Here is a 115343-nt window from a genome sequence, read left to right on the forward strand (position 1 = left end):
AGGGCCGAGATAGGGATAGGCCAGAAGATCACCATCGACCTCGCCTTCCGGCGGGGTGAAACGGTCGCTCCATGTGGCCACGGCATCGACGATGCCGCGAAGTTCCGGCCGGCGCCGGAGATCGACGCTATATCCGGTGCCGAGCAACAGGTGATCGAAGGCGAAATCGCCGGCAGCGGTTGCCACGGCGATACGCTCATCCTGCATCCCCAGCGCTTCGACCCGGGCACCCATGACGAGCCGGCATGCCGGGAAACGCATTGCCCGCTCGAACATCTCGGTGGTCGGCGGCGTTCTGAAGGCGAACATCCGGCGCGCAAACCGGTATCGACTGAGGTCGTCCAGATCGGCGAAGTGATTGAGAAAACCGGCAAAATTCGACCAGTCGAGCACTTCGGTGCGCGGCAGGCTGCGCGAGCGCGCCAGTACGGTCACCGATGCTGCACCGGCCTCGAGCGCTGCCACCGCCCAGTCGAAACTCGACGCCGCCGCCCCGATGACGCCTACCGTCCTGCCGGACAGAAAATCCAGACCGACGACCTCTCCGCTGTGCGTCCAGCGTTCGCGCGGCAGGGCGCCGGAGATAGCGGCTGGTACATTAAGACCGCCAGCGCCATCCATGCCGGTCGCCAGAACGACCTTGCGGCAGGCGATCACGCGCTCAACGCCGGCTTCTTCGACACGCAAGGCAAGATGATTGTCGCACGCCTCGATGCCGGTGAGGCGCACACCGTTTTCGACCTGCATACCGACAACGCCCCGAAACCAGACGAGATAGGCCATCCAGTCACCGCGCTCGATCTTGTCGAGCGCTTCCCAGCTTTGCACACCATACCTTGCTTCGTGCCATGCGCGGTAGGTCAGCGACGGCACGCCAAGGTCGGGACCCGTCAGATTCTTGGGAGACCGCAACGTGCGCATCCGCGCCGTGTTGAGCCAGGGTCCTTCCCGCCCTGTGGGCGCCGCATCGATCACCTTTACGCGCGTCACGCCTTGGCGCATCAACCCGAAGGCCAGCGACAGTCCGGACAGTCCGGCGCCGACGATGACCACATCGTTGATCACACGGCCATCTTCATCGCGCCGCTCGGGAATCCAATCCCGCAAGGGCGTTTCGATAACCGCCAGTTCCAGCCGGACACGCTTTTCAAGCAGCGTAAGGGCGTCGTCATCGGCAATTCGTGGGGCGTCCCCCGCAAGTGCGCCGCGCGCATCAGTTGCTGGCGTCTCCGGAATGCCCGTTGCGCTCTGCATATTCATGCTCCCCGTCGACCTTGAGGCGAGAATAGTGACTGCGGGAAAGTTGTAAAGTGTGTGATTATGTTATTTTTCCCTCTCACTGCCGCATTTGTAGCTGGCAATTAACAACGGAATCCATCAGCGCCGCTCCTTAGAATGGAGATCTTCGCTTCTCGCAAAAAGGTGTACATTTCTTAAGCATGGGATTTTTCTCCCGATTTCCTGGGGTACCGGGGCGAAATCTTTAAAAATGCCGCTATAAAATGCAGGTCATGCCGAAACTTTAATCAGTCCGCAGAACTATTCATCATCAATGTTCAGTTTCGTTATATTTGCGCGTTTAATGTGAAATTTTGTTTGACAGCTGCTCAAGCTTAGATAGCTTCGCGTCAGATCTTCAATCTCGTAGGAAAGGCTGGCAGCACATGACCATGATCTCCGAATTCCCGATGCCCCGGACGACTCGCCTGCTCAGCATCGCTCTTATGACGCTGATGACATCGACAGCTTTTGCGCATGCCAAGCCGCTGGATGGCGTCACTCTTACGCTTGCCTCGCAGAACGATCCGTTTGCCGGCGTCCTGACCAAGCTCGCCGCTAAATTCAAGGAAGACACCGGCGCCGAGCTGAAGGTCGAAGTCATGGACTACGGCACGTTGCTGACCAAGACGACCGCCGATTTCGTCGGGGACACCAAGGGCTACGATCTCGTGACGATGGACATCGTCTGGGCCGGCGCCTATGCGGAAAACGGCTATTCCGTCGATTTGACCGATTGGGTCAAGCGCGATGCAGCGGAACTCGACCTCGACGACATCTATCCGGTGATCCTTGAATCGCTTGGCCAGTACAACGGCCACTATGTTGCCTTCCCCTTCGCCGCCTACGCCAATGTTCTTGCCTATCGCAAGGACCTGTTCGAGGCCGCCGGCCTCGCAGTGCCGAAGACCGTGGAAGAGTTGGTGTCGGACGCCAAGAAGCTGACCGACCCGTCCAAGAAGCAATACGGCTTCGTGGCCAACGGCCAGAAGGGTCCGGCGGTCGCGCAGGACTGGATGCAGTACAACAACCAGATGGGCGGCTCCATTCTTGGAAAGGATGGCCTGCCGGCGCTCAACTCGCCCGAAAACGTCGAGAGCCTTGCCGTCTACAAGCAATTGTTCGTCGAGACCGCGCCTCCCGGCGCCATCGAATATGATTGGGGCGGGCGCGAGGAAAGTTTCCGGCAGGGTGCTGCAGCCATGATGCAGACGTGGTCAGTCGGCGCTCCCGGCTATTCCGATCCGGCGTCGTCCAACGTCGTCGGCAAGGTCGGCATTGCCGTCGCGCCGGTCGCCAACGGCGTTTCGCCGCAATACGGCGTGGGCGGCTGGGGCATGGCGATCAATGCCGATATCGATGCGAAGCAGAAGGAAGCCGCCTGGACCTTCATCAAATGGCTCACTAGCAAGAAGATCCACAAGGAATTCAATCTGGAAGGCGCCGGTTCGTTCATGCGCAAGAGCCAGATGACCGATCCGGACCTGACAGCAAAATTCGACTTCCTGCCTGTCGTCGCCAAGACCTATGAAAACGGCAATGGCGACTATCGTCCGCGCATCCCTGAATATCCGGAAATCCAGGACATCCTCGGCGCCGCCGTCAACTCCGTTTTGGCAGGCGCTGCCGAGCCGAAGGCAGCTCTGGACGAGGCTCAGGCGGAAGCCAAGAAACTTTTCTAGACTTTCCTCCTTCGATCCAGCGAAGATCAGCCTCCCCGCCGAAAGGCGGGGAGAAGGTAAACGAACGGGGATCGCGTTCAAAACGTCAGGAATGAAACCGACATGAGCCAGCCATTCCTCGCCACGGGCGAAGCCGCCGGCGGACAGCGGCGATACGGCATGGGTCTCTTCCCGATAAGCCGCCGTTTTTCCGATCGCCGCCGTTTCTTCCTCTTCTTCATGGCGGCGCCGGCTGTCCTTTATGTGCTGGCCGTGGGCGTCTGGCCGCTGGCTCAGGGCGTCTGGTATAGTTTCTTCAATTACAATCTGCTGCGTCCGGCCCGCACCAAATTCGTCGGCCTTGGAAACTATGTCGAAATCTTTTCGGACCGTTCCGCTCGCCAGGCGATCGCCAATACCTTTCAATTCACCATCGCCAGCGTCAGCCTGCAGCTGATCCTCGGATTCGGACTGGCGCTGCTTTTGTGGCGTGACAGTCGCTTCAACCGCATCGCGCTGGCTTTTCTGCTCGTTCCCGCCACCATCACGCCGCTGGTCGTCGGCCTCATCTTCAAGGCCCTTCTCGGCGCGGACTACGGGCTGGTCGGCTATTTTCTAGCCGACGCCGGCATCGGTCCGCGAACCGGCTTCCTCACCGATGCGGGAACGGCACTCTGGGTGCTGATCCTCATCGATTGCTGGGAATGGACCCCGCTCATGGCGCTGATCCTGCTTGCCGGGCTCAAATCCCTGCCAAACGACGTTCTGGAGGCAGGCCGCACCGACGGGGCCACGGCCTTGCAGCGCTTCACTCTCCTCATCCTGCCGCTGATGCTGCCTTCCATCTTCCTCGCGCTCATGCTGCGCATGATGGACGCGTTCCGTGTGTTCGATTCCGTCTTCGTCACGACCGGCGGCGGCCCCAACGATGCGACCAACACGCTGATGGTGCTGGCGGTGAAGGAGGGACTTCAGTTCTTCAACGTCGGCTACGCTTCGGCGATCGGCAACATCACCATGCTGTTCATCGCCGTCATGGCAGCCGTGCTTCTGCTCGTCGTGCGCGGTGCTGATGTCCGGATCAACGGGAAGTAATGCCGATGTCGAAGGTCTCCACACGTCAGATCGTGTTCGAGCGGACAGCCGTGCTGGTCATCACGGTGTTGTTCCTGCTGCCCGTCCTCTGGCTGATCACCACGGCCTACAAGCCGTCCAATCAGATCTTCTCCATTCCCCCGAAGCTCGGCTTCCAACCCACGCTGGACCAGTTTCGCGGGATACTGTCTTATTTCGATGTCGTCTCGCTGTTGCGATCCTCCATCGTGATCAGCCTCGGCACCACCGTTCTTTCACTGCTCCTTGGCGTTCCCGCCGGTTATTCCCTTGCCCGCTCGCGTTCCCGCTACGCCAATTTCTTCGCCTATTTCTTCCTCGCCATCCGCATGGTTCCGGCCATTGCGGCGCTGATCCCCTTCTATCTGATGATGCGCGATATCGGCTTGCTCGGAAGTTGGTGGGCCGTGATCATCATCAACACCATGCTCAACTGCGCCTTTGTGACCTGGATGATGTTTTCCTATTTCCGCGCCCTGCCGCGCGATATGGAAGAAGCGGCACTTACGGATGGCTGTACCCAGATCGGCGCGTTTCTCAAGGTCGCGGTGCCGGCGGTTCGCTCCGGCATCATCGCCTGCGTGCTGTTTTGCGTGATGTTTTCCTGGAACGACTTTCTCTACCCGATGTTCCTGACGACACTCGATTCCAAGCCGATCTCCGTGGCCCTGCTGACCGCTTACGGCACCAAGGATGTCACCTGGGGCTCGCTCGGTGCCTTGGCGCATTTCTCCACCATTCCAATTGTCCTGATGGCGCTGTTCCTGAACCGCTACTTCGTTCAGGGCGCGACCAACGGCGTACAATAGGAGCCGATCGATGGCCCAAATTTCCTTTGAGGATGTTTCCAAAACCTATGAGGGCGGTCATTCCGCGCTGCATGGACTGAACCTCGATATCGTCGATGGAGAATTCATGGTTCTCGTCGGGCCGTCCGGCTGCGGAAAGTCCACGGCCCTGCGCATGATTGCCGGCCTTGAAGACATCACCGGCGGCACACTGCGCATCAACGGACAGGTCGCCAACGATCTGGCGCCGCGCGACCGCGACATAGCCATGGTGTTCCAGTCCTATGCACTCTATCCGCATCTGACGGTTGCCGACAACATCGCCTTCGGTCTCAGGGTTCGCAACGTCAAGCGCGAGATCATCGAGAAAAAAGTGCGCGAGACGGCGGCCCTGCTCGAACTCACCGACTATCTGGATCGCAAGCCCGCCCGGTTGTCCGGCGGCCAGCGGCAGCGCGTTGCCATGGGCCGTGCTCTGGTGCGCTCCCCCCATGCTTTTCTCATGGACGAACCGCTCTCCAATCTCGACGCCCGCCTTCGCGGCCAGATGCGCGCAGAGATTGCCAAGCTGCAGCGCATGAGCGCTGTGACGACCGTCTATGTCACCCACGATCAGGTCGAGGCGATGACGATGGGCCACCGGGTCGCCGTGATGAACAAGGGCACCCTCCAGCAACTCGACACGCCGCGCCGTCTCTATGACAATCCGGTCAATCTGTTCGTTGCCAGCTTCATCGGTTCGCCGCCGATCAATTTCCTCGAAGGGACCATTGCGGCAAAAGACGGAAAGCCTGTGGTCCAACTGGGCGCTTTCACCCTGTCGCTCGGTGCCACAGGCGAGCGCGCCGAAATCGTGCCTGGACGCAAGGTGATCGTCGGCATCCGCCCCGAAGCACTCAAGCGGTCGGGCGATACCGGCGGGGTTGGCACGATTTCGGCGCGAACCGCGTTTGTCGAGGACCTGGGCGCAACGCTTCTGGTTCATCTTGATGTCCAGGATGCCACCATGATCCATTCCACCGTCATCGAAGAGGAAAAGGACCTGATGTCCGTCCGTCCGCGCCTGCGTTCGATGATCGACAGCGGTCATCCAGTCACGACGGGCGATATGCTGACCTTCTCGGTCGATCCTTCGGCCATCCATATCTTCGACGCGGAAAAAGGCATGGCGCTATGAGCAAACATCCCGCATCAGGCTTCTGGCCACGTGGCGGCACGTCCGTCAAAAGCGCGATGGCGATTATTCTCATCGACATGCAGATCGATTTCTGCGCGCCCGGCGGCTGGATCGATCAGCTTGGCGAAGACGTTTCCAACACCCGCGCCGTCATTCCGCCGATTGGCCAGGCACTTGCCGCGGCAAGGACCGCCGGCATCGCCGTTATCCACACGCGCGAGGGGCATTTGCCTGATCTGTCCGATCTCCCCGCCAACAAACAATGGCGCACCCGCGTCCATGGGCTGGGGATCGGCGACATGGGCGCCACGGGCCGGATCCTCGTCCGTGGCGAGCCGGGGTGGCAGATTATCCCGGAACTCGCTCCCGAAGCTGAGGAATTGATCATCGACAAGCCCGGCAAATCTGCCTTTCACCAAACGGATCTTGAGGCGGAACTACGCAACCTCGGCATCTCGCGTCTGGTTATCACCGGCGTCACCTCGGACTGCTGCGTCCAGTCAACCATGCGCGACGGTTTCGAGCGCGGCTTCGAATGCGTGCTGCTCGAGGACTGCACGGCCGCCGTCGAAACGCCGAACCATCTGGCGACGCTGGAGATTCTGAAAGCCTTTGGCGGCCGCTGGGGAGGCGTCTCTTGCCTTGCCGCCTTCCAAACCATGCTGGAGCAGGCCGATGTCTGACCGCGGCACCAGAACATTCCGCCAGATCGATGCAGAACCGTATTCCTTTCCATTCGACGGGCATTGGTCATCGGCTGATACCGCCCTGTTGCTGCTTGGCTTTCAGCAAGGGACGATTTTCGCGCTTTCTGCCACGCCGGCTTTTACGACGGCACTGGACCTGCTGTCGGTCGCCCTCGACCGCGGCCTGTTCGTCGCGGCATCGCGCTGCGTCGCCCGACGGGACGGTGACGATGTCGTGCCTGCCGAAGGCTCCGGCGGCTGGGACTTTCCGCCACAGCTCATTCTCCCAGACTCAGCACTGGTGGTCGATCATCCTGGCGACAATGCCTTTTACAGGACGCCCCTTGAAGCCGAGCTGAAGGCTCGTGGTATCCGCAATCTTCTGATCGCCGGATTGCCGACGGACGGGCTGGTTCACGCCACGCAACGCACCGCCAACGATATGGGTTTCGAGTGCCTTGCCGTTGCCGACGCCTGCCAAGGCACGAGCGAGACGCGCCATGCCGCGCAATTGCGCATCACCACATTCGGCAATGGCCTGTTCGGCACCGTTGCTTCCGCCGCCGCCGCAAAAGTGGCCCTTACAGAAATCTGAGGAACCTGCGATGTCCAAGCAAGACTGGTCTGCTGCAACTGGCAGTCTCGATCTCGACACACTGACCAAGGCCTATGCCACCGGCGCCCTGACGCCGACCATGGTCATTTCCGCCATCTACGACCGTATCGCTTCGCGCGGCGACGACCACGTCTGGATCCATCTCGTATCGCGGCAATATGCCCTGGCAGCGGCGGCAGCCCTTGAAGCCAAGGGGCATGACGGCCAGCCGCTTTGGGGCATCCCCTTCTCCGTCAAGGATTGCAACGACATCGTCGGCCTGCCCACCACCAATGCGCTGAAGGAAAGCGCCTATATCGCCACCTCCAGCGGTCAGGCGATCACGCGGCTGTTCGATGCCGGCGCCATCTTGATCGGCAAGACCAATATGGACCAGTTCGGCATCGGCCTCGTCGGCATGCGCACACCCTACGGCGCCTGCTCCTCGGTTTTCGACGAGCGTTATATTTCAGGGGGGTCGAGCTCCGGCTCGGCGGTATCGGTCGCAGCCGGCCTCTCGTCCTTTTCCATTGCCAACGATGCGGCCGGTTCCGGTCGTGTGCCGGCAAGCTTCAACAATATAGTCGGCATAAAGCCCACTCCGGGTCTCATCAGCAATGCTTGCGTTTCGGGTGGCGGATGCGTGAAAACCATCGAGACTCTTGCGGTTTTCGCACTGACCGTCGAAGACGGCATGAAGGTGACAGACCTGATCGGCGGCTACGATCCGACGTACCCGTTCTCCAAACCGGAGGCCGATGCCGTCCCGCTGATGCCAGCGACCCCGCCGCCATCCTTCCGCTTCGGCATCCCCAAGGGCGAAGCTCTGCGTTTCTTCGGTGATACAGAGGCCGAGCGCCTGTTCGCAGAGGCCGTGGCCCGAATGCAGGATTTGGGCGGAGACGTTGTCGAGATCGATTTCGCACCTTTCGAGGAAACGCAGCGCATTCTCTACGAGGGCCCGTGGATTTCGGAGCGTGCTCTCAGCCTCGATGCCGTGCTGGAAAAACACCGCGACGCCATTCATCCCGTAACACGCCAGATCCTTTCCAATTCGGGTAAGTTCACAGCCCTCGATACGTTTGCAGCCATCCACCGCATCGCCGAACTCAAGCGCGACACGCGGTCCGTCTGGGAGGATATCGCCGTCTTGATGGTGCCGACCGCGCCGACCGTCTACACAAAGGATGAAATCGCCGCCGACCCGATCTCGCTGAATGCTAAGCTCGGTATCTACACGAACTTCGTCAACCTGATGGGACTTTGCGGCATTGCCGTCCCCAACGGTTTCCGCAACGACGGATTGCCGCTTGGCGTGACGTTTCTGGCGCCTGGCTTTCAGGAAGCCAAGGCGGCGGGGATCGCCGCTGCCTTCCACCGTTCGACCGGTCTCTCGCTCGCCATGTTTGACAATCCCTATCCCGAAGCGGCAGCCCTGCCGCTTGAAGAAGATTACCGTGAGATCGCCGTTGTCGGCGCCCATCTCTCGGGCATGCCGCTCAATCACGAACTGACGACACGCGGCGGCATCTTCCGCCGCGCGGCAAAGACAACCGACGCCTACCGGCTCTACGCACTGAACGGCACCGTCCCGCCCAAGCCCGGCCTTATCCGCGCAGCAGATGGCGGCGCCGGAATCGCGGTCGAAGTCTGGGCCTTGCCGGCCGCCGGCTTTGGCGATTTCATCGCCCGCATTCCAGCACCGCTGGGTGTCGGAAAGCTGGCACTCCAGGACGGCTCGGAGGTCACCGGCTTCCTCTGCGAAAGCACGGCCATCGACGGCCAACCCGACATCACAGCCTATGGCGGCTGGCGGGCCTACCGCCAAAGCGTCGCGGCCTAGAAATGATCGACGAACATCCAGCACATCACCTGACAAACTCGAACATTGGAAACACGCATATGCCTGACCCCGGTTCACCTCGATCCGGACATCGGCATGCCTGCAAGGAAGGAAAATACAATGATCTTTGATTGCTTCGGCGACCGCAAAAAGGTCGTGATCTCCATGGCGCATATCGGTGCGCTTCCCGGCTCGCCGCTCTATAATGCGGACGGCGGCGTTCAAAAACTGATCGACGACGTCCTGACGGATGTCGAGAAGCTGCAGGACGGCGGTGTCGATGCCATCATGTTCGGGAACGAAAACGACCGGCCCTACGTCTTCAAGGGCTCGCCGGAAAGTATTGCGGCGATGACCGCCATCGTTCAGGCGATCAAACCCGCCATCAAGGTTCCTTTCGGCGTCAACTATCTCTGGGACCCATCGGCAAGCGTGGCCATCGGCGCCGTGACCGGCGCCAGTTTCGTACGGGAAATCTTCACCGGCCTGTTTGCATCCGACATGGGCCTCTGGCAGCCGGATTGCGCCAGTGCCTCACGTCTGCGCGCCGCCCTGCGTCGCGACGACATGAAATTGCTGTTCAACATCAATGCCGAATTCGCCTATTCGCTCGACCAGCGGCCCATCGCGCTGCGGGCCAAGAGCGCGGTGTTCTCGTCACTGGCGGACGCGATCCTGGTGTCCGGTCCGATCACCGGCCAGCCGGCCGAAGCGTCCGATCTGCGCTCGGTGTGCGAGGCCGTGACGGAAGTGCCCGTCTTTGCAAACACCGGCGTCAATCTCGACAATGTGCGCGATGTCCTGTCCATCGCGCAAGGCGTGGTGATCGGCACGCATTTCAAGATCGACGGCAATACGTGGAACGCCGTTGACGGCAGCCGTGTCAAGCGGTTCATGGATTTGGTCGAAACGTTGCGCTAGATTGGAGATTGGCGAATGACCATGGTCCTTGGCCTCGATATCGGAACGACCTCGACCATCGGTATCCTGCTGAGGCTGCCTGACGAAATCCTTGTCACCGCATCTCGATCCGTTTCCCTTCGATCGCCGGATATCGGCTGGGCGGAGGAGGATCCGGCAGACTGGTGGGCAAACGTGTGCTCGATCATTCCGGAGCTTCTGGAAAAGAGCGGGGCGAAGGCAAGCGACATCCGGGCGATCGGCACGACAGGCATGCTGCCGGCCGTGGTTCTGCTCGACGAAAACGGGACTGTCATCCGACCGAGCATCCAGCAGAGCGACGGCCGTTGCGGCGCGGAAGTCGCCGACCTCAAGGCCGAATATGACGAAGCGGCATTCCTGGCAAAGGCCGGAAACGGCATAAACCAGCAACTCGTCACTGCCAAGTTGCGCTGGATCGAACGGCACGAACCGGACAACTTCAAGCGCATCGCCACTGTCCTTGGCTCCTATGACTATATCAACTACCGGCTAACGGGCGCGCTTGCCGTGGAGCAGAACTGGGCGCTCGAAGCGGGTTTCGTCGATGTCACGCGGCACGAGATCGATGACGGCCTCGTCGCACTCGCGCATATACCGCGCTCGGTCATTCCGCCGAAGCGGGCGTCGCATGCAATCACGGGTCATATCGATGAAAAAGGCGCGCGCGAAACCGGACTTGCCATCGGCACGCCGGTCGTTGCCGGAGCAGCGGATATGATCGCTTCGGCGCTTGGCGCTGGCGTCGTCGATGCGGGCGATGTGCTTCTCAAATTCGGCGGCGCCGTCGATATCCTGACGGCGACGGATGTCGTGCGTCCCGACGCTCGCCTCTTCCTCGACTATCATCTGGTGCCGGGACTTTTCATGCCAAATGGATGCATGTCGACCGGCGGCTCGGCGCTGAACTGGTTCATCGAAACCTTCGCCGGCGGAGAAAAGGAAGCCGCGAAGGCCGCGGGGCTGACGATCCACCAGCACCTGGACGGGATGGCGGATAAAAGAAGCGCCGGCGCCGACGGATTGACGATCCTGCCTTATCTTCTCGGCGAAAAAACGCCCATTCACGATCCCGCCGCACGCGGCGTGGTTGAAGGTCTGACCTTGTCGCATGATCTCGGCCATATCTGGCGGGCCTTGCTCGAATCCTATGCCTATGCCATCCGCCATCATATCGAGGTCCTCATCGATATGGGCCACAGGCCGACGCGCTATTTCGTCTCGGACGGCGGCGCGCAAAGCCGGATCTGGATGCAAATCGTCGCCGATGTTCTCGAAGCCCCGGTCCAACGCCTGTCCGGTCATCCGGGCTCCTGCATAGGCGCAGCCTGGACCGCCGCGATCGGCGCAGGGCTGACGGATGATTGGCGCGGCATCACACGTTTCGTCACCTTTGCCGAACAATTGCAACCAAACTGGGAAAACGGCGTGCACTATCGAAAGGCCTATCGCCGCTACCGCGATCTCTACGGGCAGCTTTCTCCCCTTTGGCAATGACAATCAGGGGGCTTCGCGTGTCGAAGGAATATTTGGTGACGCTTCACCGTCGTGCGGAGAGCCATCTATGCGGAACGCTAGACGCCTAAAGCCGCTATTCCAGCCGACCATCGAGATTTTGATGTTGTTGCCCGAAGAGCAATCGAGATGCCGGCCGCAAAAACGTCTGCCGACCATTTTTCCAGCCGGTCACTGCTGGGGAAAGCCTGGCTACGGCATCAGCGCCGGATACCGCATCGAACAGAACGAGCGTGGCGGGACCGCCGACGTCAAGCGCATATTGCTCCAGGCCCAGGAGCCGGGCGGCATTGATCGTGATCATGTCAAAGACCGATTCGAGGGCCTCGGCGGTCCCGATCTGCGCGACATTGGCATAAAGATTGGCCATGCGGATGAGACTGACATCGCCGAAGGGGGTGAACGGGTTGAGGACGTTGTTGGTCGAGATCGTCGTGAGGACGCCGAGCTCCACCAGCCGATGCGCCGGCGTAACGCCGCGCGGAACAAGATGCGTTGCCGCCCGCCCCGTCAGAAACAGATCCGTTGCCGGCAGCACGGTTACCGCGATGCCGGCTTGCGTCAGACTGCGGCCGACGGCCTCGAATGCCTCCGGCGGCAGGGCAGACAGCTTCGTCACATGACCGACCGATACGCGCCCCTGGTAGCCACGCGCCAGAGTTTCGGCGATCACCAGGGGAAGATTGGATCCGGCCGGATCGAGATCGAAGTCCAGATGGAAATCGACCGGCACGCCGTAACGCTCGCCAAGATCGAAGATCCTGCGGATATGGTCGTCCGGGTTCGGATCGGTGTAGGGGCATCCGCCGACGAGATCCGCGCCGGACGCCAATGCCGTGTCCAGCATTTCCTCCGTACCCGGATCGTTGGTCAGCCCTTCCTGGGCGAAGGCGCAGATTTCGATGTCGATGGCAGCAGCGTAGTCGGCACGCAGCCGCTTGATGGCGTCAAAGGACCGGAACCCGGCGCGCCCGTCGATCTCCACGAATGTGCGCAGCCGGTTCGTGCCGTTGAGGATCGCCTGTTCGACGATCCCGGCACCGCGCGCGTAAACATCCTCCTCGGTGAAGGCAGCCTTTGCCTTCGACGTCTCGCTAACAGCTTCAGCCAGCGTGCCCGTGCAGAGCACGCATCGACCGATAATCCCAGCCTTGTCGAGATGGATATGCGTTTCGATCAAGCCCCCGCTGATCAAACGGCCGCGGGCATCGTACTCCGGCGCATCGCAAACGAAGTGGGGCGCCATTGCAGCAATACGGCCATTCGCGAACGCGATATCCGTAAAGCCATCGGACCCCGGCAGAAATGCATTGCGGATCACGAGATCGATGGCCATGCTTGTCTCCTGGGCGTGTATTGGAGACACGTTGAAACCGGTTTTGCCCAAAAGACAAGCCTTGGAAGAAAGAACGCATGACGCTGAGCGAACCACGGACCAAGGGACCCGGATTTGCGCAAGGACGAGGTGGCATGGTAACGAGTCCGCATCGTCTGGCCAGCGAATCCGGCGCCCGTATTCTGCGGGATGGCGGAAATGCGCTCGACGCCGCGATCGCCATCGGCGCGACGATCGCTGTGGTCTATCCGCATTTCTGTGGTCTTGGTGGCGACGCTGTCTGGATCGTCGCAGATGAAGAGGGCCGAAAGGACTGCTTCCTCGGTATCGGCCAAGCGGCCAGCATCCTGCCTGGCTTTGACGGCGGCATCCCCTTGCGAGGACCGTTGTCGGCGCTCACATCCGCCTGCGCGGTGGATGCCTGGCGTCACGCCCATGACTATTCTGTCCGGAATTGGGGCGGAGGCCTTTCCTTTTCCAGTCTGCTTGACGATGCGATCGGGCACGCGGCGGACGGTTTCCCCGTCACGAAATCGCAGAGCTTCTGGCTGGATTTCCGAAAGTCCGAGGTCGCAGACTGGCCGGGCTTCAGAGAGGTTTTCATGCCCGGCGGCATCGCCCCTCAGGTCGGGACGACTTTCCGGCAGCAAGAGCTGGCGGCATCGCTGCAACTGATCGCCCGCGATGGTCCGCGCAGTTTCTACGAAGGCGAACTCGGGGCACGGATTGCAAAAGGGTTGCTGGCTGCGGGATCGCCGCTCACCTCCGCCGATCTTGCCGCGACCCGTACACGCCAGAGCGAACCGGCAAGCCTGCTTTATCGCGGCGTGGAACTGCTGGCCCCGCCACCGCCGACGCAGGGCATTTCGACGCTGGCGATCATGGGCATTCTGTCCTATTTCGATATGAAACAGCTGACATCCGGCGGCGCCGATCATATTCATTTTTGCGTTGAAGCGATCAAAAGAGCCTTTCTGGATCGCGGCCTGATCGCCGATCCGGACTTCGCGAACCAGCCAGTGGAGGATTGGTTGAGCCCGCCACACCTGGCAAGATCGGCACGCTCCATTGATCTTGAACGCGCAATGGACTGGCCGCAGCTTTTCCGCCCCGGCGACACGGTCTTCTTCGGCGTGACCGATTCCTCGGGCAGAAGCGTCAGCGTTCTGCAAAGCACCTATTTCGACTGGGGTAGCGGCGTCGTTGTCGGCGACACCGGCATTCTCTGGCAGAATCGCGGCGCTGCCTTTTCCATTGATCCCAGGCATCCCAATGCGATCGCCCCGAAAAAGCGCCCTTTTTACACGCTCAATCCGGGACTGGGGCTGAAAGACGGTAGACCAGCCTATATCTACGGAACGCAGGGAGCGGACGGCCAGCCGCAGACCCTGTCGATGATCCTGACGCGCCTGATCGATTTCGGCGAGGATCCGCTGGTCGCGCTCACTGGACCCCGCTTCCTGCTGGGTAAAACCTTCTCGGACAGCCGCGATAGCCTGAAGCTGGAAGTCAGCGCAGGCGACGCCGTGTTCGCAGAACTCGCCGCACGTGGCCACATGCTATCCCCCATCGATCGGCTAAGTCCCCTTTCCGGACAAGCCGGCATCATTGCGCGGCAGGAGGATGGCTCGCTTGCGGGCGCCCATGACCCGCGTGGGGACGGGGTCGCGTTACTCGTTGCAGGTAGTTGATGGCCCAAGTGACGGGATTGGCGCCACGTGGAAATTGGATCCGCACGATTTGGTGACGGCGAACGGTGCCAGACCATTATTGTTAGGGTAGCCGTGGTGAGCGCTTTGTATCATCAGCTGCGCGCGCATGCCGGCAGTCGTTGCTGGTATGCCGAGTCTCGAAGACGAATTCACGCATTGGTGCCCGGCAGGCCGAAAGCCTGCTGAAAATATCGGCGAAAGGCATGCATGGCCGGAGTGAAGTCGCTGTTGGCGCGCCAGGCGAGGCCGACATCCATCGGTGGCACCGGATCTGTGATGTTGATCGTCTCGATCCGCCGGCCTTCCAGCGACCAGGGGCGGTGCACCATATCGGACAGTATCGCCACGCCGAGGTTGTTGGCGACCATGGAGCGTACCGCCTCGATCGACGAGGTGCGCAGCATCACCCGCGGCTGGTAAGGCGTCGTGCTCCAGTACTTCAACGACGAATAGGCTGCCTCGTCCACCGTCAGCATGATGTAGGGCTCCTCGGCGATATTCTGCAGGCCGACCGCCGTACGCTTCAGCAGCGAATGCTGCGCGGACACCCAGAGCCTGCGGATGGAACGCAAAAGCGTCTCCGTGGTAAGTGCGCTGTTCAGGATGTTCGAGGTCAACAACACCGAAATGTCGTAGCGATTGACTAGCAAGCCTTCCTCGATCGACTCGCGGTTCACCTCGTAAAGCTGGATGCGAGGTGCGTTCCTTACACTCTTGCCTGTTCTCCCCGAGCCCTGGAAATGAGGTTTTCATGAATAGCCTTTGCGCCGAGAAAAGGCAGCATCGGCAGACGCTACACGGCCTGCACACTCTGGTCCTTCGGCAGCAAGATCGTCATCGCTGCCGCGACGGCGGCCGTAACTGCAACGGCGAGATAGATGCCGCTGAAACTCTGGGTCGATGTCTTGATTACGCCGCCAAAGAAGTTCCCGGTGGTGCCGCCGACGCCTTGGAACACGGTGCAGATGCCCAAGACAGTCACCGCGACGCGGGGCGTGGCGCGATGTGAGACGTAGGCCGGCAGCAGGCCATAGATCGGATAAAAGCCCAGCGAAAAGAAGATGCCTGACAGGATCGAGAGTTCCATTGAGGGATCGAGGACTACGAGGGTGCCGGCGGCGAGGAAGCTTGAGTAACAGGCGAGCATGGCATAACGCGATCCGAGGCGCGACGATATTGTGCCAATGGCGAAGCCTGCGCTGATCCCCACCGCCCCGATCGTTGCCCAGAGCCATGAGGCAAAGCCGACGGAATAGCCGAGTTCCTCGCGCAGGAACGGCGAGAGATAGGTAAGATAGGGATATGGCATCAGGCCGTTGATGAAGCCGAGCGCGAAGATCAGCGTCACCCATGGCATGATGGAGCGCAGGCTTGCTGAACCACCGGCAGTTGGCGCGGGCGTTTCGTGACTTGTCGCACTGTCGAAGAGGCCGGCCCTCCCGAAGAGAATGTGGGTGACAATGGCCAGTGTGATCGTGGCCGCGCCCGTGAGGTACCAGACCATCTGCCAGTGACCACTTCCGGCATATGCTGCCACGAGTGCGCTGTTGATGAGGACGCCAAAGGCCGGGGCGCTGGAGATCAGGCTCATGGCAAAGCCGCGTTGTTCTGCTCTCACCACCCGCGAGGCGAGATTAATCATCGGCACGAAGGTCGATGCACCCGTCGCGCCGGCGACCATCAGCAGGCCGGCAACGACGTAGAGATTGTCGATGATGGGGATGCCCGACAGGCAAAGCCCGCAGAGCGACACGGACGCCACCACCGTCCGTGCGGCACCGATGCGATGGACGAGCCAGGTACCGAGCACGGCGAATGCCACCGTGGAAAACTGGACTAGGCCGGTGACCGTGCCGACAAACGCATAGTCGAAGGCAAGATCTTTCCGCATGTCGGGGATGATCTGGGGAAACAGGCTGAGGCCGAAGCCGTAACACGTGCCGACGCAGGCGATCATGACGGCGACGAGAACGTTACCCGGGAGACGCACGCTAGTCATGATGATCGGCCTCTATTGGCAACCGCGTTCACGCCCTGTTCGACACGATGATCATCTAGCATGGCCAGCCGGCGGGCTGTCGGATCTGCGACGCCGGCTGCCGCTATTGCCGCGCTCGGCCTCAGGGGAGGCTTCGGGTGCCCTGGCATCGAGCGCGCCAATAGTCTGGGCATAGTCGTGACCGCGTCTGGCGCAAGGCGGCTAACAAACCTGGTTTGCAAATCGCAGGGGCTGATGTTCGAGCCTCCATCAAGGCGATCGAAAGATGCTACGGCAGCCCTCCGCCGAGCAGTGCGCGTAAAAAGCCGCTTGACAAAACGCGTCCGCTGCCACTATTGGGTAATCGATCACCCAAGGAGGCTGGTGAGGATCGTGGCAGTATCGCTTTCTGATATCGCGGAACGTGCGGGCGTCTCGGTAAAGACGGTTTCCGGCGCATTGCACGGCGGCTCCGCCCGCATGTCGGACGATACGCGCCAGAAGATCAAGGCCATTGCGGAAGAACTCGGCTACGTGACCAACCTTGCGGCGCGTGGCGTGCGTCAGGGCTGGCTGCCGCTGGTCGGCGTCGTCTCCGACGGCCTCATCACTTCGCCCTTCGCCACCGAGATCGTACGTGGCCTCGACGGGGCGGCACGCGGTGCCGGCATGGCGGTCTTTGCGGTCAACCACCGCAGCGGCCAGTCTATCGGCTCGGTGCTCGACGAGGTGCAGCAATTCCGGCCGCGCGCCGTTGCTTATGCCGCCATGTACCACAAGGATGTCGCCCTGCCGGACAGATTGGCGGGCTCCGTCGGCGTCATGATCAACTGCCGCGAGGCTGCCGGCCGCGTCACCGCGCTGGTGCCGGACGAAGAGGGCGGCGCACGGGAGATCGTGCGTTATCTCCTCGCCGCCGGCCGCCGGCGCATTGCCTTCATCAACCTGCCGGGCATTCTCGCCGGCACGCTACGCGAGATGGGGTTTCGTGCGGCGCTCGAGGAGGGGGGCATCGATCCCGTCGGGGTCCTGCCGGCGGTGCGCCGCAGCGTCTACAGCGACCGCGCGCCAAGTCTTGTTGCCTCTCATGTGGAGGCGCTTCTGAAATCCGGTCAACGGCCGGACGCCATCCTGTGCGGCAATGACCGCGTGGCAATGGAAGTCTATGCGGCGCTTGCCCGCGCGGGCCTTCGCATTCCGGATGATATCGCGGTGGCAAGTTTCGACAACCAGGTCGAGCTTGCCTCGCGGCTGGACCCGCCATTGACGACGATGGCCCTGCCGCACCGCGCCATGGGCCGCCTTGCCATGGGGATCCTCCTGGCCGAGCAGCCCGAACCGCCGCATCTGCGAAAACTGCCGTTCCATCTGGTCGAACGGGCATCCGTCTGAACATCGTATAGTGTCTAACAGGAGGAGAATATCAATGAGCACTTCAATGGGTAATCGTTTACTTTCCACGCTCCTAGCGTCCGCCGCGCTGGTCGCGACCGCCGGTTTCGCCGAGGCGAAGACCGTCGTCCACGTCATGCACCAGGGCGATCCCGGCTGGGTGAAGGCCTATGGCGACGTTGCCGCCCGCTTCGAGGCCGCCAATCCCGATGTCGACATCGAGATGATCTACGCGCCGCACGATGCCTATAACGAAAAGTTCAGCGCCGCCGTCATGGCCAAGCAGCTGCCCGATATCATGGAACTCGATGCTCCCTTCCTCGCCAATTATGTCTGGTCCGGCTATCTGCAGCCCGTCAAGCCGCTCATTGACAAGGACCTGCTCGATGACATGACGGATTCGAATATCGCCCAGGGCACCTATCCGATCGACAAGGACCTCTATGCGATCGGGCTCACCGACTCCTCGGTCGTGCTCTACGGCAACAAGAAATATCTTGAAGCCATTGGCGCCCGCATTCCGAAATCGGTCGATGATGCCTGGACCCGCGAGGAATTCGAAGGCTATCTCGAAAAGCTTTCCAAGCTCGAAGGCGTGAAGTGGCCGATCGACACCTTCCGAGGTTACGGCATCAAGACCGAATGGATCACTTATGCCTACGGCCCCCTGCTCGAAAGCGCCGGCTGCGACCTGATCGACCGCAAGACTTGGAAGGCCAGCGGCACGCTCGATGGCGAGGCCTGCGTCAAGGCGCTGACGATGATGCAGGACTGGGTGAAGAAAGGCTGGGTCGTACCGACTTCGTCAGGCACCAACCAGTTCTACGCCGAGGGACAGCCGGCCGCGCTCGCCATGGGCGGCCATTGGTTCTACGCGGAGGCGTCGGCAGCGATGAAGGACAATATCGTCGTCATGCCGCTGCCGAAGATCGGCGACAAGGGCGTGAGCCCGAACGGAACCTGGATCTGGGGCATTTCTGCGACCTCGAAAAACCCTGAGATCGCCGGCAAGTTCCTGAGCTTCCTGCTGAAGGACAAGGAGTACCGGGAGTACGCCAAGACCCAGTCCGCCTATCCGGGCTTGAAGAGCTTCGCCGCCGAATCCCCGCTCTATGCGGAAGGCGGTCCGCTCGCCGTCGCCTTTGAGCAGGCTTCCAAGACCGCGATCGCCCGTCCGCCGCACCCGGCCTATCCGACGATCACCTCGGCCTTCATGCAGGCCGTCGACAAGATCTTCAACGGTGGTGACGCGCAGGAAGCGCTGACGGCCGCCGCCAAGAAGATCGACGAGGATATCGAGGACAACGCCGGCTACCCGCCCTTCGACGAGCAGAAGTAAGGGGTTTTGACGGGGCCGGCTCGTCCTGCCGGCCCTGGACTATCTCGGGAGGATGACCGATGAGGAGGAAACAATGACTTTGCAACAGACCTCCACGCCCGCTTTGCGACGTCCGGCCAAACGCCGCGACAACAAGCGGCTCTGGCAGGAAATGGCGATGATCGCGCCTGCCTTTCTGCTTATGGCGATATTCCTGATCACGCCGTTCCTCTTGTCCTTCTGGACGGCGATGACCAACCAGCCGCTCGTGCCGCGCCCGACGCCGGTGCGCTTCGTCGGCCTCCTGAATTTCGAGCGTGTCTTCACCGATCCGCTGTTCTGGACCTCGCTGTGGAACGTCACGCGCTTCACCGTCTGGGTGCTGCCGCTGCAGTGCGGCCTCGCCTTCCTGACCGCGCTACTCTTGCATCAGAAGCTGCCGATGCAAAACCTGCTGCGCGGCCTGTTCTTCCTGCCGGCGATCACCTCCATGGTGGTGGTCTGCGTCATCTGGGGCACGCTTTTCCAGTACCCGAGCGGCCCGCTCAACCAGATCGTCGGTTTCCTTTCCGGCGGCACAATCCAGCCGATCGACTGGCTCGGCGACCCCAACTGGGCGATGTTCTCCATCGTGTTGCTTTCAGCCTGGCAGGCCTATGGCTTTCAGATGATCATCTATCTCGCGGGCCTGCAGGGCATTCCCGAAGAACTATACGATGCCGCCCGCATCGACGGGGCAAGCGCGCTGCGCCGCTTCTGGCACGTCACCATGCCCGGCCTTCGCCCGACCCATGTCTTCGTGCTGGTCATCACCACGATCCAGGCCTTCAAGCTCTATACGCAGGTGGCGATCCTCACCCAGGGCGGCCCGAACGAAAGCACCGAAACCGTTGTCCACTACATGGTGCGCGCCGGCTTCGAGGAGCAGAAACTCGGCTACGCATCAGCCGTGTCCGTCATCCTCTTCGTCATCGTTCTTCTGATCGCGCTCCTGCAACGCAAACTCCTGAGGCGCTTCGATGTCTGATCTCGCTTTGACCCAGCCCGTCCCGCTGGCAATCGCACGGGGCAACGGCAAGAGAAGCCTGCGCATCGTGCAGAGCCTCTGCATCCTGGTCATCGCGCTGGTGATGATCTCGCCGCTGTTCATGCTGCTGATCGCCAGCCTGAAGGACGACCGCTTCCGCATCCTCGCCGACATGGGCAGCTTCCGCGCCTTCTGGGTCAGCGACCCGACGCTGTCGAACTACAAGGAGATCGCCCATTTCTCCGGCGAGCTGGCCTATGGCCGATATCTCTTCAATTCGCTGGTGATCCTCGTCGCCACAGTCGTCTCGGGACTGGTCATCAATTCCATGTCGGGCTTCGTTCTCGCCTGGGGCTCGCTGCGCGGCAGGGCGGCGCTCTTGGCGCTGGTCGTCGCGCTCTATGTCATCCCGCAGGAAAGCATCATCATGCCGCTCGTCGTCATGATGTCGCGGGCGGGGCTGACGGATACCTTCGCGGTGCAGATTCTGCCCTGGGTGGCAAGCCCGCTCTATGTCTTCCTCTTCTACCAGTTCTTCGCGCAGCTGCCGAAAGAACTCTATGAAGCGGCGGAAATGGACGGCGCATCGGCCTTCCGCATCTACCGGTCGATCTACATGCCGCTCAGCCTGCCGGCGCTCGCCACGGTCTCGATCCTCATGGGCATCGAAAGCTGGAACCAGTATCTCTGGCCGACGCTGGTCACCCAGACCGATTATGCTCGGCCGATTGCCGTCGCCATCGCCACCTTCTTCGGACAGGACAGCATCTACTGGGACCGCGCCATGGCCGCCTCGGTGCTGATGATGATCCCGGTCCTCATTCTCTATCTGGCTTTCCAGCGCTGGTTCGTCAGTTCATTCGTCGGCTCCGCCGTGAAAGGTTGATCATGTCTCTGCAGGCAAAATCCGAAACGTCAGCACCTAAAACCATCGAAGCGGAGCTGCCCGAAGGCACGGTGCTGCATCTCTGGCTGAAGGCGCGCCATACCGGCGGCGAGGCGAAGCTCTTCGTCGCCGTTGATGGCAACGACATCGGCGAGCCCTCGACCTGCCGCACAGGGGAATTTGAGTTCTTCGCTGTGACGCTCGCGAAAGGCGGTCGTGCCACGCTGTCCTATGATGCGACAACCACAGCGCTCTCCGTCGCTTACGCCTTCCGGCCGGAAACCGTGATGAAGGAGGGCATCCGCGTCCTGCACGGCGATACCCGCGCCGCCGCCCCCGACGTGCCCGACAGCTACCATTTCCGCCCGCCCTTCGGCTGGATGAACGATCCGAACGGTTTTGGACGGTTCGGCGGAAACGCTCACCTCTTCTACCAGCATTATCCTCATGAGCCGCGCTGGAACACTATGCACTGGGGCCATGCCGTCTCGAAGGATTTCGTCCGCTGGAGGCATCTGCCCATGTTCCTCTTCCCGGCGGCGCATCTATCGGAAAAGGGTGATGGCCGCGGCGGCGCCTTCTCCGGCTCGGCGATCCCCGGCTTCGGCCCGGAAGGCGAGGAGATCCGGGTCTTCTACACCGAGCATGTTCGTGACCGGCAACCGGAAGAGCAAATCCAGCTTTCCGCGGTCAGCCGCGACGGCATCGTCGCCGGCCCGTCGGAAATCGTGATGCCGCTGCGCCCGGAAGGCTTGAACCTCACCACCGATTTCCGCGACCCCTATGTCTTCAAAGGCCCGGACGGCCGCTGGAAGATGCTGCTCGGCAGCCGCGACAGGCAGGGCGGCGTCGTACTGCTCTATGAAACCGCAGACGCGCAAGGCGCCGATGGCTGGACCTTCCTTAGCATCCTCCATCGCGAGGACGGTTTCGGCATGACGGCGGCGGAATGCCCCTGCATGGTGCCGCTTTCCGGCAAAAACGCAGAAACCCGCTGGGCGCTGATCTTCGGTCTACTCACCAGCCGCGACCCGGCCACCGGCCGCCGCAACCTCACCTCCGTCACCGTCGGCGGTTTCGATGGCCGCACCTTCACGGCGGAGTTCGCGCAGGAGTTGGATTTCGGTTCGGATGCCTATGCCTTCCAGGCCTTCGTTGACGGCGACGAGCCGGTCGGCATCGCCTGGCTCGCCAACTGGACGGATTTTTCCAAGAAGGACGATTTCCCGACGGCCATGACCCTGCCGCGCCGCATGCTTCTCGACGGCGACACCGTGCTGACCCCGCCGGTCGCAGCCGTCGAAAGCCTGCGTCATCAGTTGCTGGACGACACCGCGCTTGCCGCCGGCAAGACCGTGCCGCTCGGCACCGGCGCCGTCGAGATCGTGCTTGATCTCACCGCGCCGGGCGCCGCCTTCGATCTCGCCTTCGATCATCCGGATGTCGATCTAGGCGTGAAACTCGATGCCGCTGGTCTGGCGATTGTCTTCGACGCCCGCACCGGTATGACGCCGCCACGTTACGTCGCCGCCGGCGCGAAACCGTCGAGCCTGCGCATCTTCCTCGATGCCGGCTCCATCGAGGTCTTCGCTGACAACGGCCGCTGGACGGGGTCCAAACGCATCCCGGGCTTTGCCGCCGCACGTTCGGCAACGCTCGCCGGCGCCGTCGCCGAGGCCGGCGTCTGGCAATTGAAATTGTGAGGGAGGACAGACAATGGCATCGGTAGCAATCGACCGGGTTCAGAAGCAATACGGCGCGGCCTCCGTTATCCACGGAGTTTCCGCGGATATCGAGGACGGTGAGTTCGTCACGCTCGTCGGGCCGTCCGGCTGCGGTAAGTCCACGCTTCTGCGCATGCTGGCGGGGCTAGAGGATATCAGCGGCGGTGAAATCCGCATCGACGGCCGCGTCATGAACGACGTTGCGCCAAAGGAGCGCGATATCGCCATGGTGTTCCAGTCCTACGCGCTCTATCCGCATATGACGGTGCGCGAAAATATGGGCTTTGCCCTGAAGCTGCAGGGGCGCGATAAGGCGACAATCAACAAGCTGGTGCGCGAAGCCGCCGGCATTCTCGCACTTGAACCCCTGCTGGAGCGCCTGCCGAAACAGCTTTCCGGCGGCCAGCGCCAGCGCGTCGCGATGGGCCGCGCCATTGTACGCCATCCGAAAGTGTTCCTCTTTGACGAGCCGCTGTCCAACCTCGACGCCAAGCTGCGGGTGACCATGCGCAGCGAGATCAAGGAACTGCATCAGCGCCTTGGCACGACCATCGTTTACGTCACCCACGACCAGATCGAGGCGATGACCATGGCCGACAAGATCGTCGTCATGCGCGCCGGCCGCATCGAGCAGATCGGCAAACCGCTCGATCTCTACGACCGCCCGGATAACACCTTCGTCGCCGCCTTCATCGGCTCGCCGTCGATGAACCTCTTCGAGGGCGGCATCAGCGATGGCAGCTTCCGTATCGGAGGCAGTGTTTCCCTGCCGCTTCCGCCGCAATTGAGCCAAAGCGCGGCGCGCACCTACGGCATCCGCCCGGAAGACCTCGACATTGCGGAGACGGGCATTCCGGCCACCGTGCTGACTGTCGAGCCGACCGGAGCGGAGACTCATCTTTCGGTGCGTGTCGGTACGCAGACGGCAACCATCGTGCTGCACCGGCGGATGGATTTAAAGCCCGACCAGCAAATCCACCTCGCGCCCAAATCCGAGAAAATCCACCTCTTCTCCGCCGAAGGCAGTCGGATAGGCTGATCCCCGGTGCCTCCCGCTGAACCGCGCCCGTCATTTGACGGGCGCGGTTCAGTGCCGGTGCCATCCAGCCTTGCGACGTCTCGGTTTTGGGTGTTCGACCCTTCAGTTGATCGAATTGGCCAATTGCCGGCGGCAATCTGTTGCCACGGCAAGGCCAGTCGCGTGATTGATCTCGAGGCATACTGCTTTCGCCTCCGCCTTCATCGCCTGACCCTCATTTGTCAATCCAATGATCACCTGGCGCTCATCTGCCAGATCACGCTTGCGGATGACGCGACCCGCAGATTCAAGACGGATAGCTGCAAGAATTCGTCGTGTTGGAGGCCTTCCCCTTTCGTCCCCTGATGCTCTGAAGGGAGAGGAATGATTTCGCGGAGGAATATCTTGGTCTTGTCATGCCTGTTGGCACCGTCGGTCACGCCAGCGGATTCAAACCATACCAAAATGGAGGATCCGGCGGCCTGTCGCTTCGGATAGGTTCTGGGCTTCGAGTCCGGAAACCGATAGGGTCCAATGATCAGGACGGACGCTTCAAACTCGTTTGGAAAAGCAAAATGGTTCGGCCGGTCCGTGCGATCGTCATTGCAGTGCTCCTGTTGCTTGTCGTCTTTGCATCGGCCTGGTCGTCGCTCGCGCTTTGGTACCGCTTTCCGTTGCCCGAGTTCGGCAGGCAAGCCAGCGCCATCTTGTTCGGGCTTTTTGGCGCATCCGTTGTCGTGGCGCTCTTTGGCAAAAGGCGCTTTCGTGCGGTCCTCGCGTTTGCGGTCGCGTTCGTCCTTGTCCTCGTCTGGTGGAGCACGATCGAACCGCCGGCAAATGGCGCGTGGGCTCCGGACGTCGCTCGCCAGGTCACCGGCGAATTCGACGGTGATCTGTTGACGCTAACAAATGTCCGCGATTTCGAGTGGCGCAGCGCCACCGACTTCACGGAACGATGGACGACCCGCAGTTACGACCTGAACAAGTTGAAGAGCGTCGACATGTTCATGTCTTACTGGTCGGGTCCGACCATCGCGCATGTCATCATGAGCTTCGGCTTCGACGACGGCCGTTATCTGGCGTGGTCTATCGAGGTGCGTCGACTTTCCGGAGGTTCGTTCTCACCGCTGGCGGACCTTTTCAAAAGCAGTCCTCTGGTCATCCTCGCCGCAGATGAAAGAGATGTGATCGGTCTCCGATCCAATTTTCGCGGTGAGGACGTCCAGATCTACCGCCTGAGAGCGTCGCCGGCGGCTGCGAGGCTTCTTCTGCGCGAGTACGTCTCCGACGCAAACGCGCTCGCGGCCACGCCCGTCTTCTACAATTCGCTGACGACCAACTGCACGACGACCATCATCAAGATGATGCGCGTCGCAGGCGACGCCGTGCCGACGGACTGGCGCCTTGTCGTCAACGGATACCTGCCGGAATACGCCTATGACCGTGGCGCGCTGGACATCTCGGTTCCCTTGTCGCAACTGCGGTCGGCCGCACACATCGCTGCAAGGGCGCACGAGGACGGTCTTTCGCCGATTTTTTCGCAGGCCATTCGCGTCGGTGTCTCGTCGCCGCAGGGCGCGCTGTGACCTCCGCCGAAGCGTTGAGCAAGCAAACGGCTAGGCACGCAACATAATGCCTCCGGAGATTTTGACTACGATAGGCCCCGGGGCCATCATCCTATATTACAAGGCATGAGCTAGCCGGAGAGTATGAACGACTCAAACTGCTTGCACGCTCACCCATCTTGAAAGGCTCACAGATGGTCAACCTTGTTGACGGACGGATTTTCTCAGGTACCGCGTACGTGCACGGCAAGGCTTCGGGTGATGTTGTTGCAAGCGATCTGGAACTGAGTTTCTGGGGTGGCGTCGATCCCCGGACCGGTGAGGTGATCGATCGGCATCACCCCTTGAGTGGCCGCTGTCTCAAAGACCATATCCTCGCGATCCCCGGGGGCAGGGGGTCCTGCTCCGGCAGCGGCGTGATGTTGGAATTGCTGCTGAATGGCAAGGGTCCGAAAGCGATGTTGTTCGAGCGAGAGGAGGATATCCTCACGCTCGGTGTCGTCATCGCCGAGGAGGTATTCGGTCAATCCATTCCCGTTGTGACGCTCACGCCCGAGAATTTTCGCAAAGTGGTGAGCTCGGCATTTGTCGAAATCGACGGAAACGTGGTCTCCTGTTCAACCGACGGCTTAGCAATGGACGCCATTTCGGCGCACAGCAAGGAGTCTGGCCATCTTTTCGGTGAAGTCGAATTGTCGGAGCGGGATAGAGCTTATCTGGCTGGTGATCATGGGAAGGCTGCGCAATCGGCGATCCGCATAATCCTGCGAATGGCGAGACTGCAGGGCGCCACGCAATTGATGGATGTCTCACAGGTCCACGTCGACGGCTGCATCTACACCGGGCCAGGCTCGCTTTCGTTTGCCGAAAAGCTGCGGGATCTGGGCGGGCGTGTCGTGGTGCCGACAACGCTCAACTCGATTTCGGTCGATCATCGACGCTGGCGCTCGCAAGGTATTGATCCTGTCCTGGGCGAGCCGGCCAGCAAATTGGGTGACGTCTATGTCGAGATGGGTGCACGGCCGACCTTCACCTGCGCGCCCTATCTGCTCGAGACGGCTCCCAAGATCGGCGAGCAGGTGGCCTGGGCAGAATCGAATGCCGTCATCTACGCCAACAGCGTTCTTGGTGCGCGGACGATGAAATATCCGGACTTTCTCGACATTTGCATCGCACTAACCGGCCGCGCGCCGCTGGCAGGTCCACACATCGACATCAATCGAAAAGCCGGGCTGGTCGTCGGTGTCGCCAATATCGAGAAAATCGACGATTCCTTCTATCCGCTGCTCGGTTATCACATTGGTGCTCTGGCATCGAACCTTATCCCTGTTGTCACCGGTCTCGATCAGGCCGGTCCAACCAATGATGATCTTAAGGCGTTTGGTGCAGCGTTTGCGACCGTTTCCAGTGCACCAATGTTTCATATCGTCGGGGTGACGCCTGAGGCAACGACGCTGGATGCCGTTATGCCCGCAGGCATCAGCATTCCTTCGATCGATCTTCGCCTTGATGAACTTGCGTCGAGTTGGCAAGAACTCAACAGTGCAGACGAAGAGCGCGTCGATCTCGTCTCGCTCGGCAATCCGCATTTCTCGCTTAGCGAAATTGAGAAGCTGGCGTCCCTGTGTGCCAGGCGAAAGAAGCATGTGGGTGTGGCGGTGGTCGTTACCTGCGGCCGCGCAACACACGATCAAGCCAACGAAGCCGGCCTGATAGCGGACCTCGAACGTTTCGGGGTTCAGTTCGTCACGGACACATGCTGGTGCATGATCACCGATCCGATTATTCCTACCCTTGCAACAACCATACTGACGAACTCGGGCAAATATGCCCATTACGGGCCGGGGATAACAGGTCGACGCTTCTACTTTGGTGGCCTTGCCGCATGCGTTGCGGCTGCATGTAGTGGGGTACATAGCAAGGCGGCGCCCGGCTGGTTGCGGCGGGCGTAGCGCTGCCACCGGAGCAGGCGATGGTGCTCGGACAAAACCTGCAGATCGCATGCAAGGGTGCGCAGGTTCACGGCTGTCCAAGCCGACTGAAGTTGGGTCGTTACTAACGAGAGGAAGGCGACGGCATAGAATTTCAGGTGACATGATCATGGTTGCGGAGGCGACGTATTGCGCCATGGTCTCAGTATCGAGACGGCATGGGGGCGGGTTTCCAAGGCAGTAACGAAACCCAATGCAACGGAATAGCACGACGCGAATGTGTAATGACGATATCTTTACGACAGTTGTAAAGATGATGTCGTTACGCTATTTGTCGGGTGCAAACAGGAGTTTCCGATGCCCGCCTCGCACACGCCTAAAAGCCGGGACGCAAGCGTGCCGCTCAATATGCGCATCAAGCCTGCGACCCGCAACCTGATTGACCGCGCCGCCGAGCTGCTTGGCAAAACCCGCACGGATTTCATGCTGGAGGCTTCCGAGCGCCGCGCCGAGGAAGTGCTGCTCGACCGTACCATATTCACGGTCAGCCCCGAAATCTATGCCGAATACCTAACCCGCCTCGACGCGCCCGCCCAGCCCAATGAGCGCCTGAATCGCACCATGTCGACCAAAGCGCCATGGGATGAGGCGTGACCCTCAGCGCACCGGCACCACTGGCCGATCATCACGAACTGGCCGAATTCGGTTCCGGCGTACCCGAACTAGATGGCTGGCTGCGTCGCCGCGCCCGCGCAAATCAGGCAGGCGGCGCATCGCGCACCTTCGTGGTGTGCGAGGGAGACCGGGTCATCGCCTACTATGCGCTCGCCTCGGGTGCGGTGAAGCAGCCGGAAGCACCTGGCCGGTTTCGCCGCAACATGCCTGATCCGATTCCGGTTGCCGTGCTTGGCCGCCTCGCCATTGATCAGTCCCACCAGGGGCGCGGTATCGGCAGGGCTTTAGTGCGCGACGCAGGCCTGCGCCTGCTCAATGCCGCAGAAATCCTCGGAATCCGGGGCGTGCTGGTGCATGCGATTTCTGATGATGTGCGAGCCTTCTATGAGGCGGTCGGCTTCCTGCCTTCGCCATCCGACCCCATGATGCTGATGGTCGGGTTGCATGATCTCAACAGAGCGCTAAACTCTCAACCGTAACTGTCACTCATTTTCGCTCAGCGCGCTTCCAGCCGTTTCTAACTCGCTGACATCACTGTTGAAACCATGACGCGAAATGACGTGACGTCGGTTCGGCTCACCTCCAACGTTGGCATGGTTGCAGGATCAGACCCTTGTATGTGGAGGGTCGGGCGCGATGTTGACAGCTTAATTCTCGTTGCTCAGCAGACTTCGGCTTCGATGTTGGCGCGCAGCGCCTTTGCACCTAAGACTAAGGCGGCGAGGACTACTATCGTAGCCGTCAGAAATGCAAGTCGCAGCCCGCCCGTACTCTCGACTCCATCTTTGCCGCCGAGGAGAATTCCGTAGCATGCGACGCCAAACGCTCCACCCACTTGCCTCGCGGTTGTGAGTGTACCGCCGGCGATACCGGCAAGCGCACTTTCGACCACAGACAAAGCCTCAGCGGACAGGGCCGTCACAGCAATCGCCGATCCCGCCCCGACTGTGAACATCCCAGGCACTAACCATGCATAGCCGCCGATACCGATGCCGGCCGCAAGTCCCACGTAGCCGAGACATGCCAAGCTCAGGCCACACAGGATGGGAATGCGGGCGCCGTACCGACCGACCATCGTGCCGCCGATGAGATTTGCCCCGGAAAGGCAAAGCGTCAACGGCAGCAAGGCAAGTCCGGTCTCGAAGGCGCCGAAGCCGAGAACGCGGAACCGTAGACTAAGAGCAAAGAGCATCCCATAGAAGCCGTAGTTGAGCGCAAAACCCGCAAGGCAGCATGCCGTAAATCTGGCTGAGGCGAATAGCGCCGGCGGAAGCATCGGATCGGTCCGGCGCTTTTCGGTGACGACGAACACGGCAAGACAACCCGCCGCCACAGCGAGCGAGCCCAGAACTGTGGGGCTTGTGAAGCTTCTCTGTCCTGCCTCGACCAAGGCCAACGTCAAACTGGCCAGCGCGACTATTGCTACACTTTGTCCCAGCGGGTTGAAGGCTCGGGCCTTCCGTGGCGGTTCACTGCGGGTTAGCCTGCATAGATGCATCGCAGTCAGCAGGACCGGAACATTGATAAGAAAGATCGCGCGCCACCCGGCCAACTCTAGCAGAGTCCCTCCGATCAAGGGGCCAGCGGCCATCGCACTGCCACCGCACATAGCCCAAATGGCAACTGCCCGTGATCGCGGGCCGCGATCTGGAAATCCAGCCGCGATCAGTGACAAAGATGCCGTCACAATTGCGGCCGCTCCGGCTCCTTGCAATGCCCGCGCGCAGATCAATCCCATGGCGGTTCCGGTCAGCCCGCAGTAGACCGACGCCGCGAGGAATATCGTCGTGCCAGCCAGATAACACCGCCGAGCACCCACCATGTCGGTCACAGCGCCAGCGCTGAGCAGCAAGCCTGCGAAGGCGACGGTATAGGCATTTAGAACCCATTCGAGCATCGAGAGGTTCGCCGCGAGCGCCAGCCGCAGATCTTCGAGCGCGACATTGGCGACCGTCGCGTCGAGGCTGACGACGACGAAGCCCAGGCAGGCGGCCGCAAGGGCCGGCGTGGCAAACGTTGACTTATTTGACATCGGTTCACCTTTCAAAGCTTTCTGATGGCCTTTAATCCATAGCGTGACTTGTGATAAGCGGCGCAAATCCCACGACAGCATCAAGGAAAACTTGAGAATGGATCTCTTGAAAGCGATTGAGGCCTTCGTCAAAGCCGCCGACGCTGGAAGCATGGCGGCTGCAGCTCGGCCCCTGGGCATTTCCGCCACGCAGGTTGGCAATCGTATTACCGCGCTGGAGGAAAGGCTCCACGCGAAGCTTCTGATAAGGAGCACGCGGCGCCTTGATCTTACTTCCTTCGGCCGCGACTACCTGGAACGATGCCGCGAGATCCTTTATCGGCTCGCAGACGCCGAGTTGTTGGCCGAGGCCCGGCAAGCAGAACCGCGCGGGCATATCCGCGTGACAGCGCCAGTGATTTTCGGATCCGAGATGCTGCTCCCTGGCCTAGCCTGCTATCTGGAGCGTTATCCGGAGGTCAGCATCGACGTGGATCTGACCGATACCCTCGTTGATATTGATGCTGCCGGCTTTGACGCTGCCATCAGGATTGGCTCGCCTCCGATTGGCGACTTCGTGGCGCGTCCACTGGCACCCTACGGTCTGATGATCTGCGCCGCCCCGTCCTACCTAGCACGTCGGGGCGCGCCCTTGGTCCCCTCGGACCTCGCAGGCCACGACTGCCTGTTATACGGCAATTCAGGCGCGGGATCCGATGGCGAGACATGGCGGCTGATCGGACCGGATGGCCCGATCTCAATTGAGGTCGCTGGTCAGTTGCGCGCATACGGAGCTCAGGGCTTGCGTCGCGCGGCAGGAGCGGGGATCGGCATTGCTCTGCTGCCGGACGTAATCGCTAAGGCAGACGTTGCGGCTGGCCTCCTGTGCCCTGTTCTGGAGGACTACCGTCCCGCCCACCGCCCTTTAAATATTCTCTTTCGCCGAGAGCGGCACATGTCCCGCGTCGTTCGCAGTCTGGTCGACCACGTGATTGATGCGCACGGGCTCGATTGAAGTTGATCCAACCCAGTGCCTACTACTAGAACTTCCTATGTTCGGCTTCCCGTCACAGGGCGGTCGTCACCGTGGGAATACGGCCGACGATGGGAGAAGGAATGTCCAATTTGAAAATACTGCCGGTCCGTCTCTCAGTGTAAGAACGCGACAAGCGATATCGGCATCTGGACCGCGAAAAAATCCATTGCCGCTCTGATAATCATCACCCACACGGTTATTAGGAAAATTAACGCTGCAATCCTGATTTCTACTGGTTGCATTATTTGTTCCCCCCAGCATGTGCGTCCCCCCCGAGACAAAACCTTATTATTCCTCGCGCAAATTCGCCGTGCGCGAGGGAAGATGTGCGACTGTAGAGAGCGTAGGCGCGTGCAGCGCCGAAACCTTGGCTCTCTCAAAACTGATGTCGCTTTGACCGATCAAGTCGCCCGACAAAGCCCTGTTGCTGCGTTCGAGATAATGCCCATCAAGGAAGGAGCGATAGGCGTCCGCGATACCCTCCTTCAGACCGATCTTAGGAGACCAGCCGAGAGTGCGAAGCTTGTCGACGCTCAAGAGTTTACGCGGTGTGCCATCTGGCTTGGTGAGGTCGCGCGTGATCTTGCCTTCGAAACCAACGACCTTGGAGACGAGGTATCCCAAATCCAGGATGGTAATGTCTTCGCCCGAACCTACGTTCACATGACTTTCGGCGGAATAGGTTTTCATGAGATGGAGGCAGGCGTCGGCGCAATCGTCAACATGCAGGAATTCGCGCCGCGGCGTGCCAGTACCCCAGATGCATATCTCTTGCCGCTGGTTGATCTTGGCCTCATGCGCCTTGCGTATGAGCGCCGGCATGACATGGCTTGACCCGAGGTCAAAATTGTCCCCTGGACCGTAAAGATTGGTAGGCATGGCCGAGATGAAATCTCTACCGTGCTGTTTGCGATAAGCATGGCAAAGCTTTAGTCCGGCAATTTTGGCGATCGCATACCATTCATTCGTGGGCTCAAGCGATCCAGTCAGAAGTGAGTCCTCAACGATCGGCTGATCGGCGAATTTCGGATAGATGCAGGACGAGCCCAGAAACATCAGTTTTTCGACGTGAGCTCTATGGGCTGCGTGGATGACGTTCGCTTGGAGAATCAAGTTGTCGTAAAGGAAGTCGGCCGGATAGGTAGCGTTCGCCAGAATACCGCCGACCCTCGCAGCAGCCAGGAAGACAGCGTCGGGACGATTCTTACTCATCCAGGCCTCTACCTGGTCCTGCCGTCTGAGATCGACCTCGCCGCGGGTGGCCGTCAAAATCTCGCAGCCCTCGGAAGCGAGACGCCGCACGATCGCAGAGCCCACCATGCCGCGGTGGCCCGCGACATAGACCCTTTTTCCGGCAAGGCTGTAGATCACCTCAGGCATAGGCAAAACCTTTGGTTACACCTACCGACGGAACATTTCGGGCCATGACTTTCAGATCCTCGCGAACCATCTCCGTAACCAGCTGATCAAGACTGGTCTCATGTTTCCAGCCTAGCTTCGTGTGCGCCTTCGTCGGATCGCCAATCAGAAGATCAACTTCGGTCGGACGGAAGTAAGCTGGATCGATCTCCACCACACACTGACCGGATGTCTTGTCGTATCCCTTTTCCTCAACCCCGTTCCCACGCCAATCAATCGGCATGCCCACCTTGGCAAAGGCCTTGTCAACGAAGGAACGAACCGAGTGCGTTTCGCCGGTCGCAAGGACATAGTCCTCCGGTTCGTCCTGTTGCAGCATCAGCCACATGCCGCGGACATATTCGCGTGCATGTCCCCAGTCGCGCTTGGCATCCAGATTGCCGAGATAGAGCCTTTCCTGCAGCCCAAGATGGATCGCAGCCGCTGCCCGGGTGATTTTACGCGTCACGAATGTTTCGCCGCGGATCGGGCTTTCATGATTGAATAAAATGCCGTTCGAGGCGTGCATGCCGTATGCCTCGCGATAATTGACCACTATCCAATAGGCATAGAGCTTGGCCACCGCGTAGGGTGATCGAGGGTAGAACGGCGTCGTTTCGCTCTGCGGGACTTCCTGGACTTTGCCGTAGAGCTCTGAGGTGGACGCTTGATAGAAGCGGGTCTTCTTGGTCAGCCCCAGGAGGCGAATTGCTTCAAGTAGCCGAAGGGTGCCGGTTCCATCTGCGTTAGCAGTATATTCCGGCGTCTCGAAAGAGACTTGAACGTGGCTCTGTGCGGCGAGATTGTAGATCTCGTCGGGCTGCGTTTCCTGAATGACACGGATGAGATTCGTTGAATCTGTCATGTCCCCGTAATGCAAAATAAAGCGAGGATTCTCGACATGGGGATCCTCGTATAGATGTTCGATGCGACTGGTGTTGAAGGACGATGAACGTCGCTTGAGGCCGTGAACAATATAGCCCTTCTCCAAGAGCATTTCGGCGAGATACGCACCGTCCTGACCTGTTATACCCGTAATCAGCGCGACTTTTCGGTTCTTTGTCATTCCCGTATCCATGATTGCCCTCCAACTCGAATACTAATGCAGAAGCAGATAAGGCTGTGTAGTTCATGCAAATTCGAAAAATTATTGATGTATTACGCTTTTAATTTGTAGTATTTCATCAGGGACTTCGAAAACATCTCCGAGTCACTGAAATTATACAAGGCGTGCCTTTCGGGATTTACATTGTTGATCGCGACAACAATTTCCGAATTTCGCGAGCTTTTCATTTGCTGCAGGCTGAACTCGACCGCGCGGCGGCTCGTCATTCCCCATCTAACGACCGCCAGTGTTCTTTCCGCCAGGGCAGTCAAATGCACGGTATCTGTCGAGGCGAGCACAGGCGCGCTGTCGAAGATGACAATCTGGCCGGCCGCGCCCGCCATCTCGATGATTTCTGCCAGGCCGTTCGATCGGGTGCGCCGCTGGAGACTGAATCTTCCAGATGGAATGAAGTCGATACCGCTTGGATGGCGGTAGACGATGTCGCGGAGATCGGCCTGACCATTCAAGAATTCGTTCAGTCCGTGCACTAGACCCGACCTGAAAAACGAATCGAGTTTTCCCCGCCGAAGGTCGCCATCGACCAGCAGCACCGGAATTGCGGCGGCGGCAAGTTCGATAGCCAGCGATCTCGCGACAAGCGACTTGCCTTCTCCGCTGTGGGCCGAGGTAACGACGATACTGTTCGGCAACTTGCCGCCATTGGACTGCTTGAGTGAAAGCACCACGGTACGGATTGCTTCGTCAAACATCGGGACCGGCATATGTTCGAACATCGTTTTCGAATTTTCCCACCGCGCCAGACGCGGGATAAGTCCAGCCGGTATCGTACGCGCCATTGCGGCTATCTGGTCGAAACTCCGGACCGTCCGGTCCGACATTTCGATCACGAAAGCAGCCGTTACGGCACCCGAGATTGCAGCCAGGAGGGCACCCACCAGATAGAAAAGCCGTCCACGTCCCTGTGACGCGATCGGGACTGAAGCCGGCGATAAAACTTCCAGTTCCGCCCCCGGCAGCATGGCCTTCGCGGCGAGGTCACGGCGCTGGTCCTCAAGCTTGTCGAGTGCCGTTTGTTCGTTGTCGGCGATACGCTGTAGTCGCGTCAATTCCGTCTGCACCATGGCATCGCGTGTGCGCTTTTCATGAGCATCAGCCAAGATGGATTGTATTGCCTTGGCTTCGTGATCAAGTGCGGCGAGCTTGGCGCGCATTGTTTGGAGATATTGCTTGGTCGCAAGGTTGAGATCGGCACGGGATTCTTGGATCTTCCCACGTAAATCCACCACGGCCTCGGCATTGCCGTCATATGTCTGAAGAAGACGAGCGAGATCTTGCTCCTGTGCGCGAAGATCGCGTTGCTTTGTGGCAATGTTGTCGGGGACGGCGATATTCTCCGCAGCGACCGAAGCGTTATCCGCTCCTTCCAGCGTGGATATCGTCGCCTTTACCTCAAGCCGGCTTTCTTCGATTTTCCCTTCGCGGCCGGTGACTTCTATGAGTGACTTGATCCGTTCATCCTGAGCGTCCTCTTTCGAGACGACGTCCATCGATTCTTGATAGTTGCGTGCAGCTTCGCGAGCAATATCCGCGCGAGCCTGCTGTTCGGTGATGCGCTGTCGGATCCATTCTTGCGCTGAATCCAGGCGGCCACCGAGACTGTACTTCCGTTCATCGAGGTAAATGCTGATAAGCCGGTTCGGGACCGCGGCTGCGAGTTCAGGATCATTGGCAGTAAAGCTGATCTGGATAACGTCACTCTTATCTTCGTTCCATACGCCGAGCGCCCTAAAATATTCCGGGATGATGGCGTCGATGTTGTCCCGTGCGGGCGAGGTGGGTTTTTCCGTGTCGAACAGACCGCGCAACGTTGCCCGGATCCAGTCAATGAACGAGATCTCCCGCAGCGCTGGATTGAATTCCGGCCGCACGTTAAACCGCAGTTCGCGGACGACTCGCTCCGCGATGCTTCTGGATAGAAGCCGCTCAGTCTCCGATTTCGCGTCAAGTAGATCGCTGTGGCTGGTATCGTCGGCACCAAGTGATGTTGCGAGAGGCTGGTGGATAATCAATCGGGCCCAGGCCTGATAAGCGGGCTTGAACCCGGCGATAATAATCGCCGTGGGCATCATCAGCAGTACGGTTATCGCGATGATCATGATCATTCTTCGCCGGACGAGACGGAAGACGGATGCCAGGTCGAAGTTGTCCGCCTTGGTCTCCACCTGAAAGCGAGGATCGTAGCGCATCTGTGAGATCGGAAGGTTGCGGTCCGGCGGAACAGTGGAAATCGTCATCGTGCGCCAACCATTGCTTGAGGTTTCGCGGAAACGGTTTCGTAAAGTTTCTCGAGCGACCGCATATAGGCCCTCATGCTGAAATGGTTGAGATAATGTGCGCGCCCCTGGACCGAGAGGCGGATGCAGATTTCTGGATCGGACACCAGCTTCGCCAGGGCTGCAGCCAGGGCATCCTGGTCTCCGACTGGGACGAAGATGCCGGTTTCACCGTCGGTAAGGACTTCGTCATGCGCCCCAACACGCGTGGTGACGACGGCGAGGCCGTGGGACAGCCCTTCGAGCACGGCCATTGCCAGACCTTCGGCGTGCGAAGGCAAGACCAGGATATCTGCACGCGCGCACAGGGCCCGCGCCTCGCCGGCGTCAAGCCAGCCGGGCATCTCTACCAGATTTGAAAGCGCCATAGCGTCAGCCTGACGGCGATAATCCTCGACAGGTCCGTCGCCGGCGAGCACAGCCCGCCACGGGAGTTCTTTCATGACCGGGTGGCTCAGGGCCAACAGAAGCTCCGTGACCCCCTTGCGTTCGCTCAAGCGGCCAAGGAATACGATCAACGGTGTCTGACCGACGCGAATATTGTGCGCCCCGGGATCGGGGACGCAATTATGGGCAACGACCGTGCGGCGCTCGTCAACGCCCAAAAGTGTCGTCAGCGTCATGCGATCGCGCCGGCCGAGCGCCACAACGCAATCGGCATTTTGAAACATCCGACGTATCAGCCGTTGTTGGCGCGGCGAGCGTTTCTCAAAGTCGCCGGCGTAGTCGTAGTCGTGCAGGTGTAATATGTGGCAGCACCCGAACAAACGGGCAGCCTCGGTCAGGATTAGTTTTCGAAAGGTGCTGCCGCGGCCGGCGATATGGAAATGGTGAATGCGGGCTGGCGCAACAATCCGGTCCTTTGCCATCGTCAGGATGGCGCCGAGCAGGCGTGCGGGTGACGTCACCTTGGACCACCGAGCCCCTCTGGTATCGGTGACGAAATGTTTCGCGCCGGTCTCTTTCGCTGTCTCTGTTATATAGCCGACCAGCCTGCCAATGCCGCCGCCGTTTTCGCAGCCGCCCGGAACATAGTGGCGGACGCTAGCCGCGCTCCGTGCTGCCATTCGACTTCTGTCCGTGAGGGCCTCCATCAGCATGACCCGACCACCTCCCGATAAACGGCCGCGGCCTGGGCGCCGACCCGTTCAGGCGAATTCGGTCCTTGTGCCCATTCGAGCGCATTGGCACCGAAATTGTTTCTAAGCTCGCTATTGTCTGCCAATGTCCTGATAGCTGCGGCGAGCTCTTTGGCATCTCCAGGAGGGACCACCATTCCCAACCCTTTGGGCTGAACGGTGCCCCGCAACTCGCCGACATCCGTCACGATGACCGGTTTGCCAAATGCGGCGGCAAGGTTGAGCACACCGCTTTGGGATGCTTCCGTATAGGGAAGCACGACGATGTCGGTGTCCAGGAAAAGCTGGGCGACCTCTGTATCCTCGATAAAACGATTGCGAATATCGTAGCGGCCGGCATCCCCCATCAGCGGCTGGAAGATCATCGGATTGTCGCCACGGCCTGCGACCGTGATGCGCAGGTTGGGAAGTGCGTCCTTGAGCATTGCCTCGGCCCGGACCAGATGTTCCAGGCCCTTGTAGGCAAAAATCCGTCCGAAGAGCAGGACGCGTATCGTTCCATCCGCTTCGCGGGGCGCCATCTTCTGTCGCCGGGCGAGCTCCGCATAGCGAAGGATGGAGGGATGCGACAGGACATGGACACAGTCCGGCGATTTTGAATATCGATCGAGGATCAGCCGCTTCAGTCCCTCGCCGTGGACGACAAGATGTCCGGATTGTTTCACCATCAATTCGGGGGCCCAGCTGGGCAGCGTACGCGTATCGGAATCGCCGGGATGGATTTCCACGTCATGAACGGTCGTCACAAGCGGGATCGGGCGCCAGAACGGCACGGCGAGGTTCAGCCAAAGTGTGGAATTGCTGAGGAGATGAATGAGGTTCGGCCGTTCCCGCCGGATCAGACGCGTAAGCTGGTACAGAAACCAGGGATTGGAGAGAGAACGGTGTCTCGGCCAGTCCAGAAGGTGCAGATCGACAGCCGGATCGAGGGAAGAGGCGAGATGTGCATAGCGCCGGCGCGGTACGGCAAGCACAACGTTTAGGTGTTGGGCAACGCCGCTGGCAAACGAGATGGTATAGTCTTCCAGTTCGGAAACCAATAGCAGCGCCTTCATTTCGCTGCCTCCGACAAGCCGACGTCCAGACCGAGCCGTGACAGGCCGCGCGCCGAGCGCAAACTATCGCGCGTCCGCCTGAGCAGGTTCGGTTCACCGGCAAAGAAGAGGCCTTCGACGGCAAGCTTGAACCGGGTGCGTGCATCGGCTCCCTGCAGCTTTGCCGACGCGATGCGATAGGGATAGTGATCCGTCAGATGTAGTCTTGCCGGCAGTTCATGGGCTGAGAGAAACAGGTTCGTCGCTTCAACGGTATGCTGCCAGTGCGTCATCCGCCTCCTCAGCGTGGTCGCATCCTCGGTCGAGCGATACCAGTTGTTATTGTGGATGCGGTAGAATCCAAGCGGATCCGGCAGGGCAATGACGTCCCCCAGAAACGGATAGATCCCCACGAGCCAGGCGTCGGCTGATATGCGGAATTGTTCGGGAATGCTGCCCGCAGCATTCCATGCGCTGCGTCGTACCGCGATGGCTGACGTCATCGGAAAAGGCCACCAACCAGCCGATCTCGTGAGCAGCGGCGACAAAGCGCCAGAACACAGGCTTCGAGGGATCGGCTTGGAAGTCGGCGTGCCATCAACAAGCGTTGGCTGCAGTCGGTGATAGACGAGCGATGCTTGAGGGTTTGCGCGGAACGCTGCAGCCGTCGCCGACAGCTTGCTCGGCGCCCACCAATCGTCGGCATCCAGAAAACAGAGGATCTCGCCCGCGCTTGCTCGCACAGCGGTATTGATCGCGGCGGCCTGTCCTGCGTTTTCCTGAAAGATCACCTTCACACGGCTGTCATACGCTTCCAAAACAGACCGAGACTGGTCGGTAGAGCCGTCATCGACGACGATTATCTCGACGTTGTGCGCGTCCTGGTTCAACACGCTGTCTATCGCCCGCCCGACGAAGCGAGCGTAGTTGTAATTATTGATGAGGACACTGAGGGCTGGCTGCTCCATGACGCGTTCTCAGGCGGACTGCGGCGTTGCACCGCCGTACAGCAGCGCAAAGTTGCTTAAGACGTCGAGCTTGACGCGGCCATCGAGGTTTGGAGCCTCGGGGATGGTGATATCCAAAGTCCCTTGTCGGCCGGACAGCATCTCGCGCAGAGCCGATGAGATCGTCACGCCGAGTAGGGCGCCCGTCGTGTTGCATAGAGAACTAGGATCATGACGCAGAAACATAGAAATCCTAAACCTTCCAGGCTTCGACTGCAGAGAGAGCCTCTGTCAGAATTGTTGCCTCATTCCAGTGGAACCGCGGCTCACTCACCACGCTTCACAAGACATTCATCGTCACGGTACCGGTGAACGGACACGCGCAACATCTGCTCTTAAGGGCTATGCGCGGATATGAAGGCCCGTCTTTTGGGTAAAGACCGGCTGAAGGCTTACGCACAACACAGTCTTTGGGTGGAGCGAAGGTGCATTAGGCGTAGCCCGCCCTTCACTAGGACAGGTTGACTGCGGATGTGGCTGAATGATTGCTTGAGAGCAGCGCAGCGCGAAGGCCGACACCTGTTTTTTTGATCTGCCGCGATCAACAGTCGCTTGTCTTTTCAAGTCAGTCGGGACGGATAATGAGAGTAGATAGCCTCGGAACCGCCAGCGGACCAACCATCAGTTGGCGGGTCATCGAATGCTGGGGCGCCAGCATATCCATTTTTCTTCAGGCAGGCGCCTTTCTGCCACTCATCCTGTCAGATGCGGACGGAACGCTCAGCGAATCTGCCAAATCCATGCTGCGTCTTCCTTGCTTTCCTGTGTATGCATTTACAATCGTGATCCTGATACGCAATTTTCCGCAATTTCTAACGGCGCTCAGGCGAAATCTGATTGTTCCCCTGATCCTTGTCCTGCCGTTTTTGTCTACCCTGTGGTCAATAGCACCTCCAACGACCTTGAGGCGCGCCATCGGCCTTTTGTTTTGTGTACTTCTTTCCTACGTTCTGGCGATACGGTTCACGCCAAGGCAGCTGCTGTTCCTGTTATTTGTGACCCTGGGAACCTGTAGCGTCCTCAGTGTGGTTATCTCCTTGGTGTCACCAGCCCTCGCCAGTATGCCGGATGGTGCTATGCGGGGCGTCTTCATTCACAAGAACGTCCTGGGCTGGTACGCAGCTCTGACGATCCTGGTCGCGACGGCCGTGCTGATAGACGGGACGCTCGGCCTGCGGCGAACCGCGTTCATCGTATTGGCCGCGGGTGTGATTTGCCTTGCAAGCTCCGGATCAATGACCGCGATCATTGCAACGTCAGTGGCCTATTGCCTGATCGGCTTTTATTCCCTCCTGCAAAGAAGCAGCAGCATTGGCCGCGTCGTCATCGTCCTGTTTTTCATTCAGCTGTCTCTCGGCATTCTGATTTCGCTTCACGAATTCCTGGTTCCGGCCCTTGAAGCGCTCGGCAAGGACGCGACTTTGACGGGGCGGGTGCCATTGTGGGAACTGGTTGATCGCGAAATATCCGATCGTTGGTTTCTTGGTTATGGCTACCAGGCTTTCTGGACAACCGCGAACCCGGAAGCGACGCACATGTGGTTAAAGCTCGGATGGCCGGCGCCCCACGCGCATAATGGATACCGCGATATCTTGTTAAGCTTTGGAATAACGGGAATGATTCCGTTTGTTCTGATGCTTCCCCAGGCAATCCGCCGGGGCGCGGTCCTTCACTGTCACGATACGCAGTACGGGTGGCTCTGGCTCAACGTCCTAACAATCATGATTCTGGTGATGAATCTGACCGAGAGTATTTTTTTCGTTCAGAATGATGCCATCTTCATCCTGTTTACCGCAGCCATCATCATGTTTTCGCTGTACGCGCCCGTCGTTTCGCTCAGCCGTTCGCCACCTCGGCAGGCGCCCTCGCGTGGCGTTGCGAGCGGGTTGCAGATATCATGAGGCGGCATTTTGGACTGATCCTGAGCATTTTGCCTGTCATGCTCTATCCGCAGTCCGGCAATCCGGCTCCGGTCGGGACAGAGATAGATGCGCCCGAGCGCTTGCAGATGCTCGTCAGGGAGGCCACTTGCGCGGAAGCTTCCGCGACTTTGTCGCCCGAGTTGAATGGGACTACTTTAAGCGACGTATTGACCGGCAGCACCGGGCCGCGGACGATATTTTACGTTTTTCCCGATGGCAAAGACACCTGGAGCGGCCTCCTTCCGACGGCAAATCAGCAGGGTGACGATGGCCCTTTCGCCAGCATTGAAAGAGCCCGTGATGCTGCCCGCGCGAAGGGCGGCGCCAACGCAATCGCGCTCGGTAAAGGCGATTACTACCTCACTCAGCCGATCGTCTTTGACGCCCGCGATACGGGCTTGATCCTCACGGCAAGATGCAAAGAAGTGCCGATTTTGCATGGCGGACGACGCGTGCGCAACTGGGCGCAGCAGGCCGATGGTCGCTGGACGGCGCCACTGAAATTGCCACCGGATGAAGCGGTCGGTGACCTTTTCGTCAATGGGATGCGCCAAACTCGGGCTCGATTCCCCAACGCTCCCGCTGATGGTGATCCACGCAAGGGATGGTTGTTTGCCGCAAGGTGCAATCCTGCCATCGACATGTGGGAAGGAAACACGCGCTTTTGTTTCCATGCCGGCGATCTTCCGGCAGTGGATGATACAAGTGGGCTGGTCGTGGACATCGTTGGAGGCTATCAACCCGGAAGCCAGTGGGGCAATGATACGCTCCCAGTTGTATCCATCGATGCCGCCGGCCGGACTGTCAATACGAAAGGCACCGGTTATTTCTTTACCGCAGAAGGCAGCCGCTATTTCCTGACCGGAGCCAAGGCCTTGCTCGATGCTCCCGGAGAGTGGTGGTACGACCTTGCCGCGGGCCAGCTCCATTACATCCCTGTCGATCAGTCGTTACCCAATTCCGTAGTCGTCGCCGGCATTCTGCCGACATTCTTCAAGTTGGATGGGGCCAATGGGATGGTCGTATCAGGGCTCGAGTTTAGAGATGGAGCTCCGGAAGGCAGCGGCAAATTCTATACGGAAACCAGAGGATTTGGCGCCATACGGATCGAACACGCTGATGGCGTCAAGATTCTCGGCAACAGCATCGAAAATGTCGGCGTCGGGGTCCATGTGACGGAAAGCAAGGATGCGTTGATTGCCGGCAATGTGATTGCGGATGTGGCTGGCAACGGGATTTACGTCGGCACAAATTATGGCACGTTCGGCAAGTCAAACGGCTCCAGGATCCTTTCAAACCATATCCATGACATCGGAAAGGTTTACATTGAAACCGCCGGAATATGGTTTCAGGCGGCTGACAATGTCAGGATCGCCGACAACCTGATCGAAAACACGGCGCAGTTCGGAATCGCCGGCGGCTCGCTGTGGGGTTCCGACGACGCCGTCTATAACGCTGTCATCGAGCACAACGTGATCCGCAACGCCAATCAGCGGACGGCAGATGGCGGCGCCATCAAGATGATGGGCGAGCAGGCTGACCCTCTCAACAGCATCATCCGCTCCAATCTGGTGACGGGGACTGGTCATCTCATGAACAGGGTCGATGGGACGTTCTGGACTCCCGGATATGAGAATACCAGCGAATGGCCGTCTCCTATCAGCTGGGCGATCTATACGGATGGGAAGGCGAGCGGACTGCGTATCGAGGGAAATACGCTCTCGGGCAACGTCGCGGCGATCGGTATCAACGGCGGTTGGAGCAACCTGGTGGCGGGAAACGTCATCACACACGGATCGGGCGCGGCTTTTCGCGTTGATGAGGGTACCGGCAAGGGTTGGCGTCCGCCATGGGCACGCCCTAATCGCATTGAGGAGAATGTTGTATCGGTTGACAGTGACGGCGGCGTTGTAGCGTATGTCAACGCTCCCGATCTTGGGCTTGGATTTGTGCAATTCGCGCGCAACCGCTACAGCGGCAACCTGAACGACAAGAGCTTCAGGATACATCCGCAGGTCATGCGTTGGGGAGAATTTGGCAGTCTAAGAGATCTTCAGAAGGCTGGGGAGGACACCGGAAGCGTAGTCGCGCCGCCCGAGTAACAAAAGGCGCCGCGACGAGCGGTGTTCTGCTGCGATAAAGTCCGCAGCTATGGCGACTTATAACACCCTTCAATCATGGCTTGCACGCGCTGCTGGTAACTACCACAGGCAGGAACGGTGACGAGATGAGCGTGGCGAGCCGATTTCAAAGCGAAATTCCAACCTTTGCCTAACTCGCATCCTGCGCGAGGCTCCAAGGCATAGCCCATACAGGGATGCGCATCAAAATCAGGACCTAGAGATCTGGTAGGGTGAGACTTCCCGATAATGGGCGAGGCAGCCGGGGCGTTCATCTCGCTTATTGAGCTGACCATATCTCTCTCCCCGGCTTTTTGTTCGCGCTCAAACCTCACTAGCTTTGATCGGGCTAGAGCGAATAGCTTCTGCGGCTCTGCGCGGGTCGAAGCGCTATTTCGGGCCAACGGTCATCAAAAAGAGCAACATGGTAAGCGGTGGGGTACATAGACTTACTTCGAATATTGTACGTCATCGTAGCATAAGACGTAAAGTTGAAATCTCTTCTACGTCCAATAGCTGGAGCGGCAAGTATGGAGGCAATCGGCCTGCCGGGATATTCTGATGACAGTTTCGATCGCGAAAGCGTAGGTCATGGGAAAGCAAACAGCAGGCAGCAGCCAAACTTCAGTTCTTCATCCAAAGGGCTCCTTAGGATGGGCGAATGTCCTTGGTGTTCGCATTTCGGCAGTCAATCTCAAAAGCGCGACGGGATTTATTCAAAAAGCGATCGAAGACGGCAGGAAGGAATATGTGTGCGTTCGCGACGCACACGGCATCGTCCGCTGTCAAGATGATCCCGAGCTCCGGTCGATACATAACCGGGCGTTCCTCGTAACCCCCGACGGCATGCCGCTTGTTTGGGCGCTGAGACATGCTGGTCATGTGGAAAGCGACAGGGTCTATGGACCGGATCTCATGTTATCCGTTTTCGATGCCGGCAGCTCCAAGGGCTTGCGCCACTTCCTTTATGGTGCAACGGCCGAAACGCTTGAACAACTGCAGGCGCGCCTTCTCGCAAAATTTCCGCAAGCACGGATCGTCGGCTCCTATGCGCCGCCTTTTCGCAAACTGTCGACGCAGGAGGAAACGGATATTGCCGACCGGCTCAATCGGTCGGGCGCTGATATCATCTGGGTCGGGCTGAGCAGCCCCAAGCAGGAACTCTGGATGGCGCGCATGCGCGATAGTCTGGAAGCATCGATGCTCATCGGTGTCGGAGCAGCATTCGATTTCCACGCGGGCCTCAAGCGGCAGGCTCCAAGGTTCATTCAAAGAAGCGGCTTCGAATGGGCGTTTCGTCTTTTATGCGAGCCGCGACGGCTGTGGCGGCGCTATGCGCTCGTCGTGCCGACCTTCATCTCACTGACGGCATTCCAGAGACTGGGGCTTCGGAAGTTTCCGATCGAAGACAAGGTTTTTGGATCAAGCGCGCCAAAAGAAGCAGCTGCAAAGGTGTAAAGCCATCATGTCCCTATTTGCGTCGCCAGCAATGACACCGGGTCCGTCGAAGGCATCCACATCAAATGACGTGACGTCGCGGACGATTCCGGCAGGTTCAGTGCCGCCCATAGCAGCTAAGACCGCCGATCCCTTTGCACAGGCAGCGCTAAATATGCCCGTCGCACTACGGCGTCGGCTTGCTCGGCTTGCAACGTCGTCCTTCCTGGTCGCCGGCGACATTGCAAGCTATTTGATTGCCTATTTTGTTCTCCTGTCCGTTCTCCCCAGTGGTTCGGAGGGCACGATGGTGGAACGTACATTCACGATCGCAGCATTCGCTGCCATTGTTCTTTACGCATCGGCCGGCCTCTATCCTGGATATCGGTTGCATGACCACGAACATCTGCGGCGACGCACCATAGCTGCCGTCAAGGTGGCTGTCCTGACGGCATTCGGAGCAATTATCCTGCCGGAGGGGGAACGACTGCTACTTGCCGTTATTGGGTTCCTCGCTCTCGGGCTGATTGTTCAGCCACTTGTGCATTGGCTTGCACGAGGCCTGTGCTGGAAACTTGGAATCTGGGGGGAGCGCGCGGTTGTCGTAGGGGGGGGCAACCTTACTCTCGCTCTCGTGGCACATTTCAAGGACCACTGGCAGCATGGCATCAGGCCGGAGCCCTTTTCGCCCGATACTTTGGAGGCATTGCCCGATGGCGGGCCATCCATTGCCGTGATTGCGGGCGACACAGGCTCACTTGGACCCGACTTGGCGGCGATGCGTCGGAAGTTCGCCGAAGTCATTTTGTTGTCCGACACGCCGAGCCTCAAGGTAAGCGGATTGCGACCTGCTGATGTCGGGGGAGAGATTGGCATTCGCCTCACCACCGGTGGGAGTTCGGTCAACTCGGATCTGGTTCGCCGGATCGTCGATCTCGCCATCGCCATCCCTGCAATGATTGTGGTCGCGCCATTCATCGCGTTTGCAGCGGCCGCAATCTATGCCATCGATCCGGGCCCCGTCTTCTTCCGGCATACCAGGGAAGGACGGTCCGGCAAGCCGGTGCACGTCCTGAAATTGAGGACGATGTATCAAGATGCAGAACTGCGCCTTGAAGCACTATTCCGAGACAATCCTACCATGCGCGTCGAGTGGTTGAGCCACTTCAAGCTCAAGGACGATCCGCGCATCCTTCCGGTTATCGGACATATGCTGCGCGCTTCGAGCATCGACGAGCTCCCGCAATTGGCAAACATCATTGCCGGCCAGATGGCCATCGTCGGGCCGCGTCCGTTTCCGGAATATCACCTCCTGGCTATGGACGGCGAATTTCGAAACAAGCGCCGTTCCGTCACGCCGGGGCTCACGGGCCTTTGGCAAATATCCGAACGAAGCAATGCGGATATCGAGCTGCAGCAGCAACTCGACGAGTTCTACATCGACAACCGGTCGCTGTGGTTGGACTGCCAAATTCTTCTCAGCACAATCCCTGCGGTCTTCAAGCGCAGGGGAGCCTACTGACCATCCTCGCTTCCGCGAGGCAACCGTCAACAACGGAGCACACCAATGCACGGACAAAAGCGAATTATGGTAACCGGCGGCACCGGGTTTCTGGGATCATTCCTGTGCGAAAGACTTTTGCGAGAGGGCAATGACGTCCTCTGCGTGGACAATTACTACACCGGTTCGCGCGACAATGTGCTGCATCTTCTGGACGATCCTCGCTTTGAGGTGCTCCGCCACGACATTACCTTCCCGCTCTATGTGGAGGTCGACGAGATCTACAACCTCGCCTGTCCGGCATCTCCGGTCCACTATCAGCACGACCCCGTGCAGACCGTGAAGACCAATGTGCACGGGGCCATCAATATGCTCGGCTTGGCAAAACGCACCAGGGCGAAGATCTTCCAGGCATCCACGAGCGAAGTTTATGGCGATCCGGCAGTCCACCCTCAGCCCGAGGAGTATCGAGGCAGCGTCAATCCCATAGGGCCGCGGGCATGTTATGACGAAGGCAAGCGGTGTGCCGAAACATTGTTCTTCGATTACCATCGTCAATATGGTGTGGAAATCCGCGTGGCGCGGATCTTCAATACTTACGGGCCGCGCATGCAAACCAATGACGGCCGCGTCGTCTCCAATTTCATCGTTCAGGCGCTTCAAAACGAGCCGATCACCATCTTCGGCAACGGCACGCAAACGCGCTCCTTCTGCTATGTAGATGATCTGATTGAGGGCTTCATCCGCCTGATGGGCACGCCGGCCGGCGTTACGGGTCCGATCAATCTCGGTAATCCGGGAGAATTCCAGGTCCGGGAACTGGCCGAAATGGTCATCGAGATGACGGGATCGAAATCAAGCATCGTTTACAAGCCTCTGCCGATTGACGATCCGACGCAGCGCAAACCCGACATCAGCCGTGCAAAGCAGGAACTGGGCTGGCAGCCGACAGTGAACCTGCGACAGGGGCTCGAGAAAACGATCGCGTATTTCGAGTGGAAGCTTTCTGGCGGAGCCAAGAGCACACTTGGCGTCCAGTCCTCGCGAACGGCCTATACCCATCTGCCTACCCCGGCCGTCGGCCTTCCCGTTCAGGAAGCCGTATCAATCGGGCCGTGAACAGCAACGTCGATCATTGCAAGGCGAAGCTCGTGTTCTTTCGATGGGATGGTGCCGGAAACATGAATGTGCATAGCATACGAACAGGAGCCGCGCCTGCGGGTGCAAAACAGCGGTTGGGGCCCATCGTCTTTGCGGTCGATGCGGCCTACGCCGTCCCCTTGGCGACCGCCCTTAGATCGATCGCCGAGAATAACCGAAGCGCATGGCCCTTGAATATCCATGTCATTCATGAGGGAATAGGCGAAGAAACAAAGCGACTGATCTTTGAATCTCTGCCCGCAAATTCTGCAGTCATTCAGTGGCATCCCATCGCCACATTGTCCTTCGCAAGCGGATTTTCCACTCGCCCTGGCGTTTCGAGGATGACCTTCGCAAGGATCCTTCTGCCGCAGTTCCTTCCGCAGACCTGCAACCGGGCTCTGTATCTGGATGGCGACATCCTGGTCCTGACTGACCTTGAACAGTTGTGGAATATCGATCTCGGCGAGGCAGTGATCGGCGCTGTACCGGATTACTGGCTGGACAATGGTGTGAGCAACGGACCAGCTGCGACAGGCAGCCCTCGGGTCGAACGTTATTTCAACGCCGGCATTCTTCTTATCGACCTTGAAAAATGGCGAAACGAGCGAATAACGGAACGATCGCTGGACTATCTCGACCGCTTTCCGGCGACGGAATATTCGGATCAGGACGCCCTTAACGTTGCCTGCGACGGAAAGTGGAAGATCCTGGACCGCGCCTGGAATTTTCAGTTCGAGCCAACGCAGGCGATCGCCCGCATCGCGCTCGAGCAGAAGCTCGCCATCGTTCATTTCGTGACCAACGTGAAGCCCTGGAAATCGGGAAGCTTGAGCCCGAACGTCGCCTTCTACGATACGTTTCGGTCCCGGACCCGTTTTGCGCTTACCCGTTGGGAGCGCGTTCGAAGTGGCCTGAAGCGTGCAGGCTCCCGGCTGCTTGCCCGATCCGTCTTGTTGAGAGCTGCATGGTCCTGCACGAAATCGGCCATGCGGGCGCACGCATCAACGTCGCGCCTATGAATCGGGGAGCGAAGAACGCGTAAGCGAAACGAAGCCGAGTTCGGGTTCCATGAAATGCTCCGAACGAAACGATTGCCTGCGGAGGAACAAGTTTGCAACGTGTTGATGTCGTCATTCCCTGTTACAACTACGCTCATTTCCTTGAGGAATGTGTTGGAAGTGTTCTGTCACAAGCAGGCGTCGACGTGCGCGTGCTTATTCTGGATGACTGCTCGCCAGACAATACGCCGGAAGTCGGAAAGGCTCTGGCATCCCGGGACAAACGGGTCACCTATCGGCGGCACACGGTAAACAAGGGCCATATCGCGACCTATAATGGGGGAATCGAGTGGGCGGGCGGCGACTTGTTCCTGGTTCTCTCTGCGGATGATTATCTCCTACCGGGCGCGCTAGGTCGCGCTTCGGAGCTGATGCGCAATCATCCGCATGTGGGGTTTACGTTCGGGAACGCGCTCGTAGCTGAGCCGAGTGGCGTCAGTAAGCGCGTCGATCCTCTCGGCGACAGTGGTGTGCCTCCCATGCAGGTCTTGTCCGGTCCGCAATTCATACGCTTGAGTGGAGCAAACAACCTGGTTCCGACGCCGACGGCCGTCGTGAGAACGACGCTGCAAAAACAGGTCGGCGGCTATCATAAGGAACTGCCGCATGCCGGTGATATGGAGATGTGGCTCCGGCTCGCATCACATGCTGGCGTGGGCTACATCAACGAAGACCAGGCAGTATACCGCAGACATGCTTCGAACATGTCGCTACAATACTATGGACAAAGTATCCTTCCCGACCTCCGGCAAAGAAAACAGGCTTTCGATATTCTGTTTCGCCAAGGCGCGGAAAGCCTCAGGAAAGATGAGAAACTAAGACGTTTTCTTGCCAGGGATCTCGGGAAAGAGGCGCTTCGGCTGGCCGGCATGGCATTCAATAATTTCGATGTTCCCACGGCCGTGGCTATTCAGCGCTTTGCTCTCGAGGTTTCTCCCGAAGTGCGAAATTCACTGCCCTGGATCAAGTTGGTCTGCAAGCAAACAATCGGGCCAAAGTGCTGGTACGCCTTGAATTCCATCGGGCGACGAGCTGCGGGATGAATAGGCAGGACCGGGCCGGGTTAGTTCATCCGCAAGTACGCAAACAACAGTCGGGTGGTTGAGCGCTCGATCGCTACTCATGCCAAGATCGCGGGGGACGTGATAGACGCGCCCCGGTATCAAAAGACCCGGTGACGCATTCGCGCCACCGGGTTGATTTGAGCAAGAACGTGGTTCCAACATACGAAAAGATTTGCCGCGACAACGATCAGCACAACGCCTTATTCACGCTCATGCCGGAATTACTGGTTTGGAATAAGTCGTTGAGCTTGAACACGACTTCCGTCCTGTTCGTTGCTTTGACCTTTTTCATTATATTGCGAACATGCACCTTTACCGTGCTTTCTCGCAGATTAAGCTCATAAGCGATAATTTTATTCGCCTTTCCACGTCGGAGCGCCTCCACAACTTCGACCTGACGATCCGTGAATATGCCGGAGAGGGGGCGGGCGGTCGAATTGCTCGAGTCCAGCAAGTGACGCATGGCGAACAGGGCGCTTGCAGGCACAAAAATTCCTCCTGCCACTGACAGCGCGATCAGCTCCATACATACACTGACGCTGACTGAGGCGGGTATGAACCCTTTGGCTCCGTACTCAAGTGCCCTGACGATTTGGCCGAAATCGTCGCTATCAGCCAATACGATGAGTGGCGTCGATGCGAATTCCGACGAAAGCTTCCGGATTTGCTCCGAAATGGCCGGTTCATCGATCTTCTTGCCGCCGACGTTCAAGAGGATCGCCGAAAGCGGAGGATATTCGTCGCGCTTCTGCTTCCACTCCTCAATTGATCCAAATGCCAGAATCTGCAAATCCGCCTTTTGGGCAGCCATGCATTGCGCCAGGCATTGCCGATCGAGTTCACGATTATCGAGAATGACAAGCGAATGCGTTTGTCTTGCCGACAGGGCAAGTGCGTTCGAATTACTTTCTATCTTGATAGGAAAGGCTAAGTTCTCCTGCCTGAGGTCTAAAGTCGGTATAAGTGCTGAATTCACAGCTTCACCCTCCCCTAACACGTTTACGCTCCTACTACGGCCCGAGTACCAAACCCTCTCAATACGGGGGTTTAGAAAACTCTAAAGTAGGAATCGAATACCACAATTCGCGGAACGTTACAGTAGCTAATATAGGCTAAGTAGCGCACAACTTCCATCGTAAGGCGGAAATAGCGCGGCAAATCTAAGGTAGACTTATATATTACTAGAAGGTTTGTAGAATAGTCTCCGCCGTTACACCGCATATTGGGGCGGGCCACTAAATGCATGGAAACAATCGCTGTCTCCGGCGTAGGTTCGGCAACGGGTACGGGAAGTGACCCCGCCACCAATGTTGGTTGATGCATGAACCAGGGCGTAAGTCGTCATAAGTAGATACGCCTTTAGGTGAATAACCTTAAACGTTTTGTTTCTTTACTCAGATGAAGAAAACAACTCTCTTTGGAGTGGAGAGAAATATTGGTCCTGTCGGTATGAAACCTTGGGCGCAATCAAGTGATTGTTTGTTTCAACTGAAAGTCTGGGCTTGTTCAGGAGTAGGGGCTTTGCAGGGATGATTGCATCAAACGTCAAGCTGGATGACGGCTGCGTCATCCACCATCGAGATCTTGTGAATCTATACGGCTGCACGATCGGGGCAGGAACGCGCATCGGCACCTTCGTCGAGATTCAGAAGAACGTCATCGTCGGAAAAGACTGCAAGATCTCCAGCCATTCCTTCCTCTGTGAGGGCGTGACGCTGGAAGACGGCGTGTTCATAGGCCACGGGGTCATGTTTACGAACGACACATACCCGCGCGCCGTCAATGCGGATGGCAGCCTGCAGACCGAAGCCGACTGGGCTGTCATCCCTACTCTGGTCAAGCGCCACGCGTCGATTGGCAGCAACGCCACCATTCTGCCTGGCGTCATCATCGGAGAAGCCGCACAGGTCGGCGCCGGCGCGGTTGTAACCAAGGATGTGCCCGACGGCGCCATTGTTGTCGGCGTTCCGGCCAGGATCATCGGTCGCGTTCATGACCGATCAGTCAACATGCAAGCGTTGGGAGAAGTGCAATGATCGGTATCGCCGTTGTTGGGTATGGGTACTGGGGTCCGAATCTGGTTCGTAACATCTCGGAAGCGACCGGCGCGCAGCTCATTTCAGTCTGTGATCTCAATGTCGAACGGTTGGCGGCTGTCAAAAGCCGCTACCCCGCAGTGACGATCACCGCTGATTTCGAGGAGGTTCTGCGCGATCCGAGAGTGGATGCCATCGCTATCGCGACGCCGGTCTTCACCCATTTCAAGCTCGCAATGCAGGCTATGATGGCCGGAAAGCATGTCTTCGTCGAAAAGCCGATGGCTTCGACGACGGAGGAAGCCTCGCGGATGGTCGAAGAAGCCGCGCGCCGACGCCTCGTGCTGGCCGTGGATCATACCTTCGTCCATACCGGCGCCGTCCGCAAGATGCGCGAACTGGTCGAAAGCGGCCTGGGGGACATGTATTACTACGACTCCGTCCGGGTCAATCTGGGGCTCTTCCAGCACGATGTCAGCGTCATCTGGGATCTCGCGGTGCACGACCTGTCCATCCTGGATCATGTCCTGCAGGAAAGGCCGGTGGCTGTTTCTGCGACGGGCATGAGCCATGTACTCGGCGAGCCGGAGAACATCGCCTATCTGACGCTCTTCTTCGAGAGCAAGCTCATTGCACATATCCACGTCAATTGGCTGGCGCCGGTCAAGGTGCGCCGGACGCTGATCGGCGGCAGCAGCAAGATGATCGTCTATGACGATCTGGAGCCCAGCGAAAAGATCAAGGTCTATGACAAGGGCATCACCATGTGCCCCAATTCCGATGCATATGGCGAGAAGGTGCATCAGATGATGGTCGGCTACCGCAGCGGCGACATGTGGGCGCCCAAGCTCGATATGACCGAGGCGTTGAAACGCGAACTGGATCAGTTCGTCGATTGCATCGAGCAAAATTCGCGGCCCATTACGGATGGCCAAGCCGGGCTGCGGGTCGTTCGCATCCTTGAAGCCGCAAGCCGATCGCTCGCCCAGCGCGGTCGTATCATCGAGCTTGAAGAGGCGAGGCGCATTGCATGATCCCGTTCCTGGACCTCAAGGCACAATATCAATCCATCAAGAGCGAAATCGACGCCGCCGTGCTCGGTGTCCTGGCCTCGGGGCAATACATACTGGGCGAGGAGGTCGCTCGCCTCGAGCGGGAATTCGCGGACTATTGCAACGTCAAACATGCGATAGCCGTCAACACCGGGACGAGTGCCCTGCATCTGTCGCTTCTCGCGGCAGGCGTCGGGCCCGGCGACGAAGTCATCACGGTGCCTTTTACCTTCGTCGCAACCGTATCTGCGATCTGTTACGCAGGTGCACGACCGGTATTCGTCGATGTCGAGCCTGTGACGCTCACGATGGATCCGGCGCAACTCGAAGCAAAGATTACACCCCGAACCAAGGCCATTATTCCCGTCCATCTCTACGGTCAGATGGCGGATATGGACGCGATCAAAGCGATTGCTGACCACCACCGGATACCGGTCATCGAGGACGCTTGCCAGGCGCACGGAGCGCAATACAAAGGCGCGCGCGCCGGCAGCATCGGCACATCCGGCTGCTTCAGCTTCTATCCCGGCAAAAATCTCGGCGCCTGCGGCGAGGGGGGTATCGCCGTCACGAACAGCGACGATCAGGCCAAGACGATGCGCATGCTGCGCGACTGGGGTCAGGAACAGCGCTATCACCATCTGCTGAAGGGCTTCAACTACCGCATGGATGCCATTCAGGGCGCGATCCTGCGCATCAAGCTCCAGCATCTCGAAGCCTGGACCGAAGCGCGGCGCGCCCACGGACGCCGCTACTCGTTGCTGCTTGGCGGTTCGGCGAATCTGAGGGCGCCTGTCGAAATCGCCGACCGGCGCCACGTCTATCACGTCTATGCTATCAGAAGCCGCGATCGCGACCAGCTTCAGCGCGTACTGAGCGAAGAGGGCATTCAGTCTGGGCTGCACTATCCGATCCCAGTTCATCTGCAGAAGGCCCATGCCGACCTTGCTTACAAGGCCGGCGATTTCCCAATCTCGGAAGCCGCCGCACGGGAGGTCCTCTCGCTGCCGATCTATCCCGAGATGCCGGCGTGGCACGTCGACCAGGTGGCCGCCGCGCTGGAGAACGCCTATGTCAGCTGATGGTGCGGGCACGGCCCGGATCGTGCAGGCGGTCCATGGCCGTCATGAAAAGCCGGCGGACCCTGCCTACCAGGCCGGGCTGGCCGAAGAACTCAGGCAGTCATACGGGCACGCTGGCCTGATTGAGCTCTACGGTCGTTTCGCGACCGGTGACGGTGTCATCGATACTCTGATGCGAAAAGCCATCTGGCAAGCCATCGCGCGGAGCTGTGGCACAGGGTTGCAGGTTGCAGGCGGCGCCGGTTTCAAACATCCCGAGACGTTCGACATCGGCAATGGGGTGTTCATCGGGGCTCAGGCCTATATCCAGGGTCGCTTCGACGGCCGATGCAAGATCGGCGATAATGTCTGGATCGGGCCGATGGCCTATTTCGACGCTCGCGATCTCGTGATCGAGGATTCTGTCGGGTGGGGACCTGGCGCCAAGGTACTTGGCTCGACCCACACGGCACTGCCCTTGGATGTGCCGATCATTCGCACGGATCTTGAAATCAAGCCGGTACGCATCTGTGCAGAGGCCGACATCGGAACGAATGCGACCATTCTTCCCGGCGTGACCATCGGGAAGGGGGCGATCGTCGGAGCGGGGGCAGTTGTCGTTTCCGACGTCGAGCCGTACTCAGTCGCCGCAGGTGTACCTGCGAAATTCATACGTTGGCGTTCGGATAATGATCCGATGACGAACATGTTGCGTGAGGGAAGATCATGAGAGACAAACGGGTGCTCATTACCGGCGGTGCCGGTCTGATCGGCTCGCATATTGCCGATCTTGTCGCTTTGGAAAAACCTCGCGAGATCATCGTCCTCGACAATTTCGTGCGCGGGCGCCGGGACAATCTCAGCTCGGCGATATCAAGCGCGCCTGTTAAGATCATCGACGGAGATATCCGCGACAGAGCGCTTCTGGCAAAAGTCTTCGAAGGCGTCGACATCGTCTTTCATCAGGCCGCCATCCGCATCACGCAATGCGCCGAAGAGCCACGGCTGGCTTTCGATGTCCTTGCGGAGGGCACGTTCAACGTTCTCGAAGCCGCCGTCAAGGCGGGCGTATCGAAGGTCGTTGCTGCCTCTTCCGCCTCGGTTCTGGGGCTTGCCGAGAATTTTCCAACGACCGAAGAACATCATCCGTACAATAACCGGACGATCTACGGCGCGGCGAAAACATTCAACGAGGGGCTGATGCGTAGCTTTGCGGAGATGTACGGCCTGCGCTATGTCGCGCTCCGTTACTTCAACGTCTATGGGCCGCGCATGGACGTTTACGGCGCCTATACGGAAGTTCTGATCCGTTGGATGGAACGTCTGGTGGCCGGAATGCCGCCCCTCATCTATGGCGATGGTAGCCAGACGATGGACTTCGTCGATGCACGCGACATCGCCCGCGCAAACATTCTGGCCGCCAAAAGCGATGTCACGGACGAAGTGTTCAACGTCGCGAGCGGCAAGGAAATAAGCCTGCTGGAACTCGCGAAGATGCTGAGCGACATTATGGGTTCCTCACTCGAACCGCAGCACAAAGAGGCCCGCACAGTCAACGGCGTAACCCGTCGCCTTGCCGATATCAGCAAGGCCGAACGGCTCCTCGGCTTCAAGGCGGAGATCTCCATGGAGCAAGGGCTTCGTGATCTCGTTGCCTGGTGGCAAACGCAGACCGACGCAGGGGGGCAGGCAGCATGAGCTCATCTCAATCCACAATTCCGGTCGCCAAACCGGTCCTCGGGGAGGAAGAGGCTGAGGCTGCGCGCCGCGTTATTCTGTCGGGATGGGTGACGCAGGGGCCGGAAGTCGCGGCTTTCGAGCGTGAATTCGCTGCCTTTGTGGGCGCCGCGCACGCTTGCGCCATGTCCAATTGCACGACCGCGTTGCATCTGGCCCTGAAGGCGGTCGGTGTATCCGCCGGTGATGAAGTCGTCACGGTCAGCCATTCTTTCATCGCGACCGCAAACGCGGTGCGGTACTGTGATGCGCTGCCTGTCTTTGTCGATGTCGAAGAAGATGGTTACAACATCGAAGCCAGTCTGATCGAAAGGGCAATCACGCCTCGCACCAGGGCAATTCTCTGCGTGCATCAACTCGGCATGCCTTGCGATCTCCGCGCCATCGTGGAGATCGGCAAGCGCCACCAGATACCGGTCATCGAGGATGCAGCCTGTGCGACTGGAAGCGAAATCCTGTGGGACGGCCGTTGGGAAAAGATCGGCAAAGCGCATGGCGACATTGCCTGCTTCTCCTTCCACCCAAGGAAGGTCGTCACGACGGGCGATGGCGGCATGTTGACGACGGCCAATCCCGAATATGACCGGAAGTTCCGGCTCTGGCGCCAGCATGGCATGAGCGTCACCGATGCCGTTCGTCACGGCTCGAAACAGGTCATCTTCGAAGACTATGACGAGTTGGGTTACAATTACCGGATGACCGATCTTCAGGCGGCCGTCGGACGCGAGCAGTTGCGGCGGCTGCCGGAGCTGGTTGCCCAGCGCAGACTGATTGCCGAGCAATATTGCGAACGTCTGTCGACGATTGCCGGACTTTCTCTGCCGGCCGAGCCGCGCTGGGCTCGCAGCAATTGGCAGAGCTTCTGTGTGAGATTGCCCGATACGGTCGACCAGCGGGCCGTCATGCAGACCCTGCTCGATCAGGGTATCTCGACCCGGCGTGGTGTGATGAACATTCATCTGGAGGGAGCCTATTCCGGTGAGAGCTCCCACCGCGCTGCCACGAGCCTGATGCGAAGCGTATCTGCGCAGCAGCAAACGATAATCCTGCCGCTTTATGCCCAGATGACCGTGTCTGACATGGACCGGGTTGTTGAGGCCCTTCGCGCAGCCCTTGCGGAAGCGACCGTCGAAGCCGCCAGCGTGCAACGTGCCATGGATATCGCTGTCGCCTGAACCCGCATTTGCCTGACGTAACAATCAGCATAACGAAGAATGCGCGTATCTCCGGATGCGCGCATTCTTCGTTATGCTGATTTCGTGATCCATCCGCGGATGGTTGCTGGCACCGACTCCGGTGGAAGCAGGTCGATCAGCATGCGCAGGGAATAGAGCCCGCAGAGAGCGACGGCGGCGAAGCCAATCATCGTCGCCGCCCATAGCGGCAAAATCGAGAACATCAGGAATACCAGTCCCGATGCGGGCAAGAAAAGCAGCCCGTGTCTGCGATTGGCGGCGGACCAGCGAAAACCGGTCAGCTTCCGCACGATCACATAGATCAGGATGCTGTGCCAGACATAGAGGCCAAAAAACGCCATACCGGCTCCTTGCGTACCGAGCAGCGATACGAAGAGCCAGGCAAGCCCTACATGCACGACTGCCGCCGCAACCTCCGTCCAGAAGAAAATCGCCTGGGTACGCTTCGCCACGACGATGAAACCCATCGGCCAGGAAATAATCCTCAGCATCATTCCAAGGCAGATCCAGCGCAGAAGATCGACTGCCCCATGAAATTCCGCCGAATAGAACAGGCTCATCATGAGCGGCGCAAGCGTCAAGGTGCCGAGCAGGCCGGGACCAGCGAGCAGCATGCTGATTTCCGCCTGTTCATTGACCAGCCGATTGCATTCGGCATTGTTCTCGGCTGCCGCAGTCAGGCGCGGATAAAAATCCGTTCCCATCGCCTGCAGGATGAAGCCGGCATAGAGACCGCCAAGGCCCCAGGCCGCCTGGTACAATCCAGCCGCCATGACGCCGCCCTCCTTCAGCACGATGAGCCGGATGGCATAAGCTGCGCCGAAGGTCAGAAGCCCGCTTGCCATGAAGACGAAGCCGAGCCTGAGCAGTGCCGACACTTCCCGACCGAACTGGCGCGTAGGCATTGGCGAGGGATGCGGGCAGATCCGCCGGCTGTACCACCAGGTCGGGAGGATTGAGGCAGCCGCAATCACAACGAGGGACGGCGCGATCGCCTGCAGGCCGAACAGATAGATCAGCGGGATGCTGACAGCTGTGCCGATAAGCCCGGCAAGCACGTTGATACGAGCAAGATCGGCAATGCCGCGCAGGCCCTGGATCAATGCAGTCTGCCCTGCAGAGACCAGGCGAAAGAAGATTGCCAGCGATAGCAATGCAATGCCACCGGCATGCTGGTAGTCGCCGAAAGTGAAATTTGAGACCGGGAATGCCAACGCGGCGAGAAGGAGCGCACCAAGCAATCCGAGCACTATCGATATGCGTCTCAGCACTGTTGCTGATCGTGCGATCATTTCTGCGTCGTCGGTGCCCGCAGCTTCGGCAATCTGGCGCACGCCACTGCTGCCCACGCCAAGCCCGGCAATCGCCTGCGCGATATCGAGGATCGACCCGTAAAGGCCCATCAGTCCCACGCCTTCCGGCCCGAGCAGAACAGCCATGGCTTTGTTTCTGACAATGCTGAGTGCGACGTTGACCAGCGAAGACCCGCCCATCAACATCGTCGATTTGAGGATCTGGGTGTAGGTCTGGCTGCTGGGTGGGGTCATGCGCAAAGTCATCGGATGCCCCTAGCCGTTTATTCCGTGCTGGCGTTCAATCGCCCGCCGCAGGGTCGATTGCAGCACATGCATTTTGCGGATCACCGGCTTACCTGACTGACATGCGCCTCTGTCTGAACAGGCACCGCAGCGGCGTCTTCGGACGGCGCATCCGTGAGACCGGGCTGGGTTACCCTGACCACGTCGCCCGGCGCCAGTTCCGTCGTTTCGGAGGCCTGGAATTGATCGACTTGTCCCTTGTCCCGCCGGCTCACGCTGAAGGTCAGCGGCAGTTCTTCATCGCGGTTATTCACGTTAGTGCCGGTCGACAGTTCTCCGAGAAGCAGTTGTTGCGTGGTGTCGCGCTTCAATTTGAGCTGATCGAGATTGGCCTTTTCCGCCTGCACTTCGGAAGCGATCTCGCTCCGGCGAGTGTCAGAAAGTCCCTCGAGATTGCGCGTCGTCTCGTTGATCGCCTGGCGGCCCCGCATGATGGCCGTCACGAGGTCGAGCCGGTCGGAGCGATAGGTGGTGAGCAATCGTTCCAGATCCATCTGGCGTGAAGTGATCGTGAGGCCCTTCTGGACCAGCGTCTTCACGCTCGTCAGTTGCTCTTCGACCGAATGGATATTGTCATCCGAGCCTTTCAGCTTTTCTTCCAGTGTATCGATTTCCGCCGTCAAGAGATTGCGCAATTCGGCGAGAGCCACCGACTGCTTGTCCAGCGCGTTTGCACGAGCCTGAAAAATGACCCGCTCCTCCTGGTAGAGACTCTCGGCATATTGCCGATCGGCAGCCGGCGGCTGATCGAAGACGATCTCCTTCGCGCCGGCCATTTCCGTTTGCAGACGCGCGAGCTTTGCCGAGCTGCGCAGCAGCGAATGGTCGATTTCCCGTAAGTTGCCGACAAGAGTGATCGTCTGCGATCGCTGCTGTGCCGGCGCCCGCAACGGGCCGCCGCTCATGGCCAGGGATTGCAGGACGCTGAGGCCGGAGTGAAACTTATATTCTCCCGGCGCCATCACGTCTCCGACGACGTAAATAGACGGATAGTCGATAATGTCGATGGTCACCGCAGGTGTCTGGGCCAAACCCATCTTTGCCTGAAGGCGCTTGGCAATCTCGTTGGTGAGGCTCGCATTGTCCAGATTTCCAACTGGCAGTGACCCCAGAAAGGGCAGGGAGACTTCACCTGCATCCGAAACCGTATATTCGCCGCCAATCGCATCCCATCGCTCAAACTGGCCCTTGGACGGCATCCATTGGACGATCGTCAGGCGGATTTTCGTTTGTGGAGCCAAAGAGGCGCTATCGGCGAGAGCCGGCGACACAGCTCCGGCAAGAAAGGCGAGCGCACTGATGACAAACGTGGCGCGAAAGAACGGGTGAGGGGCTCGGTGCGATAGATTCATTACATGTCTCGCCTTCAAAACATCCTTCAACGGACGCTGGTCCAATGCCTTAAGCGCTGTTCGAACGCCGGACGCCAAGCCCGAAACCAGATCGCTAGTGTGCAGTCTGGCGAAGCCTTGAGGAAGGTGGAGGTCGTTTACTTTGCCTAATCACAATTGATGAGGTGGGGAGGATGCTTAAGCCTAAATCGAGCAGAAACACATATCTTCGGCGCGACACAGAGGCATCGCCTCGGGCGCGCTAGCCTCGAAGAACCGCAATCCCCCGCGGCAGAGCCTTTATGCTCGCATCGCCAATTTTGCCGGACGACGATATTGACCGGCGTCGCCGCCTTTCGTTCGACAACTCGAAGCCGCGCCAGCGGTGCGGCACAAGGCCCTTCTCGTGCCAGATCTTGACGACTGAATACGCCGCCATCTCAGCCGCCTAGGAGGCTTCAAGCCTTGCACAGCAAGCGGCGAATCTTGGCTTGTCTTATCCATCACGTGAGCGTCCAACACGGCCGGTTGCCCAAAGGATGCCGCCTGTAGAGCGAAAGACGTAGCATATACTCTCTCATTTTTCGACTACAATTCAGGGCCGCGTATCGAGCGGTCCTCATAGATTCGATCCTGATAATCTCGCGGAGGTGCCTGCCATGTATCGCAACGCTCGTCGGTGGACCTCGCGCTCACTCCTGGTGGATTCGTTGATTCCCGCATGGCTGACCGTCGGCGGCAAGGGAAGGCCGCGCAAGCCTGCAGAAAGGCACGAGGACAGTGCTCAACTTGCGGCATCCGTGCAAACTGCGGATGGAAACCAATACGGTACCCTTGTCGACAATCCCCACAACAACGCGGCGCTCAACGAGCATGACTCTGAACATAGAGTGAGCGTGATCGACGACCCGGACGATCGGGCCAATATCACCCGCGTATCGCCGCCCTTGCCCGACGCTTTCGCAACAAGTCGCGAGGCGGGGGTGCGAAGCGGTGAGACTGCCGCGTCTGTGTTGCCCGCCCACACGCCTGGTTTTGCAGGTCTCGGGCGAAATGCGAACGGAGTTGCATTCGGGGCTCAATCGTCCCTTTATCGCACCTACGCTGGAATGAGCCTCATAGGCGACGATCCACTCGCTGCGTATCTGCCGCAAAGCCCTGCACCGACAGCTTCGGGGCAAGATTCTGCTGCGGTGACGGGCGAGCGTGCTCACTCGGGCAAGGTCGTCATTCTCGAATCGAGCCCATCAGCGCAGGCGACTACGCACCAGGCTGGCGTTAATTCACTGGCGTTTGGCATGCCCTTTGGTGTGTGCGGATGCGGCTACTTTACCTCCCCCACGCGGATTCTCGATTGGGCCCATGGCGGCGCCTTGCTTCAGCAAGATGGTCAGTTGCCGGGAACAAGGCTGACCGAAGGGCCGGACTATGTGGAGACGATCAAGCGGGCCATCGGCGCTTCGGTCAGCGATCCGCTTCTCGACCGTGATTTGTCCCCGCTCTCGGGCTGGCGCGGGATCGCAACGTGGACGGATTCGACGATCTTGAACGGATCGTTGCCCGGCGGCGGAGAGACCGGAAAGGGCACCACCACGAAGGGTGTCGGCACCCTTTCCGGCTCGGTGACGACGCCGCCTCAACCTTCTGCGCAGCGGTCGTTGACGACGCAAAATCTGGCGGCCGCTGCGGCGGCGGCCAGCAACGCGATCGTGCTGGAAAACCAGAAGCAGGGCAATCCGGAGAGCGAGTGGGGCATCGACGGTGCCGGCAGCACCAACATTGAAGGGTTTGCGACCGACATCAGCGTCGACAACGGCAAGACGATCAGCTTCAAGATCAATACCAATTCCACTAACTACCGGATCGATATCTATCGGCTCGGCTATTATGGCGGCATGGGCGCGCGCAAGGTCGCGACCATGCAGCATACCGGATTGCAGAATCAACCAAATCCGTTGCGCAATGCTACGACCGGCACGGTCGATGCCGGCAACTGGGCGGTCTCGGCTTCGTGGACCGTACCTGATGATGCCGTCTCAGGCGTCTACATCGCCAAGCTCGTGCGCCAGGATGGCACCTCTGGCGAAAATCAAATCCCGTTCATCGTGCGCGACGATGCCAGCCACAGCGACATTGTCTTCCAGACCGCAGACGAGACCTGGCAAGCTTACAACGGCTGGGGTGGCGCAAACTTCTACGGCGGCAACGGCCCGGCGACGGGCCAGGGCGCTGGTCGCGCCTATGCGGTCAGCTACAACAGGCCGATTGCGACCCGCGGTGGGGTCGGCACCTATGCCGGCCCGCAGGACTATCTGTTCGGCGCCGAATATGCGGGGATCTACTGGCTGGAACAGAACGGTTATGACGTCTCCTATATGTCGGGCGTCGACGTCGACCGCTATGGCAGTCTCCTGCTCAATCACAAGACCTATATCGATGCCGGGCACGACGAATACTGGTCGGGACAGCAGAGGACCAATGTCGAAGCCGCGCGCGATGCGGGCGTCAATCTGATGTTCTGGAGCGGCAACGAGGTCTATTGGCGCACCCGTTGGGGCAATGCCTACAGCGCCGACGGCACGCCTTATCGGACCCTCATCTCCTACAAGGAGACATGGTCGCCTAGCGCCAGCATCGACCCCACCAACCAATGGACGGGCACATTCCGCGATCCGCGTCTCAGCCCACCTGCTATCGGCGGCGGAAACCCGGAAAACTCACTGACTGGACAGTTGTTCAAGGTCGACGATGTCGGCAACAATCTCGCCGCGATCACGGTCGGATATGACGACGCCAACCTGCGCTTCTGGCGCAATACGAGCGTCGCCAATCTTCAGCCTGGCCAGACGGCAACACTCACCAAGAACTATCTTGGTTACGAATGGGACGAAGCGGTTGACAACGGCTTCGATCCCGCGGGCCTGGTGAAGCTGTCGTCGACGACGCTTCCGGTCAGCACTTACTTGCTCGACTACGGAAACACGACCGGCAATGCGACCGCGACCCATAATCTGACGCTTTATCGTGCGCCCAGCGGTGCGCTGGTGTTCGGGGCCGGCACGGTCTACTGGACATGGGGTCTCAGCGACAATCACGACAACCAGGCGACCCCAACCGATCCCCGCGTACAGCAGGCAATGGTCAATTTGCTTGCCGACATGGGCATTCAGCCGGGAACACTGCAATCCGGCCTTGTCGCCACGACTGGTTCCACGGACCATGTTGCACCGACCTCCGTCATTACGGTACCCGCGACAGCGACCGTTGGATCCACCGTGACGATTACGGGCACCGCTGCCGATACGGGCGGCGGGGTCATCGCCGGCGTCGAGGTTTCCACCGACAACGGGGCGAGCTGGCATCCGGCGACAGGTGATGAGAACTGGACCTATAGCTGGTCGCCGCAGGTCGCCGGTAGCTACACGATCCTGTCCCGCGCCGTCGACGATAACATCAACCTCGAAACACCCTCGGCCGGGCGAACGGTCACCGTCACCGGACCCACTTACACATCTCTCTTCGGTTCGGCGACGCCAGCGGTCGTCAACACCGGCGATACCTCAGCCGTTGAGCTCGGGGTCAAATTCCAGACCTCTCTGGCCGGCACCGTCACCGGCATTCGTTTCTACAAGGGCAGCCAGGATACGGGCACGCATACCGGTTCATTATGGTCGAGCACCGGTACGCGGCTTGCGACCCTAACCTTCACGAACGAGTCCGCCAGTGGCTGGCAGATGGCCTATTTCACTAGTCCGGTGTCACTGACGGCCGGACAGACCTACACCGCGTCCTATCACACCAATACCGGTAATTACTCGACAACCGCCAACTACTTCGTCTCCAATGTGACGAGTGGGCCGCTGACGGCGCCGGCCAGCGGCAACGGCGTATACACCTATGGCAGCGCCAGCCTGTACCCCACAAGCACCTTCCAGTCGACGAACTATTGGGTCGATGTGATGTTTACCACGCCGGGCTCGAACACGACGCCGACGGCGGTTGCCGATGCGGGTGATGCGACCGAGAAGGGCGGGGTCGCCAACGGTTCGGGTGGGGTGGTTGCCAGTGGCAACGTGCTGACCAACGACACCGATGCGGATGCCGGTGACACCAAGACGGTGACGGCGATCCGCTTCGGCGCCACAACCGGCACGCTCGGTTCGGCACTGAATGGCACCTATGGCAGTCTCGTGCTCAGTGCATCGGGCGTCTATTCCTATGCCGTCAACGAGACCAATGCCGCCGTCCAGGCCCTGCGGCAGTCGACCAACACGCTGAGCGATGTCTTCAGCTATACGATGCGCGATACCGCCGGCGCCACCGCCACGGCAAGTCTCACCGTCACCATCCACGGCGCCAACGATGCGCCGGTGCTCGCCGTCCAGACGGCCGCCCAGAATGCCACCGTCGGCTCTGCCTTCTCCTTCGTACTGCCGACCACGACCTTCACCGATGTCGACAGCACCGAGACGCTGGCCTATTCGGCAACGGCTGCCGACGGCACGGCGCTGCCTGCCTGGCTGAGCTTCAATGCCTCGACCAGGACCTTCTCCGGCACGCCGACGACATCAGGCACCTACGGTGTCAGGGTGACGGCGACCGACCTTGGCGGCCTTGCCGCCAACGAGAGCTTCAACATCGCCGTGTCGACGCCTGGCAACACGACGCCGACGGCGGTTGCCGATGCGGGTGATGCGACCGAGAAGGGTGGTGTCGCCAATGGTTCGGGTGGTGTGGTTGCCAGCGGCAACGTGCTGACCAACGACACCGATCCCGATGCCGGTGACACCAAGACGGTCACCGCCGTCGTCTTTGGTGCGACATCAGGCACGCTCGGCACGGCGCTGAATGGCACCTATGGCAGTCTCGTGCTCAGTGCATCGGGCGTCTATTCCTATGCCGTTAACGAGAGCAATACCGCCGTCCAGGCCCTGCGGCAGTCGACCAACACGCTGAGCGATGTCTTCAGCTATACGATGCGTGACACTGGCGGTGCCACCGCCACGGCAAGTCTCACCGTCACCATCCACGGCGCCAACGACGCGCCGGTGCTCGCCGTCCAGACGGCCGCTCAGAACGCCACCGTCGGCTCTGCCTTCTCCTTCGTACTGCCGACGACGACCTTCACCGATGTCGACAGCGGCGAGACGCTGACCTACTCGGCAACGGCCGCCGATGGCACGGCGCTGCCTGCCTGGCTCGCCTTCAACGCCACGACGCGGACCTTCTCCGGCACACCGACGGCAGCCGGCACCTACGGCGTCAGGGTGACGGCGACCGATCTCGGCGGCCTTGCCGCCAACGAGACGTTCAATATCACTGCGACAGTGGCGCCTGTGACCTACAGCCTGTTCAACGCCTCCAGCACGCCGGCCCAGACGAACCTCAACGACGGTCAGCAGCTCGAGGTCGGCGTCAAGTTCCAGTCGAACGTTGTCGGTGATGTCACGGGCATCAAGTTCTATCGCAGCGCCAACGACAACGGCCAGAACGTCGTCGATCTGTGGACCACCACTGGCACCAAGCTTGCCACCGCCACCTTCGCCAACACCACGGCGAGCGGCTGGCAGACGGTCAACTTTACAACACCCGTCACGATTGCCGCCAATACCAACTATATCGCCTCCTACCACACCACCGGCGCCTACGTGGCAACTGACAATTTTTATACAACCGCCGTCACCAGCGGTCCGCTGACAGCTCAGTCAAGTGCCGTCGCCGGCGGCAACGGTGTCTATGCGTATGGCGGATCCGTCACCACGGGCATTTTCCCAAATGCCACCTACAATGCTGGCAATTATTTTGCCGACGTGGTCTTCCGCCCGTCGACCGCGAACACGACGCCGACGGCGGTTGCCGATGCGGGTGATGCGACCGAGAAGGGCGGGGTCGCCAACGGTTCGGGTGGGGTGGTTGCCAGTGGCAACGTGCTGACCAACGACACCGATGCGGATGCCGGTGACACCAAGACGGTGACGGCGATCCGCTTCGGCGCCACAACCGGCACGCTCGGTTCGGCACTGAATGGCACCTATGGCAGTCTCGTGCTCAGTGCATCGGGCGTCTATTCCTATGCCGTCAACGAGACCAATGCCGCCGTCCAGGCCCTGCGGCAGTCGACCAACACGCTGAGCGATGTCTTCAGCTATACGATGCGCGATACCGCCGGCGCCACCGCCACGGCAAGTCTCACCGTCACCATCCACGGCGCCAACGATGCGCCGGTGCTCGCCGTCCAGACGGCCGCCCAGAATGCCACCGTCGGCTCTGCCTTCTCCTTCGTACTGCCGACCACGACCTTCACCGATGTCGACAGCACCGAGACGCTGGCCTATTCGGCAACGGCTGCCGACGGCACGGCGCTGCCTGCCTGGCTGAGCTTCAATGCCTCGACCAGGACCTTCTCCGGCACGCCGACGACATCAGGCACCTACGGTGTCAGGGTGACGGCGACCGACCTTGGCGGCCTTGCCGCCAACGAGAGCTTCAACATCGCCGTGTCGACGCCTGGCAACACGACGCCGACGGCGGTTGCCGATGCGGGTGATGCGACCGAGAAGGGTGGTGTCGCCAATGGTTCGGGTGGTGTGGTTGCCAGCGGCAACGTGCTGACCAACGACACCGATCCCGATGCCGGTGACACCAAGACGGTCACCGCCGTCGTCTTTGGTGCGACATCAGGCACGCTCGGCACGGCGCTGAATGGCACCTATGGCAGTCTCGTGCTCAGTGCATCGGGCGTCTATTCCTATGCCGTTAACGAGAGCAATACCGCCGTCCAGGCCCTGCGGCAGTCGACCAACACGCTGAGCGATGTCTTCAGCTATACGATGCGTGACACTGGCGGTGCCACCGCCACGGCAAGTCTCACCGTCACCATCCACGGCGCCAACGACGCGCCGGTGCTCGCCGTCCAGACGGCCGCTCAGAACGCCACCGTCGGCTCTGCCTTCTCCTTCGTACTGCCGACGACGACCTTCACCGATGTCGACAGCGGCGAGACGCTGACCTACTCGGCAACGGCCGCCGATGGCACGGCGCTGCCTGCCTGGCTCGCCTTCAACGCCACGACGCGGACCTTCTCCGGCACACCGACGGCAGCCGGCACCTACGGCGTCAGGGTGACGGCGACCGATCTCGGCGGCCTTGCCGCCAACGAGACGTTCAATATCACTGCGACAGTGGCGCCTGTGACCTACAGCCTGTTCAACGCCTCCAGCACGCCGGCCCAGACGAACCTCAACGACGGTCAGCAGCTCGAGGTCGGCGTCAAGTTCCAGTCGAACGTTGTCGGTGATGTCACGGGCATCAAGTTCTATCGCAGCGCCAACGACAACGGCCAGAACGTCGTCGATCTGTGGACCACCACTGGCACCAAGCTTGCCACCGCCACCTTCGCCAACACCACGGCGAGCGGCTGGCAGACGGTCAACTTTACAACACCCGTCACGATTGCCGCCAATACCAACTATATCGCCTCCTACCACACCACCGGCGCCTACGTGGCAACGGATGCCTTCTTCGCTAATGCCGTCACCAACGGTCCGTTGACGGCCCAATCAAGTGCCGTCGCGGGCGGCAACGGCGTCTATGCGTATGGCGGATCCGCCACCACAGGTCTCTTCCCGACCAACTCCTTCGATTCAGCCAATTACTATGCCGACGTTGTCTTCCGGCCGCAGCTCGTCGGGTGAAGAAAAGGACAAGGCTACGGACCGGTTTCGAATGAGGCTCATACGACGCAAATGCTGGTCGCAGCGAAGGGCGCTTCGACCGCCCGCATTCAAGGAATGCCGATGAACAGGATCGAGCGGCTCCCGGTAACCGTGCTGGCCGGCTTCCTCGGCGCTGGCAAGACGACGCTTCTCAGCCACGTCCTGAATAACCGTCAGGGCCTGCGGGTTGCTGTCATTGTCAACGATATGAGTGAAGTGAACATTGACGCCAGTCTCATTCGAGACGGCGGCTGCAACCTGTCGCATACGACGGAGACATTGATCGAGCTCAGCAATGGCTGCATATGCTGTACCCTGCGCAACGACCTCCTGACGGAAGTACGACGACTGGCCGAAGAGCGGCGATACGACTATCTGTTGATCGAAGGCACCGGCATTGCCGAGCCATGCCCTATCGCGGCAACCTTTTCCTTCCGCGACGAGAACGGCGTCTCGCTCGCCGATTTTGCCAGCCTCGACACAATGGTCACCGTGGTCGATGCTGCAAACCTGTTAGCCGACTACAGCAGTGCCGATCTGCTTGCCGACCGCGGCCTGCAGCGCGACGGTGAGGACCGGCGCACACTCATCGACCTGCTGGTGGATCAGATCGAGTTTGCCGATGTTGTCGTGATCAACAAGATCTCCGACGCGACCGAAGAGATCCGTGCGGAAGTCCGCAAGATAGTTGCTGCGCTCAACCCGGATGCGCGCCAGGTGGAGACGGATTTCGGCAAGGTTTCTCTGGCAACCATCCTCAGTACGGGCCTCTTCGATGAAGCAAAAGCCGCCGCCCACCCGTTGTGGCACAAGGAACTGTACAGCCCGGGCGACCATGTCCCGGAGACGGAAGAATACGGGGTATCGAGCTTTGTCTATCGCACGAGGCGTCCCTTCGACCCCAGGCGGTTTCGAGCATTCCTGGACGAGCCCTGGCCGGGGGTAATCCGCGCCAAAGGCCATTTCTGGCTTGCCACGCGCCCGCGTCATGTGGGCCTGATGTCGGCTGCCGGGGTGCAGCGGCGTTGCGAGCCCATGGGGCTCTGGTGGGCAGCCGTGCCCCGGCAGGATTGGCCGAGCCATCAGCAGTTTCGTCAGCAGCTCGAGAGCCGGTGGGACAGCGCTTGGGGCGACCGCCGGCAGGAATTGGTCTTTATCGGCGTTGATATGGACGAGACAGCTGTACGGACCGCGCTGGACGGATGCCTCGCCAGCGCCGATCCGCGCGACTGGGCGACCCTCGAAGATCCGTTTCCGGCGTGGTAGCACGGGGCGGCGCAGGACAATCCCAGCGTCAACTGGCTTGACCAGCCGGACCGGCCCAGAATTCCTTTTCAACCAGCGTCAGCCACTGAGAGCGCCGCGCGTCTTTTCAGACGCGCTAAGGACGCTCTAACACTTTGAATGGGCGCATAAATCCTTCCAAAAATCGATTCCGATTTTCGGGGTCATGCGCTGGCAGTAGCCGCAGGCAGCTTTGGGGCCTTGTCGGTCGGGTATGAGGTGAGGGGTCATCATATCGGCGTATGGGGGTACCACCCACATACCCCAGATTGGTGTCATACGTTCCCTTGGCAAAGGTGCCAGAATGAACGTCTTCTATAGCGGTCGAAGGGCCGGCCGATGCGGAAGGGGACGCCGCTAATGCGGAGAATTCATGTCAGTAATCGTGAGTACCTGAGTACATTTGGTGGAGCGTTGAGTATCTGTCGTGCATCCTCTGCCTGGAGCGCAGTCCTTGGATCCGCGACGGTCGTATCTTCAACGAGTACCGATGGTTCCCCAAGCTTTGCCAATCAGAGCAGCGCAACCGTCCAATCCTCCTTCACCGGCACGGTCACATCTTCCTTGATATCATCAGGCGACATGCAATCGTCCCCTGCATCGTCGACGGCAATGCCGGCGGCTGTGGGCGATGGCGGGGCGCAAGATAATTCCACGAAATCGGCGTCGGCTGCGACGGTCTTCCAGACGGCTTCCTCGCCATCGCAACGCACCGTGCTTGGCCCGGATCCTTCCGAGGAGGCTGCGACACTGCCTGCCGCTCCCACGCTTACGGGTGTTACCAGCGACGCCGATACCGGCAGCGCCAAGACGGTGGCGCCGGTCAGTTCTTCCAGCAGTCTCGACACGGCTTCGTTGCGCCTTCAGGCGTCGATAGCATCCATCTCGGTGGAGCCAAGCCAGGACGTTTCTGCCGAGACGACTGCGGCTCCGACGGCACTGGCGGCACCGCTGGCGGCGGCCGCGGCTGCGGCGACGCCCAACAAGATCGCGCTCGAAAACCTGAAGCAGGGCAACCCGATCAGCGAGTGGGGTCTGGAGGGCGACGGCGGGGGCACCATCCAGGGCTTCGCCAGCGAAATCAGCACGAATATCGGCCAGACGGTCGATTTCAAGATCGCCACCGATTCCACCCATTACCGCATCGATATCTACCGCATGGGCTATTATGGCGGGGACGGGGCGCGCAAGGTCGGCTCCATCGAACAATCGCTGACCACGGCGCAGATCCAGCCGCACCCGATCGTCGATATGTCGCTCGGCCTCATCGACTGCGGCAACTGGTCGGTCTCGGCGAGCTGGCAGATTCCGACGGACGCGGTCTCCGGCGTCTATTTCGCCAAGCTGGTGCGCGAGGACGGCGTCGAAGACGCGAGCATCATTCCTTTCGTCGTGCGCGACGACACCTCCACCAGCAATATCGTCTTCCAGACGTCCGACACGACATGGCAGGCCTATAATGCCTGGGGCGGCGCCAGCCTCTATTATGGCCAAGTGCCTGTCGATCCGGCAGACATGATCGGTTACCTACCGCCGAACTGCAGCTGCGGCCTGCAGGCCATCGGCCGGGCCTCGGCGGTCAGCTATAACAGGCCGATCATTACCAATACGAGCCCGATCGGCGGCTCGCACGACTACATCTTCGGCGTCGAATCCTCCGCCATTTCGTGGCTGGAACAAAACGGCTACGACGTTTCCTATATTTCCGGCGTCGATGCGGCGCGCAGCGGCGCACTGCTGCTCAACCACGATGCCTATCTCTCCGTCGGGCATGACGAATATTGGTCTGCCGAACAGCGCGCCAATGTCGAGGCGGCGCGTGATGCCGGCGTCAACCTCGCCTTCTGGAGCGGCAACGAGTGCTACTGGAAGGTCCGCTGGGAAAGCAGCATCGACGGCAGCGGCCAGGCCTACCGCACCATGGTCTGCTACAAGGAAACCTGGGGCACGAGCACGGATCCGAGTAATGTCGGCACCGGCACCTGGCGCGATCCGCGCTATGCCGACCCGGGGCAGGAGCCGGAGAATGCGCTGACCGGCACGATGTTCCAGGTGGACAGCTACCGTTCCGATACGATCACCATCCCCTACGACTATTCGAACCTGCGCTTCTGGCGCAATACCGACGTTTCGGAGCTGAATGAAGGCGAGACCTATAATCTGGTGCAGAACCTGCTCGGCTATGAGTGGGATTCCGACGTCGAGAACGGCTTCCGGCCGGCTGGACTGATCAACTTGTCGCTCTCCTCGGTCTCGGTGAGCACGTATCTGCGCGATTACGGCACCACGGTCGGCGATGCGGTGGCGACCCACAGCCTGACCATGTACCGGGCGGCAAGCGGCGCGCTGGTCTTCGGCGCCGGCACCGTCTTCTGGTCCTGGGGGCTGAGTGACAACCACCAGGGTCCGGCCACGTCAACCGATCGCAACGTACAGCAGGCGATGGTCAACATGTTCGCGGACATGGGCATTCAGCCGACCACGTTGGATGCGAGCCTGATCCTCGCCACCCAATCGACCGACACGCTGAAGCCGACCTCGTCGGTCAGCACGCCGATCGTCGGGGCAAGCTTCCTCGAAGGGCAGCATGTGACGATCACCGGCACGGCGCAGGATTTCGGCGGCGGCATCATTGCCGGCGTAGAAGTCTCGACCGATGGCGGCCAGCACTGGTTCAAGGCGTCAGGCCGCGAGAGCTGGAGCTATAACTGGGTCGTCCAGGCGAGCGGAAGCTACACGATCACGTCACGGGCCGTCGACGACAGCGTCAATATGGAGGCACCATCGGCCGGCAAGCAGGTCACCGTCACCCTGCCGGTCACACAGGGCCTGTGGACGCTGGCGGAAAAGCCGGCGACCGAAGTGGCGATCGATCGCGATTCCGTCGAGCTCGGCCTGCGCTTCCAGGCGACGACCGCGGGTTCCGTGCAGGGCATCCGCTTCTACAAGGGCTTCTACAATATCGGCGACCATGTCGTCAGCCTCTGGAACGCCAACGGAACGCTGTTGGCGACCGGCGTATCGGTGAATGAATCGCTCTCCGGCTGGCAGACGGTGATATTCTCCTCGCCGATCCAGATTGCCGCCGGCACAACCTATGTGGCCTCCTATCACAGCAGCGGCTACTACTCCGCCACCCAGAATTACTTCGGCAGCCCCTATGCCAGCGGCGCGCTGAAGGCCGTCGATGGCGGCGGCGTCTATGCCTATGGCGACAATGCCGGCACATTCCCCGGCCAGAGCCCCGGCACCGGTACCAACTACTGGGTCGACGTGGTCTTCGATGCCGGGCCCAACAGCGCGCCGGTTGCGACCGACGACACGGGACTAACCATCACCCGCAACGACAGCGTCGTCATCTCGATCGCCTCGCTCATCGGAAACGATACGGATCCCAATGGCGATGCGATGACGATTTCGGCCGTCGGCAATGCCGTCAACGGCACGGTGACGCTCAACAAGCAGAACGGCACCGTCACCTTCACGCCGACCAACAATTATTCGGGGCCGGCAAGCTTCACCTATACGCTGTCGGATGGGCGCGGCGGCACGGATCAGGGCAATGTCAGCCTCACCGTAAACCAGGGCCCTGCCGGGGAAACGCTGTTCACCTCAAGCGAAGGGCCGACGGGTGCAAGCTTCAACGAAGGCCAGTCGCTGGAACTCGGCATGCGGTTCTCCGCTTCGTCCAGCGGCATGGTGACCGGCATCCGCTTCTACAAGGCGTCCGGCGATACCGGCTCGCATACCGGCTCGCTGTGGACGGCCGACGGCACGCTGGTTGCAACCGTCACTTTCGCCGGCAGCGGATCGGTGAGCGGCTGGCAGACCGCGACATTCTCGAACCCGGTGCATATTCTGGCCGGCGCGACCTATGTCGCCTCCTACCACACGACCGGCAGCTATGTGGCGACGGCAAACTATTTCACGACCGCCCATAGTAACGGCTCGCTGACGGCGCTTGCCGGCAGCAACGGCGTCTTTGCCGATGGCTCCGGTTTCCCGACCTCCAGCTACCAGTCGTCGAACTACTGGGTGGATGTCGTCTACAATCAGACAAGCAATGCAGTGCCGGTCGCCGCCAATGACAATGGCTACACCACCTATTCCAACACGGCGCTGTCGATTGCCGCAGCCAGCCTGCTTGCAAACGACACCGATGCCGATGGCGACCCGCTCAGCATCATCGGCGTCAATGGTGCGGTCAACGGAACGGTGACCTTCAACAGCCAGACCAAGTCCGTCATTTTCACCCCGACGGCGGGTTATACGGGTGCGGCAAGCTTCTCCTATTCGATCGCGGATGGATATGGCGGCACAGCGTCGGCCACCGTCAGCCTCGCGGTCAATTCACAGCCCGGGGGTGAGGCGCCCTCGAGCCTGTTCACCGGCACCGACACGTCGGGGGTTGCCGCCGCCAATGACGCCAGCTCGGTCGAACTCGGCGTCAAGTTCATCGCTTCCGCCGGCGGCCAGATCACCGGGCTCACCTATTACAAGAGCGCCCAGGATACCGGCACGCATGTCGGCTCGCTCTGGACGGCAAGCGGCCAGCTCCTTGGCCAGGCAACCTTCATCAACGAGACGGCGAGCGGCTGGCAGACAGTTTCCTTCACGCAGCCGATCACTGTCACGGCCGGCGCCACCTATGTGGCGAGCTACCATTCCAACGGCTTCTATTCGGCAACGGCGAACTACTTCACGACGGACCATACGAGCGGCGCGCTGACGGCGCCGGCAAGTTCGGTCAGCGGCGGCAACGGCGTCTATGCCTATGGTACGGGCAGCCTGTTCCCTACCGCCTCCTACAATGCCAGCAACTATTGGGTCGACGTGCTCTATCAGCAGGGCGCGCAGAATGCGGTTCCGGTCGCCGCCAACGACAGCGGTTTCTCGACCAATACCGGCACGCCAATCACCATCCAGGCCTCGGCGCTGCTTTCAAACGACAGCGACGCCAATGGCGATCCGCTCACGATTACCGGCGTCAGCGGCGCGGTCAACGGCTCGGTCGCCTGGAATGCCCAGGCCCAAACGGTGACCTTCACGCCGACGGCAGGTTATGCGGGGCCGGCGAGCTTCAGCTACGCGATATCGGACGGCAAGGGCGGCACGGCGACGGCGCAGGTTGCGCTTACCGTCAACAACCCGGCCGCAGGACCGGAGCAGAACCTCTTTGCGGCAAACGCGACGCCCTCTGTCGTCTCCGTCAACGACAACCAGCCGGTCAATCTCGGCATGAAATTCCAGGCCGATGCCGCCGGCTGGATCACCGCCATCCGCTTTTACAAGGGTACGGACAATACCGGCCCGCACAGCGGCTATCTGTGGACGGCTTCGGGCACCCTGCTCGGCAGCGTCGCCTTCAACAACGAGGCGGCCAGCGGCTGGCAGACCGCGCAGCTCACCCAGCAGATCGCGATCCAGGCGGATACGACCTATGTCGTGTCCTACTCGACCAACGGCCATTATTCGGCGACCGGCAATTACTTCGGCAGCGACGTGACGAACGGGGACCTGAAGGCGCCTGGCGGGAATAACGGCGTTTATGCCTATGGCTCGGGCGGGCTGTTCCCGACGAGCAGTTACAACAGCACGAACTACTATGTGGACGTGGCATTCAAACCGCAGCTCGCGGCGTAACGCCCACGAGGATGCAATGCCAAGCAAGCTGTAAAGAGTGAGAGTATCGATGATGCGTGCAGACAACAGATTGCCGGTTACGGTTCTCGCCGGGTTTCTCGGCGCCGGGAAGACGACGGTCCTCAATCATGTCCTGAGTAATCGGGAGGGTCGTCGGGTTGCTGTCATCGTCAACGATATGAGCGAGGTCAACATCGATGCGGATCTCCTGCGCGAAGGGGGTGCAGACCTCCTGCGCACGGACGAGACGCTTGTGGAACTCACCAACGGGTGCATCTGCTGCACGCTGCGCGAAGATCTCCTGAACGAGGTGCGCCGGCTCGCCGCTGCCGGCCGTTTCGACTATCTGCTGATCGAGGGCACCGGCATTGCCGAGCCGCTGCCGGTCGCAGCCACCTTCTCATTCCGCGACGAAAGCGGGGCAGCCCTTTGCGACGTGGCAAGGCTCGACACGATGGTCTGCGTCGTCGATGCGGTCAATCTGCTTGCCGATTACCGGAGCGCCGAGTTTCTTGCCGATCGCGGCGAAAGGCGTAACGGGGACGATGAGCGCAAGCTCGTCGACCTGCTGGTCGAGCAGATCGAATTTGCCGATGTCGTCATTGTCAACAAGGCAGGCGATGTGCCCTGCGCCGACCTAGCCGAGGTTCGCCGGGTCATTGCGGCGCTCAATCCGGATGCCCAGGTCATCGAGGCGGTCTTCGGCCAGGTGCCGCTTTCCGCGATCATGGATACCGGCCTCTTCAGCGAGGCCAAGGCCGCCCGCCATCCGCTCTGGCACAAGGAGCTTTATGGCTGGGGCGATCATGTGCCGGAGACCGAGGAATACGGCATCACAAGCTTCGTCTATCGCAGCCGCCGGCCCTTCGATCCCGCGCGGCTGAGCCGCATACTCGGGCAGCCATTGGCCGGCGTCATCAGAGCGAAAGGGCATTTCTGGCTGGCGACCCGGCCTGATGAGATCGGCCTGCTGTCGATTGCCGGCACGCAATACCGCATCGACACCCGGGGGTTCTGGTGGGCCTCGGTGCCGAAGGCGCAATGGCCGCGTTATCCGCAGTTCCGCCAGCTCATCGACCGGCATTGGGACGAGGTCTGGGGCGACCGCCGCCAGGAACTCGTTTTCATCGGCGCCGGCTTCGACGAAGACGCAATCCGCACCGCTCTCGACGACTGTCTGACCGGTGAGGAGACGGGCTTCGATCCACAGACCGCCGCCGGGCTTCGGGACCCGTTTCCCGCCTGGCAGCACGTACATTCAAATAGTTAGAGCGTCCTAATGGACGTAAGGCGCCCTAAGATGAAGACGTTTTGATTATCAACCAGAGGAGAGAACAATGAGCAACGAACTTTATGCAGATGGCATCGGCGAAATCACCATCACGGGAACGATCGTGCGCATCGACCTGATGTCGCTCTCGGCCACCGATCGTGACGCCAACAACAATCCGAAGCCGGTTTTCCGCCAGCGCATCATCATGCCGGTCGATGCCTTCGCCAATGCGGTCGATCTCATGCAGAAGGCGCTTGGCGGGTTGGTCGAGGCGGGGGCGGTCCGTCGCATCGGCGATATGTCAACTGCGGCGGCTGCCGATATCCAGTCGGTGCAGGCCGGCGCTTCGAATGCCTCGCCGAACTTCAACTGAGAAGACGGGTCTGGAGCGCTGTGCGTCCATTGGGACGCACAGAGGACGCTCTGATTGTTTGAAACTAAGCCCGATCTCGTTTTGTTTCCGGGGGGCTCCTATTGTTTCGGGTGGGCCATGAGTGGTTTTCTGCATACCAACCTGCACTGTCTTGCACTGGTCGCGCGTCATCACGGCGTCGATCTTGCTCCTGAACGATTGCAGCACGATTATGCCGTCGGCAACGATCCTGTTGCCTTGCGGCAGCTGCTGCGCATGGCCAAGGATGCCGGCCTCAGGGCAAAGCATCTGACGCTCGACTGGCGATCCCTGTTCCAACTTGGCGAGGCATTCCCGGCGCTCGCTGAGCTGACGAACGGCAACTGGGTGGTCATCGCCGGCGCTGTCGGGAGCGGGGAGGATGAGAGAATCCGCGTTCTCGACCCGCTGGCATCACGCGCCGAAGTGATGATGCTCAGCGAAGAGCAGTTCGCCAAGGCCTGGCTCGGATCGGTGATCCTGGTGAAGCGCAACTATCGCATGTCCGATGAGGACCGGCCCTTCGGCTTCCGCTGGTTCGTCCCCGAGATCATCAAGCAGCGCAGCTTCTTCCGCGATGTCGCGCTCGCCGCCTTCGTGCTCTACGGGCTGGGGCTGACGACGCCGATCTTCTTTCAGCTCGTCATCGACAAGGTGCTGGTGCATCAGAGCTATGCGACGCTGACGGTTCTCACGGCGGGCATTGCGATCGCGCTCGTCTTCGACGCGACCTTTACTTTCCTGCGCCGCTATTTGCTGCTCTATGCGACGAACAGGATCGACATCCGCGTCGCGACCCGCACCTTCGGCCATCTGCTCAACCTGCCGATCGCGCTCTTCGAACAGGCCTCGGCCGGCGTTCTCGTCAAGCATATGCAGCAGACGGGGCGTATCCGCGAATTCCTGACCGGCCGGCTGTTCCTCACACTCTTGGATGGCGTTTCGCTCCTGGTCTTCGTGCCGATTCTGCTTCTCTACAGCGTCAAGCTGACGCTTGTCGTGCTCGGTTTCGCAGCCCTCGTCGGGCTCGTGGTGATGATGCTCGTCGGGCCGTTCCAGCGCCGGTTGCAGGCGCTCTACCAGGCCGAAGGCGACCGGCAGGCATTGCTGGTGGAAACCGTGCACGGCATGCGGACCGTCAAATCGCTGGCGCTGGAGCCGCGCCAGCGCAAGGTGTGGGACGATTATTCGGCCCAGTCGATCTCCGTGCGTTTCCGGGTCGACAAGATCTCGACCATCGCCCAGGCGATGACCGGACTGCTGGAGAAGCTGATGAGCGTCGCGATCATCGGCCTCGGCGCGCTCGATGTCTTCAGCGGCGCGATGACGATCGGCGCGCTGGTCGCCTTCAACATGCTCGCCGGCCGGGTCTCGGGACCACTGGTGCAGATCGTCACCATGGTGCACGAATATCAGGAAGTCGCGCTCTCCGTGCGCATGCTCGGCGAGATCATGAACCAGCGGCCGGAGCAGGCGGGCCGCGGGCGAGGTGTTCGGCCGCATCTGCAAGGCCGCATCGAATTCGACAGGGTCAGCTTCCGCTACGGCCCGGATAGCGCGCCGGCGCTCGACAATGTCTCCTTCGCCATTCCGGCGGGCTGCCTCTTCGGCGTGGTCGGCAAGAGCGGCTCGGGCAAGACGACGATCACAAGGCTCATCCAGGGGCTCTATCAGAGCCAGGAAGGCCTCGTGCGCATGGATGGCTATGACAGCCGCGAGATCGACCTCGTGCATCTGAGAACGAGCATCGGCGTCGTGCTGCAGGATAGTTTCCTGTTTCGCGGCTCGGTGCGCGAGAATATTGCCGCCGCCAAGCCCGATGCCAGCATCGAGGAGATCATGGAAGTCGCCCGCATCGCCGGCGCCGAGGAGTTCATCGAGCGCCTGCCGCGCGGCTTTGACACGATGCTGGAGGAAAACGCCTCCAACCTGTCAGGCGGCCAGAAGCAGCGGCTTGCCATTGCCCGCGCGCTTATCACCGATCCGAAGCTGTTGATCTTCGACGAGGCGACGAGCGCGCTCGACCCCGACAGTGAGGCGATCATCCGCGAGAATCTGAGCCGTATCGCCGCCGGCCGCACCGTCATCATCGTCTCGCACCGGCTTTCGACGCTCGTCGATGCCGATGCCATTCTCGTCATCGACCGTGGCAAGGTCGCCGATATCGGCCGGCACGATCAGCTTGTATCGCGCTGCATGACCTATCGCCACCTGTGGTCCCAGCAGATGAGGCAGGTCGCATGAACGCGCACACCAGAAAACCCAGCGAGAACCTGCCGGTCCCTTCAGGCAATGGCCGCCCTTCAGACAAGGCGCCCTCGGGCAAGGGAAGGGAACTGACCGCCCGCCCGCCGCTGCCGCCGGCAATTGCGGAATTCCAATCCGATGCCGTCGAGCTCGAGGAACGTGCGCCGCCCAGAGTTGCGCGCATGACGCTCTATTGCGTAACCGCGCTGATTGCTTCGGCGATCATCTGGGCCTCGGTCTCGTCGATCGACGAGGTGGTGATCGCGCCTGGCAAGCTCGTCACCACCCAGCCGACCATCGTCGTCCAGCCGCTCGAAACCTCGATCATCCGCACGATCGAGGTGAAGGCCGGCGAAGTGGTGCATGCGGGCCAGACGCTCGCGACCCTCGACGCCACTTTCAGCCAGGCCGATGTCGACCAGCAGCAGGCGAAGTTCTCCGCGCTCGACGCCCAGGTGAGGCGCATCGAGGCCGAGCTTGCCGGCGACGATTACACGGCGGGAGATACGCCCGACCAGATGCTGCAAGCGCAGCTCTTCGGCCAGCGACGGGCCTTCTACATGGCGCAGCTGCAGAATTTCGAGCAGCAGATAGCCGGCCAGTCGGCCGCTCTTGCGGCGAGCAAGAACCAGGAGGCTGTGCTCAACGACAGGCGCGATGGGCTCTCGCAGATCGAGGCGGCGCGGGAGCGGCTCTATAATAAGCAGAGCGGCTCGCTGATCACGCTGCTCGGCTCGCGCGACGCCCGCCTCGACGTCGAGTCCGATCTGACGGCCGTTCGCGGCCGGGCCGACGAGGCCGCACACGCCTATGCCAAGCTGACGGCCGACCGGCAGGCCTTCATCGAGGATTTCCGGCGGGCGGCGATGGAGCAACTGGTGGAGCTGCGCGGCCAGCGTGACATGGCGGACGAGGAACTGAAGAAGATGGCACTGCGCCGCAACATGGTCGTGCTGACGGCGCCGGCCGATTCCGTCGTGCTCGACCTGGCGCAGCGCTCGGTCGGTTCGGTGGTGCGGGAGGCCGAGCCGGTGGTCACACTCGTGCCCATTAACGTGCCGCTGGAGGCGGAAGTCTCGATCAACACGCGCGATATCGGCCGGGTGGCCGTCGGCAAGGAAGCCCGTATCAAGCTCGATGCCTATCCGTTCCAGAAATACGGAACCGCAACAGGCGAGGTGAGGACCATCAGCCAGGACACCTTCCTCACGGGCCAGCAGGAGGCCGCCACCAACCAGCCGGCCGCCCCTTTCTTCAAGGCGCGGATCCTGCTTGCCGATACCCGGCTGAATGCCACAGATGTGCCGGTGCGGCTGCTTCCCGGCATGACTGTGACCACGGAAATCAAGGTCGGCAACCGTACGGTGATCTCCTATTTCCTGTATCCGCTGCTGCGTGGCCTCGACAACGCAATACGCGAACCGTAGGACGTGACGGATCGGTTCGCCCCGAACGAGATTCGAGTGAGATTCAAGGTAGATATTTCGCGTCCCATAGCTGCGGCCTGTTCCACCCGCATGTTCGTGAAGTCGGATTTGCCCGGCTTTCGGCGTTAACTTCGATCGATTGGGAATGAGTGTCGCAATGATTCACGACGTCTGCATTATAGGCGGCGGCATAGTTGGTCTTGCCACCGCCATGGCCGTTCTGGAAAAGCGTCCCGGTGCGAGTGTAGTTCTCCTTGAAAAGGAGCCTGGCTTGGCCGTCCATCAGACAGGGCACAACAGCGGCGTCATCCACGCGGGAATCTACTATGCGCCGGGCAGCTTGAAAGCGCGCCTTTGTCGGGAGGGGGCCGATGCCATCAAGGCGTTCTGCAGGGAGAAGGGTGTACCCTATGAACAATGCGGAAAACTGGTGGTTGCCACCAACGAGCTCGAACACCGCCGCCTGAAGGACCTGGCCGAACGGGCAAAGATCAACAACATCGATATCGAATGGCTCGATCGGAATACGCTGAAACAACGGGAGCCCGTGGTCGAAGGTGTCGCGGCAATTTTCGTTCGGGCGACGGGTATCGTCGACTACAAGGCTGTGTGCGTCGCCATGGGCGCTCATCTGGCCGCGCAGGGCGTGGAAATCGAATTGAATACGCAGGTTTCCGCGATCCGCGAAACCTCGGATCTCGTGGAGATTTCAGCGGGTGAGCGCCAATGGCGGGCCAGACAGCTGATCGCCTGTGCCGGTCTGCAGTCCGACCGCATCGCCAAACTTGCGGGCCTCAAGATCAATCATCAGATCATACCGTTCAGGGGCGAATATTTCCGTCTGCCGCCGTCGCGGAATGGACTGGTCAGGCACCTGATCTATCCGGTGCCCGATCCGTCGCTTCCATTCCTTGGCATTCATGTCACCAAGATGATCGACGGCAGCCTTACCGTCGGACCCAATGCGGTTCTGGGAATGGCGCGCGAGGGGTATCCGAAATTCAGCATAAACATCCGGGATCTCAGCGAGTGTCTCTCGTTTCCGGGCCTATGGCGGCTTCTCTGGAAAAACGCAGGCGCCTCCGTGCACGAATTCCGGGACTCGCTGTGGCGGAAAAACTATCTGGAAGCGTGCCGCAAATACTGCCCATCGCTGACACTCGAAGACCTTCAGCCGATGGAAGCGGGCATCCGGGCTCAGGCGGTGATGCGGGACGGGCGCCTGGAGCATGATTTCCTGTTCCTAAAGACGGGTCGCATGCTGCACGTCTGCAATGCGCCGTCGCCAGCAGCCACATCGTCGATCCCGATCGGCCGGGATATCGCCGACAGGTGCTTTTCCGCCGGCTGAAGAACCTTGACGGAAGCCGGATGACGTTCGAGACAAGATTTCTCGAAGTCGGAATGAACGGTGCCGGTCGCCCCGGGCTGTGGAGTCAGCAGGAGGTCGAACTCATGCCAGGGCAGGACAGGCTGGCATAGCTTCGATGCGACCGGTTCCCGGTGGCAGCCTTTTTCGTTTCTTCATTGCCGCGGCCGGAAGACGGGCTGACGCCTGAGATCGATCGAGGCATCAACACGACAGCAGCACCGAAGTACCAAATCCATGCCTGTGCCGATCAACGACATCTTCGACGGTCTCGACCGAGCCGCTGAGCACCATGCCGCGAGTACGCTGGTCCGGTCCGATGGAGGCGATCCGCCAAGCCATATGTCCTCGCCAGAAGGTTGTCAGTCCTGCTCGGTTGCCTGAGGGGCAGGGCCCTGCCTGTTGCCCGTTCCAATAGGCCGAGGCCTACACGGACCGCAACTATTCGTGCTTCCTTCGGCCGACGACGTTCCTTACAATCTTGCCTGTCCTCCCCGCCCTGGAAATGAGGTTTTCATGAGCACGCTTACCCGCTTCTCCGTTCAGCCGCTCTCGACCATGACCCGCCGTCTTGCCGATGTCGCCTCCGCTCGTCGCGAACCCGACCTGGTCATCCAGGGCGCGCGCGTCTTGTCCACCTATTCGGAGCGCTTTCTCGACGGACGCGAAGTCTGGATTTCGGGGGGCCGCATTGCGGCCGTGAAGCCGGCCGGCAGCTACAGGAGCGGGAGCGCTAAACTCTACGACGCAAAGGGCGGCATCATCGCCCCCGGTCTGGTCGATCCGCATATCCATATCGAATCCTCGATGGTGACGGCCTGCGCCTATGCCGAAGCGGCGCTCCTCAACGGCACGACGACGATCTTCTGCGACAGCCACGAGATCGGCAACGTCATGGACGTCGCCGGCGTCGAGGCCATGCTCGAGGATGCACGGCAGGCGCCGCTGTCGATCTTCCTGACCGTGCCGAGCACCGTGCCGGCGACGACGCCGGATCTGGAAACAGCCGGCGGCGACCTGACGCCGGACAAGATCGCCGCCCTGTTCGACAAGTGGCCGGAAGCCGTGGCTCTCGGTGAGAAGATGGATTTCGTCCCCGTTGCGATGGGTGACGAGCGCAGCCATGCGATCCTGGCTGCAGCCCTCGAGCGCGGCAGGCCGGTGTCGGGCCATGTCTACGGACGAGAGTTCGTTGCCGCCTATGCGGCATCCGGCGTCACCGACACGCATGAAGCCATCGACCGCGACATCGCGGACGACCTGCTGGAAGCCGGCGTGTGGATCTTCCTGCGCGGCGGCCCGCCGACGACACCCTGGCATTCGCTGCCGCAGGCGATCAAGACGATCACCGAGCTCGGCGCTTCCCACAAGCGCGTCGCCGTCTGCACCGACGATCGTGATGCGGAAGATCTGCTCGCTTTCGGCCTGGACTGGGTAACTCGCGAAGCGGTGAAATACGGCATGAGGCCGGAAGAGGCCTGGGCGATGGGTTCGCTGCACGGCGCGACGCGGTTCGGCATGGAAGGCGAAATCGGCGGTCTGGGAGGCGGGCGCCGCGCCGACCTGGTGCTTCTCAGCGACGACCTTACGCCGGTCAGCACCTGGTATGGTGGCGAGCTCGTCGTCGACGGCAAGAAGATCACGCCGATCCTCGACGAGGCCCTGTCGAAACCGTACCGCTATCCGGATGCCGCCTACCACACGGTCAAGCTGCCAAAAAATCTCAGGCTGACACCGGAACTACCGACGGAGACGGTCGTCGCTCATACGATCAAGACGGAGCTGCCTGGCATTACCCTCGGCCATGTCACCGTCACGCTGGAACCGGCCAATGACTGGCAGGCGCATTTCGACAAGCACGACCTCTGCTTCGTGACGGTGGTGGAGCGTCACGGCAAGTCTGCCGGCAATGTCGCCCACGGACTGCTCAACGGCTTCGGGCTCAGACACGGCGCGGTCGCATCCTCGGTCGGCCACGACAGCCACAACATCATCGTCGCCGGCACCAATGCAGCGGACATGCAGGTGGCGCTCGACGCGATCGAAGAAAAGCAGGGTGGCGTCTGTGTCGTGATGGACGGCAAGGTGACGGCCATGGTGCCGCTGCCGATCGCCGGGCTTTTGTCCGACAAGCGCGTGCACCACGTCGCGGACGAGGTAAAGGCCTTGAAGCTCGAATGGGAAAAGGCAGGCTGCACCATCGCCTATATGGGCTTCAACCTCATCCCGCTGTCGGTCATCCCGGAAATCCGGATAACCGATAAGGGTCTGGTGCTGGTGCCGGAAATGGTGATCTCGCCGCTCTTCGAAAAGGCCTGAACGCTGGCAATCCGATGGTGAAAGAGGTGCCGATCCTTCGCTGCGACGGGGCAAGAAAACCTAACTCGTCGCGAGCGAACCGCCATTAGTGACGTTACGTATCGAGTGCACGTTGTTTGGCAGTCGAGATCAACTCCTTGAAGTGCGCAGCAATCCTGCCTTCGCGGCTAGCGTCCTCCGCTTCCCAACCGAACTTCCACGCGTCGTGGCGCGCAAGCCAATCCCCGAGGGCACTGGTATCACCAGTCGGCATCCTATCGGCGGCGAGGTATGGGTTTTCGTGAGCCTTCAGGCCGAGCACGCGCGCCCTTGAGCCTGCTTCCTGTAAATCGATCAGCTCTTCAATCGTCATGCGCGATCCCCCACGATGTCGACGACGGTAGCATCGCAGGCCGCGCATGCAAGAGAATGCTAATTAATGGGTTAATTTGGGACAGTTTCGAGTGGAAAGCGACTCTGGTCGGCGACATGTATACCCGGCTCGTCCATCACCGCGCCCGTATCGCTACCACATCCCAACTCGGCGAGGCTTTGGCCTACATCGCCTCGGCTTCACTTCAGTGACGCGGACACGAACCCCGTCGATCCGATGGCTTTCATCTCTGCGGCTTAAAAAAGAGACCATTTCGCGCAAAAAAGAAACAGCCCATGCGTCTGTCGCATAGCTGAGGTGAGAGATTGTCGCTGTTTTAAACCGATTGAACCGCCTATATTCCAATCATCGAAACGACGCCGGAGCCAAGCAAGGTTGCTGACGTCAGACAGCCCTCAGGAAAGGGGATTATCATGAACGTAGCACGCTCTTTCAACAACTGGCGCAAGTTCCGTCAGACCGTCACCGAACTCGGCCGCATGTCCAGCCGTGAACTGCAGGACCTCGGCATCGACCGCGCTGATATTCGCAGCGTTGCCCGCGCATCGATCGCGCGCTAACCGCACAGCACTTGGTATTTAATACTGCTTGACGCCCGCTCCTGACGCGGGCGTTTTTGCGTCGAACGCCATGACTGCGGTCGGTTGCGTCCTCGTTCGTATGGAAAGCTTTCCGGCTTGTATTTCTTGCATAGCTGCAGTGCAGCATAAGACATTGGCACCATCTATGGTCGGTGTATGATGAGACCCATCGAAGCAATGCACCTCCTCCCGCAAAGCTTCGACTTTCAGACGGCCCACTCCTCCTCCCAAGGGACGTCTGTCGGAACAGCGGCACTCCTCCTCCCAGTCGCTGTTCAGTTTTCAGAAAGCCTGCCGCACCTCCTCCCGCGGCAGGCTTTTTCGTATGTCGAACCTTCCCTGCCGCAGATCGAGTGTGACTGTTCCCACGTCGCGTCACTCCACTCAACTGTACCCGTCTTCCCGTGGAACTGGCTGGCGGTTCCTGGAGGCGCCTGTCGCAGACCCTCGGACTCTGTCGTCCTAAAAGGAGGTCTGTTTGCCAGGGGGCCGGGTCCCGCTTTAGCGCGATATCCACACAACAGCTGACCCACCGAATGTCTCGGTTTCGCGAGTAGTCCGGCTTCCCAGAAACGGCGTTAGTGAACAGGCTGTCGGCTATAACATCATCCATGAAGGAGGTGCCGGCAGGCAAAGCCGATCGCTATGAACCTTCGCCCGCCTCAATGGCTTCAATGAACTCATCGAATGTTTGTCCAAGCACGCGGACCTCATCTGACCATGCGCCGGCAAAGACAAACGGAATCGAGATATAATTTTCGCCGATTATTCCATAAGCGGTCGGGCCACCATTCGAACCAATCAAGAACTGGCCGGTCTGAAATTCGAAGAGTTCATAACCGTCCGCCTTGGCGAGTTCCGCGACGCTCCAGAGAACCAGATATCCTTGACCGACTTCGTCATTGAAACCATTCGAGATACGCAAGAACGTCTTGTACTCTTCGCGCAAGATGATCGAGAGCGAAGCCTCGCATGCCTCGATCTCCGAAAGACTGGCGCCGGGCAATTGATATCCATGCTGCAGCTTTCCGAGCATATGTTGGCCCCCGGTTCGAGACGCACTTGGGCATTGATGAGCGCAAAATAGGACATCCCACTCCGCATGCAACCGCTCCTACAGGGGCGATCAATCCGCCGGTGATCATAGGTGTCTGGTTCAATCCGCGCCAAGGCGGCCCTTACGAGTGTTTAACGGCCCTAAAATCCGTCGGGCTGGAACCGATCAGTTGCCGGAACTGGGTCGAAAAATGGAACGCCGAGTGAAAACCCAGGAGGCCGGCGATCTCCTTGATCGATTTGTCAGTGTTCACCAAAAAGTCGACGGCCCGCTGGATGCGCACCCTCATCTGATATTGCTTGGCCGACATGCCAGTCTGCTCGCGAAAAAGACGCCGGAAATAGGGATAGCTGACGCCAAGTTCGTCGGCGAGCTGTTCGACAGACAGAGGCTGGCCGCAGCGCTCCATCAGAATCATCCGTGCACGATCGACGAGCCTGTCGGCGGCATTGGTGTTGAGATCGGCGGGGCGGCATATAAGGGCCAGCAGTTGAAGGCCGAGGGTCGACAGCAGCGGCTGATTGCGCAGACAATCGTCCTGCGCCAGCGCGTGAATCGACGCGAAAACACCAGAAATCTCGGAGCTGCTGGCATGGGCCGGCTGCTCGGGGCGCAACAGGCCTGCATCGCGCGCAAAATCGAAGGCGCTTCCCCGGCATTCGATCCAATGTTCGACCCATCCGGTCCGGCGGTCCGGAGCAAAACGGTGCCAGACGCCGGGAAAGAGCAGGAAAATAGAGCCTTCGGCGATGGTAACCTGCCGACGTTCTGGTCCGAACTCCAGCCGGCCGCTGCCCGCGCTGATCTGCACGATCTGATAGGCGCTCAGGATACGGCCGCGCGACCAGCTGAAATGGTGGTCGTCAGGATGACGGCTCGGCGGGTAGTCGGAATTCGATCCGATCTCTGTATACCCGGTGGAGATGGCCGTGCAGCCCCACGCGGCGCAGAGGCGGTTGTCGGGCATGTAGACGAAGTAGCTCTGCATGACGGCGGCCCAGATTGAGGATCATATTTTGCATGCAAAAGATCATTTTTGCGGAAATTGCCGGCGTGTCAACGACAATGCTTAGTGCTAACGTCAGAAGGCAAGGTCAGTTTTAGAATGGCCCCGCAAATATTTGCTGAGATCATCAGCGGGCCGCCGCTGCCAGGGAGGGCAGTGGCCGGGAGGAGAGAGATATGAAAAATCAAGCCAGACTGCTGGTGGTTGCCGCATGCCTTGCGGCTTCTGCTTCCTATGCCGAGGATTTTCACGGGTTCGATCCGGTGAAGTTCGATGGCAACATGTTATCGGCCGAAAATCTGAAGGCGATGGCGGCGGATGCGGCCAAGGCAATGCCGCCGAGGAACGGAAAGAGCTACACTATTGGTTTCGCCAATCTGCAGCGCGATATCGCTTTCGGCGTGCTCGTCGAAAAGGGGATTCAGCAGAATGCCGATGCTGCGGGCGTCGAACTCGTGATTGCGGATAATCGCCTCGACGGGCCGACCGCCCTGGCAAATGCCAAGTCCTTCGCAGAGCGCAAGGTTGACTACGTCATCGAATTCCAGACGGACGCCAATTTCGGGCAGACTGTGATGGATGTCTTCAAACAGGACGGCACGAAGGTGACTGCGATCGACATCCCGATGCCAGGCGCGAGCTTCTTCGGCGTCAATAACCCCAAATCTGGCTTCATGGGTGGGTCCTATCTGGCAACGGCGGCCGCAAAGAAATTCGGCGCCGATGTCGTGAAGACCGGTTATTTGGTCATCGGCGCTCTACCGCAGTCGGGCGTCATCCCACGCATGCGCACGGACGGTCAGCGGGCCGGCTTTATGGCGCTGACCAAGGATTTCCCGGCCGACCATATCATCGAGATCGATACCAAGAACACGCTGCAGGAATCTTTCGCGCAGATGAACAATATCATTGGTCGCATTCCGCCAGGCGCCCCCATCCTCATCATTGCCATCAACGATCAGGCGACGATGGGAATGTTGCAGGCCGTGCGGGCTGCCGGTCGCGTCGATCAGGCGATTGCGGTTGGTAATGGGGCAGATGAGGCCGAGGCGCTCGCCACCGATCCGAACCTGGTTGCCGCCACCGGTTCCTTCCCCGGCAGCTACGGCAATTATTTGATTCCGATCGCACTCTCCGCTCTTGCTGGAAAACCTGTCCCGGAGGCGACCTTCGTGACGCACCAAATGGTCACCAAGGCCAATATCTGCAAGTTCTACAAGGAATTTCCCTGTGCCGGCGAGGCGGATGGATACGTGTTTCCGGAAGCGGAATTCGCGACCTACCTCGCAGACTTGAAGAAGCAGGATTGGCTGAAGGGCTATGAGGCCATTCTCCCTCAGCAATGAGCGAGATAGCGTCAGGGGAGCGTGACATGACCGTCCATAGCACCGAAGGGAGCCGCAATCCGCGGCTCCAGATCGCCAATGTCAGCAAAGCATTTGCCGGCGTGACGGTATTGAAGAACGTGTCGCTTTCGGCCGATGCGGGCGAGATCGTGGCGCTTCTCGGCGCCAATGGTGCGGGCAAGTCGACGCTCATGAAAATCCTTTCCGGTGTCTACACGCTGGACAGTGGACAGATTAGAATTGACGACACGGCCAGGAATATCGCCACCCCTCAGGATGCAGTTGCTTCCGGCATCCGGCTTATGCCGCAGGAGCTTTCCGTTCATCCGGACCTTTCGGTCGCCGAAAACATCGCGCTTGGCTCCATGCCGAAGCGACGCTTTTTGGGTATTCCGATGATCGATCGGGTGGCCGTCGACGCACAGGCGCGTGCGCTACTCAAGCGATTGCGGCTCGATCATATCGAACCCGGCCGTCGCATGGGCTCGCTGCCATTGTCCGAACAGCGCATTGTCGAAATCGCCCGCGCGCTGGCCGGCAAGGCGCAGATCCTGATCATGGATGAGCCGACGGCGTCGCTGAGCGAGGCGGATGCCGACAATCTGTTCGACGTCATCGGGGCCCTGAAAGACCAAGGCGTCACCATCATCTATATTTCGCATTATCTTGACGAGGTCTTCCGGCTCAGCAACCGTATCGTTGTCTTGCGTGACGGCGAGGTCCGAGGTGAGTTCGAAACCCGCGACACCAGTCGCGACGAAGTTCTGACGGCGATGCTCGGCAGCGAACTCGGCGACCTCTACCCCGTCAAATCGAAAATGCTTCAGGACGCAAAGATCGTCCTGTCCGTCGACGGACTGTCTCTTCCCGGATGGCTCGACCGCGTGTCATTTACCGTACGACGCGGTGAGGTGTTCGGCGTCTTCAGCCTGATCGGCTCCGGCGCCGAGAAAATAGGCCGGGCCATCTATGGCGCCGAGCCTGCCGCCCGTGCCAAAGCCATCCAATTGAACGATATCGACATCGGTCTCTCTGGCCCGCGAAAGAGAGTGCGTAGCGGCATCGGGTTCGTGGCCGCGGAGCGAAAGCGCCAGGGACTGATTGGCAATTTGTCGGTGCGAACCAACACGACACTGCCCTACCTCGGACTATTCACGCGATCCGGCGTTGTCGACCGGAAGCGGGAAGACGACAGCACCCGTGAATGGATCAAAACCCTGCGGATCAAGACCGCCGGTCCGGATCAGGAGATCCGCCTTCTGTCCGGCGGCAATCAGCAGAAGATCTGCCTTGCCCGCTGGCTGCTCGGAAACCCGAATTTTCTTATCCTCGAAGAGCCGACGCGCGGTGTCGATCTTGGTGCCCGGCGCGAGATCTACATGGAAATCCGCCGCCTGGCGGAGGCGGGGCTGGCGATCCTGATCGTCTCCTCAGATGCGGAAGAGGTGGCGGGGCTCGCAGATCGCAGCCTCGTGCTTGAGGATGGCAAAGTCGTCGCCGAGCTTGGGCAGGACGCGACCGCGACGGACCTGATGCGGGCAGCCGAGCTGCGGGCGGCCCTCCGCGATTCGAATGAACTGGAGAAAACATGATCAAGTCGCCTTCCATTCCCGCAGCGTCAGAAGCGTCGATGAGGTCGGCAAATTCGCTCAGCGACCTTCTCGGCCGCCCGGCTGCCGGCATCGTTCTCTTGCTGGTGTTCTACATCCTGCTGCTGATCGCCTTTTCGGTTCTCTCCCCCTATTTCCTGACGCTGAGCAACCTGTCCAACATCGGCACCAACATGGCCTTCATCGGGCTGATGGCAGCCGCAGGCACCCCGCTGATCATCGGCGGTGGGCTCGATCTGTCCGTTGCCGCCGTCGCCGGTCTCGCTGGCGTCATCGTGGCGCTGATGCATGCGAACGGAATTAACATCTGGGCGGGCTGCGTCACCGCTCTCATCATCGGCTGCGCGGTCGGCGTCCTGAACGGCTTCATCGTCACCCGGCTGAAGCTCAATCCGCTCATCGCCACACTCGGCACAATGAGCATCTTTTCCGGTCTCTCCATGGTGCTGACCGGCGGACTTTCGAAGCCGCTCTTCGTTCCGGCTTTCAACTGGCTCGGGTCAGGGCGCCTCTTCGGCATCCCGTTTCCTATCATCCTGATGCTGTTAGTCTTCGTCGCACTTTGGCTGATCTTGTCAAAGACACCGTTCGGACGCTTCGTCTATGCGACCGGCGGCAATCTGGAAGCAAGCAGCCTGCTCGGTGTGCCCGTCGAGCGGACCCAGATGGTGCTCTATGTCGTCTCCGGCCTTTCGGGGGCGGCGGCTGGCATCATCCTTGCAGCAATGCTCGGCGCCGCAGCACCGAATGCCGCAGGGCAGCACCTGCTCACCATCATTGCTGCCATCATCCTCGGTGGTACCAGCCTGTTTGGCGGCCGCGGCAGCGTCTGGGGCACGCTGATTGCCGTTTTGATCCTTGGCACACTGAACAACGGCCTGACGCTGATGAACGTGTCCTCCTTCTGGCAGGACGTGACCCGAGGCGTCGTCCTTTTAATGGCGGTCGGCCTCGATCAGCTGCGCGTGCGCCTGCAGAGCTGACGCCATTCTCATTCCATCGGAGAAACAGAAATGTCTGAACGCCCCTTAAAGGCCGGCCTTTTCGGTATCGGTCTGGAGGCCTATTGGTCGCAATTCAAAGGTCTGGAAGCGCGGTTGCGCGGCTATGTCGATACCGTCGAGGCAAAGCTTGCGCGCCCGGGCGTCGAGGTCGTCAACCTCGGGCTGATCGACACGCCCGAAAAGGCGATCGAGGCCGGTCACCAGTTTCGCCAGGCCGATGTCGATATCATCTTTCTCTACATCACCACCTATGCGTTGTCTTCGACGGTTCTTCCAGTGGTCCGTCGCGCCAAGGTTCCGGTGATCATCCTCAATCTGCAGCCGACCGCAGCCATCGACTATGCCACTTTCAACGCCCTCGGCGATCGGACAGCGATGACCGGCGACTGGCTGGCGCATTGCTCTGCCTGCCCCGTCCCCGAAATCGCCAATGTCTTCCGTCGGGCGGGCATAAGCTTTCACCAGGTGACCGGCGTTCTCACCGGCGATCCGATGGTCGAGAACGAGATCAACGACTGGATCGAGGCCGCCCGCGTCGCGCATGTGATGGCGCATAACCGGCTCGGCGTCATGGGCCGCTACTACAACGGCATGCTCGATATCTATTCAGATCTCACCGCGCAGGCAGCGGCCTTCGGTACCCATATCGAGGTGCTGGAAATCGACGAACTGGCGCAGTTGCGGCGTGATGTGAGCGAGGAAGACGTCTCCACCTGCTTGGCGACGATCGTAGCCGAATTCGATGTCCAGCCGGATTGCGACCCCAAGGAACTGGCACGTGCGGCAAAGACAGCCGTCGCGCTTCGCAAGCTGGTCGACAAGAAATCGCTCGGCTCGCTTGCTTATTACTACGAGTCCCAGCCCGGCCACGAATATGAGGATATCATCACCTCGGTAATCGTAGGCTGTTCGATATTGACGGCCAGTGGCGTGCCGGTCGCCGGCGAATACGAGATCAAGAACGCCCAGGCGATGAAGATCATGGACAGCTTCGGTGTGGGCGGTTCATTCACCGAGTATTATGCCATGGATTTCGCCGCTGACGTCGTACTGATGGGGCATGACGGGCCGGGGCATACCAAAATTGCCCAGGGGCGTACCAAGATCCGGCCCCTTAAAGTTTTTCACGGCAAGGTCGGCTCCGGCGTCAGCGTTGAGATGTCGGTTCAGCATGGGCCGGTGACGCTCCTTTCGATCCTCGAGGACGCTGGCAACATCAAGCTGCTCTGCGCCGAAGGCGCCTCCGTCGCCGGCCCGATCCTCGAAATCGGTAACACCAACAGCCGTTATCAATTTCCACTCGGAGCCCGGCGCTTTGTTGAAGCGTGGAACTCGCAAGGGCCAGCCCACCATTGCGCAGTTGGCGTCGGACATGTTGCCGGGCGCATCGAGAAGCTTGGAAAACTGCTGGATCTGGACGTCGTAAAGGTCTGCTAACAAGATGAGACGTTACACGGCCTTTCGCAACATGAAACGGTTGCTCAATATGGCGCGCTGGCTGCAATGATCGATAGGTGTTCGTCTCCGGGGCGTTTCATCGTCCGGTGCGTGGTCGTCAGCTCCTTCCGGCTGTTTCCCTCGATGATAAGATGCGTTTCGAGCGATAATGGCAAAGCATCCGACAGTTAGCGGTCGTTCAGTGCCGCGTTCCGGGCAGAAAGCTGTCCTGACCGTTTGCCTGGGAGAGCGATGCGCCGCTTCTATCCAGGTCCTGCAGCAGGGCGCCCAGCGCAAGGTCCAGGCAATAGGCGGAGAATTCAGCGTTCAACTCCCTGGCGTTCTCTCGGGCATAGGCAACGAGCCTGGCGAGCGATGCCAACTCCTTGAGCTCTTCCTCACTCTTCCGCGTGACTGTTGCTTCGGCTGTTTCGTGCATCTGAGTGTTCCCCCGGCCTCCCTTGCCGGCGCACGCCGACAAAGCGGAGACAGCTTAGTCCTCTTCAAGGAAAGACGCGCGTGACACAGGCGTGACAGGACTTTTCAGGCTGTCAGAACCAGATCTCAGAAACCGGCCCGGCGCAAAGCCTCGCGATATTGTTCCTTCTGCCATTTCTCCTTGAAGGGAACGACGGAAAGCCATTTGTCGACATCGAAGTCCGGATAGATCTCGCGCACCTTGCGCATATAGAGACGCGCATTTTTCGTATCGCCGAGCATAGCCCAGCAGGCAGCCGAAAGCCGGTCGGCCGGTGTGCGATCGTCCATTGCGGAGATCTGTTCCAACGCCTCGGCATAATGGCCGAGTGCGAAATTGGCGCCGGCCGCCGTCCATAGATAATCTGTCGGGCTCAGCGGATTGAGCGAGATCGCCCGCTCGATCTTGGCCAGCGCATCGGCCGGGCGCGACGCATGAACGAGGGTATCGGCATAACTCGCAATGCCGTCGGCATAATGCGGGCTCAGTTCTTCCGCGAGCTTCAGCGCCAGAACGCTTTCATCGATGTCCCCGAGATAAAGCTTGGCGACGCCGAGTTCGCGAAAGCCGGCTGCCAGCGATGGATCGGCGACGATCGCCCGGTTCGCATAGTCTTCCGCAAGTCCGAGCAGTTCGCTGTCGCCGCGCGCCGTCAGCAGCCATTCGACGAGAAAGGTACGCGACAACCCGCTGAGTGCAGGGGCAAAATGCGCGCTGTGTTGAAGCGCTTCTCGGAACGCCTTCCGGGAGCGGCGAATATCGGGAAGGGAAAGCCGCTTTACGTCCCGCAGGCCAAGAAGGTAGCTGTGATAGGCGGCCGAATTGCCCTCGAAGGAATCGCGCATGGTTTCATGCTGTCTAACCTGCCCGGCAAGCTCCTTGGCAATCCGCCGTGCGATATCGCGCCGGTGACTTATCAAATCATATTTCTCGAGGCTGAAACGCTCGGCCCAGATGACCTCATCGCCGCCGGCATGGATCAGCTGAACAAAGAGCGTGGCGATGCCCGCATGATCGGTCAGCCTCGTATCGAGAACATAAGAAATCGAGTGACGCAGGATCAGCTCGGCCTTGTCGGCATTATGGGCGATCCGAGCGGCCGTATGCGGCGCCACGACGGACACCGTATTCAGCGCGCAAAGGCCGATCGTCACGTCCTCGATCAGCGGTCCGGAGAGCATCGGCAATGCACCGGTCGCATCCATCCCGCCAGGTGGCAGCAGCACGAGACGGGGCAGGGGACGAGCAACCCGACTGCCGCCGTCGCTCAGTGGCTCTATAACGCTCGGAAGCGATTGACTGCCGGCAAAGACCTTGCGGACCTCTCCCAGAGCCTGAACGTCAAGGCCGATATCGAGTGCGCTTTCCAAGCCATGCCTGCTGGCCTCAAAAAGCCGACGGGCATTCTCCAGCTGCCCCTCGGATTCGTAGGCTTCGAGAAGGATACGACGAATATTCTCGTCATCAGGTGCATCGCGGAAAATCCTGAGCGCCGCCTCCTTGATCAGGCTTACATCCTCTCGCGACTGGGCCGTGGGCAGCGCCGTCTTCAGCGCATCCACCAGGATCGCCATGTGCCTGTCGCGCTGGCCGGCGATCCATTGCCGCGTACTGACGCTTTGGTCGGCGAGCACAGCCAGGAAATCCTGGCGTAGGACGGCAACCAGCCGCCGCAACTTTTCAAGTGCGCCTTCGCCATCGGGCTTGGCGAGTTCGAAGAGGTCGCAAACAAATGCATCCGGCTTGATCCGCACACCGGTCGCCGTGAAGACCAGAATTTCCGTGCCGAGCCTGGTCTGACGAGCCTGAATGCGCGATATGGTCTTGCGCAGATTGGCCATGATGTCAGGATTGTCATGGCTGTCCCATAGGAACCGCGCCAACGCCGAGCGCGGATATTCGCTCCCGGCCCCGTCCTGCAGATAACGATCCAGCAAATAGCAAATCGTAAGCAGACCCTTTTCCGGGAACGCCACGGGTTGCCCGGTCAGGTCGATCAGCCGCAACTCACCAAATGACTCGAGCCTGAGCTTCATGCGGATACTGCCTGCCGATATCCCTGGCTATTCTCCGAGCGGAAGAGTGATATCCGCTACGGAGGCTCCCAATGTTACGCCGCGACTTTCCGCCTGCGCCATCGCCTTCACCAGCGCGATGACGGTTTCGCGGATATTGCGGTCGGCAATCTTCAGAAAGGCGCGATTGAGCGCCAATCCCTCTTTCGTTCGCAGGAATTCGGCAACTGGATCAGTATTCGCCGACAGATCCGGCCCTTGCAGCGTCAACGGCTCGGAGTTCTCCTGTTCGAAGAAGAAACTCACCGACGTGTGAAGCACATCGGCGATCCGCTGCAGACGGCTCGCGCCGATGCGGTTGATGCCTTTCTCATATTTCTGAACCTGCTGAAATGTCACGCCGATCTGCTCGGCAAGCCGTTCCTGGCTCATCCCGAGCAACTGCCGGCGCATTCTTATGCGCGCTCCGACATAGCTGTCTATTGCATTCGCTGTCTTGACATTCATCGTGTGTTTTCAGCCTCGATCGCTTTTTTCAATCGGTGCAGCTGTAGTATCCCCTGCATGGCTTTTCCATGGTTGTTTTCACATAGCATACTGGATATGCGATGATCGCGACTGACTGTGATATGAATGCCCGTCTGGAAAGACGCTAAGCTAGGCAGAAATCACTTGTTCGGAGAGCAAATCGAACAAAAGCCGTACCAATACGGATAAAACTGGGCTGTAATTGCGTCCCGGCTTACGCTAAATGCAGTTCAGCGACCGCCGCACGAGAGTCTTCCCAGCCCCGATCGCCCGAAAATCCATCGAATAAAATCGACGTGGCACGGCACCGGCCGTGCCTGTGCAGGAGAAGCATTGATGGCAACCGTTGCCGAGAGCGCGCCCCGTTTCGAAAAAACAACGATGTCCATCCTCATGGCGGTCAGCTTCTGCCACATGCTGAACGACATCATGCAGTCACTGCTCGCCTCGCTCTATCCGCTGTTCAAGGCGAACTACGATCTCGATTTTGTGCAGATCGGCCTCCTTACCATGACGTTCCAGGTCACGGCTTCGCTGCTGCAGCCGCTGGTCGGCATCGTCACCGACCGCTGGCCGATGCCCTATTCGCTGCCTGTGGGCATGGCGAGTACCTTTTGCGGCCTCATTCTGCTCGGCAATGCCGGCAGCTTCGAACTGCTGCTGGTTGCCGCAAGCCTGGTCGGCTTCGGCTCGGCGGTCTTCCACCCGGAATCTTCGCGCGTTGCCCGTCTTGCCTCTGGCGGCCGCCACGGTTTCGCGCAATCCTTCTTCCAGGTCGGTGGCAATGCCGGCCAGGCGATCGGTCCGCTGCTTGCCGCCTTCATCGTGCTGCCGCTCGGTCAGCACAGCGTCTCCTGGTTCGCCGCCATCGCCATGGTCGGCATGGTCGTGCTGAGCTGGGTCGGCAACTGGTACATCAGCCACAGGCGCCAGAATGCCAGCAAGCCGGCGGTAAGCCGGACCCTTCCGCTGCCGCAGAACAGGGTCGTCTGGGCGCTGCTCATCCTCGTGCTGCTGACGGCAACGAAGAATGTCTACATGGCCAGCGTATCGAGCTACTTCACCTTCTATGTCATCGACAAGTTCGAGCTCAGCGTGCAGCAGGCACAGCTGATGCTCTTCCTGTTCCTCGGCTCCGTCGCCGTCGGCACGTTCCTCGGCGGGCCGATCGGTGACCGCTTCGGTGCCCGTTTTGTCATCTGGTTCTCGATCCTCGGGGTCATTCCCTTCGCGCTCCTGCTTCCCTATGCCAACCTCTTCTGGACGGGTGTGCTCAGCGTCGTCATCGGCCTGATCTTCGCTTCGGCCTTCTCTGCAATCGTCGTCTTCGCGCAGGAACTGGTGCCCGGGCGCGTCGGGCTGATTGCCGGGGTCTTCTTCGGCTTCGCATTCGGGGCAGGGGGGCTTGGTGCAGCCCTGCTCGGCAGTTTCGCCGACACCCATGGAATCGATTTCGTCTACCGCATCTGCTCCTACCTGCCGCTGCTCGGTCTCCTCACGGTCTTCCTGCCGCGTATCCCCAAGCAGAAACCAGTCTGAGGCGACATCGCTTATGGACAATTGATCGAGCCGGAATGTCGCCGACACTCCGGCCCGGTTCGTCATGCAGTTTCGCACGTCGCCTTCGCCCATAGGCCCGAACGTATTTTTCTCCTGCTATGGGGAAGAGGGATCACCATTCCTTTAATCCACTATTTTTATAGATAATATTCGTGAGAATAATGACGTCGGTCTCGGCACGATATTGGAAGGAAATGGCATGTCTGCTCACAAATTGGTCGGCCTTGCGGGTAGCTTCAACCGCCCCTCGAAGACCTTTGCGCTTGTCGAAAACGTTGCCGCTCTCGCCAGTGAGAAATACGGCTTCGACAACACCATCTACGATCTGACCGATGTCGGCCCCTCGCTTGGCCAGGCGCTGCGCCGTGACGATCTCGACAGTCGCGCCAGGGAAGTCATCGACGACATCGTCAATGCCGATGTGCTGGTCATCGGAGCGCCAACTTACAAGGGAAGCTATCCCGGCCTCTTCAAGCATCTGATCGACCTGATCGACCCGCATGAGCTGCGCGCCAAGCCGATCATCATCACTGCGACCGGCGGCGGTGACCGCCATGCGCTGATGGTCGAGCACCAGCTCCGCCCGCTCTTCGGTTTTTTCATGTCGCACACGCTGCCGACCGCGGTTTACGCGTCCGACCGTGACTTCACCGATTACCGTGTCTCATCCGACCCGCTTTCCAATCGGATCGGGGAGGTGATCGGCGAGCTCGCGGCTTTCTTTCCCAGCCGGAATCAAGCGCTTATCGCCGCCGAGTAAAGAATATCGGGATAGGCTTGAAACGGCGCCATGGAGGCGCCGTTTTCGTTTTAAGGCTATCCTTTTCAAGTCGTCATAGTCCACAAATTTGATGGAAATTTATCCTGCCGATAGCAATGGCAGGGCAAGAGTTTTTCCGGCCCTTCCTCCACATCAGACATTCGTGCTTCGCGCCCGATACGCGCTTTTGCCATGATCGGCCTGCTCGGGGCGCTTGGCCTCATTCAGTCAGACGGGATATAAAATGACCAAGAACAAAAATCTTCACGGCCTCCATCTTTCGCGCCGGGCGGCCCTTGCCGCCGTGGCCGTTTCCGCTGCCGTACTCTTTGCCTTTGCAGCACCCGCTCCTTCCTTTGCCGAGGACAAGTCGATCAAGGTCGGCATCATGGCCGGCGAGGAGGAGGACATCTGGCGCGTGGTCGCGAGCGAGGCGGCCAAGAAGGGCCTCAAGATCGAGACCATCACCTTCAACGACTATACGCAGCCGAATGAAGCGCTGGAACGCGGCGAACTCGACGCCAACGCCTTCCAGCACCAGCCCTATCTCGATAACCAGATCAAGCAGCACGGCTATCACATCGTTCGCGTCGGTTATACCGGGGTCTGGCCGATCGGCCTTTACACCAAGAAGTACAAGTCCGTCGCCGAGATCCCGGAAGGTGCCGTGATCGGCGTGCCGAACGATCCCTCGAACGAAGGCCGTGCGCTGCGCGTTCTCCAGAACGAAGGCCTGATCAAACTGAAGGACGACACCGGTATTCTCGCGACCGTCGCCGACGTCACCGACAATTCGAAGAAGATCGAGATCAAGGAACTCGACGCCGGCATCGTCGGCCGCTCGATCGACGATCTGGATGCCGGCATTGTCAACACCGATTGGGCGTTGAAAAGCGGTCTTTCGCCGGCCGAACGCATTGCCCAGGAGCCGATCGCCGACAATCCATACCGCAACTTCATCGCCGTCAAGGACAAGAACAAGGATGCCGACTGGGTCAAGACGCTTGTGTCTTCTTATCAGAACGAGACCGTCAAGGCCGAGTTCGACAAGGTCTACAAGGGCACGGGTCTCAGCGCCTATTGATCCGGAGCAGGGCTGGGGTTAAGGCCTGCCGAGAGGCGGTCCGGGCGTTCTTTGCCCGGGCCGCCTTCAGCATTTGTAAGGAAAAACATATGAATTCCTTTGTTTCCACCACGGCGATCGCGGCAGAGCCGCAAACGGCGACCGAAGAGGTGGTGAGGCTTACCGACGTGAAGCGGCGGTTCGGAACCACTGCAGCACTCGACGGCATCTCGCTGACGGTGAAGAGAGGCGAGATCCTTGGCATCATCGGCCGCAGCGGCGCCGGCAAATCGACGCTGATCCGCTGCCTGAACGGCCTGGAACGCGCCGATAGCGGCGAGATCCTCATCGAAGGCCGAGATATCAGCGGACTTTCAGAACAGGAGCTGCAGCCGCTGCGCCGCCGCATCGGCATGATCTTCCAGCATTTCAATCTGCTTTCTGCCAAAACCGTCGAGGAAAACGTCGCGCTGCCGCTGAAGATCGAGGGTCTTACAAAGAGTGAGCGCCTGAAACGGGCGCATGAGCTGCTCGAGCTCGTCGGCCTTGCCGACAAGGCGAAGGCCTATCCCTCATCGCTGTCCGGTGGCCAGAAACAACGCGTCGGCATCGCCCGGGCGCTTGCGGCACGCCCGGCACTGCTGTTGTCCGACGAGGCGACATCGGCGCTCGATCCGGAAACGACCCGGTCGATCCTGGCGCTGCTCAAGGACATCAACCGTAAGCTCGGGCTGACCATTCTGCTGATCACCCATGAGATGGAAGTGGTCCGCGGCATTGCCGATCGCGTCGCCGTCATCGATGCCGGGCGGATCGTCGAGGAAGGGCAGGTCTGGTCGATCTTCGCCAACCCGCAGGCTGATATCACCGGGAGCCTGCTTGGCGGCATCCGCCCGCAGCTTCCGGAGCATATCGCCGGCCGGCTGTCGGCGACGGCGGGCAGCGAAGCGATCCTCAGCGTTGATCTCGCCGGCCCGCAGGCGCAGGGCGCGCTGTTTGCCGAACTCTCGGCGGCGCTGCCGCATTCCTTCCGCCTCGTCCATGGCGGCATCGACCACATCCAGAACCAGCCGGTGGCGCGGTTCTTCATCGCCGTTCCCGCGCGTGACCCCGCGCTTGCCGGAAAGGTCGAACAATTTCTGATGGCCCGGTCCGCCCGGGTGGAGGTGCTTGGTTATGACACCGATCATGCTTGAACTGCTTTTTCGCTCCCTTTGGGAGACGATCCTGATGACCGTCGCCTCGGGAGTGATTTCGCTCGTTGCCGGCCTGCCGCTCGGCCTTGCACTGGTCGCGACGGCGCGCGGCGGTATCGCCGAAAACCTCTGGATCAACCGCGTGCTCGGCGCAGTCATCAACGGTTTCCGCTCGGTGCCCTTCATCATCCTGCTGGTGGCGCTGATTCCGCTGACGCGGCTGATCGTCGGCACAGCGCTCGGCACCTGGGCGGCCATCGTGCCGCTCGCCATCGCCGCGACGCCCTATTACGCCCGCATCGCCGAAGTATCGCTGCGCGAGGTCGACCGCGGGCTGATCGATGCCGTGCGCGCCATGGGCGGCAATCGCTGGACCATCATCCGCGAGGTGCTGGTGCCTGAAGCGTTGCCAGGCATCGTCGCCGGTTTCACCGTCACGCTGGTGACGCTGATCGGCGCCTCGGCCATGGCGGGCGCGATCGGCGCCGGCGGCCTCGGCGATCTCGCCATCCGCTACGGCTATCAGCGTTTCGAAACCAGTGTGATGATCGCGGTGGTGGCCGTCCTCATCGTGCTCGTCTGCGGCATCCAGTGGCTTGGCGACCGGCTGGTTGCCGGTCTGGACCACCGATAAATCAGCGCCGGAACTGGGCTGCGGGATGAGCGGCGGGCAACCTGCCGTTCCCGCCGCCGAAAAGCTTCTGCCGCAGCGGCCCTGCAGAATAGTCCGCCTTGAAGACGCCGCGCTCCTGCAGCACCGGCACCACCAGGTCGACGAAATCGCGCAGGCTTTCCGGCGCCACGGTCCGCGCCAGGTTGAAGCCGTCGATGCCGCCCTCTCCGATCCACGTCGTGAGATGATCGGCGATCTGCTCGGGCGAGCCCACCATCGGCTTCATCCGGCTGCCGAGTACCATCTGGTCGATGATGTCACGCAGCGTCACCGGCTTCGCTGCCTGTTTCGTGATGGCCGCAAGTGCGGATTGATTGGCGTTGGTCGAGCTCTGGTCGATGACGTCGTCCAATTCATACTTCGAAAAATCGATGCCTATCGAAGCGGAGTAATGCGCAAGCGAGGCCTCGACGCTCGCATGGCGGCGGTACTCCTCCAGCTTGTCCTGGGCTTCCTTCTCCGTCCGCCCGACGACAACAGTGATCAGGCTCAGGATCTTCAATGCGTCGGCGCCGCGGCCGAATTCCTCCGCCTTCGCCCGCAGCGCATCGACGGTCGGCCTCGCCGCCTTGGGATTTGGCCCGGCAATGAAGACGCATTCGGCGTGGCGGGCGGCGAAGTCCTGGCCGCGGGCCGAGGCGCCGGCCTGAAAGAGCAGGGGCGTGCGCTGCGGCGAGGGTTCTGAGAGATGGATGCCCTCCATCCGGTAATATTTGCCTTCGTGACGGACAGTGCGCACTTTGGAGGGATCGGCATAGGTGCCGCCCGCCTTGTCGCGTAGCACCGCATCGTCGTCCCAGCTGCCTTCCCAGAGCTTGTAGAGTATTTCGAGATATTCCTCGGCCGCATCGTAGCGCGCATCATGTTCCGGCAGCTTGTCGAAACCCATGCTGCGGGCGGCACTGTCGAGATAACCGGTGACGATGTTCCAGCCGATCCGTCCCTTGGTCAGATGATCGAGCGTCGACATGCGCCGCGCCAGCAGGAAGGGTGGCTCATAGGTGGTGTTGACGGTGACGCCGAAACCCAGATGTTTCGTGACATAGGCCATCGCCGAAATCGGGATCATCGGATCATTGACCGGGATCTGCGCGCCCGTCCCGATCACCGGCGCCGGGCTACCCTTGTAGACATCATAGACACCGACGATATCGGCCAGGAAGATACCGTCCAGCTTGCCGCGTTCGGCGGTCTTGGCAAACTCTGTCCAGTAGTCGAGATCGGTATAATGCGCTGAGCGGTCGCGCGGATGCGTCCACAGGCCGTGGTTGATATGCCCGACGCAGTTCATGTCAAAGGCATAGATCTGCATGGTCTTCATGAGGCGGGTCCCAAAGCCGGCAATAGAAATCAAGGATTTGCCGCATTAATTATCCTAGAGCATGATGCCGAAAAGTGTGAGCGGTTTTCGGACGACATCATGCTCTAACTATATAATATAGAACAGGATTCAGATTTTGGGCCGGCTCGGCCTAAAATCATCCTGTTCGGGCTCTATCGCACGAGGAGCCGGTGAAATGGTAGGGTGGGAATGAAAAAGGCCGGAGGAACCGCATGACGAAGAAGACGCTGTCGGATTGGGCGGAGCTTGCGCAAAAGGAACTGCGCAGCTCGCCCGAAACGCTGACCTGGCAGACGCCGGAAGGCATTGCCGTCAAGCCGCTCTATACGGCCGAGGATCTTGACGGCGCCGGGCATCTTGGTTCGCTTCCCGGCTTCTCGCCTTTCACCCGCGGCCCGCGGGCGACGATGTATGCCGGCCGGCCCTGGACGATCCGCCAATATGCCGGCTTCTCGACGGCAGAGGAATCGAATGCCTTTTATCGCCGCAATCTGGCGGCCGGCCAGAAGGGCCTGTCGGTCGCCTTCGATCTTGCCACCCACCGCGGGTATGACAGCGACCATCCGCGCGTCGAGGGTGATGTCGGCAAGGCGGGTGTGGCAATCGACAGTGTCGAGGACATGAAGATCCTGTTCGACGGCATTCCGCTCGGCGAAATGTCGGTGTCGATGACCATGAACGGTGCCGTCATCCCGATCCTTGCCTCTTTCATCGTGGCCGGCGAGGAACAGGGCGTTCCACGGGCCGAGCTCTCGGGGACCATTCAGAACGACATCCTCAAGGAGTTCATGGTCCGCAACACCTATATCTATCCGCCCGAACCCTCGATGCGGATCGTTGCCGATATCATCGACTATACCGCCCGCGAGATGCCGAAGTTCAACTCCATCTCGATCTCCGGCTACCACATGCAGGAAGCCGGCGCGACGCTGGTGCAGGAACTGGCCTTCACGCTGGCCGACGGCCGCGAATATGTCCGCGCCGCCATCGCCAAAGGCCTGAGCGTCGACGAGTTCGCCGGCCGCCTGTCCTTCTTCTTCGCCATCGGCATGAACTTCTTTATGGAAGCCGCCAAGCTGCGCGCCGCCCGCCTGCTCTGGACGCGGATCATGGAAGGGTTTCATCCGAAGAAACAGTCCTCGCTGATGCTGCGCACCCATTGCCAGACCTCCGGCGTGTCCTTGCAGGAGCAGGACCCTTACAACAACATCATCCGCACCGCCTTCGAGGCGATGTCGGCCGTGCTCGGCGGCACGCAGTCGCTGCACACCAATTCCTTCGACGAAGCGATTGCGCTGCCGACCGAGTTCTCCTCTCGTATCGCCCGCAACACCCAGCTCATCCTGCAGCACGAGACCGGCGTCACCAAGGTCGTCGATCCGCTCGCCGGCTCCTACTATGTCGAAAGCCTGACGGCCGAACTGGCAGACAAGGCCTGGGCGTTGATGGAGGAAGTCGAGGCACTGGGTGGCATGACCAAGGCGGTGGCAGACGGCCTGCCGAAACGGCTGATCGAGGAAGCGGCCGCACGCCGCCAGGCGGCCGTCGACAAGGGCGAAGAGGTCATCGTCGGCGTCAACCGCTACCGGCTCGACAACGAGCAGCCGATCGACATTCTGGAGATCGACAACAGCGCGGTGCGCAAAGCGCAGATCAGACGTATCGAAGAAACGAAGCGGCGCCGCGATGGCGGAGCCGTGCGCGAGACCCTGGCGGCCCTGGCAGAGATCGCACAGAGCGGCAAGGGCAACCTGCTGGAAGCCGCGATTGCGGCGGCCCGGGCCCGCGCCACGGTCGGCGAAATATCGGATGCCATGCGCGCTGCCTTCGGCGATCATGCCGCGACCCCTGAGGTCATCAAGGGCGTCTACGGCGAGGCGTATGAAAACGAGCCGGAACTCGCCGTGCTCAAGACCCGCATGGCTGAGGTGACGGAAGCCATGGGGCACCGGCCGAAGATCATGGTCGCCAAGCTCGGTCAGGACGGACACGACCGAGGCGCCAAGGTGATCGCCTCGGCCTTCGGCGATATCGGCTTCGATGTGCTCGCCGGTCCCCTTTTCCAGACACCGGAAGAAGCCGCCGGCGTCGCGCTCAGCGAAAAGGTCAATGTCGTCGGCGTCTCGTCATTGGCGGCCGGTCACAGGACGCTGCTACCACAGCTGATCGACAGGCTGAGGGAACAGGGCGGTGGCGATATCATCGTCGTCTGCGGCGGTGTCATCCCGCGTCAGGACTATGAATTCCTGCACGAACACGGCGTTGCAGCCGTATTCGGTCCTGGGACAAATGTTCTCGAGGCGGCAAACTCCGTCCTCGATCTGCTTCAGGGCAGGCGGAGGAACCAGTAGCTGAAGCATTTCCAGGGAAAGTGCGACGCGGTTTTCCGCCCGGAATCACGTCAAACAAAAGGTTAGAGCAACCCGCGCTTTGCGAGGTTGCGCATCAGCGCCGAAATGCCGAATGTCCAGGGCGGGCATTCGGTGGAAAGGCGCACGGTGTTGACGAGCGCGCCGAGGCCTGCCGAGGAAATCTCGACGACATCGCCGATCTTGTGGGTGAAGCCTTGCTTTGGCGCGTCGCGGTCCTGCGTCGGCGCAAACAGCGTGCCGAGGAAGAGCATGAAACCATCGGGATATTGATGATGGGCGCCGACCGTCTGTTTGACGAGATCGGTCGGGTCGCGGCTGATCTTTGACATCGAACTCTTGCCGTGCAGCACGAAACCGTCGTGACCGGTGACTTTCAGGTCGAGTTCGGCCTTGCGGACGTCATCCAGGCTGTAACCGGCATCGAACAGGCGGATGAAAGGACCGATCGAGCAGGAGGCGTTGTTGTCCTTGGCCTTGCCGAGCAGCAGCGCCGAGCGGCCTTCGACGTCACGCAGGTTGACGTCGTTGCCGAGTGCAGCCCCCTTGATCTCGCCGCGGCTGTTGACCGCGAGCACGATTTCCGGCTCGGGGTTGTTCCAGGTCGAGATCGGATGCAGGCCGACATCCGCACCCCAGCCAACCGAGGAGAGCACCGGCGACTTGGTGAAGACTTCGGCATCCGGCCCGATGCCGACCTCGAGATATTGCGACCACATGCCCTCGTCGATCAGCGCCTGCTTGACCTTGGCAGCCTCCGGCGAACCGGCCTTGAGATTGGTGAGGCTGCCGCCGATTAGCGTGCTGACACGCTCGCGGATCGAGGCGGCGCGTTCCGGATTGCCGGCCGCCTTCTCCTCGATAACGCGCTCGATCATCGACTGCGCAAAGGTAACGCCGCAGGCCTTGACTGCCTGCAGATCGACGGGCGCAAGGAGATAAGGGCGCGTTTGATCCGGAGCTCCGGTACTGTTGGCGGCGATGTCCGCCAGCGAGCCAACCGCCTTGCCACTTGCTGCACGGACGAAGGCCGCGGCATCCTGCCGCTCGAGCAGGGTGCTCAGCGTCGGCGCCTCGCGCGACGTGATGTCGACCAGCATGCCCTCGCGTAACGTCACAATGCTCGGTCCCTCCACTTCGGGATTCCAGATGCGACCGACAAAAAGACCACCCGAAGCGGCGACATCGAGAAGAGCTTGAGACATGGTGATCTTTCATCAAGGGGAGCGAGAAGAGCTCTTTTAAAAATTGCGGGGTGTTGCCGCCCTCCGACCCGGCGACGACCAAAATCGATCACATTCATGAAGGCGGGGCAAGATGCGCTGGGGAAAAAGAGCTTTGCCTGATCGGCTCAAGCGGCGGGCTTCCTCGGGAACCCAATTGCAAAAGCTCACAAAATAACTATTTAGATACAAAATAACTGTTAAATTTCAAATATTTAAATGCAGGCTGTGACGATTTTGCCCTCCATATCGCCTTGACAGGAGCCGGCTTTCGTTATCTGTTTTGCCCAACATGGAGGAGGCTGGCATCAGCCGGCCACACGAAAATCCCAGGAGGATATTGCAGCGATGTTGAGATTTGCCGTCGTCGGAATCGACCATGGGCACACGTTCGATCACGTGAAGGGATTGCTGGCCGCAGGCGGCGAGTTCGTCGGCTATTGCCCGCAGACCTCGGTGCCGGCGTTGCGCGAGGCCTTCGAGAAGACCTATCCTGACGCGCCGCAGATCGACAGGCAAAAGCTGTTCGACGATCCGTCGATCGATGTCATCTGCATTTCCGCGATTCCGCGTGATCGTGCCGGGCTTGCCATCCGCGCAATGAGGTCGGGCAAGGACGTGATGACCGACAAGCCGGGCGTGACCACCTTCGCCCAACTCGAGGACGTCAGGCGTACCGTTGCCGAGACCGGCAAGATCTTCTCGATCTGCTTTTCCGAGCGCCACTGCGTCCGCTCCGCCGTCAAGGCCGGCAAGCTCGTCGCCGAAGGCGCGATCGGCAAGGTGATCCAGACGCTCGGTGTCGGTCCACACCGGCTGCAACTGCCGACCCGGCCGGACTGGTTCTTCGATCCCGAAGCCTTCGGCGGCATCATCGTCGATATCGCTTCGCACCAGGTCGACCAGTTCCTGTTCTATACCGGCTCGACCACAGGCGAGGTCATCGCAAGCTCGATCGGCAATTTCGGCATGCCCGACAAGCCCGCCTTCGAGGATTTCGGCGAGGTGCTTCTGCGCTCCGACAAGGCGGCGGGCTATGTCCGTGTCGACTGGTTCACGCCGGAGGCGCTGCCGACCTGGGGTGATGGGCGCCTGACCATCCTCGGCACCGAAGGTTACATCGAACTGCGCAAATATATCGATATCGCCGGCCGGCCGGGCAAGGATCACCTCTTCCTGGTCAACGGCAAGGAAATGACCCATATCGATTGCAGCGGTGAAAAACTCGATTATTTCGACGCTTTCACCGCCGACGTTGGCAACCGCACGCAGACGGCGATGACCCAGGATCACGTTTTTGAAGTCTGCCGTCTTTCGCTCGAAGCCCAGGCGAAAGCCGCGCGCATCGGCGCTCGCTGAGGAGGAAATCATGACCAGAAAATTGCGCGTCGGCGTCATCGGCGCAGGCATCGCTGCGCGGCATCTGGCCGGCTTCGGCTGGAACAAGGAGCTTTTCGAAGTTCCCGTGCTCTGCTCGCTCGATGAGGAGCGCGGCAGAGCGTTGTGCGAGGAGTTCGGCATTGCCGAATACACGCAGGATGCGGATTCGCTGTTTGCCCGCGAAGATCTCGACATCATCGACATTTCGACGCCGCCGAGTTCGCATTTCGAACTGTGCCGCAAGGGTATCGAGTCAGGCAAGCACGTGATCTGCGAGAAGCCGCTCTTCGGCTCGATCGCCGAGGTCGACGAGATGGGGCGCATCCTTGCCCGCTTCCCCAGCAGGAAGCTGATGCCGATCTTTCAGTATCGCTATGGTTCCGGCCTGCAGAAGCTGAAGCTGCTGATCGAACGCGGCCTGGCCGGCAAGCCGTTCCTGACCACGATCGAAACCCATTGGTGGCGCGGGCCGGATTATTATGCCGTGCCGTGGCGCGGCAAGTGGGCGAGCGAACTGGGGGGCGGCCTTCTCGGCCACGCCATCCACGCTCATGACATGCTGAACTATGTGCATGGCCCCTGCGCCGAGGTGTTTTCCTATGGGGCGACGCTAGTCAATCCGATCGAGGTCGAGGATACGGCAGCCCTTTCGGTGAAGATGCAGAACGGATCGCTGGCGACGCTGTCGATGACGCTCGGTTCGCGCAAGGAGATCTCGCGGCTGCGCTTCTGCTTCAACGACCTCGTCGCGGAAAGCATCATCGAACCCTATACGATGGGCCGTGATCCGTGGACGTTCGTCGCCGGGACAGAGGAACATCAGGCGCGGATCGACGAAGTGCTCGCTGGCTATGTGCCTGGCGAGGATGGCTACACCCGTCAGTTCGAGCTCTTCCACAAGGCGATCGTCGAGGACACCGACCCACCGGTGACATTGCAGGATGCCCGCAATTCGCTGGAACTGGTAACGGCCGCTTATTTCTCGCAGCGCACCGGCCAGCCGACGCGGATGCCGATCGCCGCCGATCATCCGCTCTATCGCTCCTGGCTTCCGGCAGGGGAATGGCGTGCTGCGGCCACCGTCTGAACCGGGAAGGGCTCTCGCATGCTGAAATCCTTCGAGCATGTTGGCATGACGGTCGGCGACATGGACCGCACCGTCGATTTCTACTGTGGCCTGCTCGGCCTCAGTCTCGTGCTGCGCAAGACGATGGCGAATGGCATGCAAGTCGCGTTCCTCGATGCAGCGGCGGCATGTTGGAGGTCTTTGCGCCGCCCGGCGGCGCGTCGAGAGCGGTCGACGTGCCTGACGATACGGCCGGCGTCCGCCACCTCACCTTTCATTTCGACAACGTCGACGAGACCTTCGTCCGCCTCGAAAAGGCGGGCGTCGAGATCAAGGAGCGGCCGCGCTTCGCCGTCCACTCCGAGATGCTGAACAAGATCGCCTTCGTTCGCGACCCCGACGGCATTATGGTCGAACTTGCCGAACGCTCTCAGAACCGCCAGGGCTGACACAGGTGCTGCCGATCGCTTCGCTGCGGGCGGTCAGACCGTCCCGCAGCAGATCGATCAGGCGCGGGACGAGCTTTGCCGCCATGCAAGGCTCTCCTCAGCTCGCCAGCTTGGCGCTGATATAGTTGCGCCAGCCGCCAAGTGCGGTGATTTCCTCGGCACCCATCACCGCATGGGCCTCGCAGACGAAGCCGGAGACGCTGGAACCGTCTTCGAGCGCCAGCTTACCGATGCCGAGGGGTGCCGGAATCTTCTGGACGAACCTGCCGAAAGCATCGGCCGGCAGTGCCCAGACCTCGACCTCCAGCCCCTGACCCTTATGGCCGGGTTCGCGCAGCAGTCCCGGTTTCGGCGGCGTGGTATTGGGCAAGACGAAGAGGCGATAATCGCCGGCCGTGCGGCAGGTCTTAACCAGACGCCCGCCGGCGCCTGCCAACTCGTGATTGAGCGGCATGCCGGTCAGATGCGCACCGACGACCGCGATTTCGATGAAACCGTCATCGCCAGGTACAACACGGCTCGCTTCGGGGATCGCAGCCTGCCGGTCGATGCCCATGCCGGAGCTTGCTGCGCGGTGCAGCGCATCGGCAAGCGGCGCCAGCGCGTCGTCGGTGAAGGCAGGTGCGATGACGGTCACGCCGCCCGGCAGCCCACCTTTGCCGAAGCCGGCCGGAACGGCGATCGCCGCGCAATCGAGCAGGTTGACGAAATTGGTGTAGCGACCGAGGCGGCCGTTGAGCACGACGGGATTGGCCAGCATGTCCGCAACGGTGTAGGTGGTCGGTGCGGTCGGCAGCAGAAGCACGTCGGCCTTTTCCCATTCGGCCTCGGTCTTGCGACGCAATTCTTCCAGCCGGTATCGGCCGTTGAAAGCCTCGACCGCGGTCTTGCCCTTGGCGCCTTCGATAATCCCCCTGACCGTCGGGTCGAAATCGGCCGCGTTCGTGGCGAGGAAGGTCTCGACCGCCGCCAGACGTTCGGCGACCCACGGCCCGTCATAGAGAAGCGCAGCAGCCTCGCGGAATGGCGTGTAATCGAAAGGCACGATGGTCGCGCCGAGCGCTCTGGCCCGCTCGATCGCCTGGTCGTAGAGCGCCTCCACCTCCTTGTCGCCGAAGAACTCCCGCTCGGCGTCGGTCAGGACGCCGATGCGCAAGCCCGACACAGGCAGGTTTGCCGGCTTGGCGCGACGCGAGAAAGCATCGGCGGCATCGAAGCCTTCGGCGACCTTGCGGATCGCAACACCGTCAGAGACGGTTGCAGCAAAGATGGTGATGCAGTCGACGCTCTTGCAGGCCGGAACCGCGCCGGTATTCGGCAAGAGACCCGGCGTCGGCTTGATGCCGACCAGATTGTTGAAAGCAGCCGGCACGCGGCCGGAGCCCGCTGTATCGGTGCCGAGCGCGAAGGCGGCGAGGCCGGAGGCCACCGTGACCGCCGATCCGGAACTCGAACCGCCTGAGATATAGGCCGCATCGAAGACCGAACGCGGCGCGCCATAGGGCGAGCGCGTGCCGTTGAGGCCGGTCGCGAACTGATCGAGATTGGTCTTGCCGATGATGATGGCGCCGGCTGCCTTCAACCGTGCAACGACGGTGGAGTCCGCCTCCGGCCGATACGCATAGGCCGGGCAGGCGGCAGTCGTCGGCAGGCCGGCGGCATCGATATTGTCTTTCACGGCAAAGGGAACGCCCCAGAGCGGCAGGCTGTTTGCCTCAGGCGCACGTGTCATCAGCGCTTTCGCGGCAGCGCGCAGCTCCTCATCCGGCACCGGGGTGATGAAGATTGCCGGATCTTTCGAGGTGGCACGCCGGGCGATCACCTCTTCGATGGCATCGAGCGGCGTCAGGCCGGATTGATAGGCGGCGCGAAGGCTTGAGAGATCGAGAATGGTCGGCAGCATGTCAGCATTCCTCCAGGACGACGATGATATCGCCGGCTTTGACGTTTCTTCCCGGCCCGGCGCGCAGGTCGCGGACGCGGCCTGCCGCATGGGCGGTGACGTTGATTTCCATTTTCATCGATTCGATGATGGCGAGCGTATCGCCGGCCGCAACCGGGGAGCCCGGCTCGACCAGCAATTTCCAGATATTGCCGGGCACGGCGCTGGCAACCCCGAAGCAGCCGTCGGGAATATCCCCATCCGGGCTTTCGCCTGTGCCTTCGTCGGTGACGAAGCTGTCGAGCCCGGCTTCCTTCCAACGCTGGCGTTCGGCATCGAAGGCGGCCTGCTGGCTTGCCTTGAACCGGCCGATCGACGCCGAATTGGCCTGCAATTCTTTCTCGTGGGCGGCATAGGAGAATTCCGTCTCCTCGATCCGGATGGGATAGCCGCCATGCGGGAAGGCGGCGCGCGCCTCCGTCAATTCCTGATTGCTGACCGGGAAGAAACGGATCTGGTCGAAGAAGTTCAGCAGCCAGGGTTTGCCCCTGGCAAAGACCGGCGTCTCCCGCCAAGTGTTCCAGACCTGGATGGTGCGGCCGAAGAGCTGGTAGCCGCCCGGTCCTTCCATGCCGTAGATGCACATATAGGCGCCGCCGATGCCGACGGCATTTTCCGGCGTCCAGGTGCGGGCGGGATTATACTTCGTCGTCACGAGGCGGTGGCGCGGATCAGTCGGGGTCGCAACCGGCGCACCGAGATAGACATCGCCGAGTCCCAGCACCAGGTAGCTGGCATTAAAGACGATATCGCGGACGGCCTGTTCGTCGGGAAGACCGTTGATGCGGCGGATGAACTCGATGTTCGACGGGCACCAGGGCGCGTTCGGGCGCACGAGCTCCTGATATTTGCGCATGGCGAGTTCCGCATCCGGATCGTTCCAGGAGAGCGGCAGATGCACGATGCGGCTCGGCACAGTGACCTCCTGTGCCGCCGGCAGCGTCGCCTCGATCTCGGAGAGCAGCCCGAGCAGGCGCCGGCGCGTCAGCTGCGTGCCATCATAATGGATCTGCAGCGAGCGGATACCGGGGGTGAGGTCGACGACGCCGGGAAGGCGGGCCTCGACGACCGCCTGCATCAGCAGATGCACCCGCAGCCGCAGCGCGATGTCGAGCGTCATCGGCCCATATTCGACGAGCAGATTGTCGTCGCCCTGGCGGCGATAGACGACAGAAACCGGGCCATCCTCGCTGATGCCGAGGATCGGCGAACCTGTTTCTTCCGAGAGCCGCCGCACCGCCGGACCGGCGATCGGGTCTTCCGGCCGCGCCACCGCATGAAAACGGATACGGTCGCCGGGCTTGAACTGGCCCATCTTCCACTGCTCGTCGCGGGCAATCACTGCCGGGCAGACGAAGCCGCCAAGGCTCGGGCCGTCAGGGCCGAGAATGATCGGCATGTCGCCGGTAAAATCGATCGCCCCGATCGCATAGGCATTGTCGTGCAGGTTGGAGGGGTGCAGCCCCGCCTCGCCGCCGTCGCTACGTGCCCATTGCGGGGCTGGGCCGATCAGGCGCACCCCCGTGCGGGCGCTGTTGAAATGCACTTCATAGGCCGTCGAAAACAGCGTCTCGATATCGCTAGCCTCGAAGAAATCGGGCGCCCCGTGCGGACCGTAAACCACGCCGACATCCCATTCGCGCGTCAAGGCGGCCGGCTCCGTCGCAGGTCTCGCCGGTTCGGCCGGCACCTGCCGGGCAAAATGCAGCACCTGCCCTGTCTTCAGGGTGCCGGTGGCGTTGCCGCCGAATTGGCCAAGGCCGAAGGTCGCGCGCGAGCCGAGTACAACGGGTGCGGCAAAACCACCGGCGACGGCGAGGTAGGCGCGTTGTCCCGGTCCTTCGATCGTACCGATCGACAGAACCTGGCCGGCCCGGATCAATACCGGGGTGTCATGCGGCAATCTTGCGCCGTCGCATGTCATAGGCATCCGCGCGCCGGCAAGCGCGATCGTCTGGTCGGCATAAAACCGCAATGTCGGACCGGAAACGGTCAACTCCAGCGCAGCCGTCACATCGGCATTGCCAACCAGCCGGTTGGCATGGCGGAAGGAGCGTTCGTCCATCGGCCCGCTCGGCGGTACACCGACATGCCAGAGGCCGAGCCGGCCTGGCAGTTCCTGGATACTTGACTGCGCGCCGGGCGCGAGAACCTCGACGACATCCGGAACGAAGGCGAAGTCGCGTAGCGCCGTCGTCTTAACCTTGGCGCTGGCAAGCAATTCGGAAGCGGCGATCGTCCTGAGATAAGCGAGATTGGTCTCGATGCCTGATATCGACGTTTCGGCGAGTGCTGCCTTCAGCTTCTCGATCGCCGCCGGCCGGTCTTCCGCCGCCACGATCAGCTTGGCAAGCATCGGGTCATAGAAGGGCGTGACCTCGGTTCCCGTCTCGATCCAGCCGTCGACACGGGCACTTTCCGGAAAAATGACCTCGGTCAAAAGGCCGGCGCTCGGTCGGAAATCGGCATGCGGCATCTCGGCATAGATACGCATCTCGATCGCCGCACCCTTCGGCGTCAGGGCCTTAGCACCCGAGAGCACGTCCTCGCCGGCCGCCTGCCGGATCATCCATTCGACGAGGTCGATGCCGAAGACGGCTTCCGTGACAGGATGCTCGACCTGAAGGCGGGTATTGACCTCAAGGAAATAGAATTCCTCGCGCTGGGGATCATAGATGAATTCGACGGTGCCGGCCGATTCATAGGAGACCGAGCTTCCCAAATCGACCGCCGCCTTGTGCAGCCGCGCCCTTGTCTCCCCGGAAAGGCCAGGAGCAGGCGTCTCCTCGACGACCTTCTGGTTCCGCCGCTGCAGCGAGCAGTCGCGTTCGCCGAGCGCAATCACTCCGCCCTTACCGTCGCCGAAGATCTGCACCTCGACATGGCGCGCTTCGGCAACGAAACGCTCGATGTAGACGCGGGCGTCACCGAAGCTGGCGCGCGCGGTCCGCTGGACGCTTTCGAAAGAGGCCTTGAGGCTTGCTGCATCGGCGCAGAGCTGCATGCCGATGCCGCCGCCGCCGGCCGTGCTCTTCAGCATGACGGGATAACCGACGGTCTCGGCAGCCGAAAGTGCATCCTCGACGCTCTGCAAGAGATCGGTGCCGGGCAGCAGCGGCACGCCGCTCGCCTTTGCCAGTTCGCGCGCCGTGTGCTTCAGGCCGAAGGCTGACAGATGTTCCGGCCGCGGGCCGATGAAGGCGATGCCGTCGGCGGCGAGCCGCTCGGCAAAACCGATATTCTCCGAGAGGAAGCCGTAGCCTGGATGCACGGCCTCAGCGCCCGTCGCCTTGCAGGCAGCAATGACGGCATCGACGTCAAGATAACTTTCGGAAGCAGGCGCCGGGCCGAGGCGGACGGCCTCATCAGCGGTCAGCGCCGGCTTCGAGAACCGGTCGGCATCGGAATAGACGGCAACTGAGGCGATGCCCATCCTCTTCAATGTGCGGATGACGCGGACGGCGATTTCGCCGCGATTGGCGATAAGAACCTTGGTGAACATCGATCAGTCCTCGCCATCCCAGATCAGCACCCGGATCGGCGTCGGATCGAAACCGTTGCAGGGATTGTTGATCTGCGGACAATTGGAGATGACGCAGAGCACGTCCATCTCCGCCACCAGCTCGACATAGTCGCCAGGCGCAGAAATGCCGTCGACGATGGTCATCTCGCCGTTCGGCTTGATCGGCACGTTCATGAAGAAATTGATGTTCGGCACGATGTCGCGCTTGCTCATGCCGTGTTTTGTCACCTCGATCACGAAATTGTCGCGGCAGGCATGCAGGTATTTGGTGCCGTGGCCAAAGCGCACCGTGTTGCTCTCGCAGGAGCAGGCGCCGGCTGATGTATCGTGGCGGCCGCAGCTGTCGGCCGTCATGACAAGCATGACGTTGCCCTCGTTCGAGATGATCTTCGTGCCGGTGCCGATATAGGCGCCACCTTGCGCCCGCATCGTATCCTGGTTGGAATAACGCTCGGCAAAATCATCGGCGCGATAAAACAGCGTATCGATTGCCTGTTGGCCGTAGCTGTCCTCGATGCGGATGGTCTGGCCCTTGCGCACGATGCCGGACCACGGCGCTTCGGCCGGGATGAAATGATCCTGCACGGCATTTTCGAGGCTGCGCGAAGCTGAAGTCTTGATGAAATCGGTCATCGTCATCCTCCCTCAGGCCAGCATCGAGGCGTTGTTCTCGAAGCCGCGAAGGGCTTCGGCCGTCGCCGTTCGCGAGAGGTCGTCGACTGCGGGTGCGGGCGCGCGAAAGCGCGTGACGATCACCGGCTTCGGCGCATAGACCGGGTCGGGATCGAGCGGATGCGGGCAATTGGAAAGGCCGACGATCATGTCCATCTCGGCGCGCAGCTCGGCATAATCGCCGCTGTTGGAGAGTTTGCCGCGCCAGTGGAAGCCACCGTCATCGTCGACGCGGACCGGGGCGAAGAGATTGAGAATCCCAGGGATGTCGCGCCTGGTGAAACCAAGTTTGCCGGCGACGAGCACGAGATTGTCGCGGGTGTTGCGGGTCTTGACGCCAGGATATTGTGAGGCGTTCGAAGCTGCGGTCGAGCCGCCCATCAGGCAGTCGTGGGCGCCGGAGCTATCCTCGATCAGCGAAAACATCACTCGGCCCATGTCCGAGAAGATAACGCGGCCCTTGCCGAGAGCAGTCGTCCACTGCACCTTGACCGTATCGACGAGATTGAGCCGTTCGCTCGCGTCAGCGGCGTTCCAGGCGACGAGCGCCACGGTCGATCCGCCTTCGCCCTGATCAATGCGGAGCGCCTCGCCGCGCTTCAGCGCGGTCGACCAGTACCAGCCGCCGGGGATGGTTTCCTGATGGATGATCGCAGCCGCATCGATTGCGGGGGCGGGAAGGGGGCTCGGCGCCGGCAAGGCCTTCGGCGCAAATTCCAGCCCCTTCTTCTGATGTTCCTCGTAACGCTGCCGGTTGGCAGCGATCTCCTCGGGCGAACGTCTGATATGCATCATGGTTTTTCTCCTGACGGACTGGAAGTCGGGTCGTCCCGGCGAAGGCCCAGAGAAATGACCGGGCCGTCCCGGTCGGGGCTGAAGACAGTGGGCGCGCCGGCGAGCCTGGGCGGCCAGATGGAAATGTCCTTGGTGATCGTCGCGCCGTAGCGCTCCTTTTCCTCCGGGCGGTCACGCCGACGCTCGAAGGCGACGACGCGCGTTGCCAGCGTGAAGGCCTCGCGCATGTCGTGCGTCACCATGACGACGGTCATCTGCGTTTCGTGCCAGAGCCGCTTCATCAATGTGTGGATTTCGGCGCGGATGCCGGGGTCGAGCGCGCCGAAGGGCTCATCGAGCAGCAGCACCTTCGGTTTCATGATCAGCGCCTGCGCCAGCGCCAGGCGCTGCTGCATGCCGCCTGACAGTTGCGCCGGATATTTGCCCTCGGCGCCGGAAAGGCCAACCTCGCCGATCAGTCGCCGGGCTTCGTCGATGGCGTTGCGGCGGGCAGCGCCGAAAAGCTTGGCTTTATAGCGAGACGCCGAGAGTTCCCGCCCAAGCAGCACATTGCCGAGCACGGTCAGATGCGGGAAGACGGAATAGCGCTGGAAGACGACGCCGCGATCCGGCCCCGGCTCCTGCGGCAGCGCTTCGCCGTCGAGCAGGATTGTCCCGCGCGTTGGCCGCTCCTGGCCGAGCAGCATGCGCAGGAACGTCGACTTGCCGCAGCCGGACGGGCCGACAAGGGCGACGAAGGCGCGCGAAGCGACAGTCAGCGACACGTCCTCAAGCACGATCTGGTCGC

83 protein-coding genes and 2 pseudogenes (2 of these 85 cut by a window edge) are annotated in these 115343 nt (G+C 60.5%); 57 read left to right on the forward strand and 28 right to left on the reverse strand.

Annotated features, from left to right (window positions below):
- Nucleotides 1-1254, reverse strand: the 5' portion of a protein-coding gene (locus CUJ84_RS35200; RefSeq protein ID WP_105010070.1) for a flavin-containing monooxygenase. 255 nt of this gene lie to the left of the window's left edge; only the first 1254 of its 1509 coding nucleotides appear in the window; the start codon lies at nt 1252-1254; its stop codon lies off the left edge, out of view.
- A 410-nt stretch (nt 1255-1664) separates the two neighbouring features.
- On the opposite strand from CUJ84_RS35200, the gene CUJ84_RS35205 reads away from it, so the two are divergent.
- From CUJ84_RS35205 to CUJ84_RS35245, 9 genes are all read left to right on the forward strand, one after another.
- Nucleotides 1665-2960, forward strand: a complete 1296-nt coding sequence (locus tag CUJ84_RS35205; RefSeq protein ID WP_105010071.1) for an ABC transporter substrate-binding protein — start codon at nt 1665-1667, stop codon at nt 2958-2960.
- Between the two features lie 174 nt (nt 2961-3134).
- Entirely contained in the window at nt 3135-4034 is a 900-nt protein-coding gene (locus tag CUJ84_RS35210) for a carbohydrate ABC transporter permease (protein ID WP_105010286.1), read from the forward strand.
- Nucleotides 4035-4039: 5 nt separating this feature from the next.
- The gene (locus CUJ84_RS35215) at nt 4040-4861 is read left to right on the forward strand and encodes a carbohydrate ABC transporter permease (RefSeq protein ID WP_105010287.1); all 822 of its coding nucleotides are present in this window, start codon (nt 4040-4042) and stop codon (nt 4859-4861) included.
- 10 nt (nt 4862-4871) lie between these two features.
- Nucleotides 4872-6017: an ABC transporter ATP-binding protein gene (locus tag CUJ84_RS35220; protein ID WP_105010072.1), complete on the forward strand. Its 1146-nt coding sequence runs from the start codon at nt 4872-4874 to the stop codon at nt 6015-6017.
- The gene (locus CUJ84_RS35225) at nt 6014-6700 is read left to right on the forward strand and encodes a cysteine hydrolase family protein (protein ID WP_105010073.1); all 687 of its coding nucleotides are present in this window, start codon (nt 6014-6016) and stop codon (nt 6698-6700) included. The genes CUJ84_RS35220 and CUJ84_RS35225 overlap by 4 nt, the downstream gene beginning before the upstream one ends.
- The gene (locus tag CUJ84_RS35230; protein ID WP_105010074.1) at nt 6693-7298 is read left to right on the forward strand and encodes a cysteine hydrolase family protein; all 606 of its coding nucleotides are present in this window, start codon (nt 6693-6695) and stop codon (nt 7296-7298) included. The genes CUJ84_RS35225 and CUJ84_RS35230 overlap by 8 nt, the downstream gene beginning before the upstream one ends.
- Before the next feature lie 10 nt (nt 7299-7308).
- The gene (atzF, locus tag CUJ84_RS35235; RefSeq protein ID WP_105010075.1) at nt 7309-9141 is read left to right on the forward strand and encodes an allophanate hydrolase; all 1833 of its coding nucleotides are present in this window, start codon (nt 7309-7311) and stop codon (nt 9139-9141) included.
- Between the two features lie 120 nt (nt 9142-9261).
- Complete coding sequence (locus CUJ84_RS35240) at nt 9262-10062, forward strand: BtpA/SgcQ family protein (protein WP_065283570.1); 801 nt, start codon at nt 9262-9264, stop codon at nt 10060-10062.
- Between the two features lie 15 nt (nt 10063-10077).
- Nucleotides 10078-11577, forward strand: coding sequence for an FGGY-family carbohydrate kinase (locus tag CUJ84_RS35245; protein ID WP_105010076.1), 1500 nt, complete (start codon nt 10078-10080; stop codon nt 11575-11577).
- Nucleotides 11578-11671: 94 nt separating this feature from the next.
- On the opposite strand, the gene CUJ84_RS35250 is transcribed toward CUJ84_RS35245, so the two are convergent.
- Nucleotides 11672-12931, reverse strand: coding sequence for an amidohydrolase family protein (locus tag CUJ84_RS35250; RefSeq protein WP_105010077.1), 1260 nt, complete (start codon nt 12929-12931; stop codon nt 11672-11674).
- 134 nt (nt 12932-13065) lie between these two features.
- Here CUJ84_RS35250 and CUJ84_RS35255 point away from each other — a divergent pair, with 134 nt between their 5' ends.
- The gene (locus CUJ84_RS35255) at nt 13066-14622 is read left to right on the forward strand and encodes a gamma-glutamyltransferase family protein (protein ID WP_105010078.1); all 1557 of its coding nucleotides are present in this window, start codon (nt 13066-13068) and stop codon (nt 14620-14622) included.
- A gap of 170 nt (nt 14623-14792) precedes the next feature.
- Here the strand turns inward: CUJ84_RS35255 and CUJ84_RS35260 are convergent.
- Both CUJ84_RS35260 and CUJ84_RS35265 read right to left on the reverse strand, forming a co-directional pair.
- Nucleotides 14793-15338, reverse strand: a pseudogene (locus tag CUJ84_RS35260) (LysR substrate-binding domain-containing protein); the annotation flags it as partial.
- 98 nt (nt 15339-15436) lie between these two features.
- The gene (locus CUJ84_RS35265; protein ID WP_105010079.1) at nt 15437-16642 is read right to left on the reverse strand and encodes an MFS transporter; all 1206 of its coding nucleotides are present in this window, start codon (nt 16640-16642) and stop codon (nt 15437-15439) included.
- A 360-nt stretch (nt 16643-17002) separates the two neighbouring features.
- On the opposite strand from CUJ84_RS35265, the gene CUJ84_RS35270 reads away from it, so the two are divergent.
- The 10 genes from CUJ84_RS35270 to CUJ84_RS35315 all read left to right on the forward strand — a co-directional run bounded on the left by CUJ84_RS35270 (nt 17003) and on the right by CUJ84_RS35315 (nt 28636).
- Nucleotides 17003-18013 (forward strand): LacI family DNA-binding transcriptional regulator, encoded by a 1011-nt coding sequence (locus CUJ84_RS35270; protein ID WP_105010288.1) that lies wholly within the window; start codon nt 17003-17005, stop codon nt 18011-18013.
- A gap of 46 nt (nt 18014-18059) precedes the next feature.
- On the forward strand, nt 18060-19352 hold the full coding sequence (locus CUJ84_RS35275; RefSeq protein ID WP_199788897.1) for an ABC transporter substrate-binding protein: 1293 nt from the start codon (nt 18060-18062) through the stop codon (nt 19350-19352).
- 73 nt (nt 19353-19425) lie between these two features.
- On the forward strand, nt 19426-20358 hold the full coding sequence (locus CUJ84_RS35280) for a carbohydrate ABC transporter permease (RefSeq protein WP_003550718.1): 933 nt from the start codon (nt 19426-19428) through the stop codon (nt 20356-20358).
- Nucleotides 20351-21244, forward strand: a complete 894-nt coding sequence (locus CUJ84_RS35285) for a carbohydrate ABC transporter permease (protein WP_105010081.1) — start codon at nt 20351-20353, stop codon at nt 21242-21244. Before CUJ84_RS35280 ends, CUJ84_RS35285 begins: the two co-directional genes overlap by 8 nt.
- A gap of 2 nt (nt 21245-21246) precedes the next feature.
- Entirely contained in the window at nt 21247-22947 is a 1701-nt protein-coding gene (locus CUJ84_RS35290) for a beta-fructofuranosidase (protein ID WP_105010082.1), read from the forward strand.
- Between the two features lie 13 nt (nt 22948-22960).
- Nucleotides 22961-24007 carry an ABC transporter ATP-binding protein gene (locus tag CUJ84_RS35295; RefSeq protein ID WP_105010083.1) on the forward strand — a complete coding sequence of 349 codons (1047 nt, stop codon included), beginning with the start codon at nt 22961-22963 and terminating at the stop codon, nt 24005-24007.
- A gap of 554 nt (nt 24008-24561) precedes the next feature.
- The gene (locus CUJ84_RS35300; RefSeq protein WP_105010084.1) at nt 24562-25572 is read left to right on the forward strand and encodes an Lnb N-terminal periplasmic domain-containing protein; all 1011 of its coding nucleotides are present in this window, start codon (nt 24562-24564) and stop codon (nt 25570-25572) included.
- A 173-nt stretch (nt 25573-25745) separates the two neighbouring features.
- Nucleotides 25746-27503, forward strand: coding sequence for a cis-3-hydroxy-L-proline dehydratase (locus CUJ84_RS35305; RefSeq protein WP_105010085.1), 1758 nt, complete (start codon nt 25746-25748; stop codon nt 27501-27503).
- Nucleotides 27504-27839: 336 nt separating this feature from the next.
- Nucleotides 27840-28136: a DUF1778 domain-containing protein gene (locus tag CUJ84_RS35310; protein ID WP_105010086.1), complete on the forward strand. Its 297-nt coding sequence runs from the start codon at nt 27840-27842 to the stop codon at nt 28134-28136.
- A complete protein-coding gene (locus CUJ84_RS35315; RefSeq protein WP_105010087.1) occupies nt 28133-28636 on the forward strand; it encodes a GNAT family N-acetyltransferase in 504 nt (167 codons plus the stop codon). The genes CUJ84_RS35310 and CUJ84_RS35315 overlap by 4 nt, the downstream gene beginning before the upstream one ends.
- 182 nt (nt 28637-28818) lie before the next feature.
- On the opposite strand, the gene CUJ84_RS35320 is transcribed toward CUJ84_RS35315, so the two are convergent.
- A complete protein-coding gene (locus CUJ84_RS35320) occupies nt 28819-30321 on the reverse strand; it encodes an MFS transporter (protein ID WP_158687012.1) in 1503 nt (500 codons plus the stop codon).
- Here CUJ84_RS35320 and CUJ84_RS35325 point away from each other — a divergent pair.
- Nucleotides 30287-31183 carry a LysR substrate-binding domain-containing protein gene (locus CUJ84_RS35325; RefSeq protein WP_105010089.1) on the forward strand — a complete coding sequence of 299 codons (897 nt, stop codon included), beginning with the start codon at nt 30287-30289 and terminating at the stop codon, nt 31181-31183. The two genes, CUJ84_RS35320 and CUJ84_RS35325, sit on opposite strands and share 35 nt — an antisense overlap.
- Before the next feature lie 309 nt (nt 31184-31492).
- On the opposite strand, the gene fcl is transcribed toward CUJ84_RS35325, so the two are convergent.
- The 7 genes from fcl to CUJ84_RS35360 all read right to left on the reverse strand — a co-directional run bounded on the left by fcl (nt 31493) and on the right by CUJ84_RS35360 (nt 39370).
- Complete coding sequence (gene fcl / locus CUJ84_RS35330) at nt 31493-32584, reverse strand: GDP-L-fucose synthase (protein ID WP_105010090.1); 1092 nt, start codon at nt 32582-32584, stop codon at nt 31493-31495.
- On the reverse strand, nt 32577-33680 hold the full coding sequence (gene gmd / locus CUJ84_RS35335) for a GDP-mannose 4,6-dehydratase (RefSeq protein ID WP_105010091.1): 1104 nt from the start codon (nt 33678-33680) through the stop codon (nt 32577-32579). Before gmd ends, fcl begins: the two co-directional genes overlap by 8 nt.
- An 80-nt stretch (nt 33681-33760) precedes the next feature.
- A complete protein-coding gene (locus tag CUJ84_RS35340; RefSeq protein ID WP_105010092.1) occupies nt 33761-35965 on the reverse strand; it encodes a GumC family protein in 2205 nt (734 codons plus the stop codon).
- On the reverse strand, nt 35962-37104 hold the full coding sequence (locus CUJ84_RS35345; RefSeq protein WP_105010093.1) for a glycosyltransferase family 4 protein: 1143 nt from the start codon (nt 37102-37104) through the stop codon (nt 35962-35964). The genes CUJ84_RS35340 and CUJ84_RS35345 overlap by 4 nt, the downstream gene beginning before the upstream one ends.
- Entirely contained in the window at nt 37098-38198 is a 1101-nt protein-coding gene (locus CUJ84_RS35350; RefSeq protein WP_105010094.1) for a glycosyltransferase family 4 protein, read from the reverse strand. Before CUJ84_RS35350 ends, CUJ84_RS35345 begins: the two co-directional genes overlap by 7 nt.
- Nucleotides 38195-39145: a glycosyltransferase family 2 protein gene (locus tag CUJ84_RS35355; protein ID WP_027687130.1), complete on the reverse strand. Its 951-nt coding sequence runs from the start codon at nt 39143-39145 to the stop codon at nt 38195-38197. Before CUJ84_RS35355 ends, CUJ84_RS35350 begins: the two co-directional genes overlap by 4 nt.
- Nucleotides 39146-39154: 9 nt before the next feature.
- Nucleotides 39155-39370, reverse strand: a complete 216-nt coding sequence (locus CUJ84_RS35360) for a hypothetical protein (RefSeq protein WP_105010095.1) — start codon at nt 39368-39370, stop codon at nt 39155-39157.
- Between the two features lie 395 nt (nt 39371-39765).
- Between CUJ84_RS35360 and CUJ84_RS35365 the strand changes: the two genes are divergently transcribed.
- The 7 genes from CUJ84_RS35365 (at nt 39766) to CUJ84_RS35395 (ending at nt 49408) form a co-directional block, all read left to right on the forward strand.
- Nucleotides 39766-41085: an O-antigen ligase family protein gene (locus CUJ84_RS35365; RefSeq protein WP_105010096.1), complete on the forward strand. Its 1320-nt coding sequence runs from the start codon at nt 39766-39768 to the stop codon at nt 41083-41085.
- On the forward strand, nt 41082-43208 hold the full coding sequence (locus CUJ84_RS35370; RefSeq protein WP_105010097.1) for a right-handed parallel beta-helix repeat-containing protein: 2127 nt from the start codon (nt 41082-41084) through the stop codon (nt 43206-43208). Before CUJ84_RS35365 ends, CUJ84_RS35370 begins: the two co-directional genes overlap by 4 nt.
- A 609-nt stretch (nt 43209-43817) precedes the next feature.
- Nucleotides 43818-44684: a WecB/TagA/CpsF family glycosyltransferase gene (locus CUJ84_RS35375; protein ID WP_105010098.1), complete on the forward strand. Its 867-nt coding sequence runs from the start codon at nt 43818-43820 to the stop codon at nt 44682-44684.
- 7 nt (nt 44685-44691) lie between these two features.
- The gene (locus tag CUJ84_RS35380; RefSeq protein ID WP_105010099.1) at nt 44692-46185 is read left to right on the forward strand and encodes a sugar transferase; all 1494 of its coding nucleotides are present in this window, start codon (nt 44692-44694) and stop codon (nt 46183-46185) included.
- A 45-nt stretch (nt 46186-46230) separates the two neighbouring features.
- A complete protein-coding gene (locus tag CUJ84_RS35385; RefSeq protein ID WP_105010100.1) occupies nt 46231-47283 on the forward strand; it encodes a UDP-glucuronic acid decarboxylase family protein in 1053 nt (350 codons plus the stop codon).
- Nucleotides 47280-48326 carry a glycosyltransferase family 8 protein gene (locus CUJ84_RS35390; RefSeq protein WP_245457667.1) on the forward strand — a complete coding sequence of 349 codons (1047 nt, stop codon included), beginning with the start codon at nt 47280-47282 and terminating at the stop codon, nt 48324-48326. The genes CUJ84_RS35385 and CUJ84_RS35390 overlap by 4 nt, the downstream gene beginning before the upstream one ends.
- A gap of 92 nt (nt 48327-48418) precedes the next feature.
- On the forward strand, nt 48419-49408 hold the full coding sequence (locus CUJ84_RS35395) for a glycosyltransferase family 2 protein (protein ID WP_105010101.1): 990 nt from the start codon (nt 48419-48421) through the stop codon (nt 49406-49408).
- Between the two features lie 208 nt (nt 49409-49616).
- Here CUJ84_RS35395 and CUJ84_RS35400 read toward each other — a convergent pair whose 3' ends face one another.
- Entirely contained in the window at nt 49617-50405 is a 789-nt protein-coding gene (locus CUJ84_RS35400) for a response regulator transcription factor (protein WP_027687139.1), read from the reverse strand.
- Between the two features lie 553 nt (nt 50406-50958).
- On the opposite strand from CUJ84_RS35400, the gene CUJ84_RS35405 reads away from it, so the two are divergent.
- The 6 genes from CUJ84_RS35405 to CUJ84_RS35430 are packed head-to-tail and all read left to right on the forward strand — an operon-like array spanning nt 50959 to nt 56490.
- Entirely contained in the window at nt 50959-51465 is a 507-nt protein-coding gene (locus CUJ84_RS35405; protein WP_105010102.1) for an acyltransferase, read from the forward strand.
- The gene (locus tag CUJ84_RS35410) at nt 51462-52499 is read left to right on the forward strand and encodes a Gfo/Idh/MocA family protein (protein WP_105010103.1); all 1038 of its coding nucleotides are present in this window, start codon (nt 51462-51464) and stop codon (nt 52497-52499) included. The genes CUJ84_RS35405 and CUJ84_RS35410 overlap by 4 nt, the downstream gene beginning before the upstream one ends.
- Nucleotides 52496-53599 (forward strand): DegT/DnrJ/EryC1/StrS family aminotransferase, encoded by a 1104-nt coding sequence (locus CUJ84_RS35415; protein ID WP_105010104.1) that lies wholly within the window; start codon nt 52496-52498, stop codon nt 53597-53599. Before CUJ84_RS35410 ends, CUJ84_RS35415 begins: the two co-directional genes overlap by 4 nt.
- The gene (locus CUJ84_RS35420) at nt 53589-54308 is read left to right on the forward strand and encodes an acyltransferase (protein ID WP_027687143.1); all 720 of its coding nucleotides are present in this window, start codon (nt 53589-53591) and stop codon (nt 54306-54308) included. The genes CUJ84_RS35415 and CUJ84_RS35420 overlap by 11 nt, the downstream gene beginning before the upstream one ends.
- The gene (locus tag CUJ84_RS35425; RefSeq protein WP_105010105.1) at nt 54305-55276 is read left to right on the forward strand and encodes an NAD-dependent epimerase/dehydratase family protein; all 972 of its coding nucleotides are present in this window, start codon (nt 54305-54307) and stop codon (nt 55274-55276) included. Before CUJ84_RS35420 ends, CUJ84_RS35425 begins: the two co-directional genes overlap by 4 nt.
- Complete coding sequence (locus CUJ84_RS35430) at nt 55273-56490, forward strand: DegT/DnrJ/EryC1/StrS family aminotransferase (protein WP_105010106.1); 1218 nt, start codon at nt 55273-55275, stop codon at nt 56488-56490. The genes CUJ84_RS35425 and CUJ84_RS35430 overlap by 4 nt, the downstream gene beginning before the upstream one ends.
- A 71-nt stretch (nt 56491-56561) precedes the next feature.
- Here the strand turns inward: CUJ84_RS35430 and CUJ84_RS35435 are convergent, their stop codons facing one another.
- Both CUJ84_RS35435 and CUJ84_RS35440 read right to left on the reverse strand, forming a co-directional pair.
- Complete coding sequence (locus tag CUJ84_RS35435; RefSeq protein WP_105010107.1) at nt 56562-58070, reverse strand: O-antigen translocase; 1509 nt, start codon at nt 58068-58070, stop codon at nt 56562-56564.
- Between the two features lie 80 nt (nt 58071-58150).
- Nucleotides 58151-59461 carry a polysaccharide biosynthesis/export family protein gene (locus CUJ84_RS35440; protein WP_105010108.1) on the reverse strand — a complete coding sequence of 437 codons (1311 nt, stop codon included), beginning with the start codon at nt 59459-59461 and terminating at the stop codon, nt 58151-58153.
- Between the two features lie 638 nt (nt 59462-60099).
- Here CUJ84_RS35440 and CUJ84_RS35445 point away from each other — a divergent pair.
- The 9 genes from CUJ84_RS35445 to CUJ84_RS35490 all read left to right on the forward strand — a co-directional run bounded on the left by CUJ84_RS35445 (nt 60100) and on the right by CUJ84_RS35490 (nt 83108).
- Nucleotides 60100-67134: a DUF4082 domain-containing protein gene (locus tag CUJ84_RS35445; protein ID WP_105010109.1), complete on the forward strand. Its 7035-nt coding sequence runs from the start codon at nt 60100-60102 to the stop codon at nt 67132-67134.
- 102 nt (nt 67135-67236) lie between these two features.
- On the forward strand, nt 67237-68421 hold the full coding sequence (locus CUJ84_RS35450) for a GTP-binding protein (protein ID WP_105010290.1): 1185 nt from the start codon (nt 67237-67239) through the stop codon (nt 68419-68421).
- A 357-nt stretch (nt 68422-68778) separates the two neighbouring features.
- Entirely contained in the window at nt 68779-74082 is a 5304-nt protein-coding gene (locus CUJ84_RS35455; RefSeq protein WP_105010110.1) for a DUF4082 domain-containing protein, read from the forward strand.
- Nucleotides 74083-74131: 49 nt separating this feature from the next.
- Nucleotides 74132-75352 carry a GTP-binding protein gene (locus tag CUJ84_RS35460; RefSeq protein WP_105010111.1) on the forward strand — a complete coding sequence of 407 codons (1221 nt, stop codon included), beginning with the start codon at nt 74132-74134 and terminating at the stop codon, nt 75350-75352.
- 67 nt (nt 75353-75419) lie between these two features.
- The gene (locus tag CUJ84_RS35465) at nt 75420-75728 is read left to right on the forward strand and encodes a hypothetical protein (protein ID WP_018067994.1); all 309 of its coding nucleotides are present in this window, start codon (nt 75420-75422) and stop codon (nt 75726-75728) included.
- 117 nt (nt 75729-75845) lie between these two features.
- Entirely contained in the window at nt 75846-77990 is a 2145-nt protein-coding gene (locus CUJ84_RS35470; protein ID WP_105010291.1) for a peptidase domain-containing ABC transporter, read from the forward strand.
- A complete protein-coding gene (locus CUJ84_RS35475) occupies nt 77987-79420 on the forward strand; it encodes an HlyD family type I secretion periplasmic adaptor subunit (RefSeq protein WP_105010112.1) in 1434 nt (477 codons plus the stop codon). Before CUJ84_RS35470 ends, CUJ84_RS35475 begins: the two co-directional genes overlap by 4 nt.
- 145 nt (nt 79421-79565) lie before the next feature.
- Nucleotides 79566-80771: an L-2-hydroxyglutarate oxidase gene (gene lhgO / locus CUJ84_RS35480; RefSeq protein ID WP_105010113.1), complete on the forward strand. Its 1206-nt coding sequence runs from the start codon at nt 79566-79568 to the stop codon at nt 80769-80771.
- A 534-nt stretch (nt 80772-81305) separates the two neighbouring features.
- Nucleotides 81306-83108 (forward strand): adenine deaminase, encoded by a 1803-nt coding sequence (locus CUJ84_RS35490; RefSeq protein ID WP_105010114.1) that lies wholly within the window; start codon nt 81306-81308, stop codon nt 83106-83108.
- Nucleotides 83109-83202: 94 nt separating this feature from the next.
- On the opposite strand, the gene CUJ84_RS35495 is transcribed toward CUJ84_RS35490, so the two are convergent.
- Nucleotides 83203-83460 carry a CrpP-related protein gene (locus CUJ84_RS35495; RefSeq protein ID WP_018446177.1) on the reverse strand — a complete coding sequence of 86 codons (258 nt, stop codon included), beginning with the start codon at nt 83458-83460 and terminating at the stop codon, nt 83203-83205.
- 434 nt (nt 83461-83894) lie between these two features.
- On the opposite strand from CUJ84_RS35495, the gene CUJ84_RS35500 reads away from it, so the two are divergent.
- A complete protein-coding gene (locus tag CUJ84_RS35500; RefSeq protein WP_003552150.1) occupies nt 83895-84041 on the forward strand; it encodes a DUF1127 domain-containing protein in 147 nt (48 codons plus the stop codon).
- A 664-nt stretch (nt 84042-84705) separates the two neighbouring features.
- On the opposite strand, the gene CUJ84_RS35510 is transcribed toward CUJ84_RS35500, so the two are convergent.
- Together CUJ84_RS35510 and CUJ84_RS35515 are read right to left on the reverse strand one after the other, a co-directional pair.
- On the reverse strand, nt 84706-85098 hold the full coding sequence (locus tag CUJ84_RS35510; protein ID WP_105010116.1) for an SMI1/KNR4 family protein: 393 nt from the start codon (nt 85096-85098) through the stop codon (nt 84706-84708).
- A gap of 142 nt (nt 85099-85240) precedes the next feature.
- Entirely contained in the window at nt 85241-86107 is an 867-nt protein-coding gene (locus tag CUJ84_RS35515) for a helix-turn-helix transcriptional regulator (protein ID WP_105010117.1), read from the reverse strand.
- Nucleotides 86108-86301: 194 nt separating this feature from the next.
- On the opposite strand from CUJ84_RS35515, the gene CUJ84_RS35520 reads away from it, so the two are divergent.
- From CUJ84_RS35520 to CUJ84_RS35535, 4 genes are read left to right on the forward strand one after another with little or no spacing between them, the layout of a single operon-like run.
- Nucleotides 86302-87471, forward strand: a complete 1170-nt coding sequence (locus CUJ84_RS35520; protein WP_105010118.1) for a sugar ABC transporter substrate-binding protein — start codon at nt 86302-86304, stop codon at nt 87469-87471.
- Between the two features lie 26 nt (nt 87472-87497).
- Nucleotides 87498-89063: a sugar ABC transporter ATP-binding protein gene (locus CUJ84_RS35525; protein WP_105010119.1), complete on the forward strand. Its 1566-nt coding sequence runs from the start codon at nt 87498-87500 to the stop codon at nt 89061-89063.
- Nucleotides 89060-90064 (forward strand): ABC transporter permease, encoded by a 1005-nt coding sequence (locus tag CUJ84_RS35530; RefSeq protein ID WP_105010120.1) that lies wholly within the window; start codon nt 89060-89062, stop codon nt 90062-90064. The genes CUJ84_RS35525 and CUJ84_RS35530 overlap by 4 nt, the downstream gene beginning before the upstream one ends.
- Nucleotides 90065-90094: 30 nt before the next feature.
- Entirely contained in the window at nt 90095-91522 is a 1428-nt protein-coding gene (locus CUJ84_RS35535) for an arabinose isomerase (protein WP_105010121.1), read from the forward strand.
- A gap of 199 nt (nt 91523-91721) precedes the next feature.
- Here CUJ84_RS35535 and CUJ84_RS35540 read toward each other — a convergent pair whose 3' ends face one another.
- The 3 genes from CUJ84_RS35540 to CUJ84_RS35550 form a co-directional block, all read right to left on the reverse strand.
- Nucleotides 91722-91961 carry a hypothetical protein gene (locus CUJ84_RS35540; RefSeq protein WP_105010122.1) on the reverse strand — a complete coding sequence of 80 codons (240 nt, stop codon included), beginning with the start codon at nt 91959-91961 and terminating at the stop codon, nt 91722-91724.
- A 125-nt stretch (nt 91962-92086) separates the two neighbouring features.
- Nucleotides 92087-94036, reverse strand: coding sequence for an SARP family transcriptional regulator (locus CUJ84_RS35545; protein WP_105010123.1), 1950 nt, complete (start codon nt 94034-94036; stop codon nt 92087-92089).
- A 27-nt stretch (nt 94037-94063) separates the two neighbouring features.
- A complete protein-coding gene (locus CUJ84_RS35550; protein ID WP_105010124.1) occupies nt 94064-94522 on the reverse strand; it encodes a helix-turn-helix domain-containing protein in 459 nt (152 codons plus the stop codon).
- Between the two features lie 357 nt (nt 94523-94879).
- On the opposite strand from CUJ84_RS35550, the gene CUJ84_RS35555 reads away from it, so the two are divergent.
- From CUJ84_RS35555 to CUJ84_RS35575, 5 genes are all read left to right on the forward strand, one after another.
- The gene (locus tag CUJ84_RS35555; protein ID WP_105010125.1) at nt 94880-96082 is read left to right on the forward strand and encodes an MFS transporter; all 1203 of its coding nucleotides are present in this window, start codon (nt 94880-94882) and stop codon (nt 96080-96082) included.
- 220 nt (nt 96083-96302) lie between these two features.
- On the forward strand, nt 96303-96863 hold the full coding sequence (gene msuE, locus CUJ84_RS35560; protein WP_105010126.1) for an FMN reductase: 561 nt from the start codon (nt 96303-96305) through the stop codon (nt 96861-96863).
- A 244-nt stretch (nt 96864-97107) separates the two neighbouring features.
- Entirely contained in the window at nt 97108-97947 is an 840-nt protein-coding gene (locus CUJ84_RS35565; RefSeq protein WP_105010127.1) for a MetQ/NlpA family lipoprotein, read from the forward strand.
- An 89-nt stretch (nt 97948-98036) separates the two neighbouring features.
- Complete coding sequence (locus tag CUJ84_RS35570; protein WP_105010128.1) at nt 98037-99122, forward strand: methionine ABC transporter ATP-binding protein; 1086 nt, start codon at nt 98037-98039, stop codon at nt 99120-99122.
- A complete protein-coding gene (locus CUJ84_RS35575; protein WP_105010129.1) occupies nt 99103-99756 on the forward strand; it encodes a methionine ABC transporter permease in 654 nt (217 codons plus the stop codon). Before CUJ84_RS35570 ends, CUJ84_RS35575 begins: the two co-directional genes overlap by 20 nt.
- Before the next feature lies 1 nt (nt 99757).
- On the opposite strand, the gene CUJ84_RS35580 is transcribed toward CUJ84_RS35575, so the two are convergent.
- A complete protein-coding gene (locus CUJ84_RS35580) occupies nt 99758-101116 on the reverse strand; it encodes an LLM class flavin-dependent oxidoreductase (protein WP_105010292.1) in 1359 nt (452 codons plus the stop codon).
- 233 nt (nt 101117-101349) lie between these two features.
- On the opposite strand from CUJ84_RS35580, the gene scpA reads away from it, so the two are divergent.
- Nucleotides 101350-103488 carry a methylmalonyl-CoA mutase gene (scpA, locus tag CUJ84_RS35585; protein ID WP_105010130.1) on the forward strand — a complete coding sequence of 713 codons (2139 nt, stop codon included), beginning with the start codon at nt 101350-101352 and terminating at the stop codon, nt 103486-103488.
- 62 nt (nt 103489-103550) lie between these two features.
- Here the strand turns inward: scpA and CUJ84_RS35590 are convergent, their stop codons facing one another.
- Complete coding sequence (locus CUJ84_RS35590; RefSeq protein WP_105010131.1) at nt 103551-104711, reverse strand: fumarylacetoacetate hydrolase family protein; 1161 nt, start codon at nt 104709-104711, stop codon at nt 103551-103553.
- 366 nt (nt 104712-105077) lie between these two features.
- Between CUJ84_RS35590 and CUJ84_RS35595 the strand changes: the two genes are divergently transcribed.
- The 3 genes and pseudogenes from CUJ84_RS35595 (at nt 105078) to CUJ84_RS35605 (ending at nt 107624) form a co-directional block, all read left to right on the forward strand.
- Nucleotides 105078-106088: a Gfo/Idh/MocA family protein gene (locus tag CUJ84_RS35595; RefSeq protein ID WP_003549180.1), complete on the forward strand. Its 1011-nt coding sequence runs from the start codon at nt 105078-105080 to the stop codon at nt 106086-106088.
- A 10-nt stretch (nt 106089-106098) separates the two neighbouring features.
- The gene (locus CUJ84_RS35600) at nt 106099-107196 is read left to right on the forward strand and encodes a Gfo/Idh/MocA family protein (RefSeq protein ID WP_105010132.1); all 1098 of its coding nucleotides are present in this window, start codon (nt 106099-106101) and stop codon (nt 107194-107196) included.
- Between the two features lie 60 nt (nt 107197-107256).
- A pseudogene (locus CUJ84_RS35605) lies at nt 107257-107624 on the forward strand (VOC family protein).
- A 97-nt stretch (nt 107625-107721) separates the two neighbouring features.
- Here the strand turns inward: CUJ84_RS35605 and atzF (CUJ84_RS35610) are convergent.
- The 5 genes in view from atzF (CUJ84_RS35610) to CUJ84_RS35630 are tightly spaced (at most 12 nt apart) and all read right to left on the reverse strand, a layout consistent with a single transcriptional unit that may run on beyond the window.
- On the reverse strand, nt 107722-109527 hold the full coding sequence (atzF, locus tag CUJ84_RS35610) for an allophanate hydrolase (RefSeq protein WP_105010133.1): 1806 nt from the start codon (nt 109525-109527) through the stop codon (nt 107722-107724).
- 1 nt (nt 109528) lies between these two features.
- Nucleotides 109529-113068: an urea carboxylase gene (gene uca, locus CUJ84_RS35615; protein ID WP_105010134.1), complete on the reverse strand. Its 3540-nt coding sequence runs from the start codon at nt 113066-113068 to the stop codon at nt 109529-109531.
- A gap of 3 nt (nt 113069-113071) precedes the next feature.
- Entirely contained in the window at nt 113072-113722 is a 651-nt protein-coding gene (locus tag CUJ84_RS35620) for an urea amidolyase associated protein UAAP2 (protein WP_012760007.1), read from the reverse strand.
- 12 nt (nt 113723-113734) lie between these two features.
- Nucleotides 113735-114556, reverse strand: coding sequence for an urea amidolyase associated protein UAAP1 (locus tag CUJ84_RS35625; RefSeq protein WP_105010135.1), 822 nt, complete (start codon nt 114554-114556; stop codon nt 113735-113737).
- Nucleotides 114553-115343: the 3' portion of an ABC transporter ATP-binding protein gene (locus CUJ84_RS35630; protein ID WP_105010136.1), read on the reverse strand. 40 nt of this gene lie beyond the right edge of the window; 791 of the gene's 831 nt are visible here — the last part of the coding sequence; the start codon falls outside the window, past its right edge; its stop codon occupies nt 114553-114555. The genes CUJ84_RS35625 and CUJ84_RS35630 overlap by 4 nt, the downstream gene beginning before the upstream one ends.

It is taken from the genome of Rhizobium leguminosarum, from assembly GCF_002953715.1.
Lineage (GTDB): Bacteria > Pseudomonadota > Alphaproteobacteria > Rhizobiales > Rhizobiaceae > Rhizobium > Rhizobium leguminosarum_V.

Coding starts and splice junctions, on each gene's coding strand:
- atzF (WP_105010075.1), top strand. CDS start 7,309: ATGTCCAAGCAAGACTGGTCTGCTGCAACTGGCAGTCTCGATCTCGAC.
- CUJ84_RS35625 (WP_105010135.1), bottom strand. CDS start 114,556: ATGATGCATATCAGACGTTCGCCCGAGGAGATCGCTGCCAACCGGCAG.
- CUJ84_RS35305 (WP_105010085.1), top strand. CDS start 25,746: ATGGTCAACCTTGTTGACGGACGGATTTTCTCAGGTACCGCGTACGTG.
- CUJ84_RS35460 (WP_105010111.1), top strand. CDS start 74,132: ATGATGCGTGCAGACAACAGATTGCCGGTTACGGTTCTCGCCGGGTTT.
- CUJ84_RS35550 (WP_105010124.1), bottom strand. CDS start 94,522: ATGAATGTCAAGACAGCGAATGCAATAGACAGCTATGTCGGAGCGCGC.
- CUJ84_RS35525 (WP_105010119.1), top strand. CDS start 87,498: ATGACCGTCCATAGCACCGAAGGGAGCCGCAATCCGCGGCTCCAGATC.
- CUJ84_RS35355 (WP_027687130.1), bottom strand. CDS start 39,145: ATGGAGCAGCCAGCCCTCAGTGTCCTCATCAATAATTACAACTACGCT.
- uca (WP_105010134.1), bottom strand. CDS start 113,068: ATGTTCACCAAGGTTCTTATCGCCAATCGCGGCGAAATCGCCGTCCGC.
- CUJ84_RS35440 (WP_105010108.1), bottom strand. CDS start 59,461: ATGAATCTATCGCACCGAGCCCCTCACCCGTTCTTTCGCGCCACGTTT.
- CUJ84_RS35435 (WP_105010107.1), bottom strand. CDS start 58,070: ATGACTTTGCGCATGACCCCACCCAGCAGCCAGACCTACACCCAGATC.
- CUJ84_RS35500 (WP_003552150.1), top strand. CDS start 83,895: ATGAACGTAGCACGCTCTTTCAACAACTGGCGCAAGTTCCGTCAGACC.
- CUJ84_RS35300 (WP_105010084.1), top strand. CDS start 24,562: ATGGTTCGGCCGGTCCGTGCGATCGTCATTGCAGTGCTCCTGTTGCTT.
- CUJ84_RS35455 (WP_105010110.1), top strand. CDS start 68,779: ATGCGGAAGGGGACGCCGCTAATGCGGAGAATTCATGTCAGTAATCGT.
- CUJ84_RS35590 (WP_105010131.1), bottom strand. CDS start 104,711: ATGTCTCAAGCTCTTCTCGATGTCGCCGCTTCGGGTGGTCTTTTTGTC.
- CUJ84_RS35520 (WP_105010118.1), top strand. CDS start 86,302: ATGAAAAATCAAGCCAGACTGCTGGTGGTTGCCGCATGCCTTGCGGCT.
- CUJ84_RS35445 (WP_105010109.1), top strand. CDS start 60,100: ATGTATCGCAACGCTCGTCGGTGGACCTCGCGCTCACTCCTGGTGGAT.
- CUJ84_RS35620 (WP_012760007.1), bottom strand. CDS start 113,722: ATGACCGATTTCATCAAGACTTCAGCTTCGCGCAGCCTCGAAAATGCC.
- CUJ84_RS35545 (WP_105010123.1), bottom strand. CDS start 94,036: ATGAAGCTCAGGCTCGAGTCATTTGGTGAGTTGCGGCTGATCGACCTG.
- CUJ84_RS35570 (WP_105010128.1), top strand. CDS start 98,037: ATGAATTCCTTTGTTTCCACCACGGCGATCGCGGCAGAGCCGCAAACG.
- scpA (WP_105010130.1), top strand. CDS start 101,350: ATGACGAAGAAGACGCTGTCGGATTGGGCGGAGCTTGCGCAAAAGGAA.
- fcl (WP_105010090.1), bottom strand. CDS start 32,584: ATGCCTGAGGTGATCTACAGCCTTGCCGGAAAAAGGGTCTATGTCGCG.
- CUJ84_RS35595 (WP_003549180.1), top strand. CDS start 105,078: ATGTTGAGATTTGCCGTCGTCGGAATCGACCATGGGCACACGTTCGAT.
- lhgO (WP_105010113.1), top strand. CDS start 79,566: ATGAGTGTCGCAATGATTCACGACGTCTGCATTATAGGCGGCGGCATA.
- CUJ84_RS35465 (WP_018067994.1), top strand. CDS start 75,420: ATGAGCAACGAACTTTATGCAGATGGCATCGGCGAAATCACCATCACG.
- CUJ84_RS35240 (WP_065283570.1), top strand. CDS start 9,262: ATGATCTTTGATTGCTTCGGCGACCGCAAAAAGGTCGTGATCTCCATG.
- CUJ84_RS35255 (WP_105010078.1), top strand. CDS start 13,066: ATGGTAACGAGTCCGCATCGTCTGGCCAGCGAATCCGGCGCCCGTATT.
- CUJ84_RS35535 (WP_105010121.1), top strand. CDS start 90,095: ATGTCTGAACGCCCCTTAAAGGCCGGCCTTTTCGGTATCGGTCTGGAG.
- CUJ84_RS35540 (WP_105010122.1), bottom strand. CDS start 91,961: ATGCACGAAACAGCCGAAGCAACAGTCACGCGGAAGAGTGAGGAAGAG.
- CUJ84_RS35205 (WP_105010071.1), top strand. CDS start 1,665: ATGACCATGATCTCCGAATTCCCGATGCCCCGGACGACTCGCCTGCTC.
- CUJ84_RS35345 (WP_105010093.1), bottom strand. CDS start 37,104: ATGCTGATGGAGGCCCTCACGGACAGAAGTCGAATGGCAGCACGGAGC.
- CUJ84_RS35385 (WP_105010100.1), top strand. CDS start 46,231: ATGCACGGACAAAAGCGAATTATGGTAACCGGCGGCACCGGGTTTCTG.
- CUJ84_RS35410 (WP_105010103.1), top strand. CDS start 51,462: ATGATCGGTATCGCCGTTGTTGGGTATGGGTACTGGGGTCCGAATCTG.
- CUJ84_RS35495 (WP_018446177.1), bottom strand. CDS start 83,460: ATGACGATTGAAGAGCTGATCGATTTACAGGAAGCAGGCTCAAGGGCG.
- msuE (WP_105010126.1), top strand. CDS start 96,303: ATGTCTGCTCACAAATTGGTCGGCCTTGCGGGTAGCTTCAACCGCCCC.
- CUJ84_RS35375 (WP_105010098.1), top strand. CDS start 43,818: ATGGGAAAGCAAACAGCAGGCAGCAGCCAAACTTCAGTTCTTCATCCA.
- CUJ84_RS35515 (WP_105010117.1), bottom strand. CDS start 86,107: ATGCAGAGCTACTTCGTCTACATGCCCGACAACCGCCTCTGCGCCGCG.
- CUJ84_RS35215 (WP_105010287.1), top strand. CDS start 4,040: ATGTCGAAGGTCTCCACACGTCAGATCGTGTTCGAGCGGACAGCCGTG.
- CUJ84_RS35415 (WP_105010104.1), top strand. CDS start 52,496: ATGATCCCGTTCCTGGACCTCAAGGCACAATATCAATCCATCAAGAGC.
- CUJ84_RS35450 (WP_105010290.1), top strand. CDS start 67,237: ATGAACAGGATCGAGCGGCTCCCGGTAACCGTGCTGGCCGGCTTCCTC.
- CUJ84_RS35285 (WP_105010081.1), top strand. CDS start 20,351: ATGTCTGATCTCGCTTTGACCCAGCCCGTCCCGCTGGCAATCGCACGG.
- CUJ84_RS35220 (WP_105010072.1), top strand. CDS start 4,872: ATGGCCCAAATTTCCTTTGAGGATGTTTCCAAAACCTATGAGGGCGGT.
- CUJ84_RS35475 (WP_105010112.1), top strand. CDS start 77,987: ATGAACGCGCACACCAGAAAACCCAGCGAGAACCTGCCGGTCCCTTCA.
- gmd (WP_105010091.1), bottom strand. CDS start 33,680: ATGGATACGGGAATGACAAAGAACCGAAAAGTCGCGCTGATTACGGGT.
- CUJ84_RS35325 (WP_105010089.1), top strand. CDS start 30,287: ATGGATCTCTTGAAAGCGATTGAGGCCTTCGTCAAAGCCGCCGACGCT.
- CUJ84_RS35565 (WP_105010127.1), top strand. CDS start 97,108: ATGACCAAGAACAAAAATCTTCACGGCCTCCATCTTTCGCGCCGGGCG.
- CUJ84_RS35250 (WP_105010077.1), bottom strand. CDS start 12,931: ATGGCCATCGATCTCGTGATCCGCAATGCATTTCTGCCGGGGTCCGAT.
- CUJ84_RS35405 (WP_105010102.1), top strand. CDS start 50,959: ATGATTGCATCAAACGTCAAGCTGGATGACGGCTGCGTCATCCACCAT.
- CUJ84_RS35470 (WP_105010291.1), top strand. CDS start 75,846: ATGAGTGGTTTTCTGCATACCAACCTGCACTGTCTTGCACTGGTCGCG.
- CUJ84_RS35365 (WP_105010096.1), top strand. CDS start 39,766: ATGAGAGTAGATAGCCTCGGAACCGCCAGCGGACCAACCATCAGTTGG.
- CUJ84_RS35265 (WP_105010079.1), bottom strand. CDS start 16,642: ATGACTAGCGTGCGTCTCCCGGGTAACGTTCTCGTCGCCGTCATGATC.
- CUJ84_RS35295 (WP_105010083.1), top strand. CDS start 22,961: ATGGCATCGGTAGCAATCGACCGGGTTCAGAAGCAATACGGCGCGGCC.
- CUJ84_RS35225 (WP_105010073.1), top strand. CDS start 6,014: ATGAGCAAACATCCCGCATCAGGCTTCTGGCCACGTGGCGGCACGTCC.
- CUJ84_RS35245 (WP_105010076.1), top strand. CDS start 10,078: ATGACCATGGTCCTTGGCCTCGATATCGGAACGACCTCGACCATCGGT.
- CUJ84_RS35350 (WP_105010094.1), bottom strand. CDS start 38,198: ATGAAGGCGCTGCTATTGGTTTCCGAACTGGAAGACTATACCATCTCG.
- CUJ84_RS35230 (WP_105010074.1), top strand. CDS start 6,693: ATGTCTGACCGCGGCACCAGAACATTCCGCCAGATCGATGCAGAACCG.
- CUJ84_RS35310 (WP_105010086.1), top strand. CDS start 27,840: ATGCCCGCCTCGCACACGCCTAAAAGCCGGGACGCAAGCGTGCCGCTC.
- CUJ84_RS35275 (WP_199788897.1), top strand. CDS start 18,060: ATGGGTAATCGTTTACTTTCCACGCTCCTAGCGTCCGCCGCGCTGGTC.
- CUJ84_RS35340 (WP_105010092.1), bottom strand. CDS start 35,965: ATGACGATTTCCACTGTTCCGCCGGACCGCAACCTTCCGATCTCACAG.
- CUJ84_RS35380 (WP_105010099.1), top strand. CDS start 44,692: ATGTCCCTATTTGCGTCGCCAGCAATGACACCGGGTCCGTCGAAGGCA.
- CUJ84_RS35580 (WP_105010292.1), bottom strand. CDS start 101,116: ATGAAGACCATGCAGATCTATGCCTTTGACATGAACTGCGTCGGGCAT.
- CUJ84_RS35360 (WP_105010095.1), bottom strand. CDS start 39,370: ATGTTTCTGCGTCATGATCCTAGTTCTCTATGCAACACGACGGGCGCC.
- CUJ84_RS35370 (WP_105010097.1), top strand. CDS start 41,082: ATGAGGCGGCATTTTGGACTGATCCTGAGCATTTTGCCTGTCATGCTC.
- CUJ84_RS35490 (WP_105010114.1), top strand. CDS start 81,306: ATGAGCACGCTTACCCGCTTCTCCGTTCAGCCGCTCTCGACCATGACC.
- CUJ84_RS35420 (WP_027687143.1), top strand. CDS start 53,589: ATGTCAGCTGATGGTGCGGGCACGGCCCGGATCGTGCAGGCGGTCCAT.
- CUJ84_RS35600 (WP_105010132.1), top strand. CDS start 106,099: ATGACCAGAAAATTGCGCGTCGGCGTCATCGGCGCAGGCATCGCTGCG.
- CUJ84_RS35430 (WP_105010106.1), top strand. CDS start 55,273: ATGAGCTCATCTCAATCCACAATTCCGGTCGCCAAACCGGTCCTCGGG.
- CUJ84_RS35575 (WP_105010129.1), top strand. CDS start 99,103: ATGACACCGATCATGCTTGAACTGCTTTTTCGCTCCCTTTGGGAGACG.
- CUJ84_RS35555 (WP_105010125.1), top strand. CDS start 94,880: ATGGCAACCGTTGCCGAGAGCGCGCCCCGTTTCGAAAAAACAACGATG.
- atzF (WP_105010133.1), bottom strand. CDS start 109,527: ATGCTGCCGACCATTCTCGATCTCTCAAGCCTTCGCGCCGCCTATCAA.
- CUJ84_RS35290 (WP_105010082.1), top strand. CDS start 21,247: ATGTCTCTGCAGGCAAAATCCGAAACGTCAGCACCTAAAACCATCGAA.
- CUJ84_RS35425 (WP_105010105.1), top strand. CDS start 54,305: ATGAGAGACAAACGGGTGCTCATTACCGGCGGTGCCGGTCTGATCGGC.
- CUJ84_RS35530 (WP_105010120.1), top strand. CDS start 89,060: ATGATCAAGTCGCCTTCCATTCCCGCAGCGTCAGAAGCGTCGATGAGG.
- CUJ84_RS35510 (WP_105010116.1), bottom strand. CDS start 85,098: ATGCTCGGAAAGCTGCAGCATGGATATCAATTGCCCGGCGCCAGTCTT.
- CUJ84_RS35280 (WP_003550718.1), top strand. CDS start 19,426: ATGACTTTGCAACAGACCTCCACGCCCGCTTTGCGACGTCCGGCCAAA.